A 97,178-nucleotide genomic window follows, 5' to 3' on the forward strand; every position below is an offset into this window, starting at 1 on the left:
CCCGCCGACCCCCGGCTGCCGGCCCGCCCGGCGCCCACCCCGGTGGGGGCCGAGCCGCGTACGGCGGGCCCGTAGAATCGGGCCCACCATGGCTTACCTCGACCACGCCGCGACCACCCCGATGCTCCCCGAGGCGGTAGAGGCACTGACCGCCCAGCTGAGCGTCACGGGCAACGCCTCCTCCCTCCACGCCGCCGGCCGCCGCGCCAGGCGCACCGTCGAGGAAGCCCGCGAGACCCTGGCGGAATCCCTCGGCGCCCGCCCCAGCGAGGTGGTCTTCACCTCCGGCGGCACCGAGGCCGACAACCTCGCCGTGAAGGGTCTGTACTGGGCCCGCAGAGACGCCGACCCGGCCCGCACCCGGGTCCTGGCGAGCCCCGTCGAGCACCACGCCGTCCTCGACGCGGTGCACTGGCTCGGCGAGCACGAGGGCGCCACCGTCGAGTACCTGCCCGTCGACTCCCACGGCCGCGTCCACCCGCAGGCGCTGCGCGAGGCACTCGCCCGCAATCCCGACGACGTCGCGCTCGCCACCGTCATGTGGGCGAACAACGAGATCGGCACCGTGATGCCGGTGCGCGAACTGGCCGACGTGGCCGCCGAGTTCGGTGTCCCGCTGCACGCCGACGCCGTCCAGGCCTTCGGCCAGGTCCCCGTCGACTTCGGCACTTCCGGGCTGGCCGCCATGACCGTCTCCGGCCACAAGATCGGCGGACCGTACGGAATCGGCGCGCTGCTCCTCGGCCGTGAGTACAGCCCCGTGCCGGTGCTGCACGGCGGCGGCCAGGAGCGGCACGTCCGCTCCGGCACCCTCGACGTGCCCGCGATCGCGTCCTTCGCCGTCGCCGGACGGCTGGCCGCCGAGCAGCGCGAGTGGTTCGCCCGAGAGATCGGAGCCCTGCGCGACCAACTGGTCGAGGTCGTGCGCACGGCGGTGCCCGACGCGATCCTCGGCGGCGACCCGGCGGCCGGCGGACGTCTGCCGGCCAACGCGCACTTCACCTTCCCCGGCTGCGAGGGCGACTCGCTCCTGCTCCTGCTGGACGCGCAGGGCATCGAGTGCTCCACGGGCTCCGCCTGCACCGCGGGCGTCGCCCAGCCCAGCCACGTCCTCCTCGCCACCGGAACCGACCCCGACCTCGCCCGGGGCACCCTGCGCTTCTCCCTCGGCCACACCTCCACCGAGGCGGACGTCGAGGCGGTGTCGAAGGCGATCGGTCCGGCGGTGGAACGCGCGCGTACGGCGGGTCTCACCTAAGGGGCTTCGTTCGGATTCCCTTGGCCCGGCCACGACCGACTCCGGCCCCGCCGCCTCGGCCGGGACCCGCAGCGGCCGCTACCGGCCCCGGCGGCAGCCCCGCCCCGGCGGCGATCCCGTGCCGGCGGCGATCCCGCGCCGGTCCGCGCGGCCGAGGCGGGGTCACGCCTTGGCCGTACGCGCCTGCCGTACGAGCCGTATGTACCGGTCCCAGTCCCAGTGCGGCCCGGGATCGGTGTGGTCCGTGCCCGGCACCTCCACGTGCCCGATGATGTGCTTCCGGTCGACGGGGATGTCATAGCGCCCGCATATCCCGGCCGTGAGCCGCGCGGAGGCGGCGTACATCGCGTCCGTGAACGAGGAGGCGCGCTCGACGAAGCCCTCGTGCTCGATGCCGACGCTCCGTTCGTTGTACTCGCGGTTGCCCGCGTGGAACGCCACGTCCAGCTCGCGGATCATCTGGGTGATGTGCCCGTCCCTGCGGACGACATAGTGCGCCGCCGCGCCGTGCCCCGGGTCCTGGAAGACCTTCACCGCGCTCCGGAAGCTGCCCTGGGTGACATGGACGACGACCCGGTCTATCGCGTAGTCGGCGGGCCGGTCCGCGCGCCGCCAGTTCGCCGGGGACGCCGCCACCCACTGGGCGCCCCGGAAGTCCACCGCCCCCGCCACCCGCGGTTTGTCCACGCCGGGCAGCCGCCACCACAGGTGCCCGAGCTCCTCCCGGGCCAGCGCCGCCGTGCCCAGGGCGGCCGCCGCACCGCCGACGAGAAGCGCCCGGCGCCCGACGCGACGGTCCGCGTCCCCGGCCCCGCGGCCCCGTGGCTTCGCCTTTTTCTCCCCCATGCGATCTTCAACGCATATGCGGGAGCTCCGGTTCCCGCGGCCCCGTACCCTGGAGGGGTTATGACTGACACCTCGCAGCGCCCCCTCCGCGTACTCGCCGCCATGTCGGGCGGTGTGGACTCCGCCGTCGCCGCCGCCCGCGCGGCGGAAGCCGGCCACGACGTGACCGGCGTGCACCTCGCCCTGTCGGCGAACCCCCAGTCGTTCCGCACGGGCGCGCGTGGCTGTTGCACGATCGAGGACTCGCGCGACGCCCGCCGCGCCGCCGACGTCATCGGCATCCCGTTCTACGTGTGGGACCTCGCCGAGCGCTTCCGCGAGGACGTCGTCGAGGACTTCATCGCCGAGTACGAGGCCGGGCGCACCCCGAACCCCTGCCTGCGCTGCAACGAGAAGATCAAGTTCGCCGCCCTGCTCGACAAGGCGCTCGCCCTCGGCTTCGACGCGGTCTGCACGGGCCACTACGCGAAGGTGTTCGTGAACGAGGACGGCACGCGCGAGCTGCACCGTGCCTCCGACATGGCCAAGGACCAGTCGTACGTCCTCGGCGTCCTCGACGACCGCCAGCTCGCCCACGCGCTGTTCCCGCTCGGCGACACGGTCACCACGAAGGACGAGATCCGCGCGGAGGCCGAGCGCCGGGGCCTCGCCGTCGCCAAGAAGCCCGACTCGCACGACATCTGCTTCATCGCCGACGGCGACACCCAGGGCTTCCTGGCGGACCGGCTCGGCCGGGCCGAGGGCGACATCGTCGACGAGGCCGGCGCGAAGCTGGGCACCCACGAGGGCGCGTACGGCTTCACCATCGGCCAGCGCAAGGGACTGCGCATCGGCACCCCCGCCGCCGACGGCAAGCCGCGCTACGTGCTGGACATCTCGCCGGTGAACAACACGGTGACGGTCGGCCCGGCGGACTCCCTCGACGTGAGCGCCCTGACGGCGATCAAACCGCGCTGGTGCGGCGCCGCTCCGGCCGGCCCGGGCACGTACACGGCGCAGCTGCGCGCGCACGGCGGCGAGACCGACGTGACGGCGGAACTCGTGGACGGCGAACTGCGCGTCGCCTTCACCGAGCCGGTCCGCGGTGTGGCCCCCGGCCAGGCGGTCGTCCTGTACGACGGCACGCGCGTGGTGGGGTCGGCGACGATCGCGACGACCACGCGGGCGACGGCTTCGGTCTAGAGCGCGACGGCCTCGGTCCAGGGGGCCGACGGGCGCGGCACGCCGGCCTGCACGGAGCGGCCCGGCCGGTGCCTCGCCCGCCGGGAGCCGGCAGCGCCCGCCCGGCCGGGCCCACGGAACGCTGATCCCCGCGGCCGCGCTGCCTCAGCCGGCCTTTGCCGTGCCGTCGAAGAAGTCCGCCAGCACCGGGGCGAGGACCTGCGGGTCCACCATGTGGGTCTGGCCGTCCAGCACCCGGTACGTCCCTTCCGGCGCCGCGTCCGCGACGGCGCGCGCCGCCTCGCGCATCCACTCGGGACTCGCGCCGCCCGCCACCGACAGCAGTGGGACGCCGATGGCGCCCAGCCGCTCCGTGGGCACCGGGCCGTCGCCCAGCGCGGCGTCGTCGTACGCCAGGGTGGGGGCGATGGCCTCCATGTCCGGCCAGGCGGGGGAGCGGCGGGCGCCCGCGATCATCTCCGGGGGCATGCCGGTGAGCGACAGGAACAGCTCCACGGCGTCGCCGCGCCGGTCCTCGGCGAGCAGCCCGGTCAGCCGCTCGGTGTAGTCCCGCCGCTCCGCACGACCCTCGTCATGGACGGCGAACGGTGTTTCGTAGACGGCGACCGCGGTGAGGGGCAGCCCGCTCGCCGCCGCCTCCAGGGCGAGCGCGCCGCCCGAGGAGACGCCGAAGAGCGCGGCGCCGCCGCCGTACGCCTCGATCAGCGCGGCGATGTCCTCGACCTCGCGGGCGACCGCGAACGGCGCGGTGTCGCCGCTGCCGCCGCGCCCCCGGCGGTCGTAGACGACCGCTCCGAAGCGGTCGGACAGGGCCTCGGCGAGCGGCGCCAGCGTGGCACCCGTACACATGGCTCCGGCGACCAGGATGATCGCCGGGCCGTCACCGAGGCGTTCGTGGGCGATGGGGGTCCCGTCGCGCGAGACGGTCTTCTTGTCCATACCGTAGAGACTGCCGGGCGGACCGGAACTCATCGGGTCACGACACCTCCACCTCGTAGAAGCAGAGGTGGTCCTTGATCTGGGCCACGTCGGGCTTCGGCTCGGGATAGGACCAGACGAGGTCCGTCGCGTCCGGCAGCGACCAGTACGAGGCCGTGCCCTTGAACGGACAGTGGGTGTGCGTGTCGGAGGGGGTCAGCAGGTCGAGGCGCACGTCCTCGGCCGGGATGTAGTACCGCGCGGGACTGCCGGTCTCGCGCAGCACGAGGGAGCGGTCGCTCTCCGCCAGGACCTGGTCACCGCGCACCACGCGCACGTGCCGGTCGCTCTGCTCGATGGTGATCGTGTGTCCTTCAGCCATACCGGTGGAAGCGCTCGCGGAGCCCGTGTTCTTCCCGCGTACGGTGAACCCATGAACATCTGCGTCTTCCTCTCCGCCGCCGACCTCGACGACCGCTACACCCGCCCCGCCCGCGAGTTCGCCGAACTCCTCGGAAAGGGCGGCCACACGCTGGTGTGGGGCGGCTCCGACGTCGGTCTCATGAAGGTCGTCGCCGACGGTGTGCAGGAGGCGGGCGGACGGCTGCTGGGCGTCTCGGTGGACTTCCTGGCCGCGAAGGCCCGGGTGGACGCGGACGAGATGGTCGTCGCCCGTGACCTCGCCGAGCGCAAGGCGCTGCTCCTGGAGAAGGCCGACGCCGTGGTGATCATGGTCGGCGGCACGGGGACCCTCGACGAGGCCACCGAGATCCTGGAGCTGAAGAAGCACGGCAGGACGGACAAGCCCGTGGTCCTGCTGAACACCGCGGGCTTCTACGACGGCCTCAAGGCGCAGTTCCGGCGCATGGAGGCCGAGGGCTTCCTGCCCCGCCCGCTGAACGAGCTGGTGTTCTTCGCGGAGGAACCGGTCGGCGCGCTGGCGTACCTGGAGGAGAGCCGGGGCGTCCGGTGACCATCGGGTGATGCGAGCATGGCGGTCATGGCTACACATGTGATCACCGGGGCGGGCTCCGGCATCGGCGCGGCCGTCGCCCGCCGCCTCCACGCGCGCGGGGACGAACTCGTGCTGCACGCGCGCGACGCCGGCCGCGCGAAGGAACTCGCGGCCGAGTTCCCCGGGGCCCGGACCCTGGTCGGCGACCTGGCGGACCCGGACAAGCTCTCCTGGGCGTTCTCGCACCAGACCCTGCCGGACCGCGTCGACTCGCTCCTGCACATCGCGGGCGTGGTCGACCTGGGCCCGGTGGGCGAACTCACCACGAAGTCCTGGCGCCACCAGCTGAACGTCAATCTGATCGCCCCCGCCGAACTGACCCGGCACTTCCTGCCGCAACTCCGCGTCGCCCAGGGCCACGTGGTGTTCGTCAACTCCGGCGCCGGTCTCAACGCGCACGCCGACTGGTCCGCGTACGCCGCGTCCAAGCACGGTCTGAAGGCCCTGGCGGACTCCCTGCGCCACGAGGAGCACGCGAACGGCGTCCGGGTCACCTCCGTGTACCCGGGCCGCACCGCGAGCCCCATGCAGGCCAAGGTCCACCAGCAGGAGGGCAAGGAGTACGAGGCCGCGAGGTGGATCGACCCCGAGTCCGTCGCGACCACGATCGTGATGGCCCTCGACCTGCCGAAGGACGCGGAGGTCAACGACCTGACGGTGCGTCCGGGACGCTGACGTTCCGCGCGGACGGTCCTTCGGTGCCGGCACCTTCGTCGGCCTCGCCCCGGGAGCGTTACGTACGCTTCCGGGGTGAGTGAAAACAGCGAGTTCAGGTTCGGCGGCGCCACCGGGGTCGGGTCCATGCCGGGCGGTGACGCCCGGGAGGCCGCGAAGACCGTCACCGGGTCCTTCGAGGACTTCCCGTTCCTTCCGGAGCTGCCCGGGCGGGGGCCCGGCGCCGACATGATCGGGCGGACCGCGGGGATGCTGGTCGAGCTGTACGCGCGCGTGGAGCCGAGCGGCTGGCGGATCGGGGACCGGCCCGGACGGGACACCAAGCGGGCCAGGTCCTGGCTCGGCGAGGACCTCGACGCCCTGGAGGAGTTCACCCAGGGTTACGAGGGCCCGCTCAAGGTGCAGGCCGTCGGCCCCTGGACCCTCGCCGCCGCCCTCGAGTTGAGGAACGGCGAGGCGGCGCTCTCCGACGCGGGCGCGTGCCGTGACCTCGCCGGGTCGCTCGCCGAGGGCCTGCGGCTCCATCTCGACGAGGTGCGGCGGCGCATCCCCGGCGCCCGGCTCGTCCTCCAGCTCGACGAGCCGTCACTCGTCGCCGTGCTGCGCGGGCAGGTCAGGACGGCCAGCGGCTACCGCACCCACCGTGCCGTGGACCGGCAGGTCGTCGAGGCCACGCTCCGGGACGTCGTCGGGGTTCACGGCGACGGGCCCGTCGTGGTCCACTCGTGCGCACCGGACGTGCCCTTCGCGCTGCTGCGCCGGGCGGGCGCGGCGGCTGTCTCCTTCGACTTCTCGCTCCTCACCGAGCGTGACGACGAGGCGATCGGCGAGGCGGTGGAAGGGGGCACGCGGCTCTTCGCCGGTGTCGTGCCGAGCGTGGATGCCCCGTTGTCGGACCCTGCCGGTAGCGTCATGGGTGTCAGGACGCTGTGGCGCAGGCTGGGGCTGCGACCGGGACTTCTCGCGGAATCGGTCACGGTCACCCCGACGTGCGGGCTCGCGGGGGCTTCCCCCGACTTCGCGCGCAAGGCGCTCGCCCACTGCGTCCGGGCGGCGAGATCCCTCGCGGACAACCCTGAGTAACGGGAGGACATACGGTGGCCGGCGAAAAGCACGCAGAGACCGCCTCGGCTTCGGATTCGGTGCCCGCCGAGGCACGGGAGAAGCACGCGCAGCTCGCTGAGCAGATCGAGGAGCACCGCTTCCGGTACTACGTGAAGGACGCTCCCGTCGTCAGCGACGCGGAGTTCGACGAACTGCTGCGCTCCCTGGAGGCGCTGGAGGAGGAGTATCCCGAGCTGCGCACCCCGGACTCGCCGACCCAGAAGGTCGCCGGGGCGTACGCGACGGAGTTCACCTCCGTCGAGCACCGCCAGCGCATGCTCTCGCTCGACAACGCCTTCTCCGACCTGGAGCTCGCCGCCTGGGCCGAGCGCGTCGCCAAGGACGTGGGCACCTCCGTCCACCACTTCCTGTGCGAGCTGAAGGTCGACGGCCTCGCGGTGAACCTCACGTACGAGCGCGGCCGGCTCACCCGCGCGGCGACCCGCGGCGACGGCCGCACCGGTGAGGACATCACCCCCAATGTGCGGACGATTACGGAGATTCCGGACCGATTGCACGGCGACCGCGTCCCCGACCTCGTGGAGATCCGCGGCGAGGTCTACTTCCCGATGGAGAAGTTCGAGGAGCTGAACGCCCGTCTGGTCGCGGCCGGCGACAAGCCCTTCGCCAACCCCCGCAACGCGGCGGCGGGTTCGCTGCGTCAGAAGGACCCGCGCGTCACCGCGACCCGCCCGCTGCACATGGTGGTCCACGGCATCGGCGCGCTGGAGGGCTTCGAGGGCCTCACCCGGCTGTCCGAGGCGTACACACTGCTCCACGGGTGGGGCCTGCCGACCACGCGGTACGCGAAGGTGGTCGACGACCTCGACGGCGTACGGGAGTTCATCGCGTACTACGGAGAGAACCGCCACTCCGTGGAGCACGAGATCGACGGTGTGGTCGTGAAGCTCGACGAGATCCCCCTCCAGGGGCGGTTGGGCTCCACCTCGCGTGCGCCGCGCTGGGCGATCGCCTGGAAGTACGCGCCCGAGGAGGTCAACACCAAGCTGATCAACATCCGCGTCGGCGTCGGCCGCACCGGCCGCGTCACACCGTACGCACAGGTCGAGCCGGTCACCGTCGCAGGCTCCGAGGTCGAGTTCGCCACGCTGCACAACCAAGACGTGGTGAAGGCCAAGGGCGTCCTCATCGGGGACACGGTGGTGCTGCGCAAGGCGGGCGACGTCATCCCGGAGATCCTCGGCCCGGTCGTCGACCTGCGCGACGGCAGCGAGCGCGAGTTCGTGATGCCCGCCGAGTGCCCCGAGTGCGGTACGCCGCTGCGGCCCATGAAGGAGGGCGACGTCGACCTGCGCTGCCCGAACGCCCGCAGCTGCCCGGCCCAGTTGCGCGAGCGGCTCTTCTACCTCGCGGGCCGCAAGGCCCTGGACATCGAGCACTTCGGGTATGTGGCCGCGGCGGCCCTGACCAAGCCGCTGGAGCCCTCGGACCCGCCGCTGGCGGACGAGGGCGACCTCTTCGACCTCACCGTCGAGCAGCTGCTGCCCATCAAGGCGTACGTCCTCGACCAGGACAGCGGTCTGCCCAAGCGCGACCCGAAGACGGGCAAGGAGAAGATCGCCACGGTCTTCGCCAACCAGCAGGGCGAGCCGAAGAAGAACGCGCTGGCGATGCTGGACAACATCGCCGCCGCCACGGAACGTCCCCTCGCACGCGTACTGACCGGTCTGTCGATCCGTCATGTCGGGCCGGTGGCGGCCGAGGCGCTGGCGCGCGAGTTCCGTTCCATCGACCGGATCGAGCAGGCGACCGAGGAGGAGCTCGCCACCACCGAGGGCGTCGGGCCGATCATCGCGGCCTCGCTCAAGGAGTGGTTCGCCGAGGACTGGCACCGCGAGATCCTGCGCAAGTGGCGGGCCGCGGGGGTCCGGACGGAGGAGGAGGGCTCCGGCGAGGACGAGGGGCCGCGCCCGCTCGAAGGGCTCACGGTCGTCGTCACCGGCACGCTCGAACACCACACGCGGGACGGCGCCAAGGAGGCACTGCAGAGCAGGGGAGCGAAAGTGACCGGTTCTGTCTCCAAGAAGACGTCATTCGTCGTGGTGGGTGACAATCCTGGTTCGAAGTACGACAAGGCCATGCAGTTGAAGGTCCCCGTTCTGAACGAGGAGGGCTTCGCCGTCCTTCTGGAACAAGGACCCGAGGCCGCGGCGGAAGTTGCGCTTCCGATCGAGGAGTAGCGGTTGAAGACCACCCGTTCGGCGCATATCAGATGCATACGGGTGGCCAGGTCGCATTCGGGCAACCGTCGACGACCGCTGCCCGTGGAAGCCTTCTGCGGCCTACTGTTGAGGTGTGCACCTGCCGTGCCCAGCTGCGGTCGGGGCATCCCCTGCTCATCACGAGTGCCGGGGAAGGTTTTCAGACGCGCCGTTGGCAGTCGTGGTCGGCAACGGACCGCGTGGCGTGGGCACCGCCGGCTGTGAGAGGGACGGGAATGGAACCGACCGAGAGCGCCGCCCCCGACTCACGGCTGCGCCTGCGCCGGATGACCGGCACATGGATGGCCGGACTTTGGACGGGGCGGACCGAGGAGCGCGCCGGGCAGCGCGACTCCGCACCTCTCATGGCGCCCGCCGCACCCGGCGTCGGACCGCTCGACGCGGGGCGCGGCGACGGCCTGCCCGGTCACGATTCCGAACACGATTCCGATCGGCACATCTCGTGGCCCGCGCTGCCCGCGGCGGTCGTCGCGGCGGCGGGCTTCTTCCTCGGAGCCGGTTTCTACCGGGCGTTCAGCGGCAACCACGCGCTCTTCCCGTGCGGCACCGTCGGCTGGGCGCTCGCCCTGCTCACCGGCGTCATCGTCGGCCACCTGGTCGCCCTCGGCCGGGCCCGGTGGTGGGGCGGCACCGGCTCCGGCGCCGCGCTCACCCTCGCGGTCCTGCTGCTGTACGGCTGGGTGCCCGCCGGCATGGTCAGCCTGACCGTCGTGGTCCTGGTCGGCGCCGCACGGCGCAACCGCTGGCGGCAGGGCGTCCTGCACGGCGCGGTCGACATCCTCGGCATCGGGGCGGGCGCGCTGGTCCTCGCCGTGTTCGGACGTTTCCCGACCGTCGAGACGCCCTGGGACCCGAGGACCTGGACGCTCTACGCGGCACCCGAAGTGGTGCTCGTCGCCGCCGCCTACCTCGCCGTCACCCGGGCCCTGCTCTGGTACCTGCACGCGCCGCGCACCGGCGGTCTGCCCACCGTCGCGCGCACCGCCCTGGTCAGACAGGGGCTCGTCGCCGTCGCGCTCCTCGGGATCGCGCCGCTGGTCTGCGTGGTCGCCGTCGCGCTGCCGATTCTGCTGCCGCTCTTCGCGATCCCGTTGATCGCCCTCGACTCCACGCTGTGGATCGCCCGCGCCCGGGCGGAGGAGCAACTGCGCGACCCGCTGACGGGTCTGCCCAACCGGCAGTGGCTGCTGGAGCGGACCTGGACGGCCCTGGACGACGCCGAGCGCATCGGTGCGCGTTCCGCCCTGATGCTGATCGACCTCGACCGTTTCCGGTCGGTGAACGACACGTTGGGGCATCTCGCGGGGGACCGGCTGCTTCTCCAGATAGCGGACCGGCTGCGTCTTGCGCTGCCGCGCGGGGCGGAGGCCGCGCGGCTCGGCGGGGACGAGTTCGCGGTGTTACTGCCGGTCGCCGACTCCACGACGTCGGCCACCCGGGTCGCGCGCAACCTCGTTGCCGCGCTGGGCTCCCCGCTCGACCTCGACGGCCTCACCCTCGTGCTGGAGGCCAGCGCCGGCCTCGCCGTCTTCCCCGACCACGCGCTCGACGCGGAGGGGCTGCTGCGGCGGGCGGACGTCGCCATGTACCAGGCGAAGCGGGACCGGACGGGCGTCGAGGTGTACGAGTCCAAGCGCGACTCCAACACCCCGGACCGGCTCGGTCTGCTCGGCGACCTGCGCCGGGCCCTCGACGCCGGCGACGTCGAACTGCACTACCAGCCCAAGGTCCGTTTCAACGGCCAGGTGGCCGGACTCGAGGCACTGGTCCGCTGGGTGCACCCCGAGCGAGGGAAGGTTCCGCCGGACGAGTTCATCGCCATCGCCGAGTCCTCCGGACTGATGCCCCATCTCACCGAGTACGTGCTGGAGACGGCGCTCGGACAGGTCGCGCGGTGGCGGGCGCAGGGGCTGCACGTGCCGGTCGCGGTGAACGTCTCGCCGCGCGACGTGCACACTCCCGGCTTCGCCGGCGCGGTCGCCGCCCGGCTCGCCCGGCACGGGGTCCCGGCGGGAGCGCTCCAGCTGGAGATAACCGAGCACGTGCTCCTGGAGGACCCGCAGCGCGCCGCCGACACCCTCGCGGGGCTGACCGGCCACGGCGTGAAGATGTCGCTGGACGACTTCGGCACCGGGTACTCCTCGCTCGTGCACCTCAGGCGCCTGCCGGTGAGCGAACTGAAGATCGACCGCTCCTTCGTGGCCCGGCTCGCGGTGGACGCCGAGGACGCGGAGATCGTGCGCTGCACGGTCGACCTGGCGCACTCGCTGGGCCTCCTCGTCGTCGCCGAAGGCGTCGAGGACGACGAGACCTGGGAGCGCCTGCGCGACCTCGGCTGCGACGCCGTACAGGGCTGGCTGGTCGCGGCCGCGATGCCCGCCGACGAGGCGACGGCCTGGCTGCGGGCCCGCGGCAGCCGTGGCTGGCAGCGCCCGAAGGCGGCCCTGCCGGCGTCCGCCGCGGACGACCCGGGCCGGATCGTGTAGCCCGGCCCTCGCCGGCCCGCCCGGCCGAGCCGAGTGGGGCCGTACGGCCCCGCCGACGGCACCCATGACAGCCACCTGAGCGGCCCGGCCGGAGACAGGTTCGGCAAACTCCGCCGACGGTGCCCGCGGCCACTTGAGCGGCCCCGGGCCGACGCTTGGCCGGGCGGCCGCGCGCGGTGACGCGGTCGGTCCTGGTGACCTCGACCGGCCCGGTCGGGCAGCTCTGCCGATGTCGCCGGTGACCTGAGCCGCCCCGGCCCGCCGTGGCCCGTCGCTCCGTCCGCGTCGACCGCGGCGGGGGACGATCCCGGCGACCGTCCCGGCGACCTCGGCCGGCCGCGCAGGGGCAGCTCCGCCGACGGCGCCCGCGGACCTGAGCGGCCTCCGGCAGCCGTGAGCCGGGTGGCCCCGACCGGGGCGATCCCGGTGGCGGACCCGGTGCTGTCGGCCCGCCCGGGCCGGCTCCTGGGGCCGCCGAGGACCGGCCCCAGGTCAGTCCGACGCGGTGAAGTGGGCGGTCAGCAGGGCCAGTCGGCGGTCGTGGGCGTCCTCCGGGAGGCGGCCGCTGCGCATCAGGGTGGTCAGACCGTGCAGCCCGGCCCAGTACGTCTCCGTGAGCAGGCCGGGATCCTCCCCGCCGGCCGCTACGGGCTCGACGGCCCGGAGCAGCTCGCCGAACGCCGCGTGCAGCGCCGAGGGTGCCTCCGGCGTGGCGAACGGCAGGTCCACGGTGTGCGTGAACATCGCGTCGTACAGCGCGGGCCGCCGCCGCGCGAACGCCGTGTAGGCCTCGCCCACCGCCGCGAGGGCAGCCCGTGTCCCCCCGGCCGCCGTGCGCGCCTTCCGCAGCTCCTCCGCCATCTCGGCGAAGCCCTCCACCGCGACCGCCGCCATGATGGCGTCCTTGCCCTTGAAGTGGCTGTAGAGGACGGGCTGGCTGTACTCGATCTCGGCGGCCAGCCGCCGTGTGGTGACCGCCTCCCAGCCCTCGGCCTCCGCCAGTTCCCGTGCGGCCGTGACGATCAGCCGCTCTCGCTCCGCCCGCTCGCGCTCCCGGCGCGTCTGAATCGACATGACCAGAATTCTAGCATCGCTAGCGTTCATGTCGATGCTCTGCTAGCTTCGCTCTTGTCACTAGCACTGCTAGCAAGGAGATCCGGCATGACCGTCACCGCTTATACGCTCGCCGTCGTCCTCGACCTGCTCGTGCTGTTCATCGGGGCCCGGTTCCTGTTCCAGCCGCAGGCCGCAGCCGCCGGCTACGGCGTCCCCGCCAAGCCCGACGGAGACGCGGCCTACCTCACGATCAAGGGCCTCAGGGACGCCTCCCTCGGCGTCATCGGCCTGGCCCTGCTGGCCTTCGCCGGTGCCCGGGCGGAGGCGTGGTTCATGCTCATGGTCGCGATCGTCCCGCTCGGCGACACGCTGATAGTGCTGCGCCACGGCGGTACCAAGGCCGTCGCGTACGGCATCCACTTCGCCACCGCCGTCGCCGTCCTCGTCAGCGCCGGTCTGCTCTTCGCCGTCTGATCGACCCACCCGACATCCACAGGGAGCCCCGACATGTCGCTGATCGTTCCGACGTTCGACTCGACCGTGATCGTCCGCGAGGCGGAGGCCGAAGTGGTGGGCCGGGCGCCCACCACCGTGCGGCTGCTGGCCGACAGCAGCGCCACGGGCGGGGCGCTGTCGACCCAGCGCGTCACCCTCACGAGCGGCGCCGACGGCGCCCACCCTCACTGGCACGCCAAGTCCGCGGAGATGTTCTTCGTCCTCGACGGCCGCGCCGAACTCCTGTCGGGCGAGGAGGTCGTCACCGCCGAGCGCGGCGACCTGGTCGTCGTCCCGCCGGGCGTACCGCACGCCTTCGCCGCCGCGCCCGGAGCCGACGCCGACCTGCTCGTCGTCATCACCCCGGGCGTGGAGCGCTTCGAGTACTTCCGCCACCTGCGGCGGGTGGCCCTCGGAGAGGCCGCCTCGGAGAGTCTGCTGGACGTGCAGGAGCTCTACGACAACCACTTCCTGCACAGCCGGGCATGGGACGGCCGCCGCTGAGGGGGCCCGGCAGGGGAAACCGTTTCACGGGCACCGGGCCCGGCACCCTAGGATTGGCCCCAAACCACACACACTCACCCCAGAGGAACGCTGCATGCCTGGCATCACGCGCGAGGAGGTCGCCCACCTCGCCCGGCTGGCGCGTCTGGAGCTGAAGCCCGAAGAGCTCGATCACTTCGCGGGACAGCTGGACGACATCATCGGCGCGGTCGCCCGCGTCAGTGAGGTCGCCGACCAAGACGTACCGCCGACCTCTCATCCGCTGCCGCTGACGAACGTCATGCGCGCGGACGAGGTCCGTCCCTCGCTCACCCCCGAGCAGGCGCTGTCCGGCGCCCCGGCCCAGGAGCAGCAGCGTTTCAAGGTGCCGCAGATCCTGGGGGAGGACTAATCACCATGACGGACACCAACGTCAACATCATCAAACTCACCGCGGCCGAGATCGCCGAGAAGATCGCGGCCGGCGAGCTCACCGCCGTCGAGGTCACCGAGGCCCACCTGGCGCGCATCGAGGCCGTCGACGAGAAGGTGCACGCCTTCCTGCACGTCGACCGTGAGGGCGCCCTCGCCCAGGCCCGTGCCGTGGACGCCAAGCGGGAGGCCGGCGAGAAGCTCGGCCCGCTCGCCGGCGTTCCGCTCGCGCTCAAGGACATCTTCACCACCGAGGGCGTCCCGACGACCGTCGGTTCGAAGATCCTCGAAGGCTGGATCCCGCCGTACGACGCGACGCTCACCAAGCGGCTGAAGGCCGCCGACGTCGTCATCCTCGGCAAGACCAACATGGACGAGTTCGCCATGGGGTCGTCGACCGAGAACAGCGCCTACGGGCCGACCGGCAACCCCTGGGACCTCACCAAGATCCCCGGCGGCTCCGGCGGCGGCTCCTCCGCCGCCCTGGCCTCCTTCCAGTCGCCCCTGGCGATCGGCACGGACACCGGCGGCTCCATCCGCCAGCCCGCGGCCGTCACCGGCACGGTCGGCGTCAAGCCGACCTACGGCGCCGTCTCCCGCTTCGGCATGGTGGCGTTCTCGTCCTCCCTGGACCAGGGCGGCCCCTGCGCCCGCACGGTCCTGGACGCGGCCCTCCTGCACGAGGTCATCGCCGGGCACGACCCGCTCGACTCGACCTCCATCGACGCGCCGGTCCCGCCGGTCGTCGAGGCCGCCCGCAACGGCAGCGTGGCGGGCATGCGCGTCGGCGTCGTCAAGCAGTTCCGCGGCGAGGGCTACCAGGCCGGCGTCATCCAGCGGTTCGACGAGTCCGTCGAGCTGCTCAAGGAGCTGGGCGCGGAGATCGTCGAGCTGGACTGCCCGTCCTTCGACCTCGCCCTTTCGGCGTACTACCTGATCGCCCCGTCCGAGTGCTCGTCCAACCTCGCCCGCTTCGACGGCCTGCGCTACGGCCTCCGTACGGGCGACGACGGCACCCGCTCGGCCGAGGACGTCACCGCCCTCACCCGTGAGGCCGGCTTCGGCGCCGAGGTCAAGCGCCGCGTCATGCTCGGCACGTACGCGCTCAGCTCCGGCTACTACGACGCGTACTACGGCAGCGCCCAGAAGGTCCGCACGCTCATCACGCGCGACTTCGAGAAGGCCTTCGAGCAGGTCGACGTCATCGTCTCGCCGACCACGCCGACCACCGCCTTCGCGATCGGCGAGCGTGCCGACGACCCGATGGCGATGTACCTGGCGGACCTGTGCACCATCCCGACCAACCTGGCGGGCAACGCCGCCATGTCGCTGCCCTGCGGTCTCGCGCCGGAGGACAACCTGCCCGTCGGTCTCCAGATCATCGCTCCGGCGCTGAAGGACGACCGGCTGTACAAGGTCGGCGCCGCCGTCGAGGCCGCCTTCGTGGAAAAGTGGGGGCACCCGCTGATCGAGGAGGCTCCGTCGCTGTGAGTGCACTGAACAAGGCCAAGGGCTTCAAGAAGTCGAAGTCCGGTACGTATCTGTCGATGGCCGGGACCGCGTTCGGCGCGTTCGGGGTCGCCAAGCAGATCAAGAAGGCCCGCGCCGAGCACGACACGCTGCGGCTCATCGACGCCACCGTGTCCGCCGTCGCGATCGCCACCGGTCTCGCCATCCTGTACCGCGAGCTGAAGCGGCTGGGCGACGACGACGTCCTGCTGGGCTGAGAGGGAAGTTTCACCGTGACCACCACGACCGACCTGGTGTCGTACGAGGACGCGCTGGCGTCGTACGACCCCGTCATGGGCCTCGAGGTCCATGTCGAACTCGGCACCAAGACGAAGATGTTCTGCGGGTGTTCGACCGAGCTGGGCGCCGAGCCCAACTCGCAGACCTGCCCGACCTGCCTCGGCATGCCCGGCGCGCTCCCGGTCGTCAACGCGACCGGCGTCGAGTCCGCCGTCAAGATCGGCCTCGCGCTGCACTGCGAGATCGCCGAGTGGTGCCGCTTCGCCCGGAAGAACTACTTCTATCCGGACATGCCGAAGAACTTCCAGACCTCCCAGTACGACGAGCCGATCGCCTTCAACGGCTACCTCGACGTGCAGTTGGAGGACGGCGAGGTCTTCCGCGTGGAGATCGAGCGCGCCCACATGGAGGAGGACACCGGCAAGTCGACGCACGTCGGCGGTGCCACCGGCCGCATCCACGGCGCCTCGCACTCCCTGCTCGACTACAACCGCGCGGGCATCCCCCTCATCGAGATCGTCACCAAGCCGATCGAGGGCGCGGGCGAGCGGGCCCCCGAGGTCGCCAAGGCCTACGTCGCCGAACTGCGCGAGCTCATCCGGGCGCTCGGTGTGTCGGAGGCCCGCATGGAGATGGGGCAGATGCGCTGCGACGTGAACCTGTCGCTGCGTCCGCACGGCCGCGAGAAGTTCGGCACGCGCTCCGAGACGAAGAACGTGAACTCGCTGCGCTCCGTGGAGCGTGCCGCCCGCTTCGAGATCCAGCGCCACGCCGCGGTGCTGAACTCCGGCGGCACGATCATCCAGGAGACCCGCCACTTCCACGAGGACACCGGGTCCACGACCTCGGGCCGCGTGAAGGAGGAGGCCGAGGACTACCGGTACTTCCCGGAGCCCGACCTCGTCCCCGTCGCCCCGTCCCGTGAGTGGGTCGAGGAACTGCGCGCCGGTCTGCCCGAGCAGCCGCTGGCCCGCCGCAACCGGCTGCGCGAGGAGTGGGGCATCGGCGCCCACGACATGCAGTCGATCCTCAACGCCGGTGCCATCGACCCGATCGTCGCCACGATCGAGGCCGGTGCCGACGCCGCGTCCGCCCGCAAGTGGTGGATGGGCGAACTGGCCCGCAGCGCCAACGAGTCGGGCAAGACCCTGGAGGACCTGCCGATCACCCCGGCGCAGGTCGCCCGCGTGACCGCCCTGGTCACCGAGGGCTCCCTCAACGACAAGCTGGCCCGCCAGGTCATCGAGGGCGTGCTCGCCGGCGAGGGCGAGCCCGACGAGGTCGTCGAGAAGCGCGGCCTGAAGGTCGTCTCGGACGAGGGCGCGCTCACCACCGCCGTCGACGAGGCCATCGCCGGGAACCCGGGCATCGCCGACAAGATCCGCGGCGGCAAGGTCCAGGCCGCGGGCGCGCTCGTCGGCGCGGTCATGAAGGCCACGCGCGGCCAGGCCGACGCGGCCCGCGTCAAGGAGCTCATCCTGGAGAAGCTGGGCGTCAGCGAGGGCTGAGCCCGTCCTCTTCCGAACCCCAGGGGGGTGCATCGCTTCCGATGCACCCCCCTGGGCATGCGCGCGCCTTCTCAGGGACACGCGCTACGCTCCCGCGCCATGAGCGGAAGCAGTGACTCCGAGATACCTGACGTGGAGCCCGGTGACGTCGAGGACCCGGCGCACGAAGTACGGCGGGCCCGCTGGACGGCGGTCTGTGCCGGAGCGCTGCTGACCGTCGCCGGGCTGGCCGCCTCGGCGCTGCGCTCCACCGGCTCCGCGCCCGCGCTCGTATCCCTCTCGTACGCCTCCGGTGCCGCCCTGTGCGCGATCGCCTCGGTTCTCGGTTCTCGTGGTCGCACGCGGCGGGCGTTGTGGCTGATGGTCGCCGGCGTGATGGTCATGGCCGTGGGAGACCAGTTCGACTGACCGGCGCCTCGCGGGGCGACAGAGTTCACGGGAATGTCCTGTGAGTTGGCTCGCACTCTCCTGAGGAGCCCCGTGAACGGGGCGAACGATCACTATCGGCTGCAAGAGTGATGACGCATAAGTCATGCGTTCTTTGCGGGCAGTTCCCGATAAAGATCCACAAATCGCTCAGGGAGCTCGTCCGTGGCAGCCCTCGCACGCTGGTGTGTCCGACACCGCCTCGTGGCCTTACTGCTCTGGCTTCTCGCCCTCGGCGGCGTCACCGCCGCCGCTGCCGTCACGGGCTCCGCCTACTCGAACGACTACGAAGTCCCCGGCACCGAATCCGGCCGCGCCGCCCGCCTCCTGTCCGACGGCTTCCCCGGCCTCGGCGGCGACAGCGACACCGTCGTCTGGCACACCACGTCGGCCACCGTGCGCTCCTCCGACGTCGAACCGACCATGACCCGGACCCTGGACCGGATCGCCGACCTGCCCGGAGTGGCCTCCGTCGCCGGCCCCTACGGCAGCCGCGGCACCGACCGGATCAGCTCCGACGGCCGCACGGCCTACGCCACCGTCACCTTCGACGACCGCGCCGAGCACATCGACAAGGCCGAGGCCCGGGCCGTCGTCGACACCGCGAAGGCCGCCGAGAGCGAAGGGCTCCAAGTCGAGCTGGGCGGCAGCGCGATCGGGCTCACCCAGTCGTCCGGCGGGCACCTCGCCGAGGTCGTCGGCGTGGCCGTCGCCGCCGTCGTCCTCTTCCTCGCCTTCGGTTCGCTCGCCGCATCCCTGCTGCCCATCGCGACCGCACTGGTCGGCGTCGGCACCGCGTACGCCGGAATCGTGCTCCTCGGACAGGCCATGACCGTCGCCGACTTCGCGCCGATGCTCGGCATGCTGATCGGACTCGGCGTCGGCATCGACTACGCGCTGTTCATCGTGACCCGGCACCGGCGGGGCCTCAAACGCGGCCTCCCCGCCGACGAGGCCGCGCGGAACGCCGTCGCCACCACCGGGCGCGCGGTCGTCTTCGCGGGCGCCACCGTCTGCATCGCCCTGCTCGGGATGCTCATCCTGCGGCTCGGCTTCCTCAACGGCGTCGCGGTCGCCGCCTCCCTGACCGTCGTCCTCACCGTCGCGGCCTCCGTGACCCTGCTGCCGGCCCTGCTCTCCTGGATCGGCCCACGCGCGCTGAACCGCCGCGAACGGCGCAGGCTCCACGAGCACGGGCCCGAACCGGAGTTCCCCACCGGGTTCGCCGCCCGCTGGTCCGCCTTCGTGGAACGGCACCCCAAGCTCCTCGGCACCGTCGCCGTGGCCGTCATGGTGCTCCTCGCCCTGCCCACGTTCTCGCTCCGTCTGGGCACCTCCGACCAGGGCAACGACCCGGGGCGCACGACCACACGCCAGGCCTACGACCTCGTCGCGGACGGCTTCGGACCCGGCGTCAACGGCCCCCTGACCCTCGTCACCCGGGTCGGCGGGGCCGGGGGCCGGCTCGCGCTCGACAACCTGGACGCCACGCTCCGGGCGACCATGGGCGTCGCGACGGTGACACCCGTGACCTACGACAGCGGCGGCGACACCGCGTACCTCACCGTCGTACCGGATTCCGCGCCGCAGTCCCGGCAGACCAGCGACCTCGTCGACCGGCTGCGCGCCGAGGTGCTGCCACGGGCCGAAGCGGGCACCGCGCTCGACGTGCACGTCGGCGGGGTGACGGCCAGCTACGACGACTTCGCGGACGTCGTCGTCGGCAAACTCCCGCTCTTCGTGGGTGTCGTGATCGGGCTCGGCTGCGTCCTGCTGCTGCTCGCCTTCCGCTCGATCGGCATCCCCGTGAAGGCCGCCGTGATGAACGTCGCCGCCGTCGCCGCCGCCTTCGGGGTCGTGGTCGCGATCTTCCAGTGGGGCTGGGGCAGCGAGTGGCTCGGACTCGGCCGTGCCGGGCCGATCGAACCCTTCCTGCCCGTGATCATGGTGTCCGTCCTCTTCGGGCTCTCCATGGACTACCAGGTCTTCCTGGTCAGCCGGATGTACGAGGAATGGCTGGAGACCCGGGACAACCGGCGCGCCGTCCGGGTCGGTCTCGCCGAGACCAGTCGCGTGATCAACTCCGCCGCCGTCATCATGATCTCCGTCTTCCTCGCCTTCGTGCTCAGCGGCGACCGCGTCATCGCGATGTTCGGCATCGCCCTCGCCTCGGCGGTCGCCCTCGACGCCTTCGTCCTGCGCACGCTGCTCGTGCCCGCCCTCATGCACATGCTGGGCGGCGCGAACTGGTGGCTGCCCCGCCGCCTCGACCGTTGCCTGCCGCGCATCAGCATCGAGCCGCCCGAGTGCCGTGCCGCCCATGAGAGGCTGGCCGAAGTCGTGGACGCCGACGTGGCGGACGTACTGGAGAAGGAGCGACAGCGGGATGTACGCGATATCCCTGGGTGACGACGGAGCGGAGCTGCGGCCCCTGGAGCCCTGGCACGCCGAGGAGTTCTTCACGCACATGGAGCGCGGCCGGGACTACATCGGCCGCCATGTGTCGCTCCCGGACCACGTGACGGACCTCGACTCCGCGCGGAACTACCTCCAGCTGTACGCGGACAAGCGCGCCGCCGACAGCGGCAGCCTGCACGGGATCTGGCTGGACGGGAAACTCGTCGGCGGACTGCTCTTCCGGATCTTCGACACCGCCATGGGCACCTGCGAGGCCGGCTGCTGGCTGGAGCCCGCCGCGGCCGGCCGCGGACTCGTCACCCGCGGCATGCGCGTCCTCATCGACTGGGCCGTCGACGAGCGCGGCATGCACCGCGTGGAGTGGATCGCCCCGAGCGCGAACACCCCCAGCCTGAACGTCGCCCGGCGGCTCGGCATGACCCGGGACGGCGTACTGCGGCAGAGCTACGTCTACCGGGACGCGCGCCACGACATGGAGGTCTGGTCCGTCCTCGCGCCGGAATGGCGTGCCGCACGCGCGCGTGCCGCGCAAGACGATCATTAAGAGACTTCTCAGACAGCGTCCGTACGGTGCGGGGCATGGGTACCAAGACAGTTGACGAAGCCGGGACCGACACCGGGGCCACGAGCGACGAGAAGACCGTGGACGTCACCAAGGAGGACGTCACCGAGGCGGACGGCACCGAGGCGGACGGCAGCGTCACCGACGAGGCCGACGACACCACCGGCGACGACACGGCCGAGGACGACACCCCGGGCGACGGCGGGGGAGCCACCGGCGTGGGCCAGGGCGCGGCAGCCGTCGTGTCCGCCGGGCTCGGCGTGGTCTCGCTCACCGGCAGCTGGGTCGCCACCGTCGCCGCCGCCCGAGAGACGCTCGTCGGCCAGCTCCAGACCTCCTCCTCCGCCAGCGTCGCCAAGCAGGTCAAGGAGGTCTACGGCGACGCCTGGGCGGCGACCGCCCTGGTGGGCGGCCTGTTCGCGCTGGCCGCACTGATCGTCGGCGTCGTCGTGCTCGCCCGGCCCGCCTTCGGCGCACCCGGCAGGCCGCAGGCCGCCTGGATCAAGTCGGTCGCCTGGGCGGGCGTCTCGCTCGGCGTCATCGGCCTCGTGCTCGCGGTGGCCAAGTACTCCGACATCCTGCTCGGACTGCCCTCCACCGGCTGACACACTCCGTCCGTCCCGCACGTCTGAGGGGCCTTAGGGCCGGCGCCGGTCATCCGGGTCCGTCCTAAGGCCCCTCACGCGCGCAAGATGCGGAACTCTCCCGATGTGGCGCACCCCCCTGGGAGACGAAAGTTGAGGCATCGCGAACAAGCGAGGCCGAAACCGACTCTTCACGAGGGACACGAGATGTTCGAGTACGAGCTCCACCAGATCCGTTCCGCAGAGCTCATCCGCGAGGCCGAGACCCACCGGCTCGTCCGGGAGGCGCGCCGCGTCCGCCGGGCCGCCCGAAACGCCGCCGCGCGTGAGGCAGGACGCAACGAGAACGAGGGACATAGCAAGCACCCCCGCAGGCACCGGTTCGCACGCGTCGCGTGAACGCCGGGGCACGGGCGGGCGGCCGTACCGGGGGCGGCCGCCCGCCGCGGAACACGACAGGGAACCTCCCCGGCGAGGCGCCGACCGAGAAGGTCGGCGCCTTCGTCCGTAAGGCCCCCGCCCCAGGCACCGGCACCGCGGACGTCGTCCCGATATCCGGTGCCGCACTGTCGGACCCCTGTGCGATGCTCGGGCCTGTGGAGACCAGGTCCGTCAGCCCGGTGTTCGTCGGACGCACCGACGAGATGGGGGAGTTGAACGACGCGCTCGCCCGCGCCGCCGCGGGCGAGCCGCAGGCGCTGCTGCTCGGCGGTGAGGCGGGCGTCGGAAAGACCCGCCTGCTGGAGGAGTTCGCCGCGGCGGCCACGCGCGCGGGCGCCGTCTTCGCCTGCGGCGGCTGCGTGGAGATCGGCGCCGACGGTCTCCCCTTCGCACCGTTCTCCACCGCCCTGCGCGCCCTGCGCCGGCAACTCCCCGACGAGCTCGCGGCCGCGGCGGCCGGACAGGAGGAGGAACTGGCCCGGCTCCTGCCGGAGCTCGGTGAGACCTCCGGCCGCCGGTACGAAGAGGAGGGCATGGCCCGCCTGTTCGAACTCACCGTCCGTCTCCTGGAGCGCGTCGCGGCCGACCGCACCGTCGTCGTCGCCCTCGAAGACCTGCACTGGGCCGACGCCTCCACCCGCCACCTCCTCGCCTACCTCTTCCGCACGCTGCGCAGCGGCCGTCTCGTCGTCGTCGCCAGCTACCGCGCCGACGACATCCACCGCCGGCACCCGCTGCGCCCCCTCCTCGCCGAACTGGACCGGCTGCGCACGGTCCGCCGCATCGAACTGGGCCGCTTCAGCCGCGCCGAGGTCGGCCGCCAGATCGCCGGGATCCTCGCCCACGAACCCGACCCGGCCCAGGTCGACGACATCTTCGGCCGCTCCGACGGCAACGCCTTCTTCGTCGAGGAACTCGCCGTCGCCGCGCACGAGGGCTGTCCCACCGGGCTCACGGACTCCCTGCGCGACCTGCTCCTCGTCCGGGTCGAGGGCCTGCCCGAAAGCGCCCAGCGGGTCACTCGGATCGTCGCCGAGGGCGGCTCCACCGTCGAGTACCCGCTGCTCGCCGCCGTGGCACGGCTCGCCGAGGACGACCTCATCGAGGCGCTGCGCGCCTGCGTGGGGGCCAACATCCTGCTCGCCTCACCCGGCGGCGACGGCTACCGCTTCCGCCACTCCCTGGTCCGCGAGGCCGTCAGCGACGACCTGCTGCCCGGCGAGCGTTCCCGCTTCAACCGCCGGTACGCCGAGGCCCTGGAGGCCGACCCGGCGCTCGTACCGGCCGACGAGCGCGTCACCCGGCTGGCCAGCTACTGGTACCACGCCCACGATGCGGCCAAGGCCCTCCCCGCCGTCCTCGACGCCTCCGTCCAGGCCCGCCGCCGCCACGCCCCCTCCGAGCAACTGCGGCTCCTGGAAAGGGCGATGGAGCTGTGGGACGTCACCCCGGACGCCGTCCGCGCCGAACTGCGGCCCGTCGACTACGTGGAGGTCTACCCGCCCTGTGGCTGCGACCCGGCCACCACACCCCTGCGCTACCTCGACCTGATGGCCGAGGCCGCCGTCGCGGGCCGGCTCTGCGGGGAGCGCGAGCGCGCCCTGAAGATCACCAAGCGGGCGCTGCACCTCCTGGACGACGAGGCCGCGCCCCCGAACTCCTCGCCGGGCGCGGTCAAGGGAGACCCCCTGCGCGCCGCCTGGTTCTGGATCCAGCGCTCTCGCCTCATCCAGGCACAGGCCCGCGGCGACGGCTGGACGGAACTCGCCACCGCCCAGGACCTGGTACGCGGCCTCCCGCCGTCCGAGGTGCACGCCGACGTCCTGTCGAACGTCGCCGCCTGGTGCATGCTGCACGAACCGGGCCCGGGCGCCGTCTCCGCCGCCGAGCGTGCCGTGGAGTACGCGCGCATGGTGGGCGCCCGCGACATCGAGCTGAACGCACGGCTCACCCTCGGCGGACTCATGGTCGACTCGGGCGACGTCGAGGCAGGGCTCGAAGAGCTGTACGAGGTCAGGGAGCAGGTGGTCCGGCAGGACGTCTTCCTCGTGATGGGCCGGGTGCACATCAACCTGCCCTCCCACCTGGAATCGGTCGGCCGCTCCCGGGAAGCCGTCCGGATCCTCCGCGAGGGCGCCGAACTCGCGCGCAAGCACGGGCTGCTGGACACCGAGGCCTGGATCTGGGGGAACCTCTCCGAGTCGCTCGGTTCCCTCGGCCACTGGGACGAGGCCACCGAAGCGGCGCGGAACGCGCTGGGTATCGGGCTCAGCGGCAAGCCGTCCGGCGTCGGCGCCTCCCGGCTCGCCCCCCTCGCCCTCGCCCGCGGTGACCTCGCCGAGGCCGGACGCCAACTGGCGGCCGCCGGCCACCACTTCGGAACCCACGACATCCAGCCGCAGCACGCCCTGCCACTGCTGCGCACCGCCCTCGGCGTCGCCGCGGCGGAGGGCCGTCTCCTCGACGCCCGCGCCGTCCTGGAACAGGCCCTGGACTGCGGCTTCCCGCCCGGCACCCAGCGTTACGCCTGGCCGCTGCTGCTCGCCGCCGCCACCGCGGAGGCGGACGCCCGGGGACTGCCCCACGCCGAAGCGGGCCGCTCCGACACCGTGGAACGCGTCCGCACCATGGCGAAGCGGCTGGCCACGGGCGCGCCCGTGTGGCTCGCCCACGAGGCCTGGGTGCGCGCCGAACTGCGGCGTGCCGAAGGGATCACCGCCCCGGACGACTGGTCCGAGGTCGTCACCGCCTTCGAACTCCTGGAGCGCCCCTACGACCTCGCCCGGGTCCGGTGCCGCCTCGCCGAGGCCCTGCTGGTCTCGGGCGCCGAGGAGGACGACCGCGGCCGCGCCACCGAACTGCTGCGGCTGGCCGGGGCGGCGGCCGATCACCTCGGCGCGCGTCCGCTCGCCGACGCCGTCACACTGCTCGCCCAGCGAGCCCGGCTGAACCTGACCGCCGCCCCCGGACCGGGCGCTCCTGCCCCCAAGGATCCGGCGCTGGCGCTCGGCCTCACCAGCCGCGAGCGCGACGTGCTGCGCCTCGTGGCCGCCGGCCGCAGCAACCGGCAGATCGCCGAGGAGCTGTTCATCTCCCCGAAGACGGCCAGCGTCCACGTCTCGAACATTCTGGCCAAGCTGGACGTCTCAGGACGGGGAGAGGCCGCGGCGCTCGCACACCGGCTGCGGCTCTTCCCCCCGGAGGCCCCGGCCGCCAGGGCGACGGGCTGAGATCTACGCTGTGAAGGATCCGGGCCGAGGGAGGCGCTGTGTTCAACATGTTCGAGGAGCTCTTCGCACCAGGCCGCAAGCACACCAACGACGAACGCAAGCGACTGGAGCTGAGCCGGGTCGACCTGACGGACGGCGACCCGGGGCGCGGCCCCATAGACCTGTCCTCGGGCAAGGTGGTCGTACGACTGCCGAAACACGAGCAGGCGCCCGAGCAGGAACAGAACGCCGACCACGAGCCGGACGGGGGACCCGAGCCCACGTCCGAGCAGGGATCCGAGCCCGAATAGACCGCCGACCACGACCCCGACCCTGGGCCCGAGACTCGGGCAGCACGTCCCGGCCGGCACTCCGACCCCGGCGAGGCCTGGAGTCAGGCTCCGGCGGGGACCACGACCCCGGCCAGGATCCGGCCCCGTCCCCGGGCGCTGCACCTAGCTCACCTTCAGCTCCAGGATCTTGTCGTCCCCCTTCGCGGGGCTGCCGCGGCCGTCCGTCTCGCTCGTCGTCAGCCAGAGCTTGTCGCCACCGGCGGAGACGACGGTCCGCAGGCGGCCGTACTCGCCCTTGAGGAAGGACTCGGGGGCCGCCGACGCCTTCGTGCCGCTCAGGGGAATGCGCCAGAGCCTCTCGCCCTTGAGGCCCGCCATCCAGATGGAACCCTCCGCGTAGGCGATGCCGCTGGGGGAGGCGTCGTCGGTGTGCCACTGGGCGACCGGGTCGTGATACCTGGCGTCGCCGCCACGGCCCTCGACCACCGGCCAGCCGTAATTGTCGCCGGGCTTGATCTGGTTCAGTTCGTCCCAGGTGTCCTGGCCGAACTCGGAGGCCCACAGCCGCTGTTTGTCGTCCCAGGCCAGCCCCTGCACATTGCGGTGGCCGTACGAGTAGACGACGGAGTCGCCGAAGGGATTGCCCGGAGCGGGATCGCCGTCCGGGGTCATCCGCAGGATCTTGCCGCCCAGCGCCTTCCTGTCCTGGGCCTGTCCCCGGTCACCGGTCTCGCCCGCGCCCGCGTACAGCATCTTGTCCGGGCCGAACGCGATCCGGCCGCCGTTGTGGATCACCCCCTTGGGGATGCCCTTGAAGACGGTGTCCGGGGCGCCGAGCTGCTCACCCGGCGGCTTCTTCGCGTCGTACAGCATGCGGACGATGCGGTTGTCCGAGGCGGTGGTGAAGTACGCGTAGACCATGTGGTCCGAGGCGTAGTCCGGGGAGAGCGCGATGCCCAGGAGGCCGCCCTCGCCCGCGGGCGCGACCCCCGGGACCTCGCCGAGCTCCGTCTTCCGGCCGGTCTTCTCGTCCACCCGGTCGATCGTCCCCTCGTCCCGCGACGACACCAGGAGCCCGCCCTCCGGCAGCGGCGCCAGCCCCCAGGGCGTCTTCAGACCCTCGGCGACCGTCCGCACCACCTTCACCGAGCCCTTCGCCGGGGGTGCCTTTTCGGTGGGACTCCCGGAGGACGACGGCGCAGGCGCCGAACTCCCGAGGCCCGGGAACGCGCTCTTCTTGTCGTCCGGCGCGCCCCCGTCCCCGGAGGAACAGCCGGCCGTCACCAGAAGCGCTGCCGCGGCCAACACGGCCGTCACCACTCGTCGTTGCACGATCAAGGTCCCTTCGACGCGGCGGTCCTACTGTTCATACACCGCCGGTGCCGCGCAGGTTCCCGATCACCGAAGCCCGAGGCCCACGGTCCCGCAGCGGGCGGGCTCAGTCCCAGGATCCCCGCGCCCCCGGCAGCGCCGCCACCTCGGCGAGGTCGGCCGCCGTCAGCCGCAGTCCGGCCGCCCGCGCGTTCTCGGTGACCCAGCGCTCCTGCTTGGTCCCCGGCACCGGAACCACCTGCGGCCCCTGCGCCAGCACCCACGCGAGCGCCACCTGCCCGGGCGTCACCTCGTTCCCGTGCCGCCGGGCGATCCGCCGCAGCCCCGCCACGATCGGCTGGTTCGCCGCCATCATCTCCGCGGTGAAACGCGGGTGGCGGGCGCGCAGGTCGTCGGGCTCGAAACCCTCGCCCGGGGTCAGCGTGCCGGTCAGGAAACCGTTGCCGAGCGGCATCGCCGAAAGGAAGCCGACCCCGCGCGCCGCGCACCACGGCAGCAGCGCGTCCAGCGCCTCCGTCGACCACACCGACAGCTCGGCCTCGACCGCGCTGACCGGGAAGACCTGCTGCACCCGCTCCAGCTGCCGGATCGTCCCGTCGTGCAGCCGTGCCCCCGAGCGGCGGCCGGACCGGGCACCCACCGCGCACAGGCCGAGCGAGCGGACCTTGCCCGCGGTGACCAGGTCGGCCATCGCGCCCCAGGTCTCCTCGACCGGGACCTCCGGGTCCGCGCGATGCAGCTGATAGAGGTCGATCACGTCCGTCTGGAGCCGGCGCAGCGACGCGTCGCACGCCCGTCTCACGTAGCCGGGGCGGCCGTTGGCCACGATGTGCTGCTCGCCGACCAGCAGACCGACCTTGGTCGACACGAAGGCGTCGGAGCGCCGCTCCTTCAGCACCCTCCCCACCAGGAGCTCATTGGTGAAGGGGCCGTACATGTCGGCCGTGTCGAGCAGCGTCGAGCCCTGGTCGAGCGCCGTGTGCACCGCGCGCAGCGACTCCTCGCCACGCTGCCGCGAAGCGGTGTACGCCCAGCTCATCGGCATGCACCCGAGCCCGACCGCGCCCACCTCGAGCGCCGCCGCCCCGATCGTCCTGCGCTCCACCTGGCCGTAATCCTCCCCTTGCTGGCACCCCAACCTAACCTCTGTGTCTCCGGGTGCCTGGCATAGCCTCCTGACCATGACTTCCGATGTGTGGCTCCCGATTCGCGCCGACGAGATCGAAGGCCTCCCCGAAGGCCTGACCTATCGCTTCTGGGACGGCGGCCAGGACTTCCCCGCGGACCCGGCCGAGTGCGCGTTCTACGTCGTCCCCTACATGAAGCCGCCCGCCGTCTCGCAGCGGCCGATGCCCGGGATGACGTCCGTCCAGGTCGTGCAGACGCTCTCCGCCGGCGTCGACCACGTCCTGCCGAGCCTCGGGCAGCTGCGTCCGGGCGTACAGCTGTGCAACGCGCGCGGTGTGCACGAGGCGAGCACGGCGGAGCTCACCCTCGCCCTGACCCTCGCCTCACTGCGCGGCATCCCCGACTTCGTGCGCGCCCAGGACAAGGGGGAGTGGCGCTCGGGCTTCCGTCCCGCGCTCGCCGACAAGTCCGTGCTGATCGTGGGCTACGGGTCCATCGGGGCCGCCATCGAGGACCGGCTCGCACCCTTCGAGGTGGCGCGGGTGGCGCGCGTCGCGCGCTCCGAGCGCACCATGGCGCGCGGTCTGGTGCATCCACTCACGGAACTTCCCGCCCTGCTGCCCGAGGCCGACATTGTCGTGCTGTCCATGCCCCTGACCGAGGACACGAGAGGCCTGGTGGACGCCGAGTTCCTGTCCCGGATGAAGGACGGCGCGCTCCTCGTGAACGTCGCGCGCGGCCCCGTCGTGGACACCAAGGCCCTGCTCGGCGAGCTGGAGAGCGGCCGGCTCACCGCGGCCCTCGACGTCACCGATCCCGAGCCGCTGCCGCAGGGACACCCCTTGTGGCACGCGCCCGGCGTGCTCATCAGCCCTCATGTCGGCGGTCCCACTTCGGCGTTCATGCCGCGCGCCAAGCGTCTCCTGGCGGACCAGTTGAACCGATTCGTGAACCGGGAGCCGCTGCGGAACGTGGTCCTTACCACCGGCGCTTAGGTCACGTCCCGTTCGCGCACCGTCCGCTTCGAGCACCCTCCGCAGTTCCCCGAACGCGGGCAGTTCCGACATCCGTGCTGGTCGTTACGGAGCGTAGAGGAACTATGTCCCTGAGTGACGAGACTGGTGTATCGTCCCGACAGGGGCTGCGCCGCGCACCGTTCGGCGCCGGGGTTGAACATTCGGACTGCGAGGGGGGCGACGGGCGATGCACGGCCTATGGACCAACGATCCGACGCGGCGGAGCCGCAGACGACGGCCCTTGCGCGCCGCCACGCGCAGACGCGGCCACGCCGGGTACGGCGGCCACGGTCTTGGTGGCCATCACCACCGCAGGCACGGCGGCCGCCGGAGGCATGCGCACCCGGCCCACGGCGACCAGCGGGACTCCGGATGGCCCCGGTGAGCTCGCCAGGGGCACTGCTGACCCGTCGGCCGGTGTGCGGCGGTGGGACGGGTCTGTACTCACAACTCGCACTGGCCTTCGTGTGCGCGGGATACGCCGTCGGTTCCGCGCTCGGCTGGGGCTCCGCCGGACTTGCGCTGATCATGGGCGACTTCGGACTGAGCGCCGCGGCGGGCACCGCGGCCGCCTCCTGCTTCCGCTACGCCCGTAGCCGGCACAGCCGTTTTCGACCGGCGTGGCTGCTGTTCGCGCTCTCCTCCGCCATGGCCTCGCTCGGGAACCTGGTCTGGGGGTGGTACGAGGTGGTCCTCGACCGCCCAGTTCCCAGCCCGAGCTACGCCGACCTGTTCTTCCTGTGCTTCGCGCCACCCGCCATCGTAGGACTGCTCGTGCTCGCCAAGAGGCCCGTCACCAAGGCGGGTTGGGTGTGCCTCGCGCTGGACGCCTGGCTGATCGGCGGTTCGCTGCTCACGCTGTCGTGGAGCCTCGCGCTCGCCCAGGCCGCGAAGTTCGACGGCCCGAGCGTCGCGCACACCGCGCTGTCCCTCGCGTACCCGCTGCTGGACATCGCGCTGGTCAGCATGGTGCTGGCGCTGCACTTCAGGCGTTCGTCGGTGAACCGCTCCGCGGTGAACACGGCGATCGGGGCGCTCGCCCTGACCGTGATGTGCGACGCCCTGTTCACCTCGCCGCTCCTGCACAACAGCTATCACTCGGGCCAGCTCCTCGACGCGGGCTGGTTCGCCGGCTCACTGCTCCTCGCATACGCGCCCTGGGTCGGCACCCGGCACGGACAGCCGGACCCCGACGACCACCCCGCGGACGGGCACGCGCGCGTGGTCCACGAGCACATTCCGGGGCAGCGCCGGGGACACCGTGCCGCGCAGCGGGCGGACCACGCATCCCACGGATTCCAGGGCCCGGAAGGGGCCGACGGACCACAGGGGCACGACGGACCACTGCCGTCACAGCCCGACGCACACCAAGGGGGACACGTGCACGTGAACCCCCAGGACGGAGGCCACGGCCGGTATCCGGCCTCACGCCCGATCGCCGGCTCGCTGGCCGCCCTCACGCCCTATCTGGCCGCCGCCGTCTGCACGCTGGGCATCCTCTACAACGTCCTCAACGGCCACGACGTGGACCGCGTGGTCCTGATCACCGCGGGCCTCGTCGTGCTGGCCCTCGTGGTGCGCCAGGGCATCATGCTGCTCGACAACATCACCCTCACCCAGGAGCTCGCCCAGAAGGAGAACCACTTCCGCTCCCTGGTGCAGGGCTCCAGCGACGTCATCATGATCGCCGCGCCCAACGGCGTCCTGCGGTACGTCAGCCCGGCCGCCGCCGGAGTCTACGGACGCGACGCCGACGATCTCGTCGGCTCCGAGCTCGCCGCGCTCATCCACCCCGAAGACCTCGGCTGCGTAGTTCACGAAGTACGACGTTTTCTCGCGGCCAGCCAGACCGAGGAACCCACGACCCGGATCGAGTGCCGTTTCCGGTCCGGCGACGGCGGCTGGCTCAATGTGGAGTCCACCGTCAACCGCCACCACGGCGGCCTCATCTTCAACAGCCGCGACGTCACCGAGCGGGTCCGCCTCCAGGCGCAGTTGCAGCACAACGCCGAGCACGACCCGCTCACCGACCTGCCCAACCGCGCGCTGTTCACCCGGCGCGTCCAGCAGGCGCTCTCCGGCCGCCGCTCCTCCGACCGCGGCAGCGCCGTCCTCTTCATCGACCTCGACGGCTTCAAGGCGGTCAACGACACCATCGGGCACCAGGCCGGCGACGAACTCCTCGTCCAGGCCGCCCGCAGACTCCAGGACTCGGTACGGCAGGGCGACACCGCCGCCCGCCTGGGCGGCGACGAATTCGCGGCCCTGATCGTCGGCGACGGCAACCGCGACCGTGGCGCCCGCGAACACCACATCATGGAGCTGGCCGACCGGCTGCGGGTCACCCTCTCCCAGCCCTACTCCATCGACGGCAACGATGTCCGGGTGGCCGCGTCCATCGGCGTCGCCTTCGCCGAACCGGGCCTGGGCGCCGGAGAGCTCCAGCGCAACGCCGACCTGGCCATGTACCGCGCCAAGGCCGCGGGCAAGGGACGCGTCGAGCTGTACGCGCCGCAGATGCAGCAGGACGTCGTGCGCAAGGCGGAGCTGGCGACCCGGCTGAGGTCGGCCCTGCAGGACGGCGAGTTCGCGCTGCTGCACCAACCCGTGGTGTCGCTCGAGAGCGGCCGGATCACGTCGGTCACCGCGCAGGCGCGCTGGCGCTCCGCCCAGGGCGTGCTCTTCACGCCCGCGGAGTTCCTGCGCGTCGCCGAGGACAGCGACAAGACCGCCGAGCTCGGCCGCTGGGTGCTAGAGGAAGCCGTCGAGCTGGCCGCCCAGCGGACCGCCGCGGGCGTCACGGTGCCCGTCACCGTCCGGACGAACGCGCGGCGGCTGCTGGACCGCTCGGGCACCCTCGGTTCCGTGGAAGCCCTGCTCACCCGGCACGGGCTCGCCTCCGGCGCCCTGATCATCGAGCTGTCCGACACCGATCCCCGGGTCTCCCTGGACGAGCTGGAGCGCCGGCTGAACGCGCTCAGGCGCCTCGGCGTCCGTATCGCCCTGGACGGCTTCGGCAGCGGCTACGCGGCCATCACGGCGCTCAGGAGACTCCCCGTGGACGTGCTCAAGCTCGACAGGAGTCTGGTCGAGGGAGTGGTCGAGTCCGCCCGCCTGCACAAGATCACCAGTGGGCTGCTGCGGATCGCCACCGACCTCGGGCTCCAGTCCGTGGCCGACGGCGTCGACCTTCCGGAGCAGGTCATCGCGTTGCGCGCGATGGGCTGCACTCATGGGCAGGGCATGGCGTTCTCCGGGCCGCTCGACGAGTACCGGCTGCGCAGAGCGCTCTCTTCCGGCCATTATCCGGTGCCCCACGGCCCCGTCGAGCCCGCGTTCGCGGGCGGCGGCCCAGGGGTGTATACGAGTGGTGTGCCGGCAGTTTTCGGGGGCGGTACGGCCCTCCGCTCACATAATGAGACTCCCGTCCCACCCACTTGACAGTCGGTGCGTGCCGGGGGGAGGGTCAATGCCATGCGCACCCGAATTCTCGTACTTGGAAAGCGCGTCGGCTGAAGCTAGGTGGCCACCGGACGGACCCGGGACACCCAGCGACCGCACCCGGCGCGCTCCCCTCGCTTGCCTCACGGCACGAGGGGTTTTTTGTTGCACAGGCACATGTCGTACACCGCACAAAACTCGCAAAAACCCTCAGCATCGAGAAGAGAATGCCGATGACCGAGCAGGCCACCGGGGCCCACCATCCGCAGCCGCGGCCCCGTTCCGGAGGACAGCAGTCCGCCCCCGAGCACGTCACGGGCGCGCAGTCCCTCATCCGCTCGCTTGAGGAGGTCGGGGCCGAGACCGTATTCGGCATTCCCGGCGGTGCGATCCTTCCGGCGTACGACCCGCTGATGGACTCCAAGCGGGTGCGGCACGTGCTCGTCCGCCACGAGCAGGGCGCCGGCCACGCGGCCACCGGTTACGCGCAGGCCACCGGCAAGGTCGGGGTCTGCATGGCGACCTCGGGCCCCGGTGCCACCAACCTGGTCACCCCGATCGCCGACGCGCACATGGACTCGGTGCCGCTCGTGGCGATCACCGGTCAGGTCGCCTCCAAGGCGATCGGCACGGACGCCTTCCAGGAGGCGGACATCGTCGGCATCACCATGCCGATCACCAAGCACAACTTCCTGGTGACCAAGGCGGAGGACATCCCGCGGACGATCGCGGAGGCCTTCCACATCGCCTCCACCGGCCGCCCCGGACCGGTCCTCGTCGACATCGCCAAGGACGCCCTCCAGGCGCGGACCACCTTCCAGTGGCCGCCCGTCCAGGACCTGCCCGGCTACCGCCCGGTGACCAAGCCGCACGCCAAGCAGATCCGCGAGGCCGCCAAGCTGATCACCCAGGCCAAGCGGCCCGTCCTGTACGTCGGCGGCGGCGTCCTCAAGGCGAACGCCACCGCCGAGCTGAAGGTCCTCGCAGAACTCACCGGAGCGCCCGTCACCACCACCCTGATGGCGCTCGGCGCATTCCCCGACAGCCACCCGCTGCACGTGGGAATGCCGGGCATGCACGGTGCGGTCACCGCCGTCACCGCGCTGCAGAAGGCCGACCTGATCGTCGCCCTCGGAGCCCGCTTCGACGACCGCGTCACCGGCAAGCTGGACAGCTTCGCCCCGTACGCCAAGATCGTCCACGCCGACATCGACCCGGCCGAGATCGGCAAGAACCGCGCCGCCGACGTGCCGATCGTCGGTGACGCCCGCGAGGTCATCGCCGACCTGATCCAGGCCGTGCAGAAGGAGCACGGCGAGGGACACGCCGGCGACTACTCCGCCTGGTGGAACGACCTGAACCGCTGGCGCGAGACGTACCCGCTCGGCTACGACCAGCCCGACAACGGCTCGCTCTCGCCGCAGCAGGTCATCGAGCGCATCGGGCAGCTCGCGCCGGAGGGCACGATCTTCGCCGCGGGCGTCGGCCAGCACCAGATGTGGGCCGCGCACTTCATCCAGTACGAGAAGCCCGCCACGTGGCTGAACTCGGGCGGCGCCGGGACGATGGGCTACGCGGTCCCGGCCGCGATGGGCGCCAAGGCCGGTCAGCCGGACCGCGCGGTCTGGGCGATCGACGGCGACGGCTGCTTCCAGATGACCAATCAGGAACTGACCACCTGCGCCCTGAACAACATCCCGATCAAGGTCGCCATCATCAACAACGGCGCCCTCGGGATGGTCCGCCAGTGGCAGACCCTCTTCTACAACCAGCGCTACTCCAACACCGTGCTGCACTCCGGCCCGGAGGCGGACGGCAAGCAGCCGAGCGCCGGCACCCGCGTCCCCGACTTCGTGAAGCTGTCGGAGGCCATGGGCTGCCACGCCATCCGCTGCGAGTCCCCGGACGACCTGGACAAGGTCATCGAAGAGGCGAACTCGATCAACGACCGCCCGGTCGTCGTCGACTTCATCGTCCACGAGGACGCGATGGTGTGGCCGATGGTCGCCGCCGGCACCTCGAACGACGAGATCATGGCAGCCCGGGACGTCCGCCCCGACTTCGGCGACAACGAAGACGACTGAGAGAGAGCCGAGTCAGATCATGAGCAGCAAGCACACCCTCTCCGTCCTCGTCGAGAACAAGCCCGGCATCCTCGCCCGGATCGCGGCCCTGTTCTCCCGTCGTGGCTTCAACATCGACTCGCTGGCCGTCGGTGTCACCGAGCACCCCGACATCTCCCGCATCACCATCGTGGTGAACGTGATCGAGGCACTCCCGCTCGAACAGGTCACCAAGCAGCTCAACAAGCTCGTCAACGTGCTGAAGATCGTCGAGCTGGAACCCGGTTCGGCCGTTCAGCGCGAACTCGTTCTGGTGAAGGTCCGCGCCGACAACGAGACGCGCTCCCAGATCGTCGAGATCGTTCAGTTGTTCCGCGCCAAGACCGTGGACGTCTCCCCGGAGGCGGTCACCATCGAGGCGACCGGTGGCAGCGACAAGCTGGAGGCCATGCTCAAGATGCTGGAGCCGTTCGGCATCAAGGAACTCGTCCAGTCCGGCACGATCGCGATCGGGCGCGGGGCGCGTTCGATCACGGACCGGTCGCTGCGCGCTCTGGACCGGTCGGCCTAATCCCGGAAAACGTCCCGGTGCGGGCGGACGGCGCACACAGTCCGCCCGCATACCGAGACCCGAAGACTTCCCTTCCCCCGCCCGCCGTACGGTGGGACGCAACACGAGCACACCAAGGAGAACCCCAGTGGCCGAGCTGTTCTACGACGACGACGCCGACCTGTCCATCATCCAGGGCCGCAAGGTCGCGGTCATCGGCTACGGCAGCCAGGGCCACGCCCACGCGCTGTCGCTGCGTGACTCGGGTGTCGACGTCCGCGTCGGTCTGCACGAGGGCTCCAAGTCCAAGGCGAAGGCCGAGGAGCAGGGCCTGCGCGTGGTGACGCCGTCGGAGGCCGCCGCCGAGGCCGACGTCATCATGATCCTGGTGCCGGACCCGATCCAGGCCCAGGTCTACGAGGAGCACATCGCCCCGAACCTGAAGGACGGCGACGCCCTGTTCTTCGGCCACGGCCTCAACATCCGCTACGGCTTCATCAAGCCCCCGGCCGGTGTCGACGTCGCCATGGTCGCGCCCAAGGGCCCGGGCCACCTGGTGCGCCGCCAGTACGAGGAGGGCCGCGGCGTTCCCTGCATCGCGGCCGTCGAGCAGGACGCGACCGGCAACGCCTTCGCGCTCGCGCTCTCGTACGCCAAGGGCATCGGCGGCACCCGTGCCGGCGTCATCAAGACGACCTTCACCGAGGAGACCGAGACCGACCTGTTCGGCGAGCAGGCCGTCCTCTGCGGTGGTACGGCCGCGCTGGTCAAGGCGGGCTTCGAGACCCTGACCGAGGCCGGCTACCAGCCGGAGATCGCCTACTTCGAGTGCCTCCACGAGCTGAAGCTCATCGTCGACCTGATGTACGAGGGCGGCCTGGAGAAGATGCGCTGGTCCGTCTCCGAGACCGCCGAGTGGGGCGACTACGTCACCGGGCCGCGCATCATCACGGACGCCACCAAGGCCGAGATGAAGAAGGTCCTCGCCGAGATCCAGGACGGCACGTTCGCCAAGAACTGGATGGAGGAGTACCACTCCGGTCTGAAGAAGTACAACGAGTACAAGACCCAGGACGAGAACCACCTCCTGGAGACCACGGGCAAGGAGCTGCGCAAGCTCATGTCGTGGGTGAACGACGACGAGGCGTGAGCCGAACGACGCGGGGGCCGGAGCGTGACGCTTCGGCCCCTTCGTCGAACCCCGGGTAACGCCGAGCACACGGCGTTGTCCATCCCGTCCAGCCACGGACGGGTGATCCTTCCGCAGCGGCGTAAGACGAACGGCGTGACGCCACTACACTGCTGCACAACATACGCGTCAGGCCCACAGCGTCGTGCGTCTTCCACGCGGCTAGCCAACCTCCACCGCCTGCGGCCGTCGGGACGGCCGTCCGCATTGGACTTGTGAGGACTCACGTGAGCTCGAAACCTGTCGTACTCATCGCTGAAGAGCTGTCGCCCGCGACCGTCGACGCCCTGGGCCCGGACTTCGAGATCCGGCACTGCAACGGCGCGGACCGCGCCGAACTGCTGCCCGCCGTCGCCGACGTCGACGCCATCCTGATCCGCTCGGCCACCAAGGTCGACGCCGAGGCCGTGGCGGCCGCGAAGAAGCTGAAGGTCGTCGCACGAGCCGGCGTCGGCCTGGACAACGTCGACGTCTCCGCCGCCACCAAGGCCGGCGTGATGGTCGTCAACGCCCCCACCTCGAACATCGTGACCGCCGCCGAACTGGCCTGCGGTCTCCTCCTCGCCACCGCGCGCAACATCCCGCAGGCCAACTCGGCCCTGAAGAACGGCGAGTGGAAGCGCAGCAAGTACACCGGTGTCGAGCTCGCCGAGAAGACCCTCGGCGTCGTCGGCCTCGGCCGCATCGGCGCGCTCGTCGCGCAGCGCATGTCCGCGTTCGGCATGAAGGTCGTCGCCTACGACCCCTACGTGCAGCCCGCCCGGGCCGCGCAGATGGGCGTCAAGGTGCTGTCGCTGGACGAGCTGCTGGAGGTGTCGGACTTCATCACCGTCCACCTCCCCAAGACCCCCGAGACCCTCGGCCTCATCGGCGACGAGGCGCTGCACAAGGTCAAGCCCTCGGTGCGCATCGTCAACGCCGCGCGCGGCGGGATCGTCGACGAGGAGGCGCTGTACTCGGCGCTCAAGGAGGGCCGCGTCGCCGGCGCCGGCCTCGACGTGTACGCGAAGGAGCCCTGCACGGACTCCCCGCTCTTCGAGCTCGACCAGGTCGTCTGCACTCCGCACCTCGGCGCCTCGACCGACGAGGCGCAGGAGAAGGCCGGCATCGCCGTCGCCCGCTCGGTGCGCCTGGCCCTCGCGGGCGAGCTCGTCCCCGACGCGGTGAACGTCCAGGGCGGTGTCATCGCCGAGGACGTCAAGCCGGGCCTGCCGCTCGCCGAGCGTCTCGGCCGCATCTTCACCGCCCTCGCGGGCGAGGTCGCCGTCCGTCTCGACGTCGAGGTGTACGGCGAGATCACCCAGCACGACGTCAAGGTGCTCGAACTCTCCGCGCTCAAGGGCGTGTTCGAGGACGTCGTCGACGAGACGGTGTCGTACGTCAATGCCCCGCTGTTCGCGCAGGAGCGCGGCGTCGAGGTCCGGCTGACCACCAGCTCGGAGTCCCCGGACCACCGCAACGTCGTCACCGTGCGCGGCACGCTCGGCGACGGCCAGGAGGTCTCGGTGTCCGGCACGCTGGCCGGGCCGAAGCACCTCCAGAAGATCGTCGCCGTCGGCGAGTACGACGTGGACCTCGCGCTCGCCGACCACATGGTGGTGCTGCGCTACGAGGACCGTCCCGGTGTCGTCGGCACCGTCGGCCGCATCCTCGGCGAGGCCGGCATCAACATCGGCGGCATGCAGGTCGCCCGTGCCGCGGTGGGCGGCGAGGCGGTCGCCGTCCTCACCGTGGACGACACGGTCTCGCCGGCGGTGCTCGGCGAGCTGTCGGAGGAGATCGGAGCGGCTTCGGCTCGCTCGGTCAACCTCGTCTGAGGTCGCCCGCACCCCTGGGGGCTGCCGCCCCCAGACCCCCGCATCGGCCTGGACGGCCTCGTCCTCAAACGCCGGACGGGCTGGGAGCTTCCGTACTCCGGAGGCACCGGCGCGTCCGGCGTTGTCGTATCGGCCTGGACGGCCTTGGTCGGTGTGGTGCTGCAAGTGGGGGAGTGCATCAGCAAGAAACAGCCCCTCCGGCGATTGAGGAGCGGGGTCTGGGGCGGAGCCCCAGGGCAGGGGACGGGTAGGGGCGGCGGGGGCGAAGGAACCCTGGGCGGCGCCGACCTGGGGCCGTGGCATCCAGAGCCGTGGGATCCCGGGCCGAGGCATCCGGGCCGGGGCGTCCGATCGGGGCCGGCGGAGCGCCGCGTCCAGGGGCAGGGATCGTCCCGGCCGAGGTCGGGGGGACCGTCCCGGCCGGGGTCAGGGGCCGTCCGGGCCGGGGGCGACGAGGCCCTCTCGGTAGGCGATGGCGACGGCCTCCGTGCGACTCGCGGCACCCAGCTTCGCGAGGATGTTGGACACGTGCACACTAGCCGTCTTGCCGCTGATGAAGAGCTCCTCCCCGATCTGACGATTGGTGCGCCCCCGCGAGAGCAGCAGCAGGACATCGCTCTCCCGGGCGGTCAGCACGGGGGAGCGGTCCGCGCCGGACGGCGCCTCGCCCAGGCGCCCGCGCCGCACGAGCGCATCCACGGCCTCACGCAGCGGCTCCGCCCCCAGACGGACCGCGGTCCCACGCGCCTCCCGCGCCTGCTCGGCGGCCTCCACCCGTCGGTCCGCCGCGAGCAGCGCCTCGGCGAGCCGCCACCGGCAACGGGCCAGCTCGTACGGATCGCCGTAGCCGAACGCGGTGACGGCCTTCTCCCAGGCCGGCACGTCCGGCCCGGAGTGCGCGCGCAGCCACTCCGCCTCGGCCCGCGCCAGCCAGGCCAGTCCCTCCGGCCCCTGCCGCGAACCGTCCTCGCCCCGGTCCGCGGTGACCCGCGCGGTCTCCACCAGCTCGGCCGCGGTGTCGGTCCACCGCCGTGCCCCCGCCTCGTCCCCGGTCAGCCGCAGCTCCACGGCCGTGTCCGCGACCGCGGACAGGGCGAGCGCGGCCAGCCTGACCCCGACGTCGGGCCGGTCGGTGGCCGTGTTCCCGGTGAGCGCGCCGATCGTGTCGCGCATCCGCCCGACGGCGGCGTCGGCGTCCCCGCGCAGGGCGGCGGCATCGGTCAGCACGATCCCGCCGATGAGCGTGGCCAGCCAGTCGAACGGCCCCGCCAGCAGGGCACGGGCGCGGTCGGCGGCGTCCTCGTCACCGCGCGCCACGGCCACGTACAGGGCGGGGCCGGTCGCGAACCCGGCCGCGGCGGGCAGCCGCTCGGCATCGGACGCCGCCGCGGTGACGCACTCGTCCCAGCGGCCCAGGGTGTAGAGCACCAGTGACTGGAGGTAGCGCAGCTCCAACGCGTACGGCGAGGAGACGAGACCGGAGCGGCGGGCACGGTCCAGGCCCTCGCCGAGCCAGTTCAGGCACTCGTCGAGGTCGCCCGATTCGTAGCAGCCGATGGCGAGGTTGTAGAGCGCGCGCATCTCGACCGGGACGTTGCCGGAGCCGCGTGCCAGCTCGCGGGCCTGCCGCAGCCGGTCGCGGCCCCGCCGCGTACGCCGGTTGTCGGGCTCCAGGCCGACCAGGGAGACCAACAGGTCGGCCTGCGCGTCGACGAGCCGAAGCTGTTCGGCGGTGCGCAGCGCCTGGCGGGCGACCCGCTCGGCGTCCTCGTCCCGGCCCACGTACCGCGCCGCCATGACATGGGTGGCCGCCGCCCACACCCAGGTGTACGACGGAGGCTCCTCGGGGATCATGGCGAGCGCTTCGCTGCTGTAGGTGAAGGCCGCCTTCAGGCTGTCGATGCGCATCAGGTTGCCCGCGAGGGTGTAGCGGACGCGCGCCGCGAGTTCCGAGTCGGCGTCCGAGCCCGCCCGCGCCAGCGCGGCGCGGGTGAGGTGGACCGCCCGGTGGGACTCGCCGGCCCGCGCGGCCGCCGCGGAGGCGCGCAGGGTGAGGGTCACCTGGTCGCCGTCCCCCGGGCGGGCCGCGGCGTCCACCGCGGGCCACAGTTCGAGGGCCATCTCCACGTGGCGCAGTTCCTCGGCGGGCGCGCCGACCCGCTGGGCGTGGTCGGCGGCTTCGAGCGAGGCCGTCAGCGCGTCGGCGAGGTCGTGGCTCTCGCGCGAGTGATGGGCCCGCTCCGCCGCGCTCCGTGCCGAACGGCCGTTCTCCGCGAGGAGCCTGGCGAAGGTTCCGTGCAGCCGGACCCGCTCGCCCGGCAGCAGGTCGGCGTACACGGCCTCGCGGGTCAGGGCGTGCCGGAACGAGTACGCGGCAGCTTCGTCGGGGACGAGCAGCTGTCGTCCGACGGCCTCGCGCAGCGCCGACTCCAGCGCGTCCTCGGGCAGTTGTACGGCGTCGCGCAGCAGGTCGTGCTCGACGCGGCGGCCGGCGACGGCGGCGGTGCGCAGCACCTGCTGGGCGGTCTCGGAGAGTTGCTCGATCCGAATGAGGAGGACGTCGGCGAGGCCGCTGGGCATGGCGGGCGAGGCGGGGTCGACGCCGCCCGGCAGCGCGGCGAGCAGTTCCTCCGCGTAGAACGCGTTGCCCTCGGCGCGTTCGACGATGCGGGTGACCGTGGTGTCCGGCACGGGGTCCGTGCGCAGCGCCCGGACGAGGCGGGCGACCTCGGCGTCGGGCATGGGCCGCAGTTCGAGGCGGTCGACGGCGGGCAGCCGTATCAGCTCGGCGAGCAGGGGGCGCAGGGGGTGGCGCCGGTGCAGGTCGTCCGCCCGGTAGGAGGCGAAGACCGCGAGGCGGTGCGCGGAGGCGCCGGCCGCCGGCCGTTGCAGGATGCCGCGGCTGAGCAGGAAGCGCAGGAGGTCGCGGGAGGACTGGTCCGCCCAGTGCAGGTCTTCGAGGACCAGCAGCAGCGGGCTGATGTCGGTCACGGCGGCGAGGAGTCCGGCCAGCCCCTCGAAGAGCTGGAGCCGTCCGCCGTGGTCCGCGCCGGTGCCGGGTCCCGCGCCGAGCAGCGGGCCCACGGCAGGGTGTGCCGCGAGGGCGGGGGCGAAGCGTTCGTCCGCGGCGAGGGCACCGAGGATCTCCGTGAACGGCAGGTACGGCAGGCCCACGTCGCCGAGATCCACGCAGTGGCCGGTGAGGACCGTCATGCCGGTGGCGGCGGCGTGCGCCGCGGCTTCCGCGAGGGTGCGGGTCTTGCCGACGCCGGCGTCGCCCGCCACCAGCACGGCGCGTGGGTCGCCCTGCGTCGCCCGCTCCAGCACGCCGGTGAGCCGGGCGAGTTCGTCCGCGCGGCCGATGAACGGCGTACCGAAAGTCTGTGCCACGAGGACATCCTGGCACGCGTCTCGGACAGGAAGGCTCCGACCGGCGCACTCGGACCGACGGGCCCTGGGGGCGGCGAGGGGGAGCGGCGGCTCCGGCCTGTGCGCCGGGGCCGGCCGGGTCCTCAGGCGTGGCGACCGGAAGCGGCGACTCCGGCCGGTGCACTCCGACCGATGGCGCGCTCGGCGGGCGGCGACCGGCGCGACGGCTACGTCCTACGTGCTCCGGCCCAGGTACTCCGGCCTACGGGCTCCGGCCCAGGCGTTCTGGCCTATGTGCTCCGGCCCAGGCGCTCCGGCCTGCGGGCTCCTGCCCACGTGCTCCGGCCTACGGGCCCCGGTAGGTGGCGACCAGGACGACGAGTCCCGGCAGGTGGCGGCCGGAGCACCGCGGTTCCGACCCGTTCTGATCCGTTCCGGCCTGGCGCGCCCCGCGCGCCGGCCACCGAGGGGCGGGTCTCCGGGGACGAGGGGTCCGCTGCCGCGCACGCGAGGGGCCCGGATCCACCCTCCGGTGGTCCGGGCCCCTCGCGGAACGTGCTCGGTGGACCGCGTCAGGCGGTCGCTCCCTCCGCCTCCGGGTGCGTGGCGTCCGGGGTCTCGGCCTCCCGGACGTGCACCTTCCGCAGGGTCGCGGTGGCCAGGGCCGCCGCCCCCAGCAGCAGCACCGTGCCCGCGATCGCCGCCGCCTGCATGCCGTGGGTGAAGGCCTCCCGGGCGGCCGTCGCCAGTGCCTGGCCGGTGTCGCCGGGGAGCTGCCGGGCCACGGCCAGCGCGCCGCCGAGGGTTTCGTGGGCGGGGGCCGGAACCCCGGAGGGCATGTCGTGCCGGTAGACCGCGGTGCCGATGGAGCCGAGTACGGCCATGCCCAGCGCACCGCCGAACTCGGCGCCCGTCTCCAGCAGGGAGGACGCGGCACCGGCGTTGCCGACGGGGACCGTGCCGAGGGCGAGGTCCATCATCTGCGACATCACGGTGACGATGCCGGAGGCGAGGACACCGGCGCCGGCGAGGACGAGCCACATCGAGTCGGTGCCGGCGAGGGCCAGCAGCGCGTAGCCGCAGGCGGCGGTGACGAAGCCGCCGGAGACGACGTGGGCGCGGTGCACGCCTTTCTGCACGAGCTGCGCGGCGACCGGCGCGGCGACGCCGACCAGGACGGTGGGGAGCAGCGCCCACAGCGCGGCCTCCATGGAGCTCTTGCCGAGCACGGACTGGAGGTACTGCGTGGTGAAGAACGCCGATCCCATCATCCCGAAGGACGAGACCAGGTTGAGGACGACCGCGGGGGCGAAGCCCCGGCCGCGGAACAGGGCGGGGGAGATGAGCGGGGACTTCGTGGTGCGCTGGCGGTGGACGAAGAGGGCGGCGAAGAGCAGGCCGACGGTGATGGAGACGACGTAGCGGACGTTCCAGCCCTCGGAGGGGATCTCCTTGATGCCGTAGATGACGGGGAGGACGGCGGCCATCGACAGCGGCACGCCGAGCAGGTCGAAGCGGCCGGGGTTCGGGTCCTTGGACTCGGGGAGCAGGATCGGGCCGAGTATCAGCAGCAGTGCCATCGCGGGCAGGTTGACCAGGAAGACCGAGCCCCACCAGAAGTACTCGACGAGGACGCCGCTCATCACCGAGCCGAGCGCGACGCCGCCGGTCATGACGCCGGACCACAGTCCGATCGCCTTCGCGCGCTGTCCGGGGTCGGTGAACATCGTGCGGATGATCGCCATCGTCGACGGCATCAGGGTCGCTCCGCCGATGCCGAGGACCGCGCGGGCGGCGATCAGCATCTCGGCGCTGTCGGCGTAGGCGGCGATCACGGAGGCCGTGCCGAAGGCGGCGGCACCGATCAGCAGGAGCTTGCGGCGGCCGATGCGGTCACCGAGGGAGCCCATCGTCATCAGCAGGCCCGCGAGCACGAACGCGTAGATGTCGAAGATCCAGAGCTGCTGGGTGCCGCTGGGCTCCAGGTCCGCGCTGATCGCGGGGATCGCGAAGTAGAGGACCGAGACGTCCATGGAGACCAGGAGCAGCGGAAGCATCAGGACGCCGAGGGCGGTCCATTCGCGGCGGCCGGCGAGGGTGCCGGACGCGGAGGCGGTCGTGCTCTTCGGGTTCGTCATGGCAGTGACTGTACGCACGTCTTAAACGCTTGTCTAGTACGAGCGTATAGGACGTTGGTTTGAGACGCTCGTATGGGACGCTTGTGTGGATCGGGGTACGCTGACCCGCATGGGACACCGTGAGGATCTGCTCGAAGGCGCCAAGCGCTGCCTGCTGGCGAAGGGGTTCGTGCGCACCACGGCGCGCGACATCGTGAAGGAGTCGGGGACGAACCTGGCGTCCATCGGGTACCACTACGGCTCCAAGGACACGCTCCTCGCCCAGGCCTACGTCGAACTCATCTCGGACGTCGGCGGGACGTTCGAATCCATCGGCGCGGGCGGGGCCGTCGGGGAGCCGGGTTCCCTCGCCCGCTTCCAGGAGGTCTGGGCGAACGTCACCAGGTCCTTCGTCGAGGACCGCGCGATCTGGATGCTCACCTTCGAGGTGATCACCAACACCGACCGGCTGCCCACGGTCCGCGATCACCTGGTGAAGGCTTCGGACGAGGGGCGCCGCGGCCTCGTCCCCCTGCTCATGGGCGGATCCGAGGACGACGTGGACGAGGAGACGCTGCGCACGGTGGGCGGCTTCTACCAGATCCTGCTCAACGGACTCAGCGTGCAGTGGCTCTTCGACGCGGACTCGGCGACGACCGCCGAGCAGCTGACCGAGGGCCTGCGACGGGTGCTCGACGGCGCGGCGAAGGCCGAAGGCCGAGGGGAGACGGCGTCCGGCTGAGGTCGTCCGGGCGGGCCCCCGGCACCCGGGGGCCTCGGCACGGCGTGCTCAGCACGACGGCCGCGCGGGTGCCTCCGTCCGCCGGTCGCGCACGGCGGGCACCAGTGCCACCAGCATCAGCACGGCGGTGAGCGCGAACGCCCAGGAGTAGCCCGTCCACCCGGCGAGCGCTCCGAAGCCGACCGCGCCGACGCCCATGCCGCCGTCGTACGCGAGGTTCCAGAGCGCGGTGACGGTGCCGTACCCGGACGCGGTGACCCGTGTGTACATGAGTGTCAGGGTGGCGTTCTGGGCGATGCCGAAGCCGACGCCGAACAGGGCGACGCCGGCGAGTACGGCGACCGCACTGCCGGTCGCGGCGGTGACCAGCATGCCCACGACGGACAGGACCAGACCGGGCAGCACCAGCCGCGCGGGCCCGTGCCGGTCGGCGTGGCGGCCCGCCGCCCAGCGTGCCGCCGTCGACGCGGCGGGCTGGACGAAGAGGGCGACCGCGACCACGCCGTCCAGCGCGGCGGGCACCGCGAGCGGCAGGAACGTGACGACGATGCCGGTTGCGACGGCCGTGACCGCGAAGACCGCGGCGGGTCGCACCAGGCCTCCGGTGCGCAGGCCGGCCACCACACCCACCGGCTTCTCCCCACCCGGCGCGGGCTCCTGACGGCCCGGCAGACCCGGCACGGAGGCGACGGAGGCCAGCGCCGCCACACCCGCGGCGATCGCGACGGGCGTGTACCCGACGTGCGTGGCGAGCCACACGCCCAGCGGCAGGGCGATCAGCGAGGGGACGCCGGAGACCACTCCGACCAGGGCCAGCCCCTCACCGCGCCGCTCGGCCGGGATGAGCGACGCGGTCAGCGCCCCGCCCGCGACCAGGGTGAGCGCGAAGCCGAGGCCCCGCACCAGACACACGGCCACGATCCATGCCAGGTCCTGCGAGAGGGTCAGGAACAGGGCGGGTGCGCCGAGCAGCACGAGCCCGACGACCAGCGCGAACCGGTGGCCGTAACGGGCCACGAAACGGGGGGCGGCCAGCTCGCCGAGGACCGTGGACAGCATCAGCGCGCCGGTGGCCGGGCCCGCGCCCGACGCCGTCGCATAGCGGGGGACGACCGACAGGAGCAGGAAGAAGCCGGTCGAGGCGCCGACCATGCTCACGAAGCGGAGCAGCAGCGGACGGGTGACCAGACGCGGGCGGGCCGGGGAAGTCGTCGCGGTAGTCGTCATGAGAACGACGCTAGGCGCGCGCCGGACCGCCGGTAAGCTCCAATTCCATGCCGTTGCAGTGGGCCGGTCTGTCACCCGAACTGCTCCTGTCCGTCGACCGGGACAGCGGCGAGCACCTGCGTGCCCAGCTGGAGCGCCAGGTCCGCGACGCGATCCGCACCGGCCGCCTCGGCCCCGGTGAGCGCCTGCCGTCCTCCCGCGAACTGGCCCGCACGCTCGGCCTGTCCAGAGGTCTGGTCCAGGACTGCTACGCCCAACTCCAGGCGGAGGGCTACCTGGTGACCCGTGTCGGCTCCGCCACCCGGGTCGCGACGGTCGCCCACGTGCCCTCCGCGCCGGTCTCCGCGCCCCCGGCGGTCCCGGGGCTCATCGCCGACTTCCGCCACGGCGTACCGGACCTCGGCGGCTTCCCCCTCACCGACTGGCTCTGGGCGCTGCGCGAGGCGGGCCGGGCCATGCCGACCTCCGACCTCGACTACGGGGATCCGCGCGGGAGTTCGGTCCTGCGCGAGGTGCTGGCCGGCTATCTGCGCCGGGTGCGGGCCGCGGCGGCCGACCCCGAACGGATCGTGGTCTGCTCCGGCTACGCGCAGGGCCTGGGCCTCGCCCTGCACGCCCTGGCCCGGACCGGCGTGCGCGTCGTGGCGTACGAGGACCCGGGCGCGCCCGCCACGGCGACGGCGGCGGCCGAGGCGGCGGGCCTGACGGCGGTGCCCGTCCCGGTCGACGAGGACGGCGTCGACGTCGCCGCGCTCGACGTGACCGGAGCGCGGGCCGTCATCGTCACCCCGGCCCACCAGTGGCCGACCGGCGTGGTCCTCGCCCCCGGGCGCCGGCTCGCCCTCGTCGACTGGGCGGCACGACGGGACGCGTACGTCGTCGAGGACGACTACGACGCGGAGTTCCGCTACGACCGCGAGCCCGTGGGCGCGCTCCAGGGGCTCGCCGCGGACCGGGTGGTCTCCGTCGGCACCGTCAGCAAGTCCCTCGCGCCGGCGCTGCGCATCGGCTGGCTGCTCTGTCCTCCCGCGCTCACCGACCCGCTCACCCGGGCCAAGCACCTCACCGACCGCGGCTCCCCGACGCTCGACCAACTGGCCCTCGCCCGGCTGATCGAGTCCGGCCGCCACGACCGTCATCTGCGCCGCATGCGGACGGTCTACGCGGCCCGGCGCGCGGCGCTCGTCTCGGCACTCGCCGAGCATGCCCCCGCGGTGCGTCTCACGGGCCTCGCCGCCGGCTTCCACGCGGTCGCGCACCTCGCCCCGGATGCCGACGAGCGGGCCGTCGTGGCCGCGGCGCGGGAACGCGGCGTCGGCCTCTACGGCATGAGCCCGTGCCGCTCGACCGGCGCGAGCGAGCCGCCCCGGCTGGTCCTGGGCTTCGGGGACGTGGGCGAACGGGCGATCACCGAGGGCATCGCGGCCGTCGGCGACCTGCTGGCGGGCCCCTGACGGCGTACCGGCCCGCACGGCCCCTACAGCCGGGCCCCCTTCAGGGCCATGTGCAGCAGCAGCCGGTCCTCGCCGTCGTCCAGGTCCAGGCCGGTGAGCTGTTCGACCCGGGACAGGCGGTAGTAGAGCGTCTGGCGGTGGACGCCCAGTTCGGCGGCGGTACGGCCGGCCTGGCCCGCGCAGTCGAGGAACACCTCGGCCGTGCGCGCCAGTTCGCGGTGGGCGGGCGCCAGCAGCACCTGCACCACGGGGTCGTGGGCCACCTCCGGGGGAAGGGAGGTGAGCAGCCTGAAGGGGCCGATGGACGCCCACTCGGCGACCGGGCCGAGCCGCGGCTCGGCGAGAACGGCACGGGCGGCGGCGGAGGCCTCCTGCCAGGCGGCCCCGAGGTCCGCGAGACCCACGCGGGCGACGGCGACCCCGGCCGCGGCCCGGCCCTGCCCGCCGCGCACGCCGGCCCTGGTCCGTCCGCCCTCCGCGGCGCCCGGGAGCCGTCCGTCCTCCCCGCGCGTCGCGTCCGGACCGCCCGCCGGCGGCCCGCTCTCCCCGCGCCCGCCCTCCGCTTCCCGGACGAACCGGGAGGCCGCCGTCAGCGCCGGGGAGAGCACGTCGGCGGACCTCAGCCGCACCAGCAGCGCCAGACTCTGCCCGGTGTCCCCTGCCTTGGTGGCGCCGGAGGTGCCCCCACCCCACGGGACCGTGCACAGCGCGGTCGCGCCCGGCACCGTACGGGCGGAGGGGGCGTCGTCCGGGTCGGCCGACGGCCACGGCGCCACGCAGACGACGGTGTGCAGGACGTCGGCGCGCGGGCCGAGTGCCGACCGCAGTTCGGCGACGGCCATGTCGCGCTGCCAGCCGCGCTCCGCGGTGAGCACCGCGCGCAGCTCGCGGGTGAGGTCCGCGCCCGCCTGCGCCTCGTCCGCGAGCAGGGCGCCGATGCGGGAGGCGACCTCCATGGCGGCGGCGAGCTGGGCGGCGGTGGGACCGGGGTCGTCGTCGAGGAGCCAGACGTAGCCGAGGACGACACCCCGATGGCGTACGGGCAGACAGATCCTTCCGCGGTACACGCCCGCCTCCGGGGTGGGCGGGATACGCACCGGACCGGTGGCGCGGGTGATGCCGAAGCCCTCGAACCAGGTGCGGACCGCCGCGGTGGAGCGGCGCGTGAGGATCGAACGGGCGCGCACGGGGTCCAGGGCCGACGGATCGAGCTCGCCCTCGGAGTCGTAGGCGCCGAAGGCGATGAGCTCGAAGTCCCGGTTCTCCAGCGTCGCCGGCACGCCGAGCAGTGCCGAGATCTCGTCGACCAGCTCCTGGTAGTCCCCTCTGTATTCACCCGTCACCCGGGCATTCTCCCGCATTTTCGCGCGGCCTTCATACATATGTCTGAGATCCAGGGCACGGATGCGTGACAGCTGTCGATGGCAGAGGATCGGAGCGATCCATAGGTTTCACGGTGGTTCTCCGTGCCGTACCCGAATGGTCGGGATTCGGCCTCCTGCTGGCTTTGTTGTGGAGGTGCCCCGTGCTGGGTCCCGTGATTCTCGCCGCCTCGCGCAGCGACAAGATGCGCCGTCTGATCTCGGCGGCCCCGGTGACCAAGCCGGTCGTCGACCGCTTCATACCCGGCGAGACCGTCGACCAGGTCGTCCCCATCATCCGGGACCTCACGGGCAAGGGCCTGGAGGTCACGATGGACGTCGTCGGCGAGGACATCACGACCCCCGAGCAGGCCACCGCGGCCCGTGACGCCTACCTGGACCTGATCGAGCGCCTCAAGCAGCTCGACCTCGGCACCAAGGCCGAGATGTCCATCAAGCTGTCGATGTTCGGCCAGGCGCTGGAGGGCGGCCACGAGCTCGCCCTCGCCAACGTCCGCCCCGTCGTCGAGGCCGCCGCCGCCATCGGCACCACCGTCACGCTGGACGCCGAGGACCACACCACCCTCGACTCGATGTTCGCCATCCACGAGGAGCTGCGGAAGGACTTCCCGCAGACCGGCTGCGTCATCCAGGCCTACCTCTTCCGCACCGAGGCCGACGCCCGCCGTCTCGCCGAGAGCGGCAGCCGGGTACGCCTGGTGAAGGGCGCCTACAAGGAGCCCGCCGAGGTCGCCTACCAGCAGAAGGCGGAGACCGACAAGGCGTATGTGCGCATCCTGAAGATCCTGATGGAGGGCGAGGGGTACCCGATGATCGGGTCGCACGACCCGCGGCTCATCTCCATCGCTCAGGAGCTCGCGCGCAAGGCCGGGCGCAAACTGGACGAGTACGAGTTCCAGATGCTGTACGGCATCCGCAGCGACGAGCACCTGCGGCTCGCCGCCGAGGGGCACCGCATGCGTGTGTACACCGCGTACGGCACCGACTGGTACGGCTACTTCATGCGCCGCCTCGCGGAGAAGCCCGCCAACCTCCTCTTCTTCGCCCGCTCGATCCTCACCAAGGGCTGAGCCCGAACCACCCGCTCACTAAGGAGTACGGAACACATGGACGCTGTGACCCAGGTCCCCACCCCCGTCAACGAGCCGGTGCACGGCTACGCCCCCGGCTCGCCCGAGCGTGCCCGCCTGGAGGCCAAGCTCAAGGAGCTGGCCGAGAACCCGATCGAGCTGTCGATGACCATCGGCGGCGAGAAGCGGCTCGGCGGCGGTGAGCGCTTCGAGGTCGTGCAGCCGCACAACCACAAGGCCGTCATCGGCACCGGCGCGCACGCCACCCAGCAGGACGCGCAGGACGCCATCGACGCCGCCCTCGCGGCCGCGCCGGCCTGGCGCGCGATGTCCTTCGACGACCGCGCCGCGATCATCCTGCGCGCCGCCGAGCTGCTCGCCGGCCCCTGGCGCGAGACGCTGGCCGCCTCCACGATGCTCGGCCAGTCGAAGACCGCCCAGCAGGCCGAGATCGACACCCCCTGCGAGCTCGTCGACTTCTGGCGCTTCAACGTCCACTACGCCCGGCAGATCCTCGCCGAGCAGCCGCCGGCGAACTCCCCGGGCGTGTGGAACCGCATGGACCACCGTCCGCTGGAGGGCTTCGTCTACGCGATCACGCCCTTCAACTTCACCGCGATCGCGGGCAACCTGCCCACCGCTCCGGCGCTCATGGGCAACGTCGTCGTGTGGAAGCCGTCCCCGACGCAGACCCACGCCGCCGTGCTGCTGATGCAGCTCCTGGAGGAGGCGGGCCTGCCCAAGGGCGTCATCAACCTCGTCACCGGTGACGGCATCGAGGTGTCCAAGGTCGCCCTGGAGCACCGCGACCTCGCCGGCATCCACTTCACCGGCTCGACCAAGACCTTCCAGTACCTGTGGAAGACGGTCGGCAACAACATCGAGAAGTACCGCTCCTACCCGCGTCTGGTCGGCGAGACCGGCGGCAAGGACTTCGTCGTCGCCCACCCGTCGGCGGACCGCGCGGTTCTCAAGACCGCACTGACCCGCGGCTCCTTCGAGTACCAGGGCCAGAAGTGCTCGGCGAGCTCCCGCGCCTACATCCCGGCCTCCATCTGGAACTCCGGTTTCAAGGAGGAGTTCGCGGCCGAGGTCGACTACCTGACCATGGGTGACGTCACGGACCTGTCGAACTTCATCGGCGCGGTCATCGACGAGCGCTCGTTCGCCAAGAACAAGGCGGCCATCGACCGCGCGAAGTCCGACCCGGCCTGCACGATCGTCGCGGGCGGCACGTACGACGACTCCGTCGGCTACTTCGTGCGCCCGACCGTCGTCGAGTGCTCGGACCCGGAGAACGAGGTCTTCACGACCGAGTACTTCGGCCCCTTCCTCGCCGTGTACGTCTACGAGGACGACAAGTACGACGAGATGCTGACCCAGATGGAGTCGGCGTCCGACTACGCGCTCACCGGCTCGGTCATCTCCGGCGACCGCGCGGCCGCCGCGTACACGATGGAGAAGCTCCGCTACGCCGCGGGCAACTTCTACATCAACGACAAGTCGACCGGTGCCGTCGTCGGCCAGCAGCCCTTCGGTGGCGGCCGTGCCTCCGGCACCAATGACAAGGCCGGTGCCCCGCAGAACCTGATGCGCTGGACGCTGACCCGCGCCATCAAGGAGACGCTGGTGCCGCCGACCGACTACGGCTACCCGCACATGGGCTGACCGCTACCGGACATGCCGGGCCAGGAAGTCGCCGATCAGGGCGGCTGCCTGGCCCGCGTGCGTTTCCAGGGCGAAGTGGCCGGCGGGGAGCAGGTGGATCTCGGCCTGCGGGAGGTCGCGCCGGAAGGCGAGGGCGCCCGCCGGGACGAAGATCTCGTCGTGCGCGCCCCAGACGGCGAGCAGCGGGACCTGGCTGTCGCGGAAGTACTCGTGGAACGCCGGGTAGAGGGCGAAGTTGGAGCCGTAGTCGGAGATCAGGTCGAGCTGGATCTCGCTCTGGCCCGGGCGGGCCATGCGGGCCGCGTCGTGCTCGTAGGCGTCGGGGCTGACGAGCGTCGGGTCCGGGACGCCGTGCAGGTACTGCCACTTGATGCCGTCCGGGCTGCTGATCTCCCGGACCGGCGCCTCCGTCTCGGGCGTGCGCCGTGCGATCAGCGCGAGCACCGGTGCCCACGCGTCGGCGCCCAGGCCCTCCTCGTACGCGTTGCCGTTCTGCGTGATGATCGCGGTCACCCGCTCGGGGTGCGCGAGGGCCAGGCGCAGACCGATCGGGGCGCCGTAGTCCTGGATGTAGAGCGCGTACTCCTTCAGCCCGAGCTGCTCGGTGAACTCGCCGGCGATCTCGGCCAGTCGGTCGAAGGTGTAGCGGAACTCGTCGGCGGCGGGCGTCGCCGAGCGGCCGAAGCCGATGTGGTCGGGGGCCACGAGGTGATAGCGGTCGGCGAGGAGCGGCATGAGGTCCCGGAACATGTGCGAGCTGGTCGGGAAGCCGTGCAGGAGGAGCAGGACGGGGGCGTCGGCGGGGCCCGCCTCCCGGTAGGCGATCTCCAGGCCTCGGACGGTGGTGGTGCGGTGGTGGATCCGGTGCGCGGTCATGACGGTTCCCCTAACCCCTGAAGTTCTCCTTGGTGGTGAGATCACCTCACCACACTCATGGCTAACCGGTCAAGACGCTTTTGAGGGTTAGACCGATATGCGGTCGACTCCCGGGCGATACTGGCCCGATGGCCACCCGACTGCGCACGGCCCACACCGCGGATCTCGCCCCGGGCGACCTCCGTGCCGTCCGTGAGCTCCTGGACGGCGCCTTCGACGGGGGCTTCGGTGACCACGACTGGGACCACGGACTCGGCGGCCTCCACGTCCTCGTGCACGACGCGCGGGGCCTGGCCGCCCACGGCTCGGTGGTCCAGCGCCGCGTCCTGCATCGCGGCCGTTCGCTGCGCACCGGATACGTGGAGGCGGTCGGTGTGCGCGCCGACGTGCGGCGCACGGGCCTGGGCGGGCGGGTGATGGCCGAGCTGGAGCGCATCGTCGACGGCGCGTACGCACTGGGCGCGCTCTCCGCGAGCGAGGAGGGCGCCGCGCTCTACGCGGCCCGTGGCTGGCAGGTCTGGCCGGGCCGGATCTGCGTGCTCGGCCCGGACGGCGTGGTGCGCCTGCCGGAGGAGGAGGGGGCCGCCTTCGTCCGCCCCTCGTCGGCGGGCCCCCTCGACCCCGCGCACGAGCTGATCTTCGACTGGCGCGACGGCGACGTGCTCTGACGTCACACCGGGCGGGTGGCGGCCACCCCGTGGCCGCACCCATCCGTGAGCGATGTGACCAGTGGGATCAGTGCAGGTCAGAGCGGTGTGACCCGAATCGCTGTCTCAGATAGTAGGAAGTCCGACTAACTGTGGAGACAGATGCCTGCTCCTCGCCTAGTTTTGTAGGAGCCGAACGTCTCGCTCGACCCAGCGAATGGCGGTCGTGAGCCGGAGCCCCTGGCAGGCAACCCCTGCGGCACCGCTCCCCGCCCCATCCGGCGTCTCGTAAATCCCTCACCGCACTTCCGGACCACCGCGTCCGGAGGCAAAGGAGTCGATTCATCATGGCCGAGACGACCGTCCGCCGAGTCCGCCACATCTCCCGTACGAGCGATTCCGACCGCAAGAACGCAGCAGCGGCCCTCCAGCGTGCCCTCGACCGCCGGGACAACGGCGGCGAGACGGGCCACTGAGCCGACCGCACGCCCCGGCCGACGGCCGGGCCACGTACCGGGAGCCGCACCCGCACGGGGTGCGGCGCGGGGCTCACGCGCCGCGCCGCACCTCGAAGTGGTCGATGCGCTCGCCGCTCTGAGCGAGCGCCGACACCCTGAGCCGGGGAGTGGTGCCCGCCTCCGCCTCCACCGAGAGGAAGGAGAAGCCGGTGTACCGCACCCGTGACCACTCCACGGTCTCGGCCTCCTGCTGCCGGGAGCCGGTCCAGTGGAAGGTCTCGACGGACTCGCGGTTCCTGACCTTCCCCTCGTAGCTGTCCTTCACCCCGGTGGGGAACCGGTACAGGCTCTTGCCCGCGCCGCCCGCCGTGACGTGGACGATCCCGTCCCGTGTCGGGTCCGTCGACGCGCCGACCGGGACGCGCCTGCCGACCTTTCCGCCCTTGATGGCGTCGGTCCGCTCGTACACGTGGTTGTGGCCGTTGATCACCAGGTCCACCTGGTGCTTGGCGAACAGCGGCCCCCAGGCGTCCCGCACCCCGCCGTCGGAGGCGTGCGTCGCCGTCGAGTACGCGCAGTGGTGGAAGAAGACCACCACGAAGTCGGCCGTCCGCCGCAGCTCGCCGAGCCGCTTGTCGAGCCAGGCCGTCTGCCGCCCGCCCGAGTAGCCCTTGTTGGCGGGGATCTCGTACGACACGTCGTTCGCGTCCAGCGCCACGATCCCGACGTTGCCGTACGTGAAGGAGTAGACGCCCGGCGCCTTGCGCGCGTCGAAGCCGTTGTCCGGGAGCGACCAGCGGGCCGACTGGCCCCCGTAGCCGTTCGGCGAGTACCACGCCTCCATGTCGTGATTGCCGGTCGTCACCATCCACGGCACCGACTTCGCCACGGACTCGGTCTGCGCGAGGAACAGGTCCCAGGCGCTGGGGTCGTAGATGTCGGAGTCCTTGCCGAGCCCGACCGAGTCCGCGTAGCAGATGTCGCCCGCGTGCAGGTGGAAGGCAGGACGGCGGCCGAGGATCAGCTTGTCGTTGGCGAGCGCCTCGGGGGTGACGCCCTGGTCACCGAAGGCGGTGAACACGAACTTCTCGGCAGCGGCGGGCGCCGTGCGGAAACGGCCGACCGTCGCCTGCCGGTCGCGCGCCGCCGGGTCGAACCCCTCGTGGCCGACGCCGTAGTAGTACGTCGTGCCGGGGCGCAGCCCGTCGAGCGCCGCGTGCAGGTAGTACTGGTCCAGCGCGAACCGCTGACCCGCCAGGCCGGGCGTGTGCAGCGGCCTGACCTCGGCCTCGATCTTCCGGCTCAGCTCCCAGGGCGTCAGCCCCACCCGCACGTAGGGCTTCCTGACCGCGAGCGGCACCTGCCAGGAGACGCGCATCTGGGTCCGCGGGTCCGCGCCGAAGGCCAGGTGACGGCCGAAGGGCGTGACGACGGAGCCGTGCACCTGCCCGGTCGTCGCACGCACGGACGGGCCGGACGTGTGCCTCGCCGTCCCCTGCGAGCAGCCGGCCAGCAGACCGCCGCCCGCGAAGGCGCCCGCGGTGACCAGGGCGCGCCGGCGGGTCAGCTTCGTCCGCAGGTACTCGTGCTGCTCGGCCATGCTCATACGACGCGCGAGCCGTTCAGGGATGCCGACGTCAGGGGTGTCCATGTCGGGAAACTTCCCATGACGCCCCAACGGCCGCAGGACGTAAGGGTGAACGGGGGGCGTCGGGTCGGCGTTCCGCGGGGCCGTGGCGGCGAAAGCCATGTCCGGATGGCGGACATGGCGTGTCATCCCATGGGACAAGGAGTACGGTGCCGTCATGTCTCGCAGCATCAATCTCGCAGTGATCCCCGGTGACGGCATCGGCCAGGAAGTCGTGGCCCAGGGTCTGAAGGTCCTCTCCGCCGTCCTCCCGCAGGATGTGAAGCTGGAGACCAAGGAGTTCGACTTCGGTGCCAAGCGGTACCACGCCACCGGTGAGACCCTCACCGACGCGGACCTCGACGCCCTCAAGCAGCACGACGCGATCCTGCTCGGCGCGATCGGCGACCCGTCGGTCCCCTCCGGCGTCCTGGAGCGCGGCTTCCTGCTGAAGCTCCGCTTCGCCTTCGACCACCACGTCAACCTGCGTCCCTCGAAGCTCCTTCCGGGTGTCGAGACCCCGCTCGCCGGCCAGCCCGAGATCGACTTCGTCGTGGTCCGCGAGGGCACCGAGGGCCCGTACACCGGCAACGGCGGCACCATCCGCAAGGGCACCGAGCACGAGGTCGCCACCGAGGTCTCCGTGAACACGGCCTTCGGCGTCGAGCGCGTCGTCCGAGACGCCTTCGCCCGCGCCCAGGCCCGCCCGCGCAAGAAGCTCACGCTGGTCCACAAGAACAACGTGCTGACCTTCGCCGGGCACCTGTGGACCAACATCTTCAACCGGGTGGCCGCGGAGTTCCCCGAGGTCACCACGGACTACATCCACGTCGACGCCGCGACGATCTACCTCGTCACCGACCCGGCCCGCTTCGACGTCATCGTCACCGACAACCTCTTCGGTGACATCATCACCGACCTCGCCGCCGCCGTCTCCGGCGGCATCGGCGTCGCCGCCTCCGGCAACATCAACCCGAGCGGCACGTTCCCCTCGATGTTCGAGCCGGTGCACGGCTCGGCGCCCGACATCGCGGGCCAGGGCAAGGCCGACCCCAGCGCCACGGTCCTGTCCGTCGCCCTGCTGCTGCGCCACCTGGGCTACGAGACGGAGGCCGTCCGCATCGAGGAAGCCGTCTCGGCCGACCTCGCGGAGCGCGTCGGCAAGCCCGCCCGGAGCACCGACGAAATCGGCGACGCGCTCGCCGTACGAGTAGCCGGCTGACCCGCCGCCACTCGCTTCACACAGGAGCCGCCGGGTCGCATCCGCACCCGGCGGCTTTTGCTATGCCCTCGCCGGGTGCCACCATCAACCCCTGGGCAAGCCCAAGGGCCGCATTCACGCAGTTTTCGTCCCCGGCGCCCCGCGCGCGATAATCGAACGCGGAGCCGCGGAATGAGGGAATGCTCGGACGTCCTAACACTGGCCACTGGCAGTTCGGGCGTGAGCGCGGCCCGTCACACACAACCGGTGAAGGACAACCACTCATGACGCAGCCCACGATCGAGCTCAAGCCGTCCGCCAGTCCGCTCTCCGCCGCGGAGCGCGAGGCGATCCTGGCCAGCCCCGGCTTCGGCCGCCACTTCACCGACCACATGGTGACGATCAAGTGGACCGAGGGCCGCGGCTGGCACGACGGACAGCTCGTTCCGTACGGCCCGCTCTCCCTCGACCCCGCGAACATGACCCTGCACTACGCGCAGGAGATCTTCGAGGGACTCAAGGCGTACCGTCAGCCCGACGGCTCCGTGGCCACCTTCCGCCCCGACAAGAACGCCCGGCGCTTCCAGGCCTCGGCCCGCCGCCTCGGCATGCCGGAGCTTCCCGTCGAGACGTTCATCGAGGCCTGTGACGTGCTCGTCCAGCAGGACAGCGACTGGGTGCCCGCACACGGCGGCGAGGAGTCCCTCTACCTCCGTCCGTTCATGATCGCGACCGAGGTCGGGCTGGGTGTGAAGCCCGCCAACGAGTACCTGTTCCTGGTGATCGCCTCGCCCGCCGGCGCCTACTTCGCCGGCGGCGTGAAGCCGGTCTCGATCTGGCTCTCGGAGGACCGTGTCCGCGCCGTCCCCGGCGGCATGGGCGACGCCAAGACCGGCGGCAACTACGCGGCCTCCCTCCTCGCCCAGGCCGAGGCCGCCGCCAAGGGCTGCGACCAGGTCTGCTACCTCGACGCGGTGGAGCACAAGTGGGTCGAGGAACTCGGCGGCATGAACCTGTACTTCGTGTACGGCGACAAGATCGTCACCCCGTCGCTGACCGGTTCCATCCTGGAGGGAGTCACCCGTGACTCCCTCCTCACCGTCGCCCGTGACCTCGGCTACGGCTCCGAGGAGGGCCGCGTCTCCATCGAGCAGTGGCAGAACGACGCCACGAACGGCACCCTGACCGAGGTCTTCGCGTGCGGCACCGCCGCGGTCATCACCCCCGTCGGCACCGTCAAGCGGTCCGGCACCGAATGGCAGCACTCGGACGGTGAGCCCGGCGAGGTCACCCTGAAGCTGCGCAACGCGCTGCTGGACATCCAGCGGGGCGTGACCGAGGACAAGCACGGCTGGATGCACCCGCTGGGCTGACGTGACCCGACGCCCGTGCCCGCCCCGGACGGCGAACTCCGGGGCGGGCCCGCCGTTTCTCCGCCCCGGGACCCGCCCGCGTGGGATGGTGAACGCCTGCCGCTGGGGGGGACGACGGGGGTGGTACGGGGATGGACGCACTCGACTTCCAGATCGAGATCGGCGCCCGGGGTGCGGACGGCTACGCGGTGACGGTGCGCGGTCCTGACGGGGGCGAGGCGACCGCCACGATGCGACTGCCCGAGGAGCGGCTGCGCGGACTGAGCGCCCTGATACCCCACGTGGTGATCGCCTCCTCCGAACCGGTACGACGCAGCGCCACTCCTGAGGAGCAGCCTGTCCAGGAGCTCGGCCGTCTCCTCTTCGACGCGTTGCTGGCCGACGAGGGACGGGCTCTGCTGGCCGCGGCCCGCCATCAGGCGGCACGCCAGGAGCGGCCCCTGCGCATGGTGTTGCGCGTTCAGCCTCCCGAACTCGCCTCTCTGCCGTGGGAGTTCCTCTTCGATGCGGGCCGCAACAGTTACGTATGCCCGACCATTCCTCTGGTCCGGCACCCGAAGATGGCCGACCCATTGCGCCCGCTGGGCGTCGAACCGCCCCTGCGGGTGCTGTGCATGATCGCCGGCCCGGACGACCAGGAACCGCTCGCGGCCCGGGCCGAGCAGCAACGGTTGCGGGAGACCCTCGCAGGACTGGAGCGCGAGGGCCTGATCGAACTCGGCTGGACGCGGGGTGAGACCTGGCGGGACCTGCGCGCCGCCCTGCTTCCGGGTGACGGACCCTGGCACGTCTTCCACTTCATCGGCCATGGAGGCTTCGACGCCGCGGCCCAGGAGGGCACGCTGGCGCTGACAGGTGAGGACGGCGGTACGTACCACCTGGGTGCGGAGAACCTCGCCATGGTCCTCAATCGGCAGCCCTCACTGCGCCTGGTGGTCCTCAACGCCTGCGAGACAGGACGGTCGAGCACGCGCGATCCCTTCTCCAGCGTCGCGGGCGCCCTCATGCGCGAGGGGATTCCGGCCGCGCTGGCCATGCAGTACCCGATCTCCGACCGGGCCGCGGTCGAGTTCAGCCGGACCTTCTACGAAGGGCTCACCCATCGCCTTGCCGTCGACATCGCGGTGACCGAGGCCCGCCAGGCCGTACGACTGGCTCTCCCGGGCACGCTGGAGTGGGGTACGCCGGTCCTCCACATGAGGTCTCTCGACGGACGGCTGTTCGACATCGGGGAGACCGCGCCCGACCGTCGTGCCCGCTTCGACGAGCAGCACTTCGCCGAGGAGTGCGAGCACTTGTACGTTCAGGGACTGGGCGCGCTCTACACCCGCCGCTGGGACGAAGCGGTCGCGGCCTTCCGTGCGGTGCTCGCCACGGACCCCGGGTACAAGAACTGTTCCGCCAAACTCGACGAAGCCCTGCGCGGGCGAAGGCTCGTGAGTCTCTACGCCGCCGGGACCGGCGCGGCGAACGCAGGTGACTGGGACGAGGCCGTCGAACACCTGGCGACGGTAGTGGCGGTGGACCCGGGGTACGAGGACGCCGCGGCCCGTCTCGAAGCGGCACGGCGGGCCAGGGACGTCTCGGCGTTGCGGGCCGAGGCACGTGCCCTGCAGGGCGCGGGGGAGTGGGAGGCCGTGCTGGCGGTGGGGGAGCGGCTGGCGCGGCTGTGCCCGGAGGATCCGGATCCGGACGGGGTGGTCGAGGCGGCGCGTGCGGCCGTGCGGCCCGCGGCGGTGGATGCCGCCCCGGACGACTCGGCGTCGCATACGTCGCGTGGCGCCGCACCCCGGGTGAGGATCGCGGTCGATGCCGAGGAGTGGCAGCGACTCAGTGCTCAGACTCGGAGTCCCCAGGAGGTGCGCATTCCCCTCTGGCACGACGCCCGAGCAGCCGCACTCTGTGCGGCCGGCCGAGGCAGCGTGGCATTCGCATGCGACGCGCGGCACGCTTTCGTGGCGGACCTCCGCGGCGAGACCCGGCGCATCGTCAAACACGGAACCATGCTGAACTGGGCGACGGACGCCGCGTTCGGCCTGCCGGCTCCGGTGAAGTGCGTGGCGTTGTCCGGTGACGGTTCCCACTTCGCCACCGCGGCGCGGGACGACGTGCGCCTCTGGAGCACGTCAGGCGCCCAGCAGTACAGGGCGATGTGGGGCGGGGTGTGCGCGCTGGCACTGAATCACGACGGGACGCAGGCGCTCCTGGCGACGGAGAACAGGACGCTGCATCTCTGGTCGCTACCGGGCTCGACCCCGAGTCTCCTGGGGGTCGAGGCGACGGCACCCTCGCACGCGGTGGCGTTCAGCCCGGACGGCCGGCAGTGGGCGGCCTGTGACGGGTTGAGGGTCCGTGTCGGACAAGGCGCCGGCGAGCGGGGGAGCGAGATGGACCTGACCACGTTGTCCGGCGATGCCGAGTTGCTGTCGCTGGCGTTCAGCCCCGATGGGCACAGTCTGGCCGTCGGTGACGTGGACGGGACTGTTCGCGTCTGGCACATTCGGACGCGTGCCGACGGAGCACGACTGGCGCATGAGCGCCCCGTCCACGCGCTCGCCTACGACCGGCACGGAACAAGACTCGTCACGGCTGCCGCGTCGGTGGTGACCGTCTGGGACCTGCGGACCGAGGAGGAGACGGCCCGACTGGTGCGGCCTTCCCGCCACCAGGTTGCCGCGGTGGGATTCGCCCCCGATGGGGAGGCGGTCGCGGTGGTCCACCAGGGTCGGTCGTCCTGGCTGACACGCGTCCGGGAGCCAGAGGCCGGTGAGCGATGACCGTTGAACCGCCTGTGACCGCACGGCTCTTCGTGTACGAGCCCTGCGAAGCCGACACCGCGGCCCCCCTGGTCGGGACGCTGACAGACCTGGGCATCACTACCCGGGCCAGAGACGTCCCGCCCCGGCGCACCACCGACCAGCTCCAGTGGCTGGTACTCGTGGTCCTCCCGATCCATGCGTTCCTCAGTGGCCTCGGCGGCAAGTTCGCCGAGGACGCTCACCGGGCCTTGCGGTCCGCCGTGGGCAAGGTCTTCCGTCGCGCGGAGGTCGCCACACCTGCCTCCGAGCCCGCTCCACCGCGACGGAGGGCCATCGTGCTGCAGGACGCCGCGACCGGGCTCGACATCGTGCTCGGACCTCATCTCGACGAGACCGCGTACAAGAAGCTCCTGGAGCTGGACCTGTCCCGCTTCCGGCACGGCCCTCTGCGCTACGACGCCGTCGAACTGCGCTGGCTCTCGGACCTGGACGAGACCGAGCCCGCGTCGGAGCCGACCGCCGGCTGAGTCGTCTGTGAGGTCAGCGCCAGATAGACGACCCCACCCACCGCCCCCGACAGCAGGAAGCTGCAGTCCACCCCGCCCGTCAGTGACAGCAGGGGCCCCTCGTACGAGGGGAGGGACACGGCCAGCAGGCCCACGAAGGCGCCCAGTGCCCAGGACACCGTGGCCTGGATGTTCCAGCCGCCCCGGTACCAGTAGATCCCGCCCCGCGAACGGCGGTTGAAGACCTGGAGGGCGTCCGGGTCGTAGACGCCCCGGCAGCGGGCGAAGCCGATCAGGGTGATGACGGCCCACGGGGTGCCGATGGCGGTCAGCAGGAGGACGAAGGACGTCATCGCGGACTGCGCGTCCCAGGCGTAGTGGCCCACGAAGACGCAGGCGGTGGCGACCACGGCGACCGTGCAGGTGGCGCGGGCCCGCGAGGCGCGGGGCAGGATCGCGTCCAGGTCGAGGCCCATCGAGTAGAGCATCAGGCCCGCGTTGCCGACCGAGCCCGCGGAGGCCGCCAGCAGGAGCGGGACCAGGTACCAGGTGGGGGAGGCGGTGACGAGGGGGCCCGCGTAGTCGAGGGCGGCCCGCGCCGCGTACGCCGTGAACGTGCCGAACAGCTGGGGGACGAGGAGCCCGGCGATCAGTCCGAGCCAGGTGGCGTGCAGGACCGTGCGCGAGGAGTGGCGGGCCGGGGAGATGTAGCGCGTGTAGTCGCCGAGGAGCGTGATGAAGGCGATCGGGCCGGACAGGCCGGCCGCCACGGCGGCGAGCAGCCAGGTCGGCCAGAAGGAGCCGAGCAGATAGCCGCCGGCCTCCGGGAGCGCGGCCGTGGTGAAGTGCGGCGCGTACGCGATCACGCCGAGGACCAGCAGCGCCGTCATCGCGAGGGCCAGCACGCGGGACATGGCGAGGAGCACGCGGTAGCCGTACACGGCGCCGGCGACGGTGGCGGCGGCGAGCAGCGCGTAGACGACGGCGTACGACAGTCCGTCGTCCGGCAGTCCGAAGAGGCGGCCGAGCACGCTGACCATCACGTCGCCGCCGATCCACACGGTCAGGGCGGTGTAGCCGAGGGCGAGGAGCAGGCCGACGACGGACCCGACCAGGCGCCCGCGGACGCCGAACTGGGCGCCGGAGGACGTCGACAGGTTCGTCGCCGTGCGCAGTGAGACCAGGGCCAGCGGGGCCGTGAGCGCGGTGCCGACCACCGTGCCCGCCACGATCGAGCTCACCGAGGCCCACCAGCCGAGCCCGAAGGACGGGGGCAGCCAGCCGAAGATGATCACGCCGAGGCAGAGGTTGGAGCCGAGCAGGATCGACACCAGATCGCGGGGACCGCTGGTGCGTTCCTCATCGGGGATGGTGTCGACTCCGCGCTGTTCTATCGGCATGGCTGGTCTCCTTCGACGGCCGCCTGAAGTTTGAGCGACGTTCAATGTGGACCGTACGAACGTCGTCCGTCAATGTTTCCGTTTCATGAATCCGGCGTTTAGAGTGATGTTCTAATCAGTGGGAAGCAAGGAGGTGCCGCGTCGTGAGACTGACCCCCACGGAACGTGACCGGCTGCTGCTCTTCGGAGCCGCGGAGCTGGCCCGCGCACGCCGCGCCAGAGGCCTGCGGCTCAACGTCCCGGAGGCGACCGCGCTGATCGCCGACACCGTGTGCGAGGCCGCCCGCGACGGACGCAGGCTCGCCGAGGCCGTCGAGGCGGCCCGGTCCGTGCTCGGCCCCGACGACGTGCTGCCCGGTGTCGCCGACGTCGTCACCGAGGTGCACGTCGAGGCCGTCTTCGACGACGGCTCGCGACTCGCGGTGGTCAGCGACCCCATCGGCGGCGGCCTCGGCGACCAGGCACCCGGCGCCCTGCTGCCGGGGCCGGAGCACGCCGAGCCCGAGGCCGCCGTCCGTCTGACGGTGACCAACACGGCCACCGTCCCCGTCTCCGTCACCTCCCACTTCCACTTCTTCGAGGCCAACCCGCGGCTCGACTTCGACCGCCCCGCGGCCTACGGCATGCGGCTCGCCGTGCCCGCCGGCTCCTCCGTCCGCTTCGGCCCGGGGGAGAGCGCCGAGGTCGGGCTGCTGCCCATCGGCGGCGCGCGCGTCGCGATCGGTTTCGCCGGCCTCGTCGACGGACCGCTGGACGCCCCCGGAGCCAGAGAAGAGGCCCTGCGCCGGGCCGCCGCCTGCGGCTACCTCGGCGTGCCGGAAACCCGTGACCAGGAGGTCGAGCGATGAGCCGCCCCGGAGGCCACCCCGCCGAGGCCCGCCGCCTCACCCCGTACGAGTACGCCGCCGCCCACGGGCCCCGCGCCGGTGACCGGATCCGTCTCGGCGACAGCGGGCTGACCGTGCGCGTCGAGTCCGACGCCCAGCAGTACGGCGACGAGTTCCTCGCCGGCTTCGGCAAGACCGCCCGCGACGGACTGCACCTCAAGGCCGCGGCCGTCCGCGACACCTGTGACGTCGTCATCAGCAACGTGGTGGTGATCGACGCGGCGCAGGGCATCCGCAAGGTCTCCATCGGCATCCGGGAGGGCCGCATCTGCTCGATCGGCCGGGCCGGCAACCCCGACACCCTGGACGGCGTCGACGTCGTCGTCGGCACCGGCACGTCCATCGTCTCCGGCGAGGGGCTCATCGCCACCGCCGGAGCCGTGGACACGCACGTCCACCTGCTGTCGCCGCGCATCATGGAGGCCTCCCTGGCCTCCGGGGTGACCACGGTCATCGGCCAGGAGTTCGGCCCGGTGTGGGGCGTGGGCGTCAACTCGCCCTGGGCGCTGCGCCACGCCTTCAACGCCTTCGACGCCTGGCCCGTCAACATCGGCTTCCTGGGCCGCGGCTCGTCCTCCGACGGCGCGCCGCTCGTGGAGGCACTCGCGGAGGGCGGCGCGTCCGGCTTCAAGGTCCACGAGGACATGGGCGCCCACACCCGTGCCCTGGACACCGCGCTGCGGGTGGCCGAGGAGCACGACGTCCAGGTCGCCCTGCACAGCGACGGCCTGAACGAATGCCTGTCCGTCGAGGACACCCTGCGCGTCCTGGAAGGGCGCACCATCCACGCCTTCCACATCGAGGGCTGCGGCGGCGGCCACGTCCCCAACGTCCTGAAGATGGCGGGCGTCCCGAACGTCATCGGCTCCTCCACCAACCCGACCCTGCCCTTCGGTCGGGACGCGGTCGCCGAGCACTACGGGATGATCGTCTCCGTCCACGACCTCAAGACCGACCTGCCGGGCGACGCGGCCATGGCCCGCGACCGCATCCGCGCCGGCACCATGGGCGCCGAGGACGTGCTGCACGATCTGGGCGCGATCGGGATCACCTCGTCGGACGCGCAGGGCATGGGCCGCGCGGGCGAGACCGTGCGCCGGACCTTCGCGATGGCCGGGAAGATGAAGGCCGAGCTCGGCGCACCCGAGGGCGACGACAACGCGCGCGTCCTGCGCTACATGGCCAAGCTGACCATCAACCCCGCCATCGCGCACGGCCTCGCGCACGAGGTCGGCTCCATCGAGGCCGGCAAGCTCGCCGACATCGTGCTGTGGCGGCCCGAGTACTTCGGCGCCAAGCCGCAGCTCGTCCTGAAGTCCGGTTTTCCCGCGTACGGCGTCGTCGGCGACCCGGGCGCCGCCACCGACACCTGCGAACCCCTCGTCCTGGGGCCGCAGTTCGGGGCGCACGGCGCGACTCCCGCCGAGATCTCGGTGGCCTTCGTCGCGCAGGCCGCGCTCGACCAGGGCAACGACCGGATGCCCACCCGCAGGCGGCGCGTCGCCGTCCGCGGCACCCGCGGCATCGGCCCCGCCGACCTGCGGCTCAACTCCCGTACCGGAGCCGTCGACGTGGACCAGCGCACCGGACTGGTCACCCTCGACGGTGAGCCGCTGCGCTCGGAGCCCGCCGACTCGGTGTCCCTGAACCGCCTCTACTTCCTGTAAACGCCACGGCCTTGAGGACCTTCGCCATGAACACCCCCGCCTCCGACGGCTTCCGTATGCCCGCCGAATGGACCCCGCACGAGCGGACCTGGATGGCGTGGCCGGGCGCCAACCCCACCTTCGACGACCCCGACGACCTCGCCCGGGCCCGGGAGGCCTGGGCGGCGGTGGCCCGCACGGTCCGCCGCTTCGAACCGGTCACCGTCGTGTGCGGCCCCGGGCAGTCCGCCGAGGCGCGGGCACTGCTCGGCCCGGACGTCGACACCGTCGAACGCGAACTCGACGACGCGTGGATGCGGGACATCGGCCCCACCTTCCTCACCGACGGCAAGGGCGCGCTCGCGGCCGTGGACTGGACGTTCAACGGCTGGGGCGCCCAGGACTGGGCGCGCTGGGAGCACGACGCGAAGATCGGCGCGCACGTCGCCGACCTGGCCGGGGCCCGTACGTACGCCTCGAAGCTGGTCAACGAGGGCGGCGCGATCCACGTCGACGGCGAGGGGACGGTGCTCCTGACCGAGACCGTGCAGCTCGGCCCCGAGCGCAACCCCCACTGGACGCGCGAGCAGGTCGAGGCGGAGATCCACGCCCACCTCGGCACCCGCAAGGCGATCTGGCTGCCGCGCGGACTGACCGGCGACTATCCTCCCCCACTGCCTGAAAGGCATGGGGGGACCCCCAACGGCTTCGGCACGCTGGGCCACGTCGACATCGTCGCCGCCTTCGCGCGCCCGGGCGTGGTCGTCGTCCACTCCCAGCAGGACCCGGCCCACCCGGACCACGAGGTCAGCAAGGAGGTCATCGGGCTGCTGGGCGCGCAGACCGACGCGCGGGGCCGCAGGCTGGAGGTCGTCGAGGTGCCGGCCCCGACGGTCCTGGAGGCCGACGGCCACTGGGCGGACTACTCGTACATCAACCACTACCTGTGCAACGGCGGCGTCGTGCTGTGCGGCTTCGACGACCCGCGCGACGAGATCGCGGCCGGGATCTTCCGCCGGCTGTTCCCGGAGCGGACGGTGACGCTGGTGGACGCACGTACGATCTTTGCCGGGGGCGGTGGCATCCACTGCATCACCCAGCAGCAGCCGAGGATCTGAGACCCGGGAGTCGCTCGTGGCCGAAAGCCGCACACCGCGGAGGAAGAACGCTCCGCCGCGGGAGGATGTGCTGGCCGTAGCCATGGACATGATTGCCGAGCGCGGTCTGGAGAAGCTGACCATGGCGGCGCTCGGCCGCGAGGTGGGCATGAGCAGCGGCCATCTCCTCTACTACTTCCACTCCAAGGACGAACTCCTGCTGCGGACCCTGGAGTGGAGCGAGGGCCGCCTCGGCGCCGAGCGCGCCAGGCTGCTCACCCGGGACGCGCCCGCCCGCGAGCGGCTGGACGCGTTCGTCGACCTGTACGTCCCCGACGGCCACCGTGACCCGCACTGGACGCTCTGGCTGGAGGTCTGGAACCGCTCGCAGAACGCCGACGAGGACGCCCGGGAGCGGCAGGTCGCCATCGAGGGCGCCTGGCACCGGGACCTGGTCGCGCTCCTCGCCGAGGGCATCTCCCGCGGCGAGTTCCGCGCCGTCGACCCGGACCGCTTCGCCGCCCGGCTGCGCTCCCTCCTCGACGGCTTCTCCATCCATGTCGCGATCGGCCTGCGCGGCACCGACCGGGCGCACGTTCTCGGCCATGTCAGGGAGTTCCTGGACGAGTCGCTGGGGCGGGCGGGGCACGCGGACACCTGATCAGGGCCTCAGGGCTCCCGGGCGCCACCGAGGGGGCCGGGCGGACCGGCGGGCGGCGACGGGTCCGTGTGCCGACCGCGCCGACCTGCACCGTGTCCACCGCCGCGTAGCCCGCTGTTCGCATCCTGAGACGCCCGGTGAGCACAGGGGCGGTATGTGCCAGACTGCCCCCGTGCTCTCGTTCGCCATGATTATTGGCAGCAGGCGCGCCGGTCCGCAGTGACCGCCTCGTACCACCACGTACGGGCGGACACCGTCGTCCTCGACCCGCGCGCAGACCTCTCGCACCCGCGAGAGGTTTTTCGTTTTCCTGGCCCACCTCAAGCCGGGAAGGGAGCGCGAGGGACCATGGGGGGACGGTGGAGCCGGTCATTCCGGTAGACCGAGATCCAACATCAGGAGCCAGAGACCATGACGGAAACCAGCGAACTCGACGATTCCTTCCACGTCTTCGACACGACCCTGCGCGACGGCGCGCAGCGTGAGGGCATCAACCTCACCGTGGCGGACAAGCTGGCCATCGCACGGCACCTGGACGACTTCGGGGTGGGCTTCATCGAGGGCGGCTGGCCCGGCGCCAACCCGCGCGACACCGAGTTCTTCGCCCGCGCCCAGCAGGAGATCGACTTCAAGCACGCCGAGCTCGTGGCGTTCGGCGCCACCCGTCGGGCCGGTGCGAAGGCTTCGGAGGATCCTCAGGTCAAGGCGCTCCTGGACTCGGGCGCCCAGGTGATCACCCTCGTCGCCAAATCCCACGACCGCCATGTCGAGCTCGCCCTGCGCACCACCCTGGACGAGAACCTGGATATGGTCCGCGACACCGTCTCCTACCTGCGCTCGCAGGGCCGCCGCGTCTTCGTCGACTGCGAGCACTTCTTCGACGGCTACCGCGCCAACCCCGCCTACGCGAAGGCCGTCGTCCGCGCGGCGTCCGAGGCCGGCGCCGACGTCGTCGTCCTGTGCGACACCAACGGCGGCATGCTCCCGGCACAGGTCCAGGCCGTCGTGGCCACCGTCCTCGCGGACACCGGCGCCCGGCTCGGCATCCATGCCCAGGACGACACGGGCTGCGCGGTCGCCAACACCCTCGCCGCCGTCGACGCGGGCGCCACCCACGTCCAGTGCACCGCCAACGGCTACGGCGAGCGCGTCGGCAACTCCAACCTGTTCCCGGTCGTGGCCGCCCTGGAGCTCAAGTACGGCAAGAAGGTGCTCCCCGAGGGAGCCCTGCGCGAGATGACCCGCATCTCCCACGCGATCGCCGAGGTCGTCAACCTCACCCCCTCCACGCACCAGCCCTACGTGGGCGTGTCCGCCTTCGCACACAAGGCGGGCCTGCACGCGTCCGCCATCAAGGTCGACCCGGACCTGTACCAGCACATCGACCCCGAGCAGGTCGGCAACACCATGCGGATGCTGGTCTCCGACATGGCGGGCCGCGCCTCCATCGAGCTCAAGGGCAAGGAGCTCGGTATCGACCTCGGCGGGGAGCGCGAGCTGGTCGGCCGTGTCGTCGAGCGGGTCAAGGAGCGCGAGCTCCAGGGCTACACCTACGAGGCCGCGGACGCGAGCTTCGAACTGCTGCTGCGCGCGGAGGTCGAGGGCAGGCCGCTCAAGTACTTCGAGGTCGAGTCCTGGCGCGCCATCGTCGAGGACCGCCCGGACGGGTCCCACGCCAACGAGGCCACGGTCAAGCTCTTCGCCAAGGGCGAGCGCATCGTCGCCACCGCCGAGGGCAACGGTCCGGTCAACGCGCTGGACCGCGCGCTGCGCGTCGCCCTGGAGAAGATCTACCCCCAGCTCGCCAAGCTGGAGCTCGTCGACTACAAGGTCCGCATCCTGGAGGGCAAGCACGGCACGTCGTCCACGACCCGCGTGCTCATCTCCACCTCCGACGGCACCGGCGAGTGGTCCACGGTGGGCGTCGCCGAGAACGTCATCGCGGCGTCGTGGCAGGCTCTGGAGGACGCGTACACGTACGGCCTGCTGCGCGCCGGGGTGGAGCCGGCGGCGTAGGCACCCCGAAGGCCGGAGGGGCCGGGGAGGGCCCTTCCGGCCTGTCGGACGGCGGGCGTGGCGCGCACGGCGACCGGACGTCGTCGCGCCGGCGCCCGCACGGGCCTACTGGAGCCGCCACTTCTGGTTGGCCGCTCCCGTGCAGGACCAGATCTGCGCCCGCGCCCCGTTCGCGGACGAGTTGTCCGTCACGTCGAGGCACTTGTTCGCCGCGGCGTTGACCACGTCACCCGTGGACGCGTTGTACGACCACTGCTGTGCCCCCGTGCCGTTGCAGTCGTACAGCTGCACCTTGGCCCCGTCGGCGGTGGAGCCGTCCGTCACGTCGAGGCACTTGCCGAGTGCCCGGACGGAGCCGTCCGTCTGCACGGTCCAGTTCTGCGCCGAGGACCCGTTGCAGTCGTAGAGCTGCACCGCCGTGCCGTTCGCGGACGAGCCGCCCGCCACGTCCAGGCATTTGCCGGCGAGTCCGACGAAGGCCCCCGACCGGCTCCCGCCGCCCGACTGCGTGCCCGACCAGGTGAAGGTCGCCGATGTCCGGCCCGGCAGTGAGTAGGTGGCGTGCTGGCCGCCCCAGTTGACGGTCACCGTCTTCGCGGACGACGCCTCGTTGTACGCGATCAGCGCCTTCGACCCGTCGGGATTGCGCCAGGCCACGTTGGGCACGGCGGACGACGCCGTGGAGGCGATCCGCTGCGCTCCCGGCCGCACGAACTTCGTCAGGTGGCCCATCGTGTAGTACTCGATCGTGTAGTCGACGGTCCCGCTCGCCCCGTCCCCGTTGTGCACGGTGATCAGCCCGGAGCAGGTGCCGCAGCCGCCGTTGTGCGGCCCCCGGTTCTGGTCCACGGCCAGCGACCACTTGGTCACCGACTTCGCCCAGTTCCGGGTGTAGTCGACGATGTTGAGCATGTCCTCGCGCTGCTGGTCGGCGATCCAGGTGCCACCGGAGTGCTCGGTGCCGAAGGCGTCGAGGCCCGGGTACTGGCTGTGCACACTCGTCTGCTTGCCGACGTCGCCGCCGTACCCGTGCCAGGCGATGCCGCCGAAGTTCGGGTGCGAGCGGACCGCCGCGTCGTCCACGGTCTGCGCGGCGTACGCGTCGTACACGTCCCAGTTCCAGTCGTGCGCGAGGACCTTCGTGGACAGACCCGCCGCCTGGAGCTTGGGCAGCAGCTCGCTCTTGGTGAAGTAGGCGAGCCCCGAGGCGTTCCAGCTCATCGAGGGGTAGCCCGAGCAGCACGTCGGCTCGTTCTGCGCGGTGACGTACGCGACGGGCACGCCCTGGTCGCGGTAGGCCTGGAGGTACTTCACGAAGTACGCGGCGTACGCGCCGTAGTCCTCGGCCTTCAGCCAGCCGCCGTTGAGCTGGCCGCTGTCCTTCATCCAGGCGGGTGCCGTCCACGGCGAGGCCATCACGGTCAGGGACGGGTTGAGCTGGAGCGCCTGCTTGGTCAGGGGCACCACGTCCGCGAGGTCGTGGGCGATCGAGAACTTCGACAGCGAGGGGTCCGTCTGCCCGGCCGGGACGTCGTCGTAGGTGTAGCCGTACCGCGCGAGGTCGGAGGCGCCCATGGGGTTGCGCAGGAAGGACAGCCCGATGCCGTCCGTCGGCGAGAACAGCTTCCGCATCGTGGCGTCCCGTGTGCTCTGCGACAGCGCTCCGCTGCTGTTCATCAGCCAGGCGGCGGTGTCCGTGAAGGACGCGCCGCCGCCGGTGAAGGTCTGGTACCGGGTGTTCTCGTCGACGGTGATGTTCTCGCCGCTTCCGCCGCTGCCGGACTGGAAGGCGAACGGCGTCTGGGCCTGGAGCCCGCGCACCACGTGCCGCCCGCCGGCGTCGTCGGTAGTGGTCAGCCAGGCGGTCACCTGTTCGCCCGCGGCCTGCGCGGGAACGGTGCCGACGGCGGTCAGCCCGGCGGTCGTCAGCAGCCCGGCGACGAGCAGCCGGGCCGCCCGGATGGATCTCCTCATGGCGCGCCGCCCTTCTGTGTGGGGGTGGGGGACGGGGCGTGCGAGCCGTGAGTAAATGACGGCTTCGGGTGCGCGTCAAGGGGGTGCGCGTTCAGTTTCCGAAGGAACAACTCCCCTGATCCGGCCGTGAGTTGCGTGTGTACCGGTTCTGGCGTGAAGTCTTGACGACTGCCTGGGACGCCAGTTAACTCACGCCGTGATCTAAGTCGTAAGAGGAGTGTACGAGTTCAGTCACCGCACGGAGAGAGTCGAGGGAAGGTCCATGCGAAGAACCGCCCTGCTCGTGTCCGCCGCCCTGCTCACCGGACTGCTGCCGCTGGCCTCCGCGAGCGCCGCGGCAGGCGCCGACGAGCCGGCGCCCGTCCCCGTCGACCGCTTCGAGGGCGAGGTGCCCTTCGCCGGCCAGCCCGCCGACGGCATCTTCACCTGGGGGAGCGACTCCGACGACCCGCCCCGGCTCGCCCTGACCGCCCGCACCGACGCGCCCGAGGGCGACAAGGTCCTCACCGGCTCCTACGACATCAGCGGCTACGGCGGCTTCACCCACGACTTCGCCGCCGCCCTGCCCGCCCACGACTGGTCGGCGCACAAGGGCATCCGCTTCTGGTGGGAGGGCCGCGGCAGCGGTAAGAAGATCAGCTTCGAGATCAAGGACGGCGGCGCCCACGGCGAGGCCTCCGAGCTGTGGACGACGTCCTTCGCGGACGACTTCACCGGCTGGAAGCAGATCGAGATCCCCTTCACCGACTTCACCTATCGCACGGACTACCAGCCCGTCGGCGGCATCGACCAGGTGCTCGGCCTCACGCAGATGTGGGGGTACGCGGTCACCCTGCCGGTCGGCGTCAAGGGCGACTTCGCCATGGACGGCGTCGAGCTGTACGGCAAGGCGGACCAGTCGCTGCGCGCCTCCGTGACCACCGACGCCGCGGTCCACCCGGTGAAGGAGGGCGGCACGGCGGACGTGCGCGTCTCGGTCGCCACCACCGGCTCCGCCCCGATCGACGAACCGGTGACCGTCGCCTACGAGAGCGCGGGCGGAACCGCCGATCCGGACAAGGACTACACCCCGGTCAGGGGGACGATCACCTTCCCTGCGGGGACCGTCTCGGGCACCTCCCGGACGATCCACGTACGGACGCTGAAGGACCGGTCCGCCGAACCCGCCGAGACGATCCCCCTCAAGCTCACGGTCACCGGCGCCAAGGCCCCCGCCGAGACCCCGCAGGTGGTCGTCGACGCCCACGGCCTGCCCTACCTCGACCCGAAGCTGCCGGTGCGGAAGCGGGTCGCCGACCTCGTCTCCCGGATGTCCCTGGAGGAGAAGGCCGGACAGATGACCCAGGCCGAGCGCGGCGCGGTCACCGCACAGGGCGACATCGCGGCCTACGACCTCGGCTCGCTCCTGTCGGGCGGCGGCTCGACCCCCACGCCCAACACCCCCGCGGCCTGGGCGAAGATGATCGACGGCTTCCAGCTCAGGACACAGGCCACCCGCTTCCAGATCCCGCTGATCTACGGCGTGGACGCGGTGCACGGCCACAACAACCTCGTCGGCTCGACGATCATGCCGCACAACATCGGCATCGGCGCGACCCGCGACCCCGAACTGGCCGAACGGACCGGCGCGGTCACGGCCTCCGAGGTCCGCGCCACGGGCATCCCGTGGGACTTCGCGCCCTGCCTGTGCGTGACCCGCGACGAACGCTGGGGCCGCTCCTACGAGTCCTTCGGTGAGGACCCGGCGCTCGTGCAGTCCATGGAGACGGTCATCCAGGGTCTCCAGGGCCGGGCGAACGGCTCCGACCTGGACCGCGACGACAAGGTCCTGGCCACCGCGAAGCACTTCGTCGGCGACGGCGGGACCGAGTACGGCTCCTCCACGACGGGGACGTACAAGATCGACCAGGGTGTCACCAAGGTCACCCGGCAGCAGCTGGAGGCGGTGCACCTCGCGCCGTTCGGGACCGCTGTCGACCGGGGCGTCGGCACGGTCATGCCCTCGTACTCCTCGCTCGACATCCTCGGGGACGGCCAGGGCGCGGTGAAGATGCACGCCCGCGCGGACATGATCAACGGTGTCCTCAAGGGCCGCATGGGCTTCGACGGCTTCGTGATCAGCGACTGGAACGCCATCGACCAGCTCCCCGGCGACTACGCCTCCCACGTCCGCACGTCCGTCAACGCTGGCCTGGACATGATGATGGTGCCGTACAGCTACAAGGACTTCACCGCCACCCTGATCGACGAGGCGAAGGCGGGCCGGATCAGCGGCAAGCGGATCGACGACGCGGTGTCGCGCATCCTGGCCCAGAAGTTCCGGCTGGGCCTGTTCGAGCACCCCTACGCCGACACCAGCGGGGCCGCGGACATCGGCTCGGCGCAGCACCGCGCGGTCGCCCGCCAGGCCGCCGCCGAGTCCCAGGTCCTGCTGAAGAACTCCGGCGGCGTCCTGCCCCTGAAGAAGTCCCAGAAGGTCTACGTCGCCGGATCGAACGCCGACGACATCGGCAACCAGACCGGCGGCTGGACCGTCACCTGGCAGGGATCGTCCGGAAAGATCACGGACGGCACGACGATCCTCGACGGGATGCGGCGCGCCGGCGGCGACGTCACCTATTCCAAGGACGCCTCGGCGCCCACCGGCGGATACGACGTCGGTGTGGTCGTCGTCGGCGAGACCCCGTACGCCGAGGGCGTCGGCGATGTCGGCAACGGAAACGACCTGGAGCTGACCGCCGCCGACAAGGCCGCCGTGGACAAGGTGTGCGCGGCCATGAAGTGCGTCGTGCTGATCGTCTCCGGACGGCCGCAGCTCATCGGCGACCGCCTCGGCGCCGTGGACTCGCTCGTCGCGTCCTGGCTGCCGGGCACCGAGGGCGACGGAGTGGCCGACGTGCTGTACGGCAAGCGGCCCTTCACCGGGCAGCTGCCCGTCACCTGGCCGAAGTCCGAGTCCCAGCTGCCGGTCAACGTCGGTGACACGGCGTACGACCCGCAGTTCCCCTACGGCTGGGGCCTCACCACGGTCACGAAGGTCCCGGCCGGCGGCACGGCGACCCTGCGGGCCCTCGCCCTCGTCGCCGCAGCGGCGGACCGGGCCGGATCGAGTGCGGCAGGCCGCGCGGCCGTGACCAAGGCCCGCCTCCTCGTCCAGCAGCGGATCGGCACGACGATCACGCCCGCGACCGCCAAGCCCTTCGCGGACGCCGACCACCTGCTGCTGACGGGCCACTACGCGAGCGCGGTGGCGAAGCTGAAGCAGGCGTACGAGGCGGCCGGCTGACACCCGGGCACGAGAACGGCGGGGGCGGCGGGGGACGGAGTGCCCGGCGCCCCCGCTCCCTGTGCGCCCGGCCCGCCCCTGGTCCGGGCTCCGGGTCGGCCCGGTTCCGGACGTCGCCCAGGGGCCGGGGTCTGCCCACCGGCCCCCCTCTCCGTTCCGAATCCCGCACTGATGCCCCATTCGGTGTATTTCGGGTAGTTTCGAAGACATGAAGCCCGCTCGCACCCGAGGTCTCCCGGGATGGCGGGGTCTCCCGGGACTGCTCGTCGCGCTGGTTCTCACCGCCCTGGCGGTCCTCGCGACCGGCATCTCCCGTGCCCAGGCGGCCACCGACGTGGACACGGTGGCCGCCGCCCTGCGTGAAAGCCCCGTGTACGTCGATCCCGCGGCCTCCGCGCAGCTTCCCAAGGCGGACGCCGACGCCCTGGCCAAGAAGATCAAGGACGCGGACAAGCCGGTCTTCGTGGCGGTCCTCCCGGCCGGATTCCCGTCCCAGAGCCTCTTCCAGAACCTGCGCACCGCCACCGGCATCACCGGCCTGTACGGGGTCCGGCTCGGCGACCGCTTCGACGCGCGGGCCGACGCCGCGGTGATGTCCCGCACCGCCGTGCAGAACCTCGTCACCAGCGTCCAGGGCGAGGACGCGAAGACCCAGCTGAACGACTTCACGGACCGTGCCCTCGCCAACATCCGGGGCTCCGCCCCCGCGAGCTGGGACAGCGGCTCGGCGGGCGGCGGCGTCTCCACGGCCGCCCTGGTCACCGTCGCCGCGGTGGTCGTGGCGGGCGGCGCGGGCGCCTACACGCTCGCCCGCCGCAACCGGCGCCGCAAGGAAGAGGAGCGGCGGGCGGCGCTCGACAAGCTCCGCGTGGTCGTGGACGAGGACATCACGGCCTTCGGCGAGGAACTCGACCGGCTCGACTTCCATCCCGCGGAGGCGGGGGCGGACGACGCGATGCGGGCGGACTACGAACGCGCGCTGGACGCCTACGAGCAGGCGAAGTCGTCCATGGCGGCGGCCACCCGGCCCGAGGACGTCAGCGCGGTGACACAGGCCCTGGAGGACGGCCGGTTCTCGCTCGCCGTGCTGGCCGCACGCCGTGAGGGCCGCCCCCTCCCCGAGCGTCGCGCCCCCTGCTTCTTCGACCCGCGGCACGGCCCGTCCGTCGCCGACGCGACATGGACGCCCGCGGGCGGCGCGCCCCGCCAGGTGCCGGTCTGCGCGGCGGACCGGGCCCGGCTGGCCGACGGGGTGTCCCCGGCGGTCCGTGAGGTCGAGACCGACTACGGACGCCGTCCGTACTGGGACGCGGGTCCGGCGTACGGCCCCTGGGCGGGCGGCTACTTCGGCGGCGGCATCCTGCCGGGCCTGCTTGTCGGCACCCTGCTCGGCAATGTGATGGCCAGTCCCTCGTACGCCTCCGACTACGGCTCCGGGTACGGCGACTTCGCCGGCGGTTACGACGGCGGCGACGTCTCCGGCGCCGATTTCGACCCCGGTGACTTCGGCGGTGGCTTCGGGGACGGCGGAGGCGGCGACTTCGGCGGGGGAGGGGACTTCGGCGGCGGCTTCTGAGCCGCGCCCCCGGCCCCGGCCGAGTGCCGCGCGGAGCCGGAGATCACTTGAACGCCGCGGCGTTCCGTCCCGCCCAGTGCGTGAAGGTGCGCCCGGGCCGGCCGAGGAGCCGTTCCACGTCCGGGCTCACCCGCTGTTCCTCGGCGACCGGGGTGCCCAGGATGTCCAGGGTGGTGTCCGCCACCGGCTCGGGCATGAACCGCAGCATCTGCGCCCTGGCCTCCTCACGGGTCTGCTCGACGAACCGCACCGGCTCGCCGACGGCGTCCGCGATCGCCGCGACCTGCTGCCGGGGCGAGACCGGCGCCGGGCCCGTCAGTTCGTAGGTCATGCCCGCGTGGCCGGGTTCCCGCAGGGCGAGAGCGGCGACCTCGGCGATGTCGAGCGGGTCGACGGTCGGCAGCGCGACATCGCCGAAGGGTGCCCCGGCCGTCCGCGCCGCGCGGACCGTGCCGGCCCACGCCAGAGCGTTGGAGTGGAAGCCCGCCGGCCGGAGCAGGGTCCACTCCAGCCCCGAGCGCTCGACCGCCTCCTCCTGCCCGGGCGGGTGACGCCGCGTGCCGACCCCTTGCGAGGAGAGGAGGACGACGCGCCGTACGCCCCCGTCCCGAGCGGTGTCGAGGACACCGGACAGGTCCCCGCCCGACGCCAGGAATTCACCGGTGACCAGCAAGAACAGTGCCTCGGCCCCGTCGAACGCGGGCCGCAGGCTCACTGGGTCGGCCAGGTCCGCCCGGACGTGCCGCACCCCCGCCGGCAGGTCCGCCGCGCCCGTCGCCGAGGTGCCCCGCGACACCGCCGTCACCCTCTCGCCCGCCGCGTCCAGCGCCCGCACGAGCGGCCCGCCGACGTTGCCCGTGGCTCCCGTCACCACCACCATGATTGCTCCCCTTTGCCGTGTCGGCCGGTCATCCGGTCGGTTTCGACCGGTTCCTGCCGTTTCTCTCGGACAAAAAGAAAGCTACCGTCCTTGGCATAGTAGGTACCTAGAGGAAAGTAATGGAGAGAGGGGCTCATCGTGACCGACGCCACATCCCGGCCGGCCGCCGTCGACGTCGACCCCGAGGCGGCCTGCCCGATCGCTCCCGTCGTCGACATCGTCTTCAGCCGCTGGACCACGCCCATCCTGTGGGCGCTGCACGAGTACGGACGGCAGCGCTTCGTGGAACTGGAGCGCCGCATCACCCGGATCACGCCGAAGGTGCTGACCCAGCGGCTGCGCCAGCTGGAGCGCGACGGGCTGGTCGTGCGCACGTACCACCCCGAGGTCCCGCCGCGGGTGGAGTACGAGATCAGCGAGCTGGGCCGCAGTCTGGCTCCCCTGTTCGCGACACTCGCGGAGTGGGCCGAGGTCAACCTGGACAAGGTCGAGGAGGCCCGGGTCGCCTACGACGCAGGCTGAGCCACCGACGTTCAGGCGTCGGGCAGTCGGAGCCACTCGCTCCAGGAGAGATCGCGCCCGATGAACCGGGGCCGCTCGAAGGGCCAGTCCTCGGCGATCCAGCGCGGCACGAGCGCGTCCAGATCGCGCTCCAGCGCGCTGCCGACGCGGGCGTCCACGACCCACCAGGAGATCTCGGCGTCGGCGCCGGCCTTCTCCGGCGGATCGATGTAGACACACCCGTACTCGGACGTGCCCGCGTCGTCGAACAGCACGTAGTTGAAGGACTGGTGGGCGGCGATCTCCGCCTCGTGCCGCCGGAGGTCCTCGAGGTTCGCCTGGTACGACATGGTCTCGGCGGGCCATCCCCAGGCCTCGCCGAAGATGGACCAGAGCCGTTCGCGCGACCCCATGACGGCCGGGTAGTCGATGGCGGCGTCCGCGCCGGTGATCGGGCGCAGGTGATGCCCTCCGGGCACGTCGACGCGCAGCGGGTGGACGAAATCGGCGGGCAACCAGGTCATGTCCGGAGGCTAACGGCCGGGCGGAGCAGCACGCACCGGGTTATCGGCCGCGATGCCGAGCCCCGCCGCGACGCCGGACCTGCCGACTGCGTTGCGAACGTAATCCGGCCGCGAAAAGGGTGTCAACAATTCGGTTGTCTTCATGGCGGACCCTCATCGATTCCCAGTCGGCCCACAGGGAAGCCCCCGGACATGCCGGAGCGCCCGTCCTTCTCGTGCGAGAAGAGCGGGCGCTCCGGACGTGCCGCGGCGGGCGCGGCGGGCCGGGCGGTGCGGCCCGGTGCGGCGGACGGAAGGCGCTCAGCCGGCGTTCCGGATGGCCGAGATGTCGAAGTTCAGCTTGATCTTGTCGGAGACGAGGACGCCGCCGGTCTCCAGAGCCGCGTTCCAGGTGAGGCCCCACTCGGAGCGCAGGAGCTCGGACTTGCCCTCGAAGCCCACGCGCTCGTTGCCGAACGGGTCCTTCGCGGCACCGTTGAACTCCAGGTCGATGGAGATCTCCTTGGTCGTGCCGAGGATCTCCAGGTCGCCCGTGATCCGGTAGTCGTCGCCGCCCAGGGCCTCCGCCTTGGTGGAACGGAAGGTCATCGTCGGGAACTCGTCCGTCTTGAAGAAGTCGGAGCTCTTCAGGTGGCCGTCGCGGTCGGCGGACCCGGTGTCGATGCTGTCCATCTTGATGTCGAGGCTCGCCGTCGACTTGGACGGGTCGCTGCCGTCCAGGTGCAGCGAACCCTGGAAGTCGAGGAACGAACCCTTCACGTTCGTGACCATCGCGTGGCGCGCGACGAAGCCGATCGACGAGTGCGACGGGTCGATCGTGTAGTCGCCGGTCAGCGCGGCGAGGTCGGCGCTGATGGCGGCGGACGCCGGGGCGGCCGAGGCGGTGTCGTCGGTGTTCTTACGGCCGAAGATGCCCATGACGTGCTCCTTAGGGGGACGGGTCGCGGATTCGGTCGGAAGCCGCGAGGTAATCTGTTGAATCTTCAACGAGGGGAACAAGAAGCACCGTAAACCTATTCCGTTCAAGTTTCAACATCATCCGCGACGTGTCTACGACGTTACGACGTGTCACGTACTTCCGCCCTCCGGGGGAGGGCGATCCGGCCGCCGGGCGCGGGTGCTCCGGCGGGCCCGGGGTGGCGCTCTCCGGCCGCCGGAGAACGGGGCGATCCGGTGCACTTCCACCCTCCCGCGCAGACAGGTCCGGACGCCCTCTGGCGAACGCGCGTAGACCTCGGGCACCATCTCCCTGCACCTGCACCGCCTGCACAACCGCCCCACAGGAAGCACGGTCGTCCGCAGGAAGGTTCCCCCATGAAGCTCCGCTCCGTCCTGACCGCCCTCGCCCTCGTCGTCGCCCCGGGCGTGGCCGTCATCGGCACCTCCACCGACGCCTTCGCCGTCACCAAGATCAGCCACGCCACGGCGACGTCGATGTTCCGCTCGTCCGGCATCACCTGGTCCTCGTCGGGTGGCTGCTCCGACCGGAACAACCCCACGTGCACGTCCTTCGAGCAGCTCAACCTCGCCACCGCGCAGGGCGCCCAGACCCTCAAGGGGGCCAGCGGCTGCGCGCTCAACATCACCGGAGGCACCGAGACCGGCCACGCGAGCGGCACGTACTCGCACTGGAACGGCTACAAGCTCGACTACGGCAAGAACACGTGCGTCACCGCCTACATCAAGAACAACTTCACCTACATCGGGCTGCGCGGCGACGGCGCCCCGCAGTACAAGTCCGGCTCCGGCAACATCTACGCCGACGAGGGCAACCACTGGGACGTCCTCTACTACAACTGCGGCGGCTGCTAGGCATGACGGCCAGCCGCCGTACGTTCCTGCTGGCGGCCGCCCTCCTGGCGGCCGCCGCACCCCCGGCGGGCGCCGCCCCGGCGGACGACGAGTACGCGCTGCTCCGCCGGCGCTGGCTGGGCATCGCGCTCGGCACCGGCTACGACCCCACGGCCGAGCCCTATGCCTCCCGGCTGCGCCGCACCGGCGAACTCGCCCGCGGCTTCGCGCAGTTCATGGCCCCCACGGCCGTGTCCCTCTGGCCGGACCACCCCTTCGACCCGCCCGCCGGCATCACCGCGAGCTACTCCCGGCTGTGGACGATGACCCAGGCGTACCTCCAGGAGGGCACCGGGTCGGCCGGCGACGAGAACCTCCTCGCGGAGGTGATCCGCGGCCTCGACCACCTCTTCGCGACGGTCTACAACCCGTCCACCACCCGGTACGGCAACTGGTGGGAGTGGCAGATAGGCAGCCCCCGGCTGCTCATGGACATCGTCGCCGCCCTCGACGAGGACCTCACCGACGCACATCGGGCAGCCGCCTGCGCGGCCGTGGACCACTTCGTCCCGGACGAGATGCTCCGCGACTACTCCGGCACCTCCACCGGCGCCAACCGTGTCGACCTGTGCCGGTCCGTGGCGCTGCGCGGCATCCTCGGCCGGGCCCCTGACAAGATCGCACTGGCCCGTGACGCGCTCTCACCCGTCTTCCCGTACGTGACGTCCGGGGACGGGCTGTACGAGGACGGATCGTTCGTGCAGCACGTCCAGGTCGCGTACTCGGGAACGTACGGCCAGGTCCTGCTCGACGGACTCGGCCGGCTCTTCGCGCTGCTCGCCGGATCGACGTGGGAGGTGACGGATCCGAACCGGCAGATCGTCCTGGACTCCGTCGAGCACGCCTTCGCGCCCCTCATCCACGACGGACTGGTGATGGACACCGTCAACGGGCGGGCCATCAGCCGGGGTTACCTGAAGAGCGACGACCAGCACGTCCTGCGCAGCGACCACTTCCACGGGCAGGCGCTGATCGCCGCGATCGCACTGCTCGCCCAGGGCGCGAGCCCCGCCGAGCGGCAGCGCTGGCACGGACTGATCAAGGGGTGGATCGCCCGGGACACGGTGAGCCCGATCCTCACGGCACCCCAGTTCGAGGTCGCCGACCTCGCGCGGCTGCACGCCGTCGCCGGCTCCACCGCCCCGCCCGCGCCCGAACGCGCCGGCCCCCGCCTGTTCCCCGCGATGGACCGTGCCGTGCACCGCGGCCCAGGCTTCACCGCCGCGGTCTCGATGGCCTCCGAACGGATCGCGCACTACGAGTGCGGGAACGGCGAGAACCCGCGCGGCTGGCACACCGGGGCCGGCATGACGCTGTGGTGGCCCGAAGGGCGCGCGGACCAGTACACGGACTGGTTCTGGCCCACGGTCGACTGGTACCGGCTGCCCGGAACGACCGTGTCCACCAAGCCACTCGCCGACCGCGAGGGCGGCGAGTGGGGCGCGCCCCGACCCGCGGTGCGCTGGGTGGGCGGCGCGACGGACGGAACCTGCGCGGCCGTCGGACAGCATCTGAAGGGACTCGGCTCCACCCTGGAAGCCCGCAAGTCGTGGTTCTGCGCCGTCGACTGCATCGTCTGCCTGGGTGCAGGCATCACGGCCGCCGACGGAGTGCCCGTGGAGACGGTGGTGGACAACCGCAGCCTGGGGGAGGGCGGCACCGAGACGCTCACCGTCCGGCGCGGCTGGGCCCACCTCGCAGGCCACGGCGGGTGGGTCTTCCCCGGCCCGGCCGGTACGTCGGCCCTGCGCACCCTCCGCGAGGACCGCACCGGCGCCTGGGCGGACATCAACACCACCAGCACCACGGAGCGGCGCACCCGGCGCTGGCAGACGCTCTGGCTGGACCACGGCACGGACCCGGTGGGAGCCGGCTACGCCTACGTCCTGATGCCGGGAGCCTCGCGCGCCGCCGTCGCGGCCCGGGCCGCCGATCGCGACTGGCTGCGCGTCCTCGCCAACGACGCCCGCCGGCAGGCCGTCCACGTGCCCTCCCTGGGGCTCACGGCGGCGAACTTTTGGCAGGCGGGAAGCGCGGGTCCGCTGAGCGCCACGGCGGGCGCCTGCGTCCTGGTACGCCGCCGTGGGCACACCGCTACGCTCTCTGTCAGCGAACCGCCCCGTACGGGCGAGCCGCTGGAGGTCGTCTGGGACCGGCCGGTGCGCGCGGTCCTCAGAGCCGATCCGTCGGTCGAGGTGCTCGCCACAGGCCGCCGACTGAGGGTCCGTGTCACTCCGTCGATGGCATGCGCCACACACGAATGTGAGGTGGCTCTCAGCTGACGGCTTTGTGTGACCTCTACAAGCCGGAGGCCCTCTGAGCAGTCAGATCGCCTGCATGGGGTCGCGGTTCTGTTCAGGGCTACCAGTAAAACGGGCCGGAGACTGTACGGAGTCGACGGCTCGCTTTCCTTGCCGGGCTTCGTAAGGTCACTACATGACCGTTTTGGACGAGGCCGGCCCGACAGACTCCACGAGCGCCACAGGCGAACCCACGGACGCGCGCGGGCGCGTGGCCGAACTGCACGCGATCCGTGCGGAGGCGCTGCGGGGTCCCAGCGAGAAGGCGACCGAGGCGCAGCACGCCAAGGGCAAGCTGACCGCCCGGGAGCGCATCGAGCTGCTGCTGGACGCGGGCTCGTTCCAGGAGGTCGAGCAGCTGCGCCGGCACCGGGCGACCGGTTTCGGCCTGGAGGCCAAGAAGCCGTACACGGACGGTGTCATCACCGGCTGGGGCACGGTGGAGGGCCGCACGGTCTTCGTGTACGCCCATGACTTCCGCATCTTCGGCGGCGCGCTGGGCGAGGCCCACGCCACGAAGATCCACAAGATCATGGACATGGCCATCGCGGCCGGCGCGCCGCTGGTCTCCCTGAACGACGGCGCGGGCGCCCGGATCCAGGAGGGCGTGTCCGCCCTCGCCGGCTACGGCGGCATCTTCCAGCGCAACACCAAGGCCTCGGGCGTCATCCCGCAGATCTCAGTCATGCTCGGCCCGTGCGCGGGCGGCGCGGCCTACAGCCCCGCCCTCACGGACTTCGTGTTCATGGTCCGCGAGACGTCGCAGATGTTCATCACGGGCCCGGACGTGGTCAAGGCGGTGACGGGCGAGGAGATCACCCAGAACGGCCTGGGCGGCGCCGACGTGCACGCCGAGACGAGCGGTGTCTGTCACTTCGCCTACGACGACGAGGAGACGTGCATCGCCGAGGTGCGCTACCTCCTCTCGCTCCTCCCGCAGAACAACCGGGAGAACCCGCCGCGGGTGTCCTGCGAGGACCCGGCGGACCGCCGCTCGGACGTCCTGCTCGACCTGGTCCCCGCCGACGGCAACCGCCCGTACGACATGGCGAAGGTCATCGAGGAGCTCGTCGACGACGGCGACTACCTGGAGGTCCACGAGCGCTGGGCCCGCAACATCATCTGCGCGCTGGCCCGCCTCGACGGCCAGGTCGTCGGCATCATCGCCAACCAGCCGCAGACCCTCGCCGGCGTCCTGGACATCGAGGCATCCGAAAAAGCTGCGCGCTTTGTCCAGATGTGTGACGCTTTCAATATTCCGATCGTCACGCTGCTGGACGTACCGGGGTTCCTCCCCGGCGTCGACCAGGAGCACGGCGGGATCATCCGGCACGGCGCGAAGCTGCTGTACGCGTACTGCAACGCGACGGTCCCGAGGATCTCGCTGATCCTGCGCAAGGCGTACGGAGGTGCCTACATCGTCATGGACAGCCAGTCCATCGGGGCCGACCTCACCTTCGCCTGGCCGACGAACGAGATCGCCGTGATGGGTGCGGAAGGTGCCGCGAACGTCATCTTCCGCCGTCAGATCGCCGACGCCGCCGACCCCGAGGCCATGCGCGTCCGCATGGTCAAGGAGTACAAGGCCGAGCTGATGCACCCGTACTACGCGGCGGAGCGGGGCCTGGTCGACGATGTCATCGACCCGGCGGAGACCCGCGAGGTGCTGATCAAGTCGCTCGCGATGCTGCAGACCAAGCACGCGGACCTGCCGTCGCGCAAGCACGGCAACCCCCCGCAGTAACCCAGCGGATCCTCCGCGGTACCCCCGCGGAAACCTCTCTCACGGAGACTGAACCTATGAGCACCCCGGACATTCGCGTCGAGAAGGGCCACGCCGAGCCCGAGGAAGTCGCCGCCATCACGGCCATCCTCCTGGCCCGCGCCGCCGCCCAGCCGGACACCGCCCCGACCCACCGCGGCCGCGCCAAGGCAGGCTGGCGCCGCCTGGAGCGCGAGCCCGGCTTCCGCGCTCCGCACAGCTGGCACTGAGCCCCGGGCCCGCCCGGGCCGACGCAAGGCCCCGCCTCCCTCGGGAGAGCGGGGCCTCGGCGTTTCCGGAGCAGCACCGCCGAAGGGGGTGCCCGGGCGGAGGCGTACGAAACGGCCCCCGCGCCTCCAACAGGAGGCGCGGGGGCCGTTCTCGGGCGTGTGCGGTGTCCCGCGCTAGCGCAGCCGCGCCATCAGCGCGTGCTCCACGAGCGTGATCAGCGCCGACTTGGCGTCCGCGCGGTGGCGGGCGTCCGTCGTGATGATCGGAGTGTCCGGTCCGATCTGGAGCGCCTCACGGACCTCTTCGGGGTTGTACGGCTGGTGTCCGTCGAAGCCGTTGAGGGCGATGACGAACGGCAGACCGCTGTTCTCGAAGTAGTCGACCGCGGGGAAGCAGTCGGCGAGACGGCGGGTGTCGACCAGGACGATCGCGCCGATGGCGCCACGGACCAGGTCGTCCCACATGAACCAGAAACGGTCCTGGCCCGGCGTACCGAAGAGGTAGAGGATCAGGTCCTGGTCCAGGGTGATGCGGCCGAAGTCCATGGCGACGGTGGTCGTCGTCTTGTCTCCGGTGTGCGTGAGGTCGTCGATGCCCGCGGAAGCGGACGTCATGACGGCCTCGGTGCGCAGCGGGTTGATCTCCGAGACGGCGCCGACGAACGTGGTCTTGCCCACGCCGAAGCCGCCCGCCACCACGATCTTCGCGGACGTGGTGGAGCGGGAAGGCCCTCCGCTAGAGCTTGCGAAGTCCACTGAGCACCCTTTCGAGCAAAGTCACGTCTGGCTGGCCACCGGCGTTTTCGTCGCCGCCGGGCTGATGGATGGCGACCAGTCCCGCCTCCGCCAAGTCGGCGACGAGGATCCTGGCCACGCCGAGGGGGATCGTCAGGAGGGCCGAGACCTCGGCCACCGACTTGATCTCTCGGCAGAGATTGCAGATCCGCTGATGCTCGGGCAACTGGCCCTGCATCTGGTGCGGCTGCGCAGTGGTGTGCACCAGCGCCTCGATGGCGAGCTGGTAGCGGGGCCTGGTGCGGCCGCCCGTCATGGCGTACGGGCGCACCAGCGGATTGTTCGACGCGCCGGCCGGCGACGGCTCGGGCGAGCGTCGCTGCGGCTGCACGGGCTGGATGCGCGGCGCCGGCGGTTGGTCGTACGGCGACGGACCAGGACCCTGGGGGCCCTGGGGCGCGTACGGCTGGCGCCGGTGGCTGGGCGCGGAGGGGAAGTTGTACCGGTTCGGGTTCTGCGAACCGTCACCCTGGCCGCCCTGCCCCTGACCGGGGCCGTACGACCAGTTACCCGAAGACGAACCGCCTGGGGGTGTTGCCACTTTCTCCTCCTCCGACTGTGCCGGGCACCCAACGCTGTGGGACCGCGTCCCGAAACCTTACGGCCCCGGGACGTCAATACGCACCGTCTGTCTGCTAGTTGAGAAGGCTCCCCTGGAGCTCTGCTCGGAGATCCGGGGTCAGGACCGTGCCCGCACGGTCGACCAGAAGGGCCATCTCGTACCCAATGAGACCGATGTCCGCCTCCGGGTGTGCAAGGACGGCGAGCGAGGAACCATCAGAAACGGACATGATGAAGAGGAATCCTCGCTCCATCTCCACAACTGTCTGGTTCACATGGCCGCCCTCGAAGATGCGGGAGGCTCCCGCGGTCAACGAGGTCAGACCGGACGCGACGGCCGCCAGCTGGTCGGCGCGGTCACGGGGAAAGCCTTCGGACATCGCCAGAAGGAGTCCGTCGGCGGAGACCACCACCGTGTGGGACACCCCGGGGGTGTTGTCCACGAAGTTGGTGATCAACCAGTTCAGGTTCTGTGCCGCCTGGCTCATCGGGCTCACACTAACGCTCCTGGTTGTAGGTGCTGTCAGGACCGAAGCCCTGGCCGTTCGTGTCACTGCTTGCATTGCGTCCCCGCTCCACGCCACGGCGCAGGTTGCTCAGCCTGCCCCGGACGTCCTCGGGTGCGCGGGAGACCTGGGGGCCGCCCTGTGGGGTCGATTCCGCGGTTCCCTCGACCAGGTTGGCCTTGGGCACCCGCCGCGGCAGGCCGGAGGAGGTGACCCCGCCCGCCTTGGGCTTGCGGAGCTGTGCCGCCTGCTGCCAGCGGTCGTCGTTGGACGAGCGCCACTCGCCGTTGCCGTCCGAGGTCGGAGCGTTGGGCGCAGGCGCCGCCTGCTCCCGCTGCTCCGCGGGGCGCTGGCCGTTGCCGTTGGCACCCGAAGAGGCGCCACGGCGCGGCAGCCCGGCGTCGGTCAGCTGGTGGCCGCCCGAGGGGGCCGGTCCCGGACGGGTGAAGCCTACGCGGTCCTGCTCACTCACGTCAGCGGCCTGCGAGGATTCCGTTTCCGGAGCGTAGCCGGATCGGTACCCGCCCGTGTACGCGCCCTGCTGCGGCCAGTCGTCCTGGTAGGACGGCTCCTCGAAAGCGGAGAACGTCTCCGGGGCGGAACCCTGGACTCCAGCACGGGCGTCCTGGCCCGGCTCCGCATACGCGGGCTCGGGGTAGCCGCCGTTGGACGGGAAGTACGTCTCGTCATACGCCGCCTGCTGCGGGTCCTCGTACGCCGTCTGCTGGTCGTACCGGGCCTGCTGCTCGTCGTACGCGCTCTGACCGTCGTCGTAGGACGGGGCGCCGTTGTCGAACGCGGGACGCTCCGCGAAGTCCGCCTGGTAGCCCTGCGGCGCTTCGATGGCCTCGTGGCCCTGAGCCTGGGCCTCCAGGGCGGCGCGGCGCTCCTCGCGCATCAGCGAGCGGCCCACGGGGTCCAGGTCGCGGATGTCGTCCGGGACCTCGTAGCGGCTGTCGTCGAAGCCGAGTTCGGCGGCCGTGCGCAGCGGCTGCTGGCTGCCGAAGTCCTCACCGTGGAACGAGTGCTGCTCGGGGATGATCTGGGACACCGTGAACTCGTCGCGGATCGGCTGCTGCTCGCCACCGCCACCATGGGTGATCGCGTCGGGGAGCATGACCAGCGAGGTGGTGCCGGCCTGCTCGCCCGAGGGGCGCAGCTGGACGCGGATGCCGTGCCGGTCGGACAGCCGGCCGACCACGAACAGGCCCATGCGCTGCGAGATCGCGGCGTCCACGGTCGGCGGGTTGGCCAGCTTGTGGTTGATGTCCGCGAAGTCCTCGGCGGTGAGGCCGATGCCCTTGTCGTGGATCTCGACCATGATGCGGCCGTCCGGGAGACGGGTCGCGGTGACGCGGACCTTGGTCTGCGGCGAGGAGAACGTGGTGGCGTTCTCCAGGAGCTCGGCGAGCAGGTGCACGAGGTCGGTCACGGCGCGGCCGTGGATCTCGGCCTCCGGGACGCCGGAGAGCTCGATGCGCTCGTACTGCTCCACCTCGGAGGAGGCGGCGCGCAGCACGTCGACCAGCGGGACCGGCTGGTCCCAGCGACGGCCGGGCTCCTCGCCCGCGAGGACCAGGAGGTTCTCGCCGTTGCGGCGCATACGGGTCGCGAGGTGGTCCAGGCGGAAGAGGTTCTCCAGCTGGTCCGGGTCGGCCTCGTTGTTCTCCAGGTCGGTGATCAGGGTCAGCTGGCCCTCGATCAGCGACTGGTTGCGGCGCGACAGGTTGGTGAAGATCGCGTTGATGTTGCCCCGCAGGAGGGCCTGCTCGGCGGCGAGTCGGACGGCCTCGCGGTGGACCTGGTCGAAGGCGCGGGCGACTTCGCCGATCTCGTCCGTCGTGGTGATCGGGATGGGCTGGACGCGGGTGTCGACGCGGCCCGGGTCGGTGCGCGAGAGCTGGTCGACCAGCATCGGCAGGCGCTGCTCGGCGACACCGAAGGCCGCGTTGCGCAGCTGGCGCATCGAGCGGCTCATCTGGCGCGCCACCATGCCGGCCAGGATGAAGGCGGCGAGCAGGGCGACCACGACGGCGGCACCGGTGATGATGGCGTCGGTCTTGGCACTGGCGGAGATGTCCGCGGCCTCGGCCACGGCCTTGTCGGCGAGGTCCGACTCGATCTGGCGGTAGGCGTCGTACTTGGCCGTGTTCACGACCCACCAGTTCTGCGCGGTGACACCCTGGGCGGCCACACGGTCGAGCTCGGTCTGTGACGGGGACTTCAGGCCCGCCAGCAGGGCGACCATGTCAGTGGGCTTCGCCGGCGGCGGGGTGTAGGTCTGGCCCTTGGCGGCAGCGGCCGCGCCGGCCTCCTTCGCCTTGGCCGTCAGGTCGGTCTTGATCTGGACCTGGGCCGCGTCGAGCTTGTCGGAGTCGGCCTGGGTGCCACCACCGAGGTACTCCTCGACGGCGATGCCTTCGAGGTAGGCGTAGGAGGAGAGGGCGACGCGCTGGGAGGCGAGGCTGCCCCTGCCCGGACCGGGCTTGACCAGCATGTGCATACCGATGGACCGCTCCAGCGACAGTGCGGCCTTGGACAGCGAGATCGCGTAGACCGTACGGCCGTAGCTGGTGATGTTTCCGGTGCCCAGACCGAGCTCGTTGGCGAACTCCATCAGCGGGTGCTGGATCTGGAGGTAGCCCTCCTCGGTCTTCACACCCTCGGTACTGGAGGAGTAGGCGATCTTGCGCAGGGGGTCCAGACGGGGCTCGACCTTGCGGAAGATATCGAGCCGGCGCTCCAGGCCCGCCGTCTTCGGCATGTTCTGGGCGGCCTCGTCGAAGACGTCGGCGGCATCGTCGGTGGCCTTGCGGGCCTTGACGACCGTCGGGTCGCTCTGGCCGGCACCGCTCAGCAGGGGCTGGGCGGTGATGTCGCGTTCCTCGAACAGCTTGTCGCCGTAGTTCAGGGCGGCCTGCACCAGACGGGCCGTCTTCTCGGCGTCCTGGGCCTCCTGCCAGGTGTTGATCGAGCTCTTCACCTGGAAGCCGCCCATGACGAGGCCGACCACCACGGGTATGAGCAGGATCGCGTTCAGCCTGGTGGGCACACGCCAGTTGCGCGGGGAGAGACGGCCGCCGCTCGGGGCGGGCGCCGCCGTAGGCTCCTGAACGGGCACCTGTGCGGGCGCCGCTCCGCGCGGCGGCGGGGTGAAGTTGCCCCGTGCCGACGGCTCGGGACCGTTCTTGCTTCGCCTCACTCGACCAACAACCTCTCGGCGTCGGCACCTACGTTGTGCCGCGGTATGTCCAGCGCCCTTGACTACTGGGCAGTTCAGCGCATTCCAGCACGTCAGGCGGCGCCCTTCCAAACACTCGGAATCGACGATTCCGAGTGGCGTACGCCCCAGATAAAACGGTCATAAAGAGCGAGCCCCGCCAAAAGGCGGGGCTTTTGTGAGCGCAGCGGTACCGGGTGACCGCGATGCGTGTCTGCGTCTGCGAAATTCTCTGTCGAAACGTTATGAACACTGTGGCCGACCGTGTCAAACGACACAGCCGGCTCCAATGTGTCTACGACAACTTCCGTACAGAGCCTCGCACTTGGGTGCTATCGCAGGCGAGCCATGAGGGCGTGCTCGACCAGCGTGATCAGCGCGCTCTTCGCATCCGCACGGTGCCGGGCGTCCGTCGTGATGATCGGGGCGTCCGGTCCGATCTGGAGCGCCTCGCGCACCTCTTCGGGGTTGTACGGCTGGTGTCCGTCGAAGCCGTTGAGGGCGATGACGAACGGCAGACCGCTGTTCTCGAAGTAGTCGACCGCGGGGAAGCAGTCGGCGAGACGGCGGGTGTCCACCAGGACCACCGCGCCGATGGCGCCACGGACCAGGTCGTCCCACATGAACCAGAAACGGTCCTGGCCCGGCGTACCGAAGAGGTACAGGATCAGGTCCTGGTCCAGGGTGATGCGGCCGAAGTCCATGGCCACCGTGGTGGTGGTCTTGTCCCCGGTGTGGGTCAGGTCGTCGATGCCCGCGGAAGCGGACGTCATGACGGCCTCCGTGCGCAGCGGGTTGATCTCCGAGACGGCACCCACGAACGTGGTCTTGCCGACGCCGAAGCCACCCGCCACCACGATCTTCGCGGAGGTGGTCGCCCGGCCTCCGTCAGAGCTTGCGAAGTCCACTGAGCACCCTTTCGAGCAAAGTCACGTCCGGCGCGCCGCCGTTGTTCTCGTCGCCGCCCGGCTGGTGAATGGCGACGAGTCCGGCCTCCGCGAGGTCCGCGACGAGGATCCTGGCCACACCGAGCGGCATGGACAGGAGGGCCGACACCTCGGCCACCGACTTCACCTCACGGCAGAGGTGGCAGATCCGCTGATGCTCGGGGAGCAGACCCATCAGCTGTGCCGGGTCGGCCGTGGTGCTGATCAGCGCCTCGATGGCGAGTTGGTACCGCGGCCGGGTCCGGCCGCCGGTCATCGCGTACGGACGTACCAGCGGCTGGTCGCCCTCATCCTCGTACGGCTGCGCGTACGGATCATGAGAGGCGGTGGGCGGGGTCATGAATCCTCCGGGCTGGACAGCAAGTCGGTCAGTCGTGCCGTCTGTTGGGGCCGGTGGGGGGATTGTGTCGGCCGGACGGTGATTTCGTGCTGTGGGTAGAACCCAGGGCCGTCAGTGGAGCAGACTTCCCTGTAGTTCGGCGCGCAGGTCCGGCGTGAGCACTGCGCCCGCGCGGTCGACGAGCAGCGCCATCTCGTAGCCGACGAGACCGATGTCGCACTCCGGGTGGGAGAGGACCGCCAGGGACGATCCGTCCGAGATGGACATCAGGAAAAGAAAACCGCGTTCCATCTCCACGACCGTCTGCGCCACGGTGCCGCCCTCGAAGATCCGGGAGGCCCCGGCCGTCAGCGAGGTGAGACCGGACGCGACGGCCGCGAGCTGGTCCGCGCGATCGCGGGGAAAACCTTCGGACAGCGCCAGAAGGAGTCCGTCGGCGGACACGACGACGGTGTGGGACACCCCGGGGGTGTTGTCCACGAAGTTGGTGATCAACCAGTTGAGGTTCTGTGCCGCCTGGCTCATCGGGCTCAACTAACGCTCCTGCTGGTGAGTGGGGCTGGGGAAGCTGCCGGTCTGGCCGGTACCGGCCTGGCGACCCTGCTGGATGCCCCGACGGAGATTGGTCAGCCGGCCGCGTACGTCATCGGGCGCACGCGAGACCTGCGGACCGCTTTGGTGCGATTGCTGCTGTGCCGTACCCGCGACGAGGTTCGCCCGCGGGACGCGGCGCGGCAGGCCGGAGGTGGTGACCCCGCCCGCCGACGGTTGACGGACGCGTTCTGCCTGCCGGACGAGGTCGTCGTTCGGCGAGGTGCGCCACGAGGCAGCGGCCGGTGCGGCAGCCGGACGCTGCGGAGCCGAGGGAGCCTGCGGCTGCTGCGCAGCCTGCGGCGAACCCTGGGAGCCGTTGTTCTGGGCGCCCTGGGAGTGGGCGCCGTTCGCCTGACCGTGGAACCAGTTGGTCTCCAGCGTGTCGTACAGCGGCGTCCGTCCGTCACCGGCGCCGGGCGCCGGCGGCAGCGCCTCGGGCTCCTGCTGACGGGGTGCCCGCTGCTGCGGCTGAGGGCGCTGGGGGGCGCCGGGCCGCTCGAACTGGCCGGTGGACGAGGGGTCCTGGCCGTTGCCGTAACCGGGGACCGCGAACTGGCCGGTGGACGAGGGGTCCTGGCCGTTGCCGTAACCGGGGACCGCGAACTGGCCGGTGGACGAGGGGTCCTGGCCGTTGCCGTAACCCGGGACCGCGAACTGACCGGTGGACGTAGGGTCCTGGGCGTTGCCGTAACCCGGCCGGGCGAACTGACCGGTGGAGGACGGGTCCTGGGCGTTGCCGTAACCCGGCACCGCGAACTGGCCCGTGGACGACGGGCCCTGCTGCGCGGGGGCCTGGTGGGACGCGTTGAAGACGTCGGGACGGACGAACTGCCCGGTGTTCTGCGGCGCGCCGGCACCGGGGCGCGGGGCGTCGAAGTCGGGACGGGCGAACTCGGACGTGGAGCCCGGGCCCTGACGGTCGTCGATCCGCGGCATGCGCGAGGTGGTGTCGGGCTCCTCGTGACCACGCGGGGCGTCCAGGGACGAGCGCGGTACCGGCGGCTGCGCGTTCTCGTCGCTCCAGCTCGGCACACGGGGCTGCTGGTCGCTACTGGGCAGCTCGCCACGCGCACCACCGCGGCCGGGAAGCTGCGGCCTGCGACGTCCGGTCTTGCCGCCCGTCGGCTGCTGCTGGGCCGGCGCGGCAGCGGGGCCGCTGTCACCGAAACCGCCCTGGCGCGCACCGGCTCCACCCTGACGGGCACCGGACACGTCGCCGAAGCCGCCGCCCTGGCGGGAACCGTCACCGAAGCCCTGAGCGGAACCGGGGCCGGCCGCCTGGAGACCCTGCGGCGCACCCTGTCCGAAGCCACCGGCGCCGGCACCGGCCGGAGCCGGCCTGCCCTGCTGACCGGAAGCCGGACCCTGCTGACCACGCGCTCCACCCGGAGCGCCCGGACGACCGCCCTGGTTGCTGCCGGGCAGCGCGGCCCGCGGGCCCTGTCCCGAGCCGACCTGACCGCGCTGCGGCGGGGCGCCGAGGCGGCCACCGCCGGCGGCCGGAGCACCGGCACCGAGCGAGGGGCCACCCTGCGAGCCGTTGCCGCGGCGGGCCGCGGCGACACCGGCGGCCGCCTGCGCGGCGGCGGGACCGCCACCGCCCGGGGCGCCCTGGCCGGGCTTGCCCGGAGTGGGCTTCTTGGCGCCCTGCGCGACGTCGACGGGCAGCATGACCAGCGCGGTCGTACCACCGGAGTCGGACGGGCGGAGCTGGATGCGGATGCCGTGGCGCTGCGACAGACGACCGACCACGAACAGACCCATGCGGCGGGACACCGAGACGTCCACGGTGGGCGGCGAGGCGAGCCGCTCGTTGATCGCCGCGAGGTCCTCGGGGGAGAGGCCGATGCCGGTGTCGTGGATCTCGATCAGCACGCGGCCGTCGGGCAGCGCGTGACCGGTGACCTTGACCTTGGTCTGCGGCGAGGAGAACGAGGTCGCGTTCTCGAGCAGCTCTGCGAGGAGGTGCACGAGGTCGTTGACGACGCGGCCGGCGACCTCGGTGGTCGGCACGGCGGCCAGTTCGATGCGCTCGTACTGCTCCACCTCGGACGCGGCGGCGCGGAGCACGTCGACCAGCGGGACCGGGCGGGTCCAGCGGCGGCCGGGCTCTTCACCCGCGAGGACGAGGAGGTTCTCGCCGTTACGGCGCATGCGGGTCGCGAGGTGGTCGAGCTTGAACAGCGACGACAGCTGGTCGGGGTCGGCCTCGCGGGACTCGAGTTCCGAGATCAGCGACAGCTGGCGCTGGATGAGGCCCTGGGAGCGGCGCGAGAGGTTGGTGAACATCGCGTTGACGTTGCCCCGCAGAAGGGCCTGCTCGGCGGCGAGGCGGACCGCCTCGCGGTGCACGTCGTCGAAGGCCGCGGCCACCTGGCCGATCTCGTCCCGGGAGTGCACACCGACCGACTCGACGGACGTGTCGACGTCCTGCGGGTCGGACTCGGACAGCTGCTTGACCAGCTCGGGCAGGCGGTCCTGGGCGACCTTGGTCGCGGTGTCCTGGAGGCGGCGCAGCGAGCGGATCATGGAGCGGGCCACGACGAAGGCGCCGACGAGGGAGACACCGAGGACGAGGAGGATCAGCGCACCCGAGATGATCGCTTCGCTCTCGGACTCGTTGCGCAGCTCACGGGCCTTCTGCTCCATCTGGCCGAGCAGCGTGGTCTCGATGGTCGACATGTTCTGGATCTTGGACGTGTCGTCGTCGACCCAGTCCTTGTACGAGCGCTTGGTCTGCGTCTTGAGACCGTCCGGGCCGCCGAGCACGCGCTTGGCGTACTGGTCGGCGGACTGGATGGTCGGGTTGTCGCCCTCGACGGGCTTGAGGAGCTCGGTGACGCCGTTGCCGTAGATGTTCTTGAAGCCGCTGATCTCCGACTCCTGGCTCTCCTGGGCGGAGAGCGCGTACTGCCGGTCGTTCTCGGAAAGCGTGCCGAAGGTGGACTTGGTCTCGGGCAGCGCGGCGGCGATGACGGCGCGCTGGACGGAGGCGTACTCCTTGGCGGAGGAGAAGGCGGACAGCGCGCGGGTGCGCTGGATCATCTCCGGGTTGCTGGTCGCCTCGGCCATGTCCTGCGAGAGCGCGAGCAGCTGGGTGACGAGGCGGTGGTAGGCCTCGACCGTCTGCGTCGAGTTCTTCGGGTCGTTGTAGGCGTCGTTGCGGATGCTGCTCAGCTTGTTCAGCTCGCCCGCGATACCGACGAGGCTGTCACGGACGCCGGACAGCTGTCCCTTCGCCGTGGCGTCGTCGATCTCCTGCGTGCCCTCGAGGAAGTGCTTCTTGGCGACATCCGTGGCGTCGCGGACGCCCTTGACCGTGTAGTCGGTGGCCGGGGCGCCGTGCGCCAGCGGGCCGGCCGACTGGTCGCGCTCCTTCTGGAGCGCGGCGGCGAGCTCGGTCGCCTGCTTGGTCATGTCGGTCAGCAGCTTCATGTTGTCGAGCTGCTGGATGTCGTCCATCGACTGGTTGATGCGCAGCGCACCCAGCGAGGTCGCGGCGACCACGGGGAGCGCGAGCAGCGAGACCAGTCGCGTCGAGATGCGCCAGTTGCGCAGGGCTACGCGTGAGCCGGGGCCGGTCGGGCCCTTCGGCTTCGCGGCCGGTGTGGCGGGAGTCTTGGCCTTGGCGCCGGGGCGAGCGGAGTCACCGCTGCCCCCGAGCTCTGCCGGTCCCGGGTTCTGGGCGTGCTGGGGCGAGGAACCGCGGTCGGTCCCGCCGTGCGGCTCCGGCTCCGCCGAAGCGCTGCCATCCCTCTTGAAACGTCCCTGCACTAGCGTCGCAACCTCTGGACCAGGCGTCCCACCGGTGATACGGCGAGACGGTGTCGGCGTCGTTCAAGGGCGCAGATGCGCCCCCTGGTGGTCGTGAGTGACCGGCGCAGGTTCCCCCTTACCGCCGCCAATCGGCGCTGCGTTGCGCCCCTGCGCGCCGGTTCGATCCCGCGGCGGTCCGTGGAATTCCAGCACAGTGCAGGATCTCCAACAAGGCCCGAGAGCCAGGCTGTGACCTCCGTGACACCTTGTGAGTGCAGCGTCACGAGGCGTAGAAAGTGATCTCGTACATAACGGGCGTATGCCTACGAGGTGTTGGAGTGGGCCGGGTGTCCCAGTCGCCATGATCAGGAGCGGAATGTTTGCTTCAATGGAGCAATGTCCGTTTCGCCAGGCCGAGTTGAGGGTCTGAATTGACCGGTTTGCCTGCTAGTAAGTGAGGAAACTCACATGGCGATCATGGCCTCTTCGCGGCTTCGCCGGGGAATTGCATGTTTAGCCTGGCGCTTTACAGGGATGGCGAATCCGACAACCCGCGCCGGAATGGGGGCTTTTGAGCCCGCCCGGCGCCCCTCACGACAAGGTCGAGTACACCGGTGAAGACGACGATGATGTTCCGCAACATAGCCAACCCGCGACGCACGACGCTGGCGCACCTCGAGGACGCCGACGCGCTGCAGACGCCGGACCAGCCGGAGCACTCGGTCGATCTTCCCACCCAGACCGCCAACCCGCGCCGCACCGTCCTGATGGAAGCCCCGGTCGCGGCCTCCGTCGCCCAGTAAGTAGTACGCACGTCGGCGGCCGGCCGCTCAACAGGGCCCGCACGGATCTCGGCGCCGGCCGCACCTGCCCCCACGAACGGGCCTCCACGCCGGAGGCGTCCCGCGGCGCACCCCGGAAGGCCGGCCCGCCCGCCGACGGCGCGTGACGGCGTCCGGGGGCGCGGCCACGTACGCACCATCCGGTGCGCCCGCGTATATGCGCGAGGCGCGGAGCCCTCCCCGCGTTAGCCTGGAGCGTCAGACTCCAGCCAGCTCAGTGAGGGGCGCAAGGATCCCGTGCGCATCGCCAGATTCTCCATCGACGGCAACGTCGCTTTCGGCGCGGTCGAGGGCGACAAGCCGGACGAGCTCGTCCTCGACATCATCAAGGGCATCCCGTTCGCGGACTTCGAGCTCTCCGGTACGAAGGTCCCGCTGAGCAAGGTCAGGCTGCTGCCGCCCGTGCTCCCCAACAAGGTCGTGGCCTTCGGCCGCAACTACGCGGAGCACGCCAAGGAGCTCGGCAACGAGGTGCCCGACGCCCCGTTCGCCTTCTTCAAGCCGTCGACCTCGGTGATCGGCTCCGGCGACGAGATCCAGTACCCCTCCTTCTCGAACGAGCTGCACCACGAGGCCGAGCTCGCGGTCGTCATCGGCCGCATGTGCCGCGAGGTCCCGCGCGAACGCGTCAAGGACGTCGTCCTCGGCTACACCTGCGCCAACGACATCACCGCCCGGGACGTCCAGAAGCGCGAGAAGCAGTGGGCGCGGGCCAAGGGCTTCGACACCTCCTGCCCGCTCGGCCCCTGGGTCGAGACGGACCTGGACCCGAGCGACCTGACCATCCAGCTGACGGTCAACGGGCAGCAGCGCCAGCTCGGCCGCACCAGCGAGATGATCCACTCCGTCGAGGACCTGATCGTCAACATCACCGAGGCCATGACGCTGCTCCCCGGCGACGTGATCCTCACCGGCACCCCGGCTGGGGTCGGCCCCCTGAACGTCGGCGACGAGGTCGCCGTCACCATCGAAGGCATCGGCACTCTCACCAACAAGGTGATCAAGCGTGGCTAACGCGAACGTCCGCGTACGTTTCTGTCCCTCCCCGACCGGCAACCCCCACGTGGGCCTGGTCCGCACCGCCCTGTTCAACTGGGCGTTCGCCCGGCACAACGAAGGCACCCTGGTCTTCCGCATCGAGGACACCGACGCGGCCCGCGACTCCGAGGAGTCGTACGACCAGCTGCTCGACGCGATGCGCTGGCTGGGCTTCGACTGGGACGAGGGCCCCGAGGTCGGCGGCCCGCACACGCCGTACCGCCAGTCGCAGCGCATGGACATCTACAAGGACGTCGCGCAGAAGCTCCTGGACGCCGGGCACGCCTACTACTGCTACTGCTCCACCGAGGAGCTCGACGCCCGCCGCGAGGCCGCCCGCGCCGCCGGCAAGCCCTCCGGCTACGACGGCCACTGCCGTGACCTGAGCGCCGAGCAGACCGAGGCCTACAAGGCCGAGGGCCGCACGCCCATCGTCCGCTTCCGCATGCCGGACGAGACGATCACCTTCACCGACCTGGTCCGCGGCGAGATCACGTACCTCCCGGAGAACGTGCCGGACTACGGCATCGTCCGTGCGAACGGCGCGCCCCTGTACACCCTGGTGAACCCGGTCGACGACGCGCTGATGGAGATCACCCACGTCCTGCGCGGCGAGGACCTGCTCTCCTCCACCCCCCGCCAGATCGCCCTCTACAAGGCGCTCATCGAGCTGGGCATCGCCAAGGAGACCCCGGCCTTCGGTCACCTGCCGTACGTCATGGGCGAGGGCAACAAGAAGCTCTCCAAGCGGGACCCGCAGTCCTCCCTCAACCTCTACCGGGAGCGCGGTTTCCTCCCCGAGGGTCTGCTCAACTACCTCTCCCTCCTGGGCTGGTCGCTCGCGGCGGACCGCGACATCTTCACGATCGGGGAGATGGTCGCCGCCTTCGACGTCGCGGACGTCAACCCCAACCCGGCCCGCTTCGACCTGAAGAAGGCCGAGGCCATCAACGCCGACCACATCCGCATGCTCGACGTGAAGGACTTCACCGAGCGCTGCGCCCCCTGGCTGCAGGCACCTTTCGCGCCCTGGACGCCCGAGGACTTCGACGAGTCGAAGTGGCAGGCGATCGCTCCGCACGCGCAGTCCCGCCTCAAGGTCCTCTCCGAGATCACGGAGAACGTCGACTTCCTGTTCCTGTCGGAGCCGGTCTCCGACGAGGCGTCCTGGGCGAAGGCGATGAAGGAGGGGTCGGACGCGCTGCTGCGCACCGCGCGCGAGAAGCTCGGCGGCGCCGACTGGACCGACCCGGAGTCCCTCAAGGAGGCCGTCCTGGCCGCCGGCGAGGAGCACGGTCTCAAGCTCGGCAAGGCGCAGGCCCCGGTCCGTGTCGCCGTCACCGGCCGTACGGTCGGCCTCCCGCTCTTCGAGTCCCTGGAGATCCTGGGCAAGGAGAAGACGCTGGCCCGCATCGACGCCGCGCTGGCGAAGCTGTAGCCGTCCGTCCCGGAAAGAGGGGGGTGGGGGGGGGGGCGGGGGCCCCCCCCCCCCCCCCCGGGAGCGGCGTCGCGGGCGGGCGGGGCGGGGCGGGCGCGCTCGCGGGGGGCGGCGACGGCGGGGCGGCCGCGGCGGCGACCCCGGCGTCAGGGGCG

At 71.5% G+C, this 97,178-nt stretch carries 76 protein-coding genes; 51 read left to right on the forward strand and 25 right to left on the reverse strand.

Features of this window, described 5'->3' with window-relative positions:
• The first annotated feature begins 88 nt into the window (after positions 1-88).
• Positions 89-1,258, forward strand: coding sequence for a cysteine desulfurase family protein (locus ACZ4IF_RS24435; protein WP_467566157.1), 1,170 nt, complete (start codon positions 89-91; stop codon positions 1,256-1,258).
• A gap of 162 nt (positions 1,259-1,420) precedes the next feature.
• Here ACZ4IF_RS24435 and ACZ4IF_RS24440 read toward each other — a convergent pair whose 3' ends face one another.
• Positions 1,421-2,104 (reverse strand): N-acetylmuramoyl-L-alanine amidase, encoded by a 684-nt coding sequence (locus tag ACZ4IF_RS24440; protein WP_359501554.1) that lies wholly within the window; start codon positions 2,102-2,104, stop codon positions 1,421-1,423.
• Between the two features lie 60 nt (positions 2,105-2,164).
• Between ACZ4IF_RS24440 and mnmA the strand changes: the two genes are divergently transcribed.
• A complete protein-coding gene (gene mnmA / locus ACZ4IF_RS24445) occupies positions 2,165-3,286 on the forward strand; it encodes a tRNA 2-thiouridine(34) synthase MnmA (protein WP_467566161.1) in 1,122 nt (373 codons plus the stop codon).
• Positions 3,287-3,430: 144 nt separating this feature from the next.
• Here mnmA and ACZ4IF_RS24450 read toward each other — a convergent pair whose 3' ends face one another.
• Together ACZ4IF_RS24450 and ACZ4IF_RS24455 are read right to left on the reverse strand one after the other, a co-directional pair.
• Positions 3,431-4,225: an alpha/beta fold hydrolase gene (locus ACZ4IF_RS24450; RefSeq protein WP_467566163.1), complete on the reverse strand. Its 795-nt coding sequence runs from the start codon at positions 4,223-4,225 to the stop codon at positions 3,431-3,433.
• Between the two features lie 37 nt (positions 4,226-4,262).
• Complete coding sequence (locus ACZ4IF_RS24455; protein ID WP_467566165.1) at positions 4,263-4,586, reverse strand: DUF427 domain-containing protein; 324 nt, start codon at positions 4,584-4,586, stop codon at positions 4,263-4,265.
• A 51-nt stretch (positions 4,587-4,637) separates the two neighbouring features.
• Between ACZ4IF_RS24455 and ACZ4IF_RS24460 the strand changes: the two genes are divergently transcribed.
• The 5 genes from ACZ4IF_RS24460 to ACZ4IF_RS24480 all read left to right on the forward strand — a co-directional run bounded on the left by ACZ4IF_RS24460 (position 4,638) and on the right by ACZ4IF_RS24480 (position 11,727).
• A complete protein-coding gene (locus tag ACZ4IF_RS24460; protein ID WP_467566168.1) occupies positions 4,638-5,177 on the forward strand; it encodes an LOG family protein in 540 nt (179 codons plus the stop codon).
• Between the two features lie 18 nt (positions 5,178-5,195).
• Entirely contained in the window at positions 5,196-5,894 is a 699-nt protein-coding gene (locus ACZ4IF_RS24465; RefSeq protein WP_467566170.1) for an SDR family oxidoreductase, read from the forward strand.
• A 75-nt stretch (positions 5,895-5,969) separates the two neighbouring features.
• Positions 5,970-6,977 (forward strand): methionine synthase, encoded by a 1,008-nt coding sequence (locus ACZ4IF_RS24470; RefSeq protein ID WP_467566173.1) that lies wholly within the window; start codon positions 5,970-5,972, stop codon positions 6,975-6,977.
• Between the two features lie 14 nt (positions 6,978-6,991).
• Positions 6,992-9,199, forward strand: a complete 2,208-nt coding sequence (gene ligA / locus ACZ4IF_RS24475; RefSeq protein ID WP_467566176.1) for an NAD-dependent DNA ligase LigA — start codon at positions 6,992-6,994, stop codon at positions 9,197-9,199.
• 257 nt (positions 9,200-9,456) lie between these two features.
• The gene (locus ACZ4IF_RS24480) at positions 9,457-11,727 is read left to right on the forward strand and encodes a putative bifunctional diguanylate cyclase/phosphodiesterase (RefSeq protein WP_467566179.1); all 2,271 of its coding nucleotides are present in this window, start codon (positions 9,457-9,459) and stop codon (positions 11,725-11,727) included.
• 492 nt (positions 11,728-12,219) lie between these two features.
• Here the strand turns inward: ACZ4IF_RS24480 and ACZ4IF_RS24485 are convergent, their stop codons facing one another.
• Positions 12,220-12,801, reverse strand: coding sequence for a TetR/AcrR family transcriptional regulator (locus tag ACZ4IF_RS24485; protein WP_359501539.1), 582 nt, complete (start codon positions 12,799-12,801; stop codon positions 12,220-12,222).
• Positions 12,802-12,888: 87 nt separating this feature from the next.
• Here ACZ4IF_RS24485 and ACZ4IF_RS24490 point away from each other — a divergent pair, with 87 nt between their 5' ends.
• From ACZ4IF_RS24490 to ACZ4IF_RS24550, 13 genes are all read left to right on the forward strand, one after another.
• Positions 12,889-13,257: a DUF4267 domain-containing protein gene (locus ACZ4IF_RS24490; protein ID WP_467566182.1), complete on the forward strand. Its 369-nt coding sequence runs from the start codon at positions 12,889-12,891 to the stop codon at positions 13,255-13,257.
• A gap of 33 nt (positions 13,258-13,290) precedes the next feature.
• Positions 13,291-13,782 carry a cupin domain-containing protein gene (locus ACZ4IF_RS24495; protein ID WP_467566185.1) on the forward strand — a complete coding sequence of 164 codons (492 nt, stop codon included), beginning with the start codon at positions 13,291-13,293 and terminating at the stop codon, positions 13,780-13,782.
• A gap of 94 nt (positions 13,783-13,876) precedes the next feature.
• Complete coding sequence (gene gatC / locus ACZ4IF_RS24500; protein WP_018531282.1) at positions 13,877-14,173, forward strand: Asp-tRNA(Asn)/Glu-tRNA(Gln) amidotransferase subunit GatC; 297 nt, start codon at positions 13,877-13,879, stop codon at positions 14,171-14,173.
• A gap of 5 nt (positions 14,174-14,178) precedes the next feature.
• Complete coding sequence (gene gatA, locus ACZ4IF_RS24505) at positions 14,179-15,684, forward strand: Asp-tRNA(Asn)/Glu-tRNA(Gln) amidotransferase subunit GatA (protein WP_359501535.1); 1,506 nt, start codon at positions 14,179-14,181, stop codon at positions 15,682-15,684.
• A complete protein-coding gene (locus ACZ4IF_RS24510; protein WP_028805281.1) occupies positions 15,681-15,920 on the forward strand; it encodes a hypothetical protein in 240 nt (79 codons plus the stop codon). The genes gatA and ACZ4IF_RS24510 overlap by 4 nt, the downstream gene beginning before the upstream one ends.
• 15 nt (positions 15,921-15,935) lie before the next feature.
• Entirely contained in the window at positions 15,936-17,450 is a 1,515-nt protein-coding gene (gene gatB / locus ACZ4IF_RS24515) for an Asp-tRNA(Asn)/Glu-tRNA(Gln) amidotransferase subunit GatB (protein ID WP_359501533.1), read from the forward strand.
• A gap of 99 nt (positions 17,451-17,549) precedes the next feature.
• Positions 17,550-17,858, forward strand: coding sequence for a hypothetical protein (locus ACZ4IF_RS24520; RefSeq protein WP_359501531.1), 309 nt, complete (start codon positions 17,550-17,552; stop codon positions 17,856-17,858).
• Positions 17,859-18,041: 183 nt separating this feature from the next.
• On the forward strand, positions 18,042-20,285 hold the full coding sequence (locus ACZ4IF_RS24525; RefSeq protein WP_467566191.1) for an MMPL family transporter: 2,244 nt from the start codon (positions 18,042-18,044) through the stop codon (positions 20,283-20,285).
• Positions 20,263-20,838 (forward strand): GNAT family N-acetyltransferase, encoded by a 576-nt coding sequence (locus ACZ4IF_RS24530; RefSeq protein ID WP_467566194.1) that lies wholly within the window; start codon positions 20,263-20,265, stop codon positions 20,836-20,838. The genes ACZ4IF_RS24525 and ACZ4IF_RS24530 overlap by 23 nt, the downstream gene beginning before the upstream one ends.
• Before the next feature lie 35 nt (positions 20,839-20,873).
• Complete coding sequence (locus tag ACZ4IF_RS24535) at positions 20,874-21,461, forward strand: hypothetical protein (RefSeq protein ID WP_467566197.1); 588 nt, start codon at positions 20,874-20,876, stop codon at positions 21,459-21,461.
• 186 nt (positions 21,462-21,647) lie between these two features.
• Positions 21,648-21,839, forward strand: a complete 192-nt coding sequence (locus ACZ4IF_RS24540; RefSeq protein ID WP_467566200.1) for a hypothetical protein — start codon at positions 21,648-21,650, stop codon at positions 21,837-21,839.
• Between the two features lie 185 nt (positions 21,840-22,024).
• Entirely contained in the window at positions 22,025-25,111 is a 3,087-nt protein-coding gene (locus ACZ4IF_RS24545; protein WP_467566692.1) for a helix-turn-helix transcriptional regulator, read from the forward strand.
• 38 nt (positions 25,112-25,149) lie between these two features.
• Positions 25,150-25,401 (forward strand): DUF6191 domain-containing protein, encoded by a 252-nt coding sequence (locus ACZ4IF_RS24550; protein ID WP_467566203.1) that lies wholly within the window; start codon positions 25,150-25,152, stop codon positions 25,399-25,401.
• A 144-nt stretch (positions 25,402-25,545) separates the two neighbouring features.
• Here the strand turns inward: ACZ4IF_RS24550 and ACZ4IF_RS24555 are convergent, their stop codons facing one another.
• Positions 25,546-26,721 carry a PQQ-dependent sugar dehydrogenase gene (locus ACZ4IF_RS24555; RefSeq protein ID WP_467566205.1) on the reverse strand — a complete coding sequence of 392 codons (1,176 nt, stop codon included), beginning with the start codon at positions 26,719-26,721 and terminating at the stop codon, positions 25,546-25,548.
• 100 nt (positions 26,722-26,821) lie between these two features.
• On the reverse strand, positions 26,822-27,820 hold the full coding sequence (locus tag ACZ4IF_RS24560; protein ID WP_467566208.1) for an aldo/keto reductase: 999 nt from the start codon (positions 27,818-27,820) through the stop codon (positions 26,822-26,824).
• A 76-nt stretch (positions 27,821-27,896) separates the two neighbouring features.
• On the opposite strand from ACZ4IF_RS24560, the gene ACZ4IF_RS24565 reads away from it, so the two are divergent.
• The 6 genes from ACZ4IF_RS24565 to serA all read left to right on the forward strand — a co-directional run bounded on the left by ACZ4IF_RS24565 (position 27,897) and on the right by serA (position 37,919).
• A complete protein-coding gene (locus ACZ4IF_RS24565) occupies positions 27,897-28,838 on the forward strand; it encodes a 2-hydroxyacid dehydrogenase (RefSeq protein WP_467566211.1) in 942 nt (313 codons plus the stop codon).
• A 393-nt stretch (positions 28,839-29,231) separates the two neighbouring features.
• Positions 29,232-32,300, forward strand: coding sequence for a putative bifunctional diguanylate cyclase/phosphodiesterase (locus ACZ4IF_RS24570; RefSeq protein WP_467566214.1), 3,069 nt, complete (start codon positions 29,232-29,234; stop codon positions 32,298-32,300).
• 227 nt (positions 32,301-32,527) lie between these two features.
• Positions 32,528-34,384 (forward strand): acetolactate synthase large subunit, encoded by a 1,857-nt coding sequence (locus ACZ4IF_RS24575; RefSeq protein ID WP_467566217.1) that lies wholly within the window; start codon positions 32,528-32,530, stop codon positions 34,382-34,384.
• Positions 34,385-34,403: 19 nt separating this feature from the next.
• Positions 34,404-34,934, forward strand: a complete 531-nt coding sequence (ilvN, locus tag ACZ4IF_RS24580) for an acetolactate synthase small subunit (protein ID WP_028805269.1) — start codon at positions 34,404-34,406, stop codon at positions 34,932-34,934.
• A gap of 127 nt (positions 34,935-35,061) precedes the next feature.
• Positions 35,062-36,063 carry a ketol-acid reductoisomerase gene (gene ilvC, locus ACZ4IF_RS24585; RefSeq protein ID WP_099504719.1) on the forward strand — a complete coding sequence of 334 codons (1,002 nt, stop codon included), beginning with the start codon at positions 35,062-35,064 and terminating at the stop codon, positions 36,061-36,063.
• 266 nt (positions 36,064-36,329) lie between these two features.
• Complete coding sequence (gene serA / locus ACZ4IF_RS24590) at positions 36,330-37,919, forward strand: phosphoglycerate dehydrogenase (protein WP_359501517.1); 1,590 nt, start codon at positions 36,330-36,332, stop codon at positions 37,917-37,919.
• Between the two features lie 426 nt (positions 37,920-38,345).
• Here the strand turns inward: serA and ACZ4IF_RS24595 are convergent, their stop codons facing one another.
• Together ACZ4IF_RS24595 and ACZ4IF_RS24600 are read right to left on the reverse strand one after the other, a co-directional pair.
• Positions 38,346-41,309 carry a helix-turn-helix transcriptional regulator gene (locus tag ACZ4IF_RS24595; RefSeq protein WP_467566222.1) on the reverse strand — a complete coding sequence of 988 codons (2,964 nt, stop codon included), beginning with the start codon at positions 41,307-41,309 and terminating at the stop codon, positions 38,346-38,348.
• A gap of 551 nt (positions 41,310-41,860) precedes the next feature.
• The gene (locus tag ACZ4IF_RS24600; protein WP_467566225.1) at positions 41,861-43,426 is read right to left on the reverse strand and encodes an MFS transporter; all 1,566 of its coding nucleotides are present in this window, start codon (positions 43,424-43,426) and stop codon (positions 41,861-41,863) included.
• A gap of 109 nt (positions 43,427-43,535) precedes the next feature.
• Here ACZ4IF_RS24600 and ACZ4IF_RS24605 point away from each other — a divergent pair, with 109 nt between their 5' ends.
• Complete coding sequence (locus tag ACZ4IF_RS24605; protein WP_467566228.1) at positions 43,536-44,147, forward strand: TetR/AcrR family transcriptional regulator; 612 nt, start codon at positions 43,536-43,538, stop codon at positions 44,145-44,147.
• A gap of 48 nt (positions 44,148-44,195) precedes the next feature.
• Here the strand turns inward: ACZ4IF_RS24605 and ACZ4IF_RS24610 are convergent, their stop codons facing one another.
• The gene (locus ACZ4IF_RS24610; protein ID WP_467566231.1) at positions 44,196-45,374 is read right to left on the reverse strand and encodes an MFS transporter; all 1,179 of its coding nucleotides are present in this window, start codon (positions 45,372-45,374) and stop codon (positions 44,196-44,198) included.
• A gap of 47 nt (positions 45,375-45,421) precedes the next feature.
• On the opposite strand from ACZ4IF_RS24610, the gene pdxR reads away from it, so the two are divergent.
• Positions 45,422-46,828 carry a MocR-like pyridoxine biosynthesis transcription factor PdxR gene (gene pdxR / locus ACZ4IF_RS24615; protein ID WP_467566234.1) on the forward strand — a complete coding sequence of 469 codons (1,407 nt, stop codon included), beginning with the start codon at positions 45,422-45,424 and terminating at the stop codon, positions 46,826-46,828.
• 23 nt (positions 46,829-46,851) lie between these two features.
• Here pdxR and ACZ4IF_RS24620 read toward each other — a convergent pair whose 3' ends face one another.
• Positions 46,852-48,189 carry a PucR family transcriptional regulator gene (locus ACZ4IF_RS24620; protein ID WP_467566237.1) on the reverse strand — a complete coding sequence of 446 codons (1,338 nt, stop codon included), beginning with the start codon at positions 48,187-48,189 and terminating at the stop codon, positions 46,852-46,854.
• 164 nt (positions 48,190-48,353) lie between these two features.
• Here ACZ4IF_RS24620 and ACZ4IF_RS24625 point away from each other — a divergent pair, with 164 nt between their 5' ends.
• Positions 48,354-49,280 carry a proline dehydrogenase family protein gene (locus ACZ4IF_RS24625; RefSeq protein WP_467566240.1) on the forward strand — a complete coding sequence of 309 codons (927 nt, stop codon included), beginning with the start codon at positions 48,354-48,356 and terminating at the stop codon, positions 49,278-49,280.
• 36 nt (positions 49,281-49,316) lie between these two features.
• The gene (pruA, locus tag ACZ4IF_RS24630) at positions 49,317-50,948 is read left to right on the forward strand and encodes an L-glutamate gamma-semialdehyde dehydrogenase (protein ID WP_467566243.1); all 1,632 of its coding nucleotides are present in this window, start codon (positions 49,317-49,319) and stop codon (positions 50,946-50,948) included.
• 3 nt (positions 50,949-50,951) lie between these two features.
• Here the strand turns inward: pruA and ACZ4IF_RS24635 are convergent, their stop codons facing one another.
• A complete protein-coding gene (locus ACZ4IF_RS24635) occupies positions 50,952-51,824 on the reverse strand; it encodes an alpha/beta fold hydrolase (RefSeq protein ID WP_467566246.1) in 873 nt (290 codons plus the stop codon).
• A 128-nt stretch (positions 51,825-51,952) separates the two neighbouring features.
• On the opposite strand from ACZ4IF_RS24635, the gene ACZ4IF_RS24640 reads away from it, so the two are divergent.
• Positions 51,953-52,492, forward strand: coding sequence for a GNAT family N-acetyltransferase (locus tag ACZ4IF_RS24640; protein WP_467566248.1), 540 nt, complete (start codon positions 51,953-51,955; stop codon positions 52,490-52,492).
• 326 nt (positions 52,493-52,818) lie between these two features.
• The gene (locus ACZ4IF_RS24645) at positions 52,819-52,947 is read left to right on the forward strand and encodes a hypothetical protein (protein WP_095936841.1); all 129 of its coding nucleotides are present in this window, start codon (positions 52,819-52,821) and stop codon (positions 52,945-52,947) included.
• A gap of 73 nt (positions 52,948-53,020) precedes the next feature.
• On the opposite strand, the gene ACZ4IF_RS24650 is transcribed toward ACZ4IF_RS24645, so the two are convergent.
• The gene (locus tag ACZ4IF_RS24650; protein WP_467566251.1) at positions 53,021-54,580 is read right to left on the reverse strand and encodes a purple acid phosphatase family protein; all 1,560 of its coding nucleotides are present in this window, start codon (positions 54,578-54,580) and stop codon (positions 53,021-53,023) included.
• A gap of 154 nt (positions 54,581-54,734) precedes the next feature.
• Between ACZ4IF_RS24650 and ACZ4IF_RS24655 the strand changes: the two genes are divergently transcribed.
• The 4 genes from ACZ4IF_RS24655 to ACZ4IF_RS24670 all read left to right on the forward strand — a co-directional run bounded on the left by ACZ4IF_RS24655 (position 54,735) and on the right by ACZ4IF_RS24670 (position 60,416).
• The gene (locus ACZ4IF_RS24655; RefSeq protein WP_467566253.1) at positions 54,735-55,778 is read left to right on the forward strand and encodes a 3-isopropylmalate dehydrogenase; all 1,044 of its coding nucleotides are present in this window, start codon (positions 54,735-54,737) and stop codon (positions 55,776-55,778) included.
• 263 nt (positions 55,779-56,041) lie between these two features.
• On the forward strand, positions 56,042-57,130 hold the full coding sequence (locus ACZ4IF_RS24660) for a branched-chain amino acid aminotransferase (RefSeq protein ID WP_467566256.1): 1,089 nt from the start codon (positions 56,042-56,044) through the stop codon (positions 57,128-57,130).
• Positions 57,131-57,261: 131 nt separating this feature from the next.
• A complete protein-coding gene (locus tag ACZ4IF_RS24665) occupies positions 57,262-59,907 on the forward strand; it encodes a CHAT domain-containing protein (RefSeq protein WP_467566259.1) in 2,646 nt (881 codons plus the stop codon).
• A 14-nt stretch (positions 59,908-59,921) separates the two neighbouring features.
• Positions 59,922-60,416 carry a hypothetical protein gene (locus ACZ4IF_RS24670; protein WP_467566263.1) on the forward strand — a complete coding sequence of 165 codons (495 nt, stop codon included), beginning with the start codon at positions 59,922-59,924 and terminating at the stop codon, positions 60,414-60,416.
• Here ACZ4IF_RS24670 and ACZ4IF_RS24675 read toward each other — a convergent pair.
• Positions 60,341-61,795 (reverse strand): cytosine permease, encoded by a 1,455-nt coding sequence (locus tag ACZ4IF_RS24675; RefSeq protein ID WP_467566266.1) that lies wholly within the window; start codon positions 61,793-61,795, stop codon positions 60,341-60,343. The two genes, ACZ4IF_RS24670 and ACZ4IF_RS24675, sit on opposite strands and share 76 nt — an antisense overlap.
• A gap of 143 nt (positions 61,796-61,938) precedes the next feature.
• On the opposite strand from ACZ4IF_RS24675, the gene ureA reads away from it, so the two are divergent.
• The 5 genes from ureA to cimA all read left to right on the forward strand — a co-directional run bounded on the left by ureA (position 61,939) and on the right by cimA (position 68,102).
• Positions 61,939-62,643, forward strand: a complete 705-nt coding sequence (gene ureA / locus ACZ4IF_RS24680) for an urease subunit gamma (RefSeq protein ID WP_467566268.1) — start codon at positions 61,939-61,941, stop codon at positions 62,641-62,643.
• Positions 62,640-64,349 carry an urease subunit alpha gene (locus ACZ4IF_RS24685; protein ID WP_467566271.1) on the forward strand — a complete coding sequence of 570 codons (1,710 nt, stop codon included), beginning with the start codon at positions 62,640-62,642 and terminating at the stop codon, positions 64,347-64,349. Before ureA ends, ACZ4IF_RS24685 begins: the two co-directional genes overlap by 4 nt.
• A gap of 26 nt (positions 64,350-64,375) precedes the next feature.
• Entirely contained in the window at positions 64,376-65,446 is a 1,071-nt protein-coding gene (locus ACZ4IF_RS24690; protein WP_467566273.1) for an agmatine deiminase family protein, read from the forward strand.
• 82 nt (positions 65,447-65,528) lie between these two features.
• Positions 65,529-66,086, forward strand: coding sequence for a TetR/AcrR family transcriptional regulator (locus tag ACZ4IF_RS24695; protein ID WP_426678041.1), 558 nt, complete (start codon positions 65,529-65,531; stop codon positions 66,084-66,086).
• A gap of 411 nt (positions 66,087-66,497) precedes the next feature.
• Positions 66,498-68,102, forward strand: a complete 1,605-nt coding sequence (gene cimA, locus ACZ4IF_RS24700; RefSeq protein ID WP_467566277.1) for a citramalate synthase — start codon at positions 66,498-66,500, stop codon at positions 68,100-68,102.
• A gap of 105 nt (positions 68,103-68,207) precedes the next feature.
• Here the strand turns inward: cimA and ACZ4IF_RS24705 are convergent, their stop codons facing one another.
• Positions 68,208-70,076 (reverse strand): lectin, encoded by a 1,869-nt coding sequence (locus ACZ4IF_RS24705; protein ID WP_467566280.1) that lies wholly within the window; start codon positions 70,074-70,076, stop codon positions 68,208-68,210.
• Positions 70,077-70,338: 262 nt separating this feature from the next.
• On the opposite strand from ACZ4IF_RS24705, the gene ACZ4IF_RS24710 reads away from it, so the two are divergent.
• Both ACZ4IF_RS24710 and ACZ4IF_RS24715 read left to right on the forward strand, forming a co-directional pair.
• Complete coding sequence (locus ACZ4IF_RS24710) at positions 70,339-73,362, forward strand: glycoside hydrolase family 3 protein (protein WP_467566283.1); 3,024 nt, start codon at positions 70,339-70,341, stop codon at positions 73,360-73,362.
• Between the two features lie 208 nt (positions 73,363-73,570).
• Positions 73,571-74,938 carry a hypothetical protein gene (locus ACZ4IF_RS24715; RefSeq protein WP_467566286.1) on the forward strand — a complete coding sequence of 456 codons (1,368 nt, stop codon included), beginning with the start codon at positions 73,571-73,573 and terminating at the stop codon, positions 74,936-74,938.
• Positions 74,939-74,981: 43 nt separating this feature from the next.
• Here the strand turns inward: ACZ4IF_RS24715 and ACZ4IF_RS24720 are convergent, their stop codons facing one another.
• A complete protein-coding gene (locus ACZ4IF_RS24720) occupies positions 74,982-75,818 on the reverse strand; it encodes an NAD(P)H-binding protein (protein WP_467566289.1) in 837 nt (278 codons plus the stop codon).
• 138 nt (positions 75,819-75,956) lie between these two features.
• On the opposite strand from ACZ4IF_RS24720, the gene ACZ4IF_RS24725 reads away from it, so the two are divergent.
• Positions 75,957-76,340, forward strand: a complete 384-nt coding sequence (locus ACZ4IF_RS24725; RefSeq protein ID WP_359501485.1) for a winged helix-turn-helix transcriptional regulator — start codon at positions 75,957-75,959, stop codon at positions 76,338-76,340.
• A gap of 11 nt (positions 76,341-76,351) precedes the next feature.
• Here ACZ4IF_RS24725 and ACZ4IF_RS24730 read toward each other — a convergent pair whose 3' ends face one another.
• Both ACZ4IF_RS24730 and ACZ4IF_RS24735 read right to left on the reverse strand, forming a co-directional pair.
• Positions 76,352-76,843 (reverse strand): N-acetyltransferase, encoded by a 492-nt coding sequence (locus ACZ4IF_RS24730; protein ID WP_467566293.1) that lies wholly within the window; start codon positions 76,841-76,843, stop codon positions 76,352-76,354.
• Between the two features lie 300 nt (positions 76,844-77,143).
• Positions 77,144-77,761: a YceI family protein gene (locus ACZ4IF_RS24735; RefSeq protein WP_467566296.1), complete on the reverse strand. Its 618-nt coding sequence runs from the start codon at positions 77,759-77,761 to the stop codon at positions 77,144-77,146.
• Between the two features lie 396 nt (positions 77,762-78,157).
• Here ACZ4IF_RS24735 and ACZ4IF_RS24740 point away from each other — a divergent pair, with 396 nt between their 5' ends.
• From ACZ4IF_RS24740 to ACZ4IF_RS24755, 4 genes are all read left to right on the forward strand, one after another.
• Positions 78,158-78,655, forward strand: a complete 498-nt coding sequence (locus ACZ4IF_RS24740; RefSeq protein WP_028802389.1) for a hypothetical protein — start codon at positions 78,158-78,160, stop codon at positions 78,653-78,655.
• 2 nt (positions 78,656-78,657) lie between these two features.
• Positions 78,658-80,976 carry a polysaccharide lyase 8 family protein gene (locus tag ACZ4IF_RS24745; protein WP_467566299.1) on the forward strand — a complete coding sequence of 773 codons (2,319 nt, stop codon included), beginning with the start codon at positions 78,658-78,660 and terminating at the stop codon, positions 80,974-80,976.
• 154 nt (positions 80,977-81,130) lie between these two features.
• The gene (locus tag ACZ4IF_RS24750; protein ID WP_095936858.1) at positions 81,131-82,738 is read left to right on the forward strand and encodes an acyl-CoA carboxylase subunit beta; all 1,608 of its coding nucleotides are present in this window, start codon (positions 81,131-81,133) and stop codon (positions 82,736-82,738) included.
• A gap of 56 nt (positions 82,739-82,794) precedes the next feature.
• Positions 82,795-82,986: an acyl-CoA carboxylase subunit epsilon gene (locus ACZ4IF_RS24755; RefSeq protein WP_028802392.1), complete on the forward strand. Its 192-nt coding sequence runs from the start codon at positions 82,795-82,797 to the stop codon at positions 82,984-82,986.
• Positions 82,987-83,160: 174 nt separating this feature from the next.
• On the opposite strand, the gene ACZ4IF_RS24760 is transcribed toward ACZ4IF_RS24755, so the two are convergent.
• From ACZ4IF_RS24760 to ACZ4IF_RS24795, 8 genes are all read right to left on the reverse strand, one after another.
• Positions 83,161-83,742: a GTP-binding protein gene (locus tag ACZ4IF_RS24760; RefSeq protein ID WP_467566303.1), complete on the reverse strand. Its 582-nt coding sequence runs from the start codon at positions 83,740-83,742 to the stop codon at positions 83,161-83,163.
• On the reverse strand, positions 83,723-84,322 hold the full coding sequence (locus tag ACZ4IF_RS24765) for a DUF742 domain-containing protein (RefSeq protein ID WP_345657259.1): 600 nt from the start codon (positions 84,320-84,322) through the stop codon (positions 83,723-83,725). Before ACZ4IF_RS24765 ends, ACZ4IF_RS24760 begins: the two co-directional genes overlap by 20 nt.
• 94 nt (positions 84,323-84,416) lie before the next feature.
• Positions 84,417-84,830, reverse strand: coding sequence for a roadblock/LC7 domain-containing protein (locus ACZ4IF_RS24770; protein WP_054219305.1), 414 nt, complete (start codon positions 84,828-84,830; stop codon positions 84,417-84,419).
• 10 nt (positions 84,831-84,840) lie between these two features.
• The gene (locus ACZ4IF_RS24775; protein ID WP_467566307.1) at positions 84,841-88,050 is read right to left on the reverse strand and encodes a nitrate- and nitrite sensing domain-containing protein; all 3,210 of its coding nucleotides are present in this window, start codon (positions 88,048-88,050) and stop codon (positions 84,841-84,843) included.
• Positions 88,051-88,400: 350 nt separating this feature from the next.
• Positions 88,401-88,976, reverse strand: a complete 576-nt coding sequence (locus ACZ4IF_RS24780; RefSeq protein WP_028802395.1) for a GTP-binding protein — start codon at positions 88,974-88,976, stop codon at positions 88,401-88,403.
• A complete protein-coding gene (locus ACZ4IF_RS24785) occupies positions 88,957-89,355 on the reverse strand; it encodes a DUF742 domain-containing protein (protein WP_095936861.1) in 399 nt (132 codons plus the stop codon). The genes ACZ4IF_RS24780 and ACZ4IF_RS24785 overlap by 20 nt, the downstream gene beginning before the upstream one ends.
• A 111-nt stretch (positions 89,356-89,466) precedes the next feature.
• Positions 89,467-89,880 (reverse strand): roadblock/LC7 domain-containing protein, encoded by a 414-nt coding sequence (locus ACZ4IF_RS24790; protein ID WP_037764993.1) that lies wholly within the window; start codon positions 89,878-89,880, stop codon positions 89,467-89,469.
• A 9-nt stretch (positions 89,881-89,889) separates the two neighbouring features.
• The gene (locus tag ACZ4IF_RS24795) at positions 89,890-93,723 is read right to left on the reverse strand and encodes a sensor histidine kinase (protein WP_467566312.1); all 3,834 of its coding nucleotides are present in this window, start codon (positions 93,721-93,723) and stop codon (positions 89,890-89,892) included.
• Positions 93,724-94,319: 596 nt separating this feature from the next.
• Between ACZ4IF_RS24795 and ACZ4IF_RS24800 the strand changes: the two genes are divergently transcribed.
• The 3 genes from ACZ4IF_RS24800 to gltX all read left to right on the forward strand — a co-directional run bounded on the left by ACZ4IF_RS24800 (position 94,320) and on the right by gltX (position 97,023).
• On the forward strand, positions 94,320-94,508 hold the full coding sequence (locus ACZ4IF_RS24800; RefSeq protein WP_028802399.1) for a hypothetical protein: 189 nt from the start codon (positions 94,320-94,322) through the stop codon (positions 94,506-94,508).
• 276 nt (positions 94,509-94,784) lie between these two features.
• Positions 94,785-95,561, forward strand: a complete 777-nt coding sequence (locus ACZ4IF_RS24805; RefSeq protein WP_467566316.1) for a fumarylacetoacetate hydrolase family protein — start codon at positions 94,785-94,787, stop codon at positions 95,559-95,561.
• A complete protein-coding gene (gene gltX, locus ACZ4IF_RS24810; RefSeq protein ID WP_467566319.1) occupies positions 95,554-97,023 on the forward strand; it encodes a glutamate--tRNA ligase in 1,470 nt (489 codons plus the stop codon). Before ACZ4IF_RS24805 ends, gltX begins: the two co-directional genes overlap by 8 nt.
• Positions 97,024-97,178 lie beyond the last annotated feature (155 nt).

The sequence above is a fragment of the Streptomyces sp. NPDC025784 genome (assembly GCF_055558435.1).

What these genes read in the sequence shown, in the direction of transcription:
- cimA (WP_467566277.1), top strand. Translation starts at nt 66,498, where the DNA reads ATGACGGAAACCAGCGAACTCGACGATTCCTTCCACGTCTTCGACACG.
- ACZ4IF_RS24770 (WP_054219305.1), bottom strand. Translation starts at nt 84,830, where the DNA reads ATGAGCCAGGCGGCACAGAACCTGAACTGGTTGATCACCAACTTCGTG.
- ACZ4IF_RS24685 (WP_467566271.1), top strand. Translation starts at nt 62,640, where the DNA reads ATGAGCCGCCCCGGAGGCCACCCCGCCGAGGCCCGCCGCCTCACCCCG.
- ACZ4IF_RS24705 (WP_467566280.1), bottom strand. Translation starts at nt 70,076, where the DNA reads ATGAGGAGATCCATCCGGGCGGCCCGGCTGCTCGTCGCCGGGCTGCTG.
- ACZ4IF_RS24650 (WP_467566251.1), bottom strand. Translation starts at nt 54,580, where the DNA reads ATGGACACCCCTGACGTCGGCATCCCTGAACGGCTCGCGCGTCGTATG.
- ACZ4IF_RS24575 (WP_467566217.1), top strand. Translation starts at nt 32,528, where the DNA reads ATGCCGATGACCGAGCAGGCCACCGGGGCCCACCATCCGCAGCCGCGG.
- ACZ4IF_RS24620 (WP_467566237.1), bottom strand. Translation starts at nt 48,189, where the DNA reads ATGCGGGAGAATGCCCGGGTGACGGGTGAATACAGAGGGGACTACCAG.
- ACZ4IF_RS24495 (WP_467566185.1), top strand. Translation starts at nt 13,291, where the DNA reads ATGTCGCTGATCGTTCCGACGTTCGACTCGACCGTGATCGTCCGCGAG.
- ACZ4IF_RS24645 (WP_095936841.1), top strand. Translation starts at nt 52,819, where the DNA reads ATGGCCGAGACGACCGTCCGCCGAGTCCGCCACATCTCCCGTACGAGC.
- ACZ4IF_RS24530 (WP_467566194.1), top strand. Translation starts at nt 20,263, where the DNA reads ATGTACGCGATATCCCTGGGTGACGACGGAGCGGAGCTGCGGCCCCTG.
- ACZ4IF_RS24745 (WP_467566299.1), top strand. Translation starts at nt 78,658, where the DNA reads ATGACGGCCAGCCGCCGTACGTTCCTGCTGGCGGCCGCCCTCCTGGCG.
- pruA (WP_467566243.1), top strand. Translation starts at nt 49,317, where the DNA reads ATGGACGCTGTGACCCAGGTCCCCACCCCCGTCAACGAGCCGGTGCAC.
- ACZ4IF_RS24460 (WP_467566168.1), top strand. Translation starts at nt 4,638, where the DNA reads ATGAACATCTGCGTCTTCCTCTCCGCCGCCGACCTCGACGACCGCTAC.
- ACZ4IF_RS24785 (WP_095936861.1), bottom strand. Translation starts at nt 89,355, where the DNA reads ATGACCCCGCCCACCGCCTCTCATGATCCGTACGCGCAGCCGTACGAG.
- ACZ4IF_RS24790 (WP_037764993.1), bottom strand. Translation starts at nt 89,880, where the DNA reads ATGAGCCAGGCGGCACAGAACCTCAACTGGTTGATCACCAACTTCGTG.
- ACZ4IF_RS24605 (WP_467566228.1), top strand. Translation starts at nt 43,536, where the DNA reads ATGGGACACCGTGAGGATCTGCTCGAAGGCGCCAAGCGCTGCCTGCTG.
- ACZ4IF_RS24520 (WP_359501531.1), top strand. Translation starts at nt 17,550, where the DNA reads ATGAGCGGAAGCAGTGACTCCGAGATACCTGACGTGGAGCCCGGTGAC.
- ACZ4IF_RS24490 (WP_467566182.1), top strand. Translation starts at nt 12,889, where the DNA reads ATGACCGTCACCGCTTATACGCTCGCCGTCGTCCTCGACCTGCTCGTG.
- ACZ4IF_RS24635 (WP_467566246.1), bottom strand. Translation starts at nt 51,824, where the DNA reads ATGACCGCGCACCGGATCCACCACCGCACCACCACCGTCCGAGGCCTG.
- pdxR (WP_467566234.1), top strand. Translation starts at nt 45,422, where the DNA reads ATGCCGTTGCAGTGGGCCGGTCTGTCACCCGAACTGCTCCTGTCCGTC.
- ACZ4IF_RS24735 (WP_467566296.1), bottom strand. Translation starts at nt 77,761, where the DNA reads ATGGGCATCTTCGGCCGTAAGAACACCGACGACACCGCCTCGGCCGCC.
- ACZ4IF_RS24740 (WP_028802389.1), top strand. Translation starts at nt 78,158, where the DNA reads ATGAAGCTCCGCTCCGTCCTGACCGCCCTCGCCCTCGTCGTCGCCCCG.
- ACZ4IF_RS24545 (WP_467566692.1), top strand. Translation starts at nt 22,025, where the DNA reads ATGCTCGGGCCTGTGGAGACCAGGTCCGTCAGCCCGGTGTTCGTCGGA.
- ACZ4IF_RS24690 (WP_467566273.1), top strand. Translation starts at nt 64,376, where the DNA reads ATGAACACCCCCGCCTCCGACGGCTTCCGTATGCCCGCCGAATGGACC.
- ACZ4IF_RS24715 (WP_467566286.1), top strand. Translation starts at nt 73,571, where the DNA reads ATGAAGCCCGCTCGCACCCGAGGTCTCCCGGGATGGCGGGGTCTCCCG.
- gatA (WP_359501535.1), top strand. Translation starts at nt 14,179, where the DNA reads ATGACGGACACCAACGTCAACATCATCAAACTCACCGCGGCCGAGATC.
- gatC (WP_018531282.1), top strand. Translation starts at nt 13,877, where the DNA reads ATGCCTGGCATCACGCGCGAGGAGGTCGCCCACCTCGCCCGGCTGGCG.
- ACZ4IF_RS24485 (WP_359501539.1), bottom strand. Translation starts at nt 12,801, where the DNA reads ATGTCGATTCAGACGCGCCGGGAGCGCGAGCGGGCGGAGCGAGAGCGG.
- ACZ4IF_RS24480 (WP_467566179.1), top strand. Translation starts at nt 9,457, where the DNA reads ATGGAACCGACCGAGAGCGCCGCCCCCGACTCACGGCTGCGCCTGCGC.
- ACZ4IF_RS24710 (WP_467566283.1), top strand. Translation starts at nt 70,339, where the DNA reads ATGCGAAGAACCGCCCTGCTCGTGTCCGCCGCCCTGCTCACCGGACTG.
- ACZ4IF_RS24660 (WP_467566256.1), top strand. Translation starts at nt 56,042, where the DNA reads ATGACGCAGCCCACGATCGAGCTCAAGCCGTCCGCCAGTCCGCTCTCC.
- ACZ4IF_RS24720 (WP_467566289.1), bottom strand. Translation starts at nt 75,818, where the DNA reads ATGGTGGTGGTGACGGGAGCCACGGGCAACGTCGGCGGGCCGCTCGTG.
- ACZ4IF_RS24655 (WP_467566253.1), top strand. Translation starts at nt 54,735, where the DNA reads ATGTCTCGCAGCATCAATCTCGCAGTGATCCCCGGTGACGGCATCGGC.
- ACZ4IF_RS24455 (WP_467566165.1), bottom strand. Translation starts at nt 4,586, where the DNA reads ATGGCTGAAGGACACACGATCACCATCGAGCAGAGCGACCGGCACGTG.
- ACZ4IF_RS24435 (WP_467566157.1), top strand. Translation starts at nt 89, where the DNA reads ATGGCTTACCTCGACCACGCCGCGACCACCCCGATGCTCCCCGAGGCG.
- ACZ4IF_RS24540 (WP_467566200.1), top strand. Translation starts at nt 21,648, where the DNA reads ATGTTCGAGTACGAGCTCCACCAGATCCGTTCCGCAGAGCTCATCCGC.
- ACZ4IF_RS24570 (WP_467566214.1), top strand. Translation starts at nt 29,232, where the DNA reads ATGGCCCCGGTGAGCTCGCCAGGGGCACTGCTGACCCGTCGGCCGGTG.
- ACZ4IF_RS24640 (WP_467566248.1), top strand. Translation starts at nt 51,953, where the DNA reads ATGGCCACCCGACTGCGCACGGCCCACACCGCGGATCTCGCCCCGGGC.
- mnmA (WP_467566161.1), top strand. Translation starts at nt 2,165, where the DNA reads ATGACTGACACCTCGCAGCGCCCCCTCCGCGTACTCGCCGCCATGTCG.
- ACZ4IF_RS24695 (WP_426678041.1), top strand. Translation starts at nt 65,529, where the DNA reads ATGGACATGATTGCCGAGCGCGGTCTGGAGAAGCTGACCATGGCGGCG.
- ACZ4IF_RS24600 (WP_467566225.1), bottom strand. Translation starts at nt 43,426, where the DNA reads ATGACGAACCCGAAGAGCACGACCGCCTCCGCGTCCGGCACCCTCGCC.
- ilvN (WP_028805269.1), top strand. Translation starts at nt 34,404, where the DNA reads ATGAGCAGCAAGCACACCCTCTCCGTCCTCGTCGAGAACAAGCCCGGC.
- ACZ4IF_RS24675 (WP_467566266.1), bottom strand. Translation starts at nt 61,795, where the DNA reads ATGCCGATAGAACAGCGCGGAGTCGACACCATCCCCGATGAGGAACGC.
- ACZ4IF_RS24755 (WP_028802392.1), top strand. Translation starts at nt 82,795, where the DNA reads ATGAGCACCCCGGACATTCGCGTCGAGAAGGGCCACGCCGAGCCCGAG.
- ACZ4IF_RS24565 (WP_467566211.1), top strand. Translation starts at nt 27,897, where the DNA reads ATGACTTCCGATGTGTGGCTCCCGATTCGCGCCGACGAGATCGAAGGC.
- ACZ4IF_RS24440 (WP_359501554.1), bottom strand. Translation starts at nt 2,104, where the DNA reads ATGGGGGAGAAAAAGGCGAAGCCACGGGGCCGCGGGGCCGGGGACGCG.
- ACZ4IF_RS24610 (WP_467566231.1), bottom strand. Translation starts at nt 45,374, where the DNA reads ATGACGACTACCGCGACGACTTCCCCGGCCCGCCCGCGTCTGGTCACC.
- ACZ4IF_RS24730 (WP_467566293.1), bottom strand. Translation starts at nt 76,843, where the DNA reads ATGACCTGGTTGCCCGCCGATTTCGTCCACCCGCTGCGCGTCGACGTG.
- ACZ4IF_RS24665 (WP_467566259.1), top strand. Translation starts at nt 57,262, where the DNA reads ATGGACGCACTCGACTTCCAGATCGAGATCGGCGCCCGGGGTGCGGAC.
- ACZ4IF_RS24750 (WP_095936858.1), top strand. Translation starts at nt 81,131, where the DNA reads ATGACCGTTTTGGACGAGGCCGGCCCGACAGACTCCACGAGCGCCACA.
- ACZ4IF_RS24465 (WP_467566170.1), top strand. Translation starts at nt 5,196, where the DNA reads ATGGCGGTCATGGCTACACATGTGATCACCGGGGCGGGCTCCGGCATC.
- ACZ4IF_RS24450 (WP_467566163.1), bottom strand. Translation starts at nt 4,225, where the DNA reads ATGGACAAGAAGACCGTCTCGCGCGACGGGACCCCCATCGCCCACGAA.
- ACZ4IF_RS24535 (WP_467566197.1), top strand. Translation starts at nt 20,874, where the DNA reads ATGGGTACCAAGACAGTTGACGAAGCCGGGACCGACACCGGGGCCACG.